The 112,919-nt window shown below is 61.8% G+C and carries 98 protein-coding genes, 2 tRNA genes, 3 rRNA genes and 3 pseudogenes (2 of these 106 cut by a window edge); 49 read left to right on the forward strand and 57 right to left on the reverse strand.

Features of this window, described 5'->3' with window-relative positions; all coding sequences use genetic code 11:
- Positions 1-2,048: the 5' portion of a two-partner secretion domain-containing protein gene (locus ACZ0AI_RS18385; RefSeq protein WP_463563112.1), read on the reverse strand. 1,480 nt of this gene lie to the left of the window's left edge; 2,048 of the gene's 3,528 nt are visible here — the first part of the coding sequence; its start codon is at positions 2,046-2,048; its stop codon lies beyond the left edge, outside the window.
- A gap of 313 nt (positions 2,049-2,361) precedes the next feature.
- Here ACZ0AI_RS18385 and ACZ0AI_RS18390 point away from each other — a divergent pair, with 313 nt between their 5' ends.
- A complete protein-coding gene (locus ACZ0AI_RS18390; protein WP_463563113.1) occupies positions 2,362-3,045 on the forward strand; it encodes a response regulator in 684 nt (227 codons plus the stop codon).
- 74 nt (positions 3,046-3,119) lie between these two features.
- The gene (locus ACZ0AI_RS18395) at positions 3,120-4,862 is read left to right on the forward strand and encodes a sensor histidine kinase (RefSeq protein ID WP_463563114.1); all 1,743 of its coding nucleotides are present in this window, start codon (positions 3,120-3,122) and stop codon (positions 4,860-4,862) included.
- Here ACZ0AI_RS18395 and ACZ0AI_RS18400 read toward each other — a convergent pair.
- From ACZ0AI_RS18400 to ACZ0AI_RS18460, 13 genes and pseudogenes are all read right to left on the reverse strand, one after another.
- Positions 4,859-5,926 carry a protein-glutamate methylesterase/protein-glutamine glutaminase gene (locus tag ACZ0AI_RS18400; RefSeq protein ID WP_225836457.1) on the reverse strand — a complete coding sequence of 356 codons (1,068 nt, stop codon included), beginning with the start codon at positions 5,924-5,926 and terminating at the stop codon, positions 4,859-4,861. The genes ACZ0AI_RS18395 and ACZ0AI_RS18400 overlap by 4 nt on opposite strands.
- Before the next feature lie 11 nt (positions 5,927-5,937).
- A complete protein-coding gene (locus ACZ0AI_RS18405; RefSeq protein ID WP_463563115.1) occupies positions 5,938-6,438 on the reverse strand; it encodes a chemotaxis protein CheD in 501 nt (166 codons plus the stop codon).
- Positions 6,431-7,252 (reverse strand): CheR family methyltransferase, encoded by an 822-nt coding sequence (locus ACZ0AI_RS18410; RefSeq protein ID WP_463563116.1) that lies wholly within the window; start codon positions 7,250-7,252, stop codon positions 6,431-6,433. The genes ACZ0AI_RS18405 and ACZ0AI_RS18410 overlap by 8 nt, the downstream gene beginning before the upstream one ends.
- 1 nt (position 7,253) lies before the next feature.
- On the reverse strand, positions 7,254-7,781 hold the full coding sequence (locus ACZ0AI_RS18415; protein ID WP_463563117.1) for a chemotaxis protein CheW: 528 nt from the start codon (positions 7,779-7,781) through the stop codon (positions 7,254-7,256).
- A gap of 3 nt (positions 7,782-7,784) precedes the next feature.
- Positions 7,785-9,443 (reverse strand): methyl-accepting chemotaxis protein, encoded by a 1,659-nt coding sequence (locus tag ACZ0AI_RS18420; protein ID WP_225836446.1) that lies wholly within the window; start codon positions 9,441-9,443, stop codon positions 7,785-7,787.
- A 38-nt stretch (positions 9,444-9,481) separates the two neighbouring features.
- A complete protein-coding gene (locus tag ACZ0AI_RS18425) occupies positions 9,482-9,994 on the reverse strand; it encodes a chemotaxis protein CheW (RefSeq protein ID WP_225836443.1) in 513 nt (170 codons plus the stop codon).
- A complete protein-coding gene (locus ACZ0AI_RS18430; RefSeq protein WP_463563118.1) occupies positions 9,991-12,162 on the reverse strand; it encodes a chemotaxis protein CheA in 2,172 nt (723 codons plus the stop codon). Before ACZ0AI_RS18430 ends, ACZ0AI_RS18425 begins: the two co-directional genes overlap by 4 nt.
- Before the next feature lie 5 nt (positions 12,163-12,167).
- Positions 12,168-12,488 (reverse strand): STAS domain-containing protein, encoded by a 321-nt coding sequence (locus ACZ0AI_RS18435; protein WP_463563119.1) that lies wholly within the window; start codon positions 12,486-12,488, stop codon positions 12,168-12,170.
- Positions 12,485-12,853, reverse strand: a complete 369-nt coding sequence (locus tag ACZ0AI_RS18440; protein ID WP_225836435.1) for a response regulator — start codon at positions 12,851-12,853, stop codon at positions 12,485-12,487. Before ACZ0AI_RS18440 ends, ACZ0AI_RS18435 begins: the two co-directional genes overlap by 4 nt.
- A 9-nt stretch (positions 12,854-12,862) precedes the next feature.
- A pseudogene (locus ACZ0AI_RS18445) lies at positions 12,863-13,477 on the reverse strand (methyl-accepting chemotaxis protein); the annotation flags it as partial.
- Between the two features lie 728 nt (positions 13,478-14,205).
- Positions 14,206-14,829, reverse strand: coding sequence for a response regulator (locus ACZ0AI_RS18450; RefSeq protein WP_463563120.1), 624 nt, complete (start codon positions 14,827-14,829; stop codon positions 14,206-14,208).
- Positions 14,830-14,840: 11 nt separating this feature from the next.
- Positions 14,841-15,566, reverse strand: a complete 726-nt coding sequence (locus ACZ0AI_RS18455; protein ID WP_463563121.1) for a sensor histidine kinase — start codon at positions 15,564-15,566, stop codon at positions 14,841-14,843.
- 668 nt (positions 15,567-16,234) lie between these two features.
- Complete coding sequence (locus ACZ0AI_RS18460) at positions 16,235-17,431, reverse strand: class I SAM-dependent rRNA methyltransferase (RefSeq protein ID WP_463563122.1); 1,197 nt, start codon at positions 17,429-17,431, stop codon at positions 16,235-16,237.
- Positions 17,432-17,728: 297 nt separating this feature from the next.
- Here ACZ0AI_RS18460 and ACZ0AI_RS18465 point away from each other — a divergent pair, with 297 nt between their 5' ends.
- From ACZ0AI_RS18465 to ACZ0AI_RS18480, 4 genes are all read left to right on the forward strand, one after another.
- Positions 17,729-18,541 (forward strand): HDOD domain-containing protein, encoded by an 813-nt coding sequence (locus ACZ0AI_RS18465; protein WP_463565969.1) that lies wholly within the window; start codon positions 17,729-17,731, stop codon positions 18,539-18,541.
- Positions 18,542-18,621: 80 nt separating this feature from the next.
- Positions 18,622-19,434, forward strand: coding sequence for a bifunctional DNA-formamidopyrimidine glycosylase/DNA-(apurinic or apyrimidinic site) lyase (gene mutM, locus ACZ0AI_RS18470; RefSeq protein WP_463563123.1), 813 nt, complete (start codon positions 18,622-18,624; stop codon positions 19,432-19,434).
- Between the two features lie 116 nt (positions 19,435-19,550).
- On the forward strand, positions 19,551-19,892 hold the full coding sequence (locus tag ACZ0AI_RS18475) for a multidrug transporter (RefSeq protein ID WP_463563124.1): 342 nt from the start codon (positions 19,551-19,553) through the stop codon (positions 19,890-19,892).
- 95 nt (positions 19,893-19,987) lie between these two features.
- A complete protein-coding gene (locus tag ACZ0AI_RS18480; protein WP_463565970.1) occupies positions 19,988-21,805 on the forward strand; it encodes a Na/Pi cotransporter family protein in 1,818 nt (605 codons plus the stop codon).
- A gap of 12 nt (positions 21,806-21,817) precedes the next feature.
- Here the strand turns inward: ACZ0AI_RS18480 and ggt are convergent, their stop codons facing one another.
- From ggt to ACZ0AI_RS18520, 8 genes are all read right to left on the reverse strand, one after another.
- A complete protein-coding gene (gene ggt, locus ACZ0AI_RS18485) occupies positions 21,818-23,515 on the reverse strand; it encodes a gamma-glutamyltransferase (protein ID WP_463563125.1) in 1,698 nt (565 codons plus the stop codon).
- On the reverse strand, positions 23,512-23,763 hold the full coding sequence (locus ACZ0AI_RS18490) for a YfhL family 4Fe-4S dicluster ferredoxin (protein WP_463563126.1): 252 nt from the start codon (positions 23,761-23,763) through the stop codon (positions 23,512-23,514). Before ACZ0AI_RS18490 ends, ggt begins: the two co-directional genes overlap by 4 nt.
- Positions 23,764-23,915: 152 nt before the next feature.
- Positions 23,916-24,398: a pantetheine-phosphate adenylyltransferase gene (gene coaD / locus ACZ0AI_RS18495; RefSeq protein WP_463563127.1), complete on the reverse strand. Its 483-nt coding sequence runs from the start codon at positions 24,396-24,398 to the stop codon at positions 23,916-23,918.
- Between the two features lie 123 nt (positions 24,399-24,521).
- Entirely contained in the window at positions 24,522-25,952 is a 1,431-nt protein-coding gene (locus ACZ0AI_RS18500) for a coniferyl aldehyde dehydrogenase (RefSeq protein ID WP_463563128.1), read from the reverse strand.
- 114 nt (positions 25,953-26,066) lie between these two features.
- On the reverse strand, positions 26,067-27,068 hold the full coding sequence (locus ACZ0AI_RS18505; protein WP_463563129.1) for a hydrolase: 1,002 nt from the start codon (positions 27,066-27,068) through the stop codon (positions 26,067-26,069).
- Between the two features lie 113 nt (positions 27,069-27,181).
- A complete protein-coding gene (rsmD, locus tag ACZ0AI_RS18510; RefSeq protein WP_463563130.1) occupies positions 27,182-27,784 on the reverse strand; it encodes a 16S rRNA (guanine(966)-N(2))-methyltransferase RsmD in 603 nt (200 codons plus the stop codon).
- The gene (locus ACZ0AI_RS18515; protein WP_463563131.1) at positions 27,784-29,274 is read right to left on the reverse strand and encodes a M16 family metallopeptidase; all 1,491 of its coding nucleotides are present in this window, start codon (positions 29,272-29,274) and stop codon (positions 27,784-27,786) included. The genes rsmD and ACZ0AI_RS18515 overlap by 1 nt, the downstream gene beginning before the upstream one ends.
- On the reverse strand, positions 29,267-30,622 hold the full coding sequence (locus tag ACZ0AI_RS18520) for a M16 family metallopeptidase (RefSeq protein WP_463563132.1): 1,356 nt from the start codon (positions 30,620-30,622) through the stop codon (positions 29,267-29,269). The genes ACZ0AI_RS18515 and ACZ0AI_RS18520 overlap by 8 nt, the downstream gene beginning before the upstream one ends.
- A gap of 267 nt (positions 30,623-30,889) precedes the next feature.
- Between ACZ0AI_RS18520 and ftsY the strand changes: the two are divergent.
- From ftsY to rpoH, 4 genes and pseudogenes are all read left to right on the forward strand, one after another.
- Positions 30,890-32,321, forward strand: a pseudogene (ftsY, locus tag ACZ0AI_RS18525) (signal recognition particle-docking protein FtsY).
- Complete coding sequence (gene ftsE, locus ACZ0AI_RS18530) at positions 32,321-32,992, forward strand: cell division ATP-binding protein FtsE (RefSeq protein WP_225836414.1); 672 nt, start codon at positions 32,321-32,323, stop codon at positions 32,990-32,992. The pseudogene ftsY and the gene ftsE overlap by 1 nt, the downstream one beginning before the upstream one ends.
- Positions 32,989-34,005 (forward strand): permease-like cell division protein FtsX, encoded by a 1,017-nt coding sequence (gene ftsX / locus ACZ0AI_RS18535; protein ID WP_463563134.1) that lies wholly within the window; start codon positions 32,989-32,991, stop codon positions 34,003-34,005. The genes ftsE and ftsX overlap by 4 nt, the downstream gene beginning before the upstream one ends.
- A gap of 132 nt (positions 34,006-34,137) precedes the next feature.
- Positions 34,138-34,992: an RNA polymerase sigma factor RpoH gene (gene rpoH, locus ACZ0AI_RS18540; RefSeq protein ID WP_463563135.1), complete on the forward strand. Its 855-nt coding sequence runs from the start codon at positions 34,138-34,140 to the stop codon at positions 34,990-34,992.
- A gap of 204 nt (positions 34,993-35,196) precedes the next feature.
- On the opposite strand, the gene mtgA is transcribed toward rpoH, so the two are convergent.
- The gene (gene mtgA, locus ACZ0AI_RS18545) at positions 35,197-35,919 is read right to left on the reverse strand and encodes a monofunctional biosynthetic peptidoglycan transglycosylase (protein WP_463563136.1); all 723 of its coding nucleotides are present in this window, start codon (positions 35,917-35,919) and stop codon (positions 35,197-35,199) included.
- A 149-nt stretch (positions 35,920-36,068) separates the two neighbouring features.
- On the opposite strand from mtgA, the gene ACZ0AI_RS18550 reads away from it, so the two are divergent.
- The 4 genes from ACZ0AI_RS18550 to trmB all read left to right on the forward strand — a co-directional run bounded on the left by ACZ0AI_RS18550 (position 36,069) and on the right by trmB (position 38,488).
- The gene (locus ACZ0AI_RS18550) at positions 36,069-36,440 is read left to right on the forward strand and encodes a DUF423 domain-containing protein (RefSeq protein WP_463565971.1); all 372 of its coding nucleotides are present in this window, start codon (positions 36,069-36,071) and stop codon (positions 36,438-36,440) included.
- Between the two features lie 82 nt (positions 36,441-36,522).
- A complete protein-coding gene (thiS, locus tag ACZ0AI_RS18555; protein ID WP_463563137.1) occupies positions 36,523-36,723 on the forward strand; it encodes a sulfur carrier protein ThiS in 201 nt (66 codons plus the stop codon).
- Positions 36,724-36,768: 45 nt separating this feature from the next.
- Positions 36,769-37,563 (forward strand): thiazole synthase, encoded by a 795-nt coding sequence (locus ACZ0AI_RS18560; RefSeq protein WP_463563138.1) that lies wholly within the window; start codon positions 36,769-36,771, stop codon positions 37,561-37,563.
- Between the two features lie 253 nt (positions 37,564-37,816).
- Positions 37,817-38,488 (forward strand): tRNA (guanosine(46)-N7)-methyltransferase TrmB, encoded by a 672-nt coding sequence (gene trmB / locus ACZ0AI_RS18565; protein WP_463565972.1) that lies wholly within the window; start codon positions 37,817-37,819, stop codon positions 38,486-38,488.
- A 205-nt stretch (positions 38,489-38,693) separates the two neighbouring features.
- Here the strand turns inward: trmB and ACZ0AI_RS18570 are convergent, their stop codons facing one another.
- Both ACZ0AI_RS18570 and ACZ0AI_RS18575 read right to left on the reverse strand, forming a co-directional pair.
- The gene (locus tag ACZ0AI_RS18570) at positions 38,694-39,578 is read right to left on the reverse strand and encodes an EamA family transporter (RefSeq protein WP_463563139.1); all 885 of its coding nucleotides are present in this window, start codon (positions 39,576-39,578) and stop codon (positions 38,694-38,696) included.
- 153 nt (positions 39,579-39,731) lie between these two features.
- Complete coding sequence (locus ACZ0AI_RS18575) at positions 39,732-40,511, reverse strand: exodeoxyribonuclease III (RefSeq protein ID WP_225836400.1); 780 nt, start codon at positions 40,509-40,511, stop codon at positions 39,732-39,734.
- 93 nt (positions 40,512-40,604) lie between these two features.
- Between ACZ0AI_RS18575 and pyrE the strand changes: the two genes are divergently transcribed.
- Both pyrE and ACZ0AI_RS18585 read left to right on the forward strand, forming a co-directional pair.
- Positions 40,605-41,246 (forward strand): orotate phosphoribosyltransferase, encoded by a 642-nt coding sequence (gene pyrE, locus ACZ0AI_RS18580; protein ID WP_463563140.1) that lies wholly within the window; start codon positions 40,605-40,607, stop codon positions 41,244-41,246.
- 28 nt (positions 41,247-41,274) lie between these two features.
- Positions 41,275-41,868 carry a DUF4124 domain-containing protein gene (locus tag ACZ0AI_RS18585; RefSeq protein WP_463563141.1) on the forward strand — a complete coding sequence of 198 codons (594 nt, stop codon included), beginning with the start codon at positions 41,275-41,277 and terminating at the stop codon, positions 41,866-41,868.
- 48 nt (positions 41,869-41,916) lie between these two features.
- Here ACZ0AI_RS18585 and ACZ0AI_RS18590 read toward each other — a convergent pair whose 3' ends face one another.
- Positions 41,917-42,318: an acyl-CoA thioesterase gene (locus ACZ0AI_RS18590; protein WP_225836393.1), complete on the reverse strand. Its 402-nt coding sequence runs from the start codon at positions 42,316-42,318 to the stop codon at positions 41,917-41,919.
- A 288-nt stretch (positions 42,319-42,606) separates the two neighbouring features.
- Between ACZ0AI_RS18590 and ACZ0AI_RS18595 the strand changes: the two genes are divergently transcribed.
- The 6 genes from ACZ0AI_RS18595 to ACZ0AI_RS18620 all read left to right on the forward strand — a co-directional run bounded on the left by ACZ0AI_RS18595 (position 42,607) and on the right by ACZ0AI_RS18620 (position 50,586).
- Positions 42,607-43,575: a PstS family phosphate ABC transporter substrate-binding protein gene (locus ACZ0AI_RS18595; protein WP_225836391.1), complete on the forward strand. Its 969-nt coding sequence runs from the start codon at positions 42,607-42,609 to the stop codon at positions 43,573-43,575.
- Positions 43,576-43,741: 166 nt separating this feature from the next.
- On the forward strand, positions 43,742-46,027 hold the full coding sequence (locus ACZ0AI_RS18600) for an ABC transporter permease subunit (protein WP_463563142.1): 2,286 nt from the start codon (positions 43,742-43,744) through the stop codon (positions 46,025-46,027).
- A gap of 13 nt (positions 46,028-46,040) precedes the next feature.
- Positions 46,041-47,717: a phosphate ABC transporter permease PstA gene (gene pstA, locus ACZ0AI_RS18605; RefSeq protein WP_463563143.1), complete on the forward strand. Its 1,677-nt coding sequence runs from the start codon at positions 46,041-46,043 to the stop codon at positions 47,715-47,717.
- Positions 47,718-47,804: 87 nt separating this feature from the next.
- Positions 47,805-48,638 carry a phosphate ABC transporter ATP-binding protein PstB gene (pstB, locus tag ACZ0AI_RS18610; RefSeq protein ID WP_463563144.1) on the forward strand — a complete coding sequence of 278 codons (834 nt, stop codon included), beginning with the start codon at positions 47,805-47,807 and terminating at the stop codon, positions 48,636-48,638.
- Positions 48,639-48,811: 173 nt separating this feature from the next.
- On the forward strand, positions 48,812-49,540 hold the full coding sequence (phoU, locus tag ACZ0AI_RS18615) for a phosphate signaling complex protein PhoU (protein ID WP_225836376.1): 729 nt from the start codon (positions 48,812-48,814) through the stop codon (positions 49,538-49,540).
- 143 nt (positions 49,541-49,683) lie between these two features.
- Positions 49,684-50,586, forward strand: coding sequence for a response regulator (locus ACZ0AI_RS18620; protein ID WP_463563145.1), 903 nt, complete (start codon positions 49,684-49,686; stop codon positions 50,584-50,586).
- A gap of 66 nt (positions 50,587-50,652) precedes the next feature.
- Here ACZ0AI_RS18620 and ACZ0AI_RS18625 read toward each other — a convergent pair whose 3' ends face one another.
- Positions 50,653-52,086, reverse strand: a complete 1,434-nt coding sequence (locus ACZ0AI_RS18625; protein WP_463563146.1) for a DASH family cryptochrome — start codon at positions 52,084-52,086, stop codon at positions 50,653-50,655.
- A gap of 156 nt (positions 52,087-52,242) precedes the next feature.
- Here ACZ0AI_RS18625 and ACZ0AI_RS18630 point away from each other — a divergent pair, with 156 nt between their 5' ends.
- Positions 52,243-52,836 carry a MarC family protein gene (locus ACZ0AI_RS18630; protein WP_463563147.1) on the forward strand — a complete coding sequence of 198 codons (594 nt, stop codon included), beginning with the start codon at positions 52,243-52,245 and terminating at the stop codon, positions 52,834-52,836.
- Positions 52,833-53,615, forward strand: a complete 783-nt coding sequence (locus tag ACZ0AI_RS18635) for an N-acetylmuramoyl-L-alanine amidase (protein WP_463563148.1) — start codon at positions 52,833-52,835, stop codon at positions 53,613-53,615. The genes ACZ0AI_RS18630 and ACZ0AI_RS18635 overlap by 4 nt, the downstream gene beginning before the upstream one ends.
- Positions 53,616-53,670: 55 nt before the next feature.
- On the opposite strand, the gene ACZ0AI_RS18640 is transcribed toward ACZ0AI_RS18635, so the two are convergent.
- Both ACZ0AI_RS18640 and algB read right to left on the reverse strand, forming a co-directional pair.
- Positions 53,671-55,455 (reverse strand): KinB sensor domain-containing domain, encoded by a 1,785-nt coding sequence (locus tag ACZ0AI_RS18640; protein WP_463563149.1) that lies wholly within the window; start codon positions 55,453-55,455, stop codon positions 53,671-53,673.
- Positions 55,452-56,795: a sigma-54-dependent response regulator transcription factor AlgB gene (algB, locus tag ACZ0AI_RS18645; protein WP_463563150.1), complete on the reverse strand. Its 1,344-nt coding sequence runs from the start codon at positions 56,793-56,795 to the stop codon at positions 55,452-55,454. The genes ACZ0AI_RS18640 and algB overlap by 4 nt, the downstream gene beginning before the upstream one ends.
- A gap of 227 nt (positions 56,796-57,022) precedes the next feature.
- Between algB and ACZ0AI_RS18650 the strand changes: the two genes are divergently transcribed.
- The 6 genes from ACZ0AI_RS18650 to ACZ0AI_RS18675 all read left to right on the forward strand — a co-directional run bounded on the left by ACZ0AI_RS18650 (position 57,023) and on the right by ACZ0AI_RS18675 (position 60,942).
- Positions 57,023-57,874: a BON domain-containing protein gene (locus ACZ0AI_RS18650; RefSeq protein ID WP_463563151.1), complete on the forward strand. Its 852-nt coding sequence runs from the start codon at positions 57,023-57,025 to the stop codon at positions 57,872-57,874.
- Positions 57,875-57,960: 86 nt separating this feature from the next.
- A complete protein-coding gene (locus ACZ0AI_RS18655; RefSeq protein WP_463563152.1) occupies positions 57,961-58,392 on the forward strand; it encodes a PA2169 family four-helix-bundle protein in 432 nt (143 codons plus the stop codon).
- 218 nt (positions 58,393-58,610) lie between these two features.
- Positions 58,611-58,892: a hypothetical protein gene (locus ACZ0AI_RS18660; RefSeq protein WP_463563153.1), complete on the forward strand. Its 282-nt coding sequence runs from the start codon at positions 58,611-58,613 to the stop codon at positions 58,890-58,892.
- Positions 58,893-58,954: 62 nt separating this feature from the next.
- The gene (locus tag ACZ0AI_RS18665) at positions 58,955-59,119 is read left to right on the forward strand and encodes a DUF1328 domain-containing protein (RefSeq protein ID WP_013789335.1); all 165 of its coding nucleotides are present in this window, start codon (positions 58,955-58,957) and stop codon (positions 59,117-59,119) included.
- Between the two features lie 3 nt (positions 59,120-59,122).
- Entirely contained in the window at positions 59,123-59,587 is a 465-nt protein-coding gene (locus ACZ0AI_RS18670) for an inhibitor of vertebrate lysozyme family protein (RefSeq protein ID WP_225836351.1), read from the forward strand.
- A gap of 125 nt (positions 59,588-59,712) precedes the next feature.
- Complete coding sequence (locus tag ACZ0AI_RS18675; protein WP_463563154.1) at positions 59,713-60,942, forward strand: nucleoside recognition domain-containing protein; 1,230 nt, start codon at positions 59,713-59,715, stop codon at positions 60,940-60,942.
- 16 nt (positions 60,943-60,958) lie between these two features.
- On the opposite strand, the gene ACZ0AI_RS18680 is transcribed toward ACZ0AI_RS18675, so the two are convergent.
- The 6 genes and pseudogenes from ACZ0AI_RS18680 to ribBA form a co-directional block, all read right to left on the reverse strand.
- Positions 60,959-62,164, reverse strand: a complete 1,206-nt coding sequence (locus ACZ0AI_RS18680) for a DUF5924 family protein (protein ID WP_463565973.1) — start codon at positions 62,162-62,164, stop codon at positions 60,959-60,961.
- Positions 62,165-62,528: 364 nt separating this feature from the next.
- Positions 62,529-63,678, reverse strand: a pseudogene (locus ACZ0AI_RS18685) (ABC transporter ATP-binding protein).
- 17 nt (positions 63,679-63,695) lie between these two features.
- Entirely contained in the window at positions 63,696-64,505 is an 810-nt protein-coding gene (locus ACZ0AI_RS18690; protein ID WP_463563155.1) for an ABC transporter permease, read from the reverse strand.
- A gap of 6 nt (positions 64,506-64,511) precedes the next feature.
- The gene (locus ACZ0AI_RS18695) at positions 64,512-65,420 is read right to left on the reverse strand and encodes an ABC transporter permease (RefSeq protein ID WP_042553444.1); all 909 of its coding nucleotides are present in this window, start codon (positions 65,418-65,420) and stop codon (positions 64,512-64,514) included.
- Between the two features lies 1 nt (position 65,421).
- Complete coding sequence (locus tag ACZ0AI_RS18700; RefSeq protein WP_463563156.1) at positions 65,422-66,447, reverse strand: ABC transporter substrate-binding protein; 1,026 nt, start codon at positions 66,445-66,447, stop codon at positions 65,422-65,424.
- A 242-nt stretch (positions 66,448-66,689) separates the two neighbouring features.
- Positions 66,690-67,796: a bifunctional 3,4-dihydroxy-2-butanone-4-phosphate synthase/GTP cyclohydrolase II gene (ribBA, locus tag ACZ0AI_RS18705; protein WP_463563157.1), complete on the reverse strand. Its 1,107-nt coding sequence runs from the start codon at positions 67,794-67,796 to the stop codon at positions 66,690-66,692.
- A 74-nt stretch (positions 67,797-67,870) separates the two neighbouring features.
- Between ribBA and ACZ0AI_RS18710 the strand changes: the two genes are divergently transcribed.
- Positions 67,871-68,164, forward strand: a complete 294-nt coding sequence (locus ACZ0AI_RS18710) for a DUF1330 domain-containing protein (protein ID WP_463563158.1) — start codon at positions 67,871-67,873, stop codon at positions 68,162-68,164.
- Between the two features lie 85 nt (positions 68,165-68,249).
- Here the strand turns inward: ACZ0AI_RS18710 and ACZ0AI_RS18715 are convergent, their stop codons facing one another.
- The gene (locus ACZ0AI_RS18715; RefSeq protein ID WP_463563159.1) at positions 68,250-68,963 is read right to left on the reverse strand and encodes a murein L,D-transpeptidase catalytic domain family protein; all 714 of its coding nucleotides are present in this window, start codon (positions 68,961-68,963) and stop codon (positions 68,250-68,252) included.
- A 152-nt stretch (positions 68,964-69,115) separates the two neighbouring features.
- Here ACZ0AI_RS18715 and ACZ0AI_RS18720 point away from each other — a divergent pair, with 152 nt between their 5' ends.
- On the forward strand, positions 69,116-70,735 hold the full coding sequence (locus tag ACZ0AI_RS18720) for a L,D-transpeptidase family protein (RefSeq protein WP_463563160.1): 1,620 nt from the start codon (positions 69,116-69,118) through the stop codon (positions 70,733-70,735).
- A gap of 162 nt (positions 70,736-70,897) precedes the next feature.
- On the opposite strand, the gene ACZ0AI_RS18725 is transcribed toward ACZ0AI_RS18720, so the two are convergent.
- Together ACZ0AI_RS18725 and ACZ0AI_RS18730 are read right to left on the reverse strand one after the other, a co-directional pair.
- The gene (locus ACZ0AI_RS18725; RefSeq protein ID WP_463563161.1) at positions 70,898-71,569 is read right to left on the reverse strand and encodes a GntR family transcriptional regulator; all 672 of its coding nucleotides are present in this window, start codon (positions 71,567-71,569) and stop codon (positions 70,898-70,900) included.
- A gap of 48 nt (positions 71,570-71,617) precedes the next feature.
- On the reverse strand, positions 71,618-72,568 hold the full coding sequence (locus ACZ0AI_RS18730) for a LysR family transcriptional regulator (RefSeq protein ID WP_463565974.1): 951 nt from the start codon (positions 72,566-72,568) through the stop codon (positions 71,618-71,620).
- A gap of 186 nt (positions 72,569-72,754) precedes the next feature.
- Between ACZ0AI_RS18730 and ACZ0AI_RS18735 the strand changes: the two genes are divergently transcribed.
- From ACZ0AI_RS18735 to ACZ0AI_RS18760, 6 genes are all read left to right on the forward strand, one after another.
- Entirely contained in the window at positions 72,755-74,170 is a 1,416-nt protein-coding gene (locus ACZ0AI_RS18735; RefSeq protein ID WP_463563162.1) for an acetyl-CoA carboxylase biotin carboxylase subunit, read from the forward strand.
- A gap of 10 nt (positions 74,171-74,180) precedes the next feature.
- Positions 74,181-75,992 (forward strand): sodium-extruding oxaloacetate decarboxylase subunit alpha, encoded by a 1,812-nt coding sequence (gene oadA / locus ACZ0AI_RS18740; RefSeq protein ID WP_463563163.1) that lies wholly within the window; start codon positions 74,181-74,183, stop codon positions 75,990-75,992.
- Positions 75,993-76,225: 233 nt separating this feature from the next.
- Positions 76,226-76,897, forward strand: coding sequence for a hypothetical protein (locus ACZ0AI_RS18745; protein WP_463563164.1), 672 nt, complete (start codon positions 76,226-76,228; stop codon positions 76,895-76,897).
- A 205-nt stretch (positions 76,898-77,102) separates the two neighbouring features.
- Complete coding sequence (locus ACZ0AI_RS18750; RefSeq protein WP_463563165.1) at positions 77,103-78,317, forward strand: YeeE/YedE family protein; 1,215 nt, start codon at positions 77,103-77,105, stop codon at positions 78,315-78,317.
- Positions 78,311-79,147 (forward strand): alpha/beta hydrolase, encoded by an 837-nt coding sequence (locus ACZ0AI_RS18755; RefSeq protein WP_463563166.1) that lies wholly within the window; start codon positions 78,311-78,313, stop codon positions 79,145-79,147. Before ACZ0AI_RS18750 ends, ACZ0AI_RS18755 begins: the two co-directional genes overlap by 7 nt.
- Before the next feature lie 306 nt (positions 79,148-79,453).
- Positions 79,454-80,827, forward strand: coding sequence for an alanine/glycine:cation symporter family protein (locus ACZ0AI_RS18760; RefSeq protein WP_463566175.1), 1,374 nt, complete (start codon positions 79,454-79,456; stop codon positions 80,825-80,827).
- 64 nt (positions 80,828-80,891) lie between these two features.
- On the opposite strand, the gene ACZ0AI_RS18765 is transcribed toward ACZ0AI_RS18760, so the two are convergent.
- The 8 genes from ACZ0AI_RS18765 to ACZ0AI_RS18800 all read right to left on the reverse strand — a co-directional run bounded on the left by ACZ0AI_RS18765 (position 80,892) and on the right by ACZ0AI_RS18800 (position 88,560).
- A complete protein-coding gene (locus ACZ0AI_RS18765) occupies positions 80,892-82,475 on the reverse strand; it encodes a gamma-glutamyltransferase family protein (RefSeq protein WP_463563167.1) in 1,584 nt (527 codons plus the stop codon).
- 64 nt (positions 82,476-82,539) lie between these two features.
- Positions 82,540-83,865, reverse strand: coding sequence for a TRAP transporter large permease (locus ACZ0AI_RS18770; RefSeq protein ID WP_463563168.1), 1,326 nt, complete (start codon positions 83,863-83,865; stop codon positions 82,540-82,542).
- Positions 83,862-84,380 carry a TRAP transporter small permease subunit gene (locus ACZ0AI_RS18775; protein ID WP_463563169.1) on the reverse strand — a complete coding sequence of 173 codons (519 nt, stop codon included), beginning with the start codon at positions 84,378-84,380 and terminating at the stop codon, positions 83,862-83,864. Before ACZ0AI_RS18775 ends, ACZ0AI_RS18770 begins: the two co-directional genes overlap by 4 nt.
- A complete protein-coding gene (locus tag ACZ0AI_RS18780) occupies positions 84,377-85,486 on the reverse strand; it encodes a TRAP transporter substrate-binding protein (protein ID WP_463563170.1) in 1,110 nt (369 codons plus the stop codon). The genes ACZ0AI_RS18775 and ACZ0AI_RS18780 overlap by 4 nt, the downstream gene beginning before the upstream one ends.
- A 388-nt stretch (positions 85,487-85,874) precedes the next feature.
- On the reverse strand, positions 85,875-86,321 hold the full coding sequence (locus ACZ0AI_RS18785) for an Lrp/AsnC family transcriptional regulator (RefSeq protein ID WP_070881064.1): 447 nt from the start codon (positions 86,319-86,321) through the stop codon (positions 85,875-85,877).
- Between the two features lie 57 nt (positions 86,322-86,378).
- Positions 86,379-86,834, reverse strand: a complete 456-nt coding sequence (locus ACZ0AI_RS18790) for a GNAT family N-acetyltransferase (RefSeq protein WP_463563171.1) — start codon at positions 86,832-86,834, stop codon at positions 86,379-86,381.
- A gap of 71 nt (positions 86,835-86,905) precedes the next feature.
- Positions 86,906-87,742 carry an amino acid ABC transporter permease gene (locus ACZ0AI_RS18795; RefSeq protein ID WP_463563172.1) on the reverse strand — a complete coding sequence of 279 codons (837 nt, stop codon included), beginning with the start codon at positions 87,740-87,742 and terminating at the stop codon, positions 86,906-86,908.
- Entirely contained in the window at positions 87,739-88,560 is an 822-nt protein-coding gene (locus ACZ0AI_RS18800; protein ID WP_463563173.1) for an ABC transporter substrate-binding protein, read from the reverse strand. The genes ACZ0AI_RS18795 and ACZ0AI_RS18800 overlap by 4 nt, the downstream gene beginning before the upstream one ends.
- A 111-nt stretch (positions 88,561-88,671) precedes the next feature.
- Between ACZ0AI_RS18800 and ACZ0AI_RS18805 the strand changes: the two genes are divergently transcribed.
- Both ACZ0AI_RS18805 and glsB read left to right on the forward strand, forming a co-directional pair.
- Positions 88,672-89,571, forward strand: coding sequence for a homocysteine S-methyltransferase family protein (locus ACZ0AI_RS18805; RefSeq protein ID WP_463563174.1), 900 nt, complete (start codon positions 88,672-88,674; stop codon positions 89,569-89,571).
- A gap of 97 nt (positions 89,572-89,668) precedes the next feature.
- Complete coding sequence (glsB, locus tag ACZ0AI_RS18810; protein ID WP_463563175.1) at positions 89,669-90,577, forward strand: glutaminase B; 909 nt, start codon at positions 89,669-89,671, stop codon at positions 90,575-90,577.
- Between the two features lie 66 nt (positions 90,578-90,643).
- Here glsB and ACZ0AI_RS18815 read toward each other — a convergent pair whose 3' ends face one another.
- The 3 genes from ACZ0AI_RS18815 to ACZ0AI_RS18825 all read right to left on the reverse strand — a co-directional run bounded on the left by ACZ0AI_RS18815 (position 90,644) and on the right by ACZ0AI_RS18825 (position 93,677).
- Positions 90,644-91,039, reverse strand: coding sequence for a hypothetical protein (locus ACZ0AI_RS18815; RefSeq protein WP_463563176.1), 396 nt, complete (start codon positions 91,037-91,039; stop codon positions 90,644-90,646).
- 93 nt (positions 91,040-91,132) lie between these two features.
- Positions 91,133-92,119 carry an asparaginase gene (locus ACZ0AI_RS18820; protein WP_463563177.1) on the reverse strand — a complete coding sequence of 329 codons (987 nt, stop codon included), beginning with the start codon at positions 92,117-92,119 and terminating at the stop codon, positions 91,133-91,135.
- Positions 92,120-92,252: 133 nt separating this feature from the next.
- On the reverse strand, positions 92,253-93,677 hold the full coding sequence (locus ACZ0AI_RS18825) for an alanine/glycine:cation symporter family protein (RefSeq protein WP_463563178.1): 1,425 nt from the start codon (positions 93,675-93,677) through the stop codon (positions 92,253-92,255).
- A 250-nt stretch (positions 93,678-93,927) separates the two neighbouring features.
- Here ACZ0AI_RS18825 and ACZ0AI_RS18830 point away from each other — a divergent pair, with 250 nt between their 5' ends.
- The gene (locus ACZ0AI_RS18830; RefSeq protein WP_463563179.1) at positions 93,928-94,740 is read left to right on the forward strand and encodes a helix-turn-helix domain-containing protein; all 813 of its coding nucleotides are present in this window, start codon (positions 93,928-93,930) and stop codon (positions 94,738-94,740) included.
- A 181-nt stretch (positions 94,741-94,921) separates the two neighbouring features.
- Here the strand turns inward: ACZ0AI_RS18830 and ACZ0AI_RS18835 are convergent, their stop codons facing one another.
- Positions 94,922-95,821, reverse strand: coding sequence for a LysR family transcriptional regulator (locus ACZ0AI_RS18835; RefSeq protein WP_463563180.1), 900 nt, complete (start codon positions 95,819-95,821; stop codon positions 94,922-94,924).
- Between the two features lie 158 nt (positions 95,822-95,979).
- Between ACZ0AI_RS18835 and ACZ0AI_RS18840 the strand changes: the two genes are divergently transcribed.
- Both ACZ0AI_RS18840 and ACZ0AI_RS18845 read left to right on the forward strand, forming a co-directional pair.
- Positions 95,980-97,161 carry an acyl-CoA dehydrogenase gene (locus ACZ0AI_RS18840; RefSeq protein WP_463563181.1) on the forward strand — a complete coding sequence of 394 codons (1,182 nt, stop codon included), beginning with the start codon at positions 95,980-95,982 and terminating at the stop codon, positions 97,159-97,161.
- A gap of 75 nt (positions 97,162-97,236) precedes the next feature.
- A complete protein-coding gene (locus ACZ0AI_RS18845; RefSeq protein WP_463563182.1) occupies positions 97,237-98,460 on the forward strand; it encodes a CaiB/BaiF CoA transferase family protein in 1,224 nt (407 codons plus the stop codon).
- A gap of 23 nt (positions 98,461-98,483) precedes the next feature.
- Here ACZ0AI_RS18845 and hmpA read toward each other — a convergent pair whose 3' ends face one another.
- Entirely contained in the window at positions 98,484-99,665 is a 1,182-nt protein-coding gene (gene hmpA, locus ACZ0AI_RS18850) for an NO-inducible flavohemoprotein (protein WP_463563183.1), read from the reverse strand.
- Positions 99,666-99,821: 156 nt separating this feature from the next.
- On the opposite strand from hmpA, the gene norR reads away from it, so the two are divergent.
- The 6 genes from norR to rrf all read left to right on the forward strand — a co-directional run bounded on the left by norR (position 99,822) and on the right by rrf (position 107,201).
- On the forward strand, positions 99,822-101,384 hold the full coding sequence (norR, locus tag ACZ0AI_RS18855; RefSeq protein ID WP_463563184.1) for a nitric oxide reductase transcriptional regulator NorR: 1,563 nt from the start codon (positions 99,822-99,824) through the stop codon (positions 101,382-101,384).
- Between the two features lie 623 nt (positions 101,385-102,007).
- A 16S ribosomal RNA gene (locus tag ACZ0AI_RS18860) occupies positions 102,008-103,544 on the forward strand.
- A gap of 66 nt (positions 103,545-103,610) precedes the next feature.
- Positions 103,611-103,687 (forward strand) — tRNA-Ile (locus ACZ0AI_RS18865).
- A gap of 30 nt (positions 103,688-103,717) precedes the next feature.
- Positions 103,718-103,793: transfer RNA gene (locus ACZ0AI_RS18870), tRNA-Ala, on the forward strand.
- A gap of 259 nt (positions 103,794-104,052) precedes the next feature.
- Positions 104,053-106,945: ribosomal RNA gene (locus tag ACZ0AI_RS18875) — 23S ribosomal RNA — on the forward strand.
- A gap of 140 nt (positions 106,946-107,085) precedes the next feature.
- A 5S ribosomal RNA gene (gene rrf, locus ACZ0AI_RS18880) occupies positions 107,086-107,201 on the forward strand.
- The 16S, 23S and 5S rRNA genes sit together here with 2 tRNA genes alongside, the layout of an rRNA operon.
- Before the next feature lie 517 nt (positions 107,202-107,718).
- Here the strand turns inward: rrf and ACZ0AI_RS18885 are convergent.
- The 6 genes from ACZ0AI_RS18885 to ACZ0AI_RS18910 all read right to left on the reverse strand — a co-directional run.
- Positions 107,719-108,504 carry an HpcH/HpaI aldolase family protein gene (locus ACZ0AI_RS18885; protein ID WP_463563185.1) on the reverse strand — a complete coding sequence of 262 codons (786 nt, stop codon included), beginning with the start codon at positions 108,502-108,504 and terminating at the stop codon, positions 107,719-107,721.
- 9 nt (positions 108,505-108,513) lie between these two features.
- Positions 108,514-109,317, reverse strand: a complete 804-nt coding sequence (locus ACZ0AI_RS18890; protein WP_463563186.1) for a carbon-nitrogen hydrolase family protein — start codon at positions 109,315-109,317, stop codon at positions 108,514-108,516.
- A gap of 73 nt (positions 109,318-109,390) precedes the next feature.
- Entirely contained in the window at positions 109,391-110,389 is a 999-nt protein-coding gene (locus ACZ0AI_RS18895) for a TRAP transporter substrate-binding protein (RefSeq protein WP_463563187.1), read from the reverse strand.
- Between the two features lie 26 nt (positions 110,390-110,415).
- On the reverse strand, positions 110,416-111,699 hold the full coding sequence (locus ACZ0AI_RS18900; RefSeq protein WP_463570061.1) for a TRAP transporter large permease: 1,284 nt from the start codon (positions 111,697-111,699) through the stop codon (positions 110,416-110,418).
- Positions 111,699-112,238, reverse strand: coding sequence for a TRAP transporter small permease (locus ACZ0AI_RS18905; protein ID WP_463563188.1), 540 nt, complete (start codon positions 112,236-112,238; stop codon positions 111,699-111,701). The genes ACZ0AI_RS18900 and ACZ0AI_RS18905 overlap by 1 nt, the downstream gene beginning before the upstream one ends.
- A gap of 536 nt (positions 112,239-112,774) precedes the next feature.
- On the reverse strand, positions 112,775-112,919 hold the 3' portion of the coding sequence (locus ACZ0AI_RS18910; RefSeq protein ID WP_463563189.1) for a TRAP transporter large permease. 1,136 nt of this gene lie beyond the right edge of the window; only the last 145 of its 1,281 coding nucleotides appear in the window; the start codon falls outside the window, past its right edge; its stop codon occupies positions 112,775-112,777.

Below are 112,919 nucleotides of genomic sequence, written 5' to 3' on the forward strand. Positions count from 1 at the left end.
CCAGGGTTGAATCCAACCATCCCGCCGACATAAGTGCCCTGCCCCCCGACGCTGCCGGTGGCATAGGCATTGCTGATGCTGCCCCCGTTTTGCCCGGCCAGCCCACCGACGTAGTCAGTCCCCGAGACACTGCCGGTGGCATAAGCGTTGCTGACACTGCCAAAGTTAGCTCCGACCAGCCCGCCAGCAGTGATGCCGCCACTCGTCACACTGCCGGTGGCATAGGCGTTGCTGATGCTGCCCGTGTTTTCCGAGACCAGCCCACCGACGAAGGTTGTACCCGAGACGCTGACGGTGGTGTAGACGTTGCTGATGCGGCCAGCGTTCCTTCCGGCCAGCCCGCCGACGGCGACCGCCCCCACCACGCTGCCCCCCACCAAACCAATATCGCGGATCTCGCTCTCACTGCCGGTGCGACCGAACAGCCCCACTAGCATGATGTCGGTGCGGTTGATGGTGAGATTGGCAAGGGCGTGACCCAGCCCTGCGAGACGGCCAGTGAATTCATTATTGGCAAAGATATCGCCCACCGGCAGCCAGTTGGCGATGCTGCTCAGGTCGATATCACTGCCCACGGCATAGTTACCGCTCAGGCGCTTGTTCATGTTCTGTAAATCAGCAGCATTGTTGACCACTGTGTAAGTGGTCTCAGCGCCCGTGGTGCCTTTTTGCGTGCTGAAGTTATTGCCGCTTTGCAGGTTGACGGGCGCCTTGATGCTGTAGTCCGCTGTGCCGCCATCGCTGCTGGCCTGGCCGTACTTCAGCGCGACCTTGCCATCCGCGTGCTGGGCGGTGATGGCGGCGTTGACGTTGATGTTGCGCTCGGCGTTCAGGGTGAGCGTATTGCCGCTGTCCCAGGTGATGGCATCGTTGACATGAATGTCGCCGTTCCCTCCCGCTGTGCCCATGGTCGCGGTCTGGATTTCGAAGTTGTTGTTCTGCACCGCCGCTGACACTGCTGCGCCGCTCATATCGCCGCCCGTGGCGGCGATGGTGAAGTCGTTGGGGTCGATCAGCCAGGTACCGGTTTTGCCAGTCGCTGCCTTGGTGGTGACTTTTGCACCGTCCGCCACCTTGACATGGGCGCCCGAGGTTTCGATAAAACCGCCGTTGCCGCCATTGGGTGCGCTGGCATCCAGGGTGCCGGCCACCTGCACGCTGCCGCCGTCAAAGCTGCCGAGCAGAACGATCTTGCCGTCCTTCTCGCCCAGGGTCTGCGCCTCGATCACCCCGGTGTTGTTGACCACGGTCTTGAGCAGCGCTTCGCTGGCATCCGCGGTCAGCAGCACCTGGCCGCCATCGGCCTTGATCAGCTTATGGTTTTCCACCAGCGCATCGACCACCGCCTCATCGACCTGAACGTTGAGCAGGCCATCGCCGGCAAAATCCAGGGTGACCTTGTTGCCTGCCGCCAGGGCCACGCTGCCCTGGTTGGCGACGATTACGCCGTTGTTGCTCACCGTGCCGCCGAGCAGGGCCACCGCGCCGCCGTCGGCGGCAGTGATCTTGCCGTTGTTGATCACGCTGGCATTGCTGCCGTTACCCTTGAACTGGTAGTTGCCGGCTTCGAAATCGTTATTGCTGATATCCAGCGTCGAGGCGACAAGGCCGCCGACATTGACCTGTGCGCCCTGGCCGAACAACACGCCATTGGGGTTGATGATAAATACCCGGCCATTGGCATCGAGCTGGCCCATGATTTTCGAGCCATCGGCGCCGAGCACGCGGTTAAGCGCAATCGAGTCGGTGCCGGGTTGGGTGAAGGTCACCTTGTTGCCCGCGGCGATATCGAAGCTCTGCCAGTTGATGGCCAGCTTGCCGGAGGCCTGGTCGATCATCAGCTGGTTGTTCGCGGGCGTGCCGATCTGCCCGTGGCCGGCCACCACCTGGCCACCGGTCGGCAGGTCGGCAGCGCACGCCATGATCGGCAGCAGCAAGGCTGCCGCGAGCACTGCGCCGGCGCCTTTGCCACGCCGACGAGCGTGCTCGTTGGCAACGCTCCAGGTGGCGAGACTTGGGTTCCAGACAAGAGCGTAGGTACGGTTCATGGAAACTCTCCAGAGCGATGAAAACCGACCAGGCTGCCGATGTGCTGGGCGACATGAAGCGAGTCGGGAGTGGATATGGTGTGCAGGCGAGCGCGGGTCTGCACCTCTGATAGTAGGCGCGTATTAGACGTGACGGTGTTGGCAATTGGCTATCACTGAAACTAGGTAATTTCGGCCAGAATTTGTTCTGGCCTAGTGAGGGCTGTTGTCGCAATCCCCTGCTAGCTATACCTGATTCTGGTGATAGTCGAATGCCACCAGTGCGTGTCAGACTCGCTGTCCTTTATCCACCTGCACGGAGCGCTGCCCGCCGATGTCGACCGCCAGCCTTCCTCCCGATGATGTTCTGCTGCCGGCACCGGTACTGGTTGTCGAGGACGATCCGTTGATGCGCCAGCGCCTGTCGCGGGTGCTCAGCGAGATTGGTTATGCGCACGAGGCGGTGAACTTCTCGACGAGCCTGGCCGATGCACGGGCGCATGTCCGCAGCCAGCCTGTGGCGATGGTGCTGGTGGATCTGGGCTTGCCGGATGGCAATGGCATCGAGCTGATCCATGAGTTGCGCGCGCTGGACCCGACCTTGTGGGTTCTGGTGATCTCGGCCTGGAGCACCGAGGAGGCGATTCTCGGTGCGTTGCGCGCCGGGGCGACTGGGTACGTGCTCAAGGAGCGCGATGACCTGGAGGTGAGCCTGTCGATTCGTAGCGTGCTGCGTGGCGGTGCGCCAATCGATCCGTTCATTGCCCGGCGTATTCTGACCTTGTTGCCAGCTGCGCCCCGGTCTAACGAGTTGGCGGAGATTGAAACGCTCAGCGCCCGCGAGAGCGAAATTCTCGAATTGGTTTCCCGTGGGTTGAGCAACCGGGAAATCGCCGAACAGTTGACCATTTCCCGCCATACCGTCGAATGCCATATCAAACGGATTTACCGCAAGCTGGCCGTCTCCTCGCGCACCCGCGCGGTGAGCGAAGCCCGGCAACGCGGCTTGTTGTCCTGACGCTGCTGCTCGTCCTGCTGCCATGGTTTTCCAGCCTGGCGCAGGCGAGCTGCCAGCCGCTTATCAGCAGCGTGATGGCGGCCCCCGAGCGGGCTGGTGATGGTGTGCGCCCGCTTGATGGCTGGCAGCCGGTGAGCCTGCCGGATCTATGGCAACGCCACTGGCCAGGCTTTCTCGGGCCGGTGTGGTATCGGCTGGATTGGCAGGCCGACTGCCCTGGCGAGCCGCTGGCATTGAATATCACGCGTATGGTCATGGCCGGCGAGGTGTGGCTCAACGACGATCTGATCTGGCGTGACGAGAGCCTGGTCGAGCCCTTGTCGCGTAGCTGGAACCTGCCACGCTACTGGCTGTTACCAGCCTCCGGCCAGCAGCAAAGCAATACCCTGTGGATTCGCCTGGTCGGCTCGGAGCATGCGGCGCCTGGTCTGGGTGCGGTGCGCCTGGGTATGTCCGAGCAGGTCTGGCCCGAGTACCGCCTGCAGTTGCTGCTGCAGCGCGAACTGATTTTCATCGGCCTGCTGATCTCCCTGGTACTGGGTGTGCTGTTCCTGACGTTCTGGCTGTTCCGCCGTCAGGAGCATGCTTTCGGCTGGGTCGCACTGGCTTCGCTGCTGTGGTCGTTCGGCATCCTCAATATGCTGCTGACCTCGTCCTGGCCGTTCGCCAATGGCGAGGTTTGGGATCGCCTCAGCCTGGTGGCGTTGTCACTGTATTGCCCGGCGTTCTGCATGTTCATCTGGTCGCTCGGTAGCATGCGTTTTCCACGCTTAGGGCGTGTGCTCTGGGGCGTGACTATCGTGCTGTGCATGGCCACGCTGCTGGTGCCGAAGGCGCAGATTTCGGTGCTGCAGATGCTCTCTGCCTTTGTCCTCAGGGCTGCCTTGCCCGTGGTCTGCCTGCAACTGCTGTGGCATGCCTGTCGTGCACGTGAGGCCTACCTGATCCTGCTTGGCACGTGCATCTTTGGAGGGACTGTCTTCGAGGTTCTGGCTTTTACTGGTGTTTTGGGTGTTCCAGGAGTCTACGCGCTTCTGTCTGCACCGTTGATGTCGATGGTGATGTTCCTGATCCTGGCCGCGCGCTTCTCCAGCAGCCTGCAACGCATCGAGCGTTTCAACGACGATCTGCAGGCCAGGGTCGACAGCACGCGCGCAGAGCTGACCCAAACACTACAGCGTGAGCACCAGTTGGAAGTCGACAACATTCGCCTCAACGAACGCCTGCGCCTGACCCACGATCTGCATGACGGTCTGGGCAGCTCGCTGATGCGCTCGATTACCACCATGGAACATGGTTCGGGGCTACGCGGTGAGCAGTTTCTGTCGGTGCTGAAGACCTTGCGCAGCGATCTGCGCGATGTGATTGACGGCTCCTCGGCGGTGCCCAGCTGGCAGTCACCGCAGGAGTGGCTGGCGCCGTTGCGTCGGCGCTTTATCGACCTGTTCGACGACCTAGGTATCGAGTCGCACTGGGATCTGCCGGAACACTGGCCGGGCACGTTCACGCCGCAACAGTTGCTGGCGCTGACGCGCTTTCTCGAAGAAGCCTTGACCAACGTGCTCAAGCATGCCGGTGCCTCCCGTCTGGAGATCGGCGTGCGCGCCGAGGCGGAGCATGGCCTGAGCCTGTGGGTTCGTGACAATGGCCGGGGATTCGCGGTGGATGAGGTACTTGCCGCAGGGCTGGGGATTGGCATGAGTAGCATGCGCATGCGCATCGAGCGCATGGGGGGGCAACTACGGATCGAGTCGGCCCCTGGTGAGACGCTGCTGACGGCGACTATCCAGGGCGACCAGGCGACTGCTCAGCACTAACCCCGCAGGATGGCAGTGGGGATCTGTTCCAGTGGTATCTCGCGGCTCACGGCGCCCAGTTTCATGGCCTCTCGGGGCATGCCGTAGACCACGCAACTGGCTTCATCCTGGCCCAGGGTGAGGGCGCCGGCCTCGTGCATCTCGCGCAAGCCGCGGGCGCCGTCGTCGCCCATGCCGGTCATGATGATGCCCGTGGCGTTGGCGCCTGCAGCGCGGGCCGTGGAGCGGAACAGAACGTCCACCGAGGGCTTGTGACGACTCACCGGCGGGCCGTCGACCACCTCGACCAGATACTGGGCGCCGCTGCGCTTGAGCAGCAGGTGGCGGCCCCCTGGGGCGATCAGGGCGCGGCCGGGCACCACCCGGTCGCCATGCCGTGCTTCCAGTACTTCCAGTTCGCAGAGGCCGTTGAGGCGTTCGGCGAAGGCAGCGGTGAAGCGTTCGGGCATGTGCTGGACGATGACCAGCGCAGGGCACACCCGTGGCAGGCGGGTGAGAATGTACTCCAGCGCCTGGGTGCCACCGGTGGACGTGCCGATGGCGACGACACGTTCGGTGGTGCGCGCCATGGCGCCCTGGCCCGGCGGCAGAATGACGTCTGCGCTGAGCTTGCTCTGCACGGGCGCAGGCGGCGCGGCCTTGTTCTTTACCAGGCGGCTGACATTGGCGCGTGCCGCCGCCTTGACGGCATTGACCAGGTCATCGCTGGCATTGACGAGAAACTTGCTGAGGCTGGCCTGGGGCTTGGTGACGATACTCACCGCTCCGGCGGAGAGTGCCTGCATGGTGGTAGTCGCACCTTTCTCGGTCAGCGTCGAGCAGATCACCACCGGCGTGGGGCGCTCGGCCATCAGCTTCTTGAGGAAGGTGATGCCGTCCATACGGGGCATTTCCACGTCCAGCACGATGACGTCAGGCCACTCGCGCTGCATCTTGTCGAGGGCAAAAAGTGGGTCGGCGGCGGTGCCGATGACCTGGATCGCCGGGTCGCTGGCCAGCACCGAGGACAGCACCTGGCGTACCACGGCGGAGTCGTCGACGATCATGACTTTTATAGGTTTCATGCGTATCGCTCTCAGGTGTGACCGGATACGGCTGTTGGCGCCGTTTGTTTCAAGGCCAGATGGCCACTCCAGATGTCGAAGATCAGGTTGCGATGACCGACACCTCCCACATGTTCGCCGTGGCAACTGAGTTTCTTCTCGGCGATTAGACGCCTGGCCATGTCAACGTTCTGTAGACCCACATGCCGGCGGTTGCTATTCATGAGCGCGGGAAACATATGCCCGCCCCCGAAGATGCGTGCCTGGTAGTCGGACACTTTCGTACCACTGAGGCCTATGGCTTCGCACAGCAGGTTCATGACCTCGTCGCCGTAGCGGCCGTCCGGATGGGCGGTTGGGCGGCCGCGTGTCGGCAACATGAAATGGCACATGCCGCCAAGGCGGGCATGGGGGTGCCAGAGCACCAGTGAAACGCAGGAGCCAAGCAGGGTTCGTACACGGGTGTAGGGGCCGCCGAAATGGTAGTCGCCGGGTTTCAGATAAACCTCGGCGATGGAGGGGGTGTTAGGCATCTGGTTTGCGGTAGATCGAAGGTTTGACGACCTTGAGCGTATCGTTGACGCCGTTCAGGCTCTCCGAGTGACTGATGAAGAAATGTCCGCCCGGGCGCAGGTGCTTGACCAGGCGAGCCACTACCTGGCGCTTGGTGTCAGCGTCGAAGTAGATCATCACGTTGCGCAGGAAAATTACATCGAACAAGCCTAGATCCGGTAGTGCGCTGTTCAGGTTGATCTGCTCGAAGCGGATGCGCTGGCGCAGCGACGGAGCGATCATCATGCGCCCCTGATTATCGTCGACGCCGCGCAGGCAATGCTTTACCAGCAGGTGGCGGGGGATGTTCTGGCTGTCTTCCAGGTCATAAACACCGCTGCGGGCATGCGCGAGGATGCGTTGGCTGATATCCGAGGCAAGAATCTCCCAGGGCCGTTCACCGAGCCGTTCGGCCAGCAGCAGGGCCAGGGTGTAGGGCTCCTCGCCGCTGGAACAGGCGCCGCTCCATATGCGCAAGGGCCGTCCGCTGGGAATGGTGGCGGGGTTCTGCAGCAGTTCGCGCAAAAAGTCGAAATGCTTGGGCTCGCGAAAGAAATAGGTTTCGTTGGTGGTCAGCAGATCCACGCAGGTCTGCAGTTCCGCCGCGTCTTTGCTTATGCGGTTGAAGTAGTCGCCATAGCTGGCCATGCCAAAAGAGCGCAGGCGCTTGTTCAGGCGGCCGGCCACCAACGGTTTCTTAGCTTCGGAAAGGTGGATGCCGGCAATCTCGTGGATCAGGTGGCGGAACTGGCCAAATTCCCGATCGGAAAGGGTGGCTTGAGTGGTTTCGCGCATATCAGCCCCGCGCGCCTTCGAGGCCATGCTGCTCGGCCTGGCTGAGCGCCGCATGTTCTTCAGCGGAGATGATCCGGCCGATATCGAGCATTACCACCAGCCGCTCATCGAGTTTGCCCATGCCACGAATGAAGTCGGCGCGGATGCTGCCACCGAAGCTGGGCGCCGGTTCGATCTGCTCAGCGTTCAGCTCGCGAACTTCGTTGACGGCGTCCACCACCATGCCGATCACCTGGGTGCCGGTCTGGTTGAGTATCTCCAGAATCACGATGCAGGTTCTCGGCCCGATGGCGGTGGCCCGGCCGCCGAAACGCTGACCGAGATCCATCACCGGCACCACCGCGCCGCGCAGGTTGATCACACCAAGAATGCTTGGCGGCATCATCGGCACCGTGGTCAGCCGGCCGTACTCGATAATTTCCCGCACGGCACGGATTTCAACCGCGAACAGCTCCTGAGCCAGGGTAAAGGTCAGGTACTGGCCCGACACCGCGGTAGCGTCGTCGAGCAGTCGGGTTTCGGCGCTCATGGCCTACTCCTGAAAGCGCACATAACCGGCCGGCAGGCCTGTTCCATGGCCCTGCTGGCCTTCGTCGCCGCGCAGTTGGCGAGCAGCATTGTTGCCACGGCTGTTCTGCTGTTTATTGCGGGGTGGGTTGGCGGTCGTGATGCGCTCGCCACTGCCGCTGAGGCGGAAGAAGTCCATCAGTTGCTGCAGCTGTTCGGCCTGGCCGCTCATTTCCTCGGCGGTGGCGGCGAGTTCCTCGGAAGCCGAGGCGTTCTGCTGGGTCAGCTCGCTGAGCTGGTTCATCGCCGTGCTGATCTGGTTGACGCCGCTGCTCTGCTCGTCGGAGGCGGCAGCGATTTCCTGTACCAGGTCGGAGGTCTTGGCGATGGATGGCACCATCTCGTCGAGCAGGGTGCCGGCACGTTCGGCCAGGGCCACGCTGTTCTTGGCGACTTCGCCGATTTCCTGAGCGGCTACCTGGCTGCGCTCGGCCAGCTTGCGTACTTCCGCGGCGACCACCGCGAAGCCTTTGCCGTGCTCACCGGCACGGGCAGCCTCGATGGCGGCGTTGAGGGCGAGCAGGTTGGTCTGGTAGGCGATGTCGTCGACGATGCCGATCTTGTCGGCGATGGTCTTCATGGCGCGCACGGTGTCCTTGACCGCCTGGCCACCTTCACCCGCTTCGTTGGCGGCCTTGCTGGCCATGCCATCGGTCACCCGGGCGTTCTCGGTGTTCTGCGAAATGGAGGCGGACATCTGTTCCATCGAGGCACTGGTTTCTTCGACCGAGGCCGCCTGTTCGGAAGCGGCCTGGCTCATGCTCTGGGCGGTCGAGGAAATTTCCTCGGAGGCGCTGGACAGCGAGTCAGCGGAGCCACGGACTTCGGCAATGATCTGCGTGAGCTTCTCGCTCATATTACCCATCGATTTCAGCAACTGGCCGGTCTCGTCGCGAGCGGTGCTGTCCAGTTTCACACGCAGGTCACCTTCGGCTAGCAGGTTGGCGGCTTCCACCGCGCGGCTGAGTGGGCGGGTGATGCTGCGGCTGATCAGTAGACCGAGAACGATACCGATCAGCAGGCCACCGATGATGACCGCGATCATCATCGTACGGCTCTGCAGATACAGCTCGGTGGTCTTGTCGTTGGCGATCCGGGCGTTGTTTGCCTTGTCTTCCGAGAGTTCGCCGATGATCTCATCGAGCTTGTCACCCTTTTCCCGTACCAGTGCCAGCTGGCGCTGCAGCTCCGGGTTCTCCGCGTACAGCTCCTGTGCTGCTGCGGTTTGCAGGGCCAGGGCCATGTTGCGCTGATACTCGACCCAGATGGTGTCGATTTCCCGGAAGCGTTCGAGGGAGCGCTCGTTGTAGAACAGCTCGCGGGATTCATCGATGTTCTTGCGGGCGGCCTCACTGTAGCGGGCGATATCGGCGAGGATGCGCTCGCGATCCTGCTCGGTTGTCGCCAGCAGGAAGTTGGAACGGGCACGGCCGATGAAGATGATATTGAGGTTGGCTTCCTTGATCTTGGAAAGCCCGACCAATTCCTTCTCGTACATGTTGTCCGCAAGGTCGTTCATGGTGGACGTATTGGCCAGGCCGATCATGCCAACCACGGCGCTGATACTGGCGACCAAGATGAACGCGACGATGAGCCGGGTACCGATCTTGAAATTGCTGAGCATGCTGGAGATCCTTTCGAATGGGAGAGTCGCTAGTGAGATCAAGGCCGTACGGTTCTGCCGACGTCGCTGGTGGTTGAGGTGCCAAGTGTTTCCAGATCGAGTACCTGGTCGAGTGCCAGGAGCGTGACGAAACGGTCGTCCAGACGAACGACACCCGTGATGAATTCGCTGCGCAGATGGCTGCCGAACGCCGGTGCCGGCTGGATCTCGTGCGGGCTGATCTCACGTACTGCGCTGACCGCATCGACCAGCACCCCGAGAGGTTGCGGGCGATCTTCGTCGGGTACGTCGAGGATGATGATGCAGGTGCGTTTGCCGAGCTCGGTACGCTTGCCGTTAAAGCGCGCCAGAAGGTCGATCACCGGCACCACGGCACCGCGCAGGTTGGTTGCGCCGCGTACCGTGGCCGGCATGCGCGGCACCGGGGTGAAGCGGGTGTACTCGAGAATTTCCCGTACGCTCAGGGTGTCGACGGCGTAGTGCTCGCCAGCGAGGATGAAGGTGAGGTACTGGTGCGCGGTTGACTCGTGCCCAAGTGTTGCCATGTTCATGCTTCTAGCCTCGCCCGGCGCGGGGCTTCCGGGGTGCTGGTGAGTTGGGTGAGCAGGCTGGGAATGTCGAGGATCAAGGCCACCGCGCCGTCACCGAGGATGGTGAAACCGCCGAGCCCCGGGCAGCTGGAGAACACCTTGCCCGGTGGCTTGATCACCGTCTGGAATTCACCGAGCAACTGATCGACGACCAGCCCGGCTCGCAGACCTGCCTGTTGCACCACCACCACGCTCTCGCGCCGCGGTGCCGGGCTGTCGTCCTCGAACAGCTCGCGCAGGCGGACGATGGGCAGCATCTGTCCGCGCAGTTCGAGATGCCCGCGTTCCAGCAAGGTGTCGGCCTGCAGCTCGATGCATTCCTCCACCAGCTCCAGTGGAATCACGTAGCCGGCCTGGCCGACGCTGACCAGGAAACCGTCGATGATCGCCAAGGTCAGGGGCAGGCGGATACGGATGCGTGTGCCCTGGCCGAGGCTGCTGTCCAGCTCGATGGTGCCACGCAGGGCGGCGATGTTGCGCTTGACCACGTCCATGCCGACGCCGCGTCCGGACAGGTTGCTGACCTGCTCGGCGGTGGAGAAGCCGGGCTCGAAGATCAGCGCGAAGATTTCCTTCTCGGTCAGCGTCTGGCCTTCGCCGACCAAGCTGCGTTCACGGGCTTTGGCGAGGATGCGCTGTGAGTCGAGGCCGCCACCGTCGTCACTGACCTCCAGGATGATGCTGCCGGCATCGTGGTAGGCGTTCAGCGAGACGTTGCCCTGGGCGGGTTTGCCTCGTGCCAGGCGCGTGTCGACCGGTTCGATGCCATGATCCATGGCGTTGCGTACCAGGTGCGTCAGCGGGTCGGTGATGCGTTCGACCACGGTCTTGTCGAGCTCGGTTTCCCCGCCGCTGATGGACAGGGCGATGTCCTTGCCGAGCTCGCCGGATACGTCGCGCACCACGCGCTGGAAGCGGTTGAAGGTGCTGCCGATCTGCACCATGCGCAGCGGCAGTGCCGAGTCGCGCACTTCCTCCACCAGGCGTGACAGCAGCTCGGTGGCTTCGAGCATTTCCGGGTGGCCGCAGTTCTGCGCGGTCATCCGTGCGCCGGCACCGGCGATGATCAGTTCGCCCACCAGGTCGATCAGCCGATCCAGCTTGCCGGCATCGACACGGATCAGGCTGTTCTCGTTGCTGCGGTTTTCCTTGATCTGCTGTTGCTTGTGCAGCGCGGCGGCGATCACCGGTGGTTGCACCAGGCTTTCTTCCACCAGCACTCGGCCGATCGGGCGCGGTTCGTCGCGCTCCTGACCCTGCACCTGGGTGTGCAGCACGTCCTGCAGTTCGCTAGCGGTCAGGGTGCCGCAGCGCATGAGAATTTCGCCCAGGCGCATGTCTTCTTCGGGGAGGGCGCGGATCAGCTCCAGGTACTCGTCCGACTTGCTGTTGGGCGGCAGGATACGGATCAGGCTGTCTTCACGGACGAACTCGAAGGCACCGTCGATGGTGGCCTTGTCGGCGTCACTGGCAAAGGCGACCTCGAAACCCAGGTAGCAGGTTTCCGGATCCATCTCGGCGGCTGCGGGGATGCGATCAAGCAGCGGCACGATGCTGATGATGCGGCCAAAGGTATTCAGGTAGCGGAACAGACCCAGCGGATCCATGCCGTTGCGCAGGGTGTCGGGGCCGAAGCGCAGGGACAGGTGCCAGTGATCGGCACCCACGCCCGGGCCATGGCCGCGTTCGATACGCGTGGCGGCGGTCAGCACCTGCTCGGTGCCGGGCGCAGGTGGCAGATAATGTGTGAGGCGTTCGGCCAACTGTTCGTGCAGCGCCTGAGTGTCGGGCTCCATGTTTGCCAGATCGATGCCGTCGTCGACCAGCGCAACCAGGCGCGCCAGGTGATCGCCTACCTGCAGGAAGAGGGCGGTCATCTCCGTGTCGAAGTGCAGCTCGCCGGTGCGTACGCGGTCGAGCACGCTTTCGGCGATATGGGTGAAGGCGACGATCACGTCGAGGCCGAACAGCCCTGCCGAGCCTTTGATGGTATGCGCCGCACGGAAAATGGCATTGATGGTGTCGGCATCGCCCGGGCTGTTTTCCAACTGCAGCAGGGCTTCTTCCATCTGCTGCAACAGTTCCTGGCTTTCGGCGATGAAGATCTGCAGCACTTCGTCCATGTCCATGGTGACTACTCGCTCGCCGGCTTGATCAGAATGGGGTCACCGAAAAAGGTGCCGAGCCCGCTCAGCTCGAAGGCCTCGATCACTGCCGGGCTGTGGTTGGTCAGGCGCAGGTCACAGGTCATGCGAGCCGCTTCCTGCTTGGCCAGAATCAGTAATTGCAGGCCTGCGCAGTCCAGTTCGTCGACGGCACAGAGATCGAGCTCCACTTCCGTGTCCGGCGCGAGAACCTGCATCAACAGCTCCATGTGTTCGGCCGCGCTGTAGATGGTCAGGCCACCTTCCAGTGGCAGGATGCGGTAGAGGCTCTCCGCCGGCGCGTCGGTCATGGCAGGATCAGCTTGGACACGGCAGTGAGCATCTGCGCCGGCTGAAAGGGCTTGACCACCCAGGCCTTGGCGCCGGCTGCACGGCCTTCTTCTTTCTTCGCTTCGCCAGCCTCGGTGGTGAGCATGATCACCGGGGTGAACTTGTAGGCGGGCATCTGCTTGACGTTCTTGACGAAGGTGATGCCGTCCATGTTCGGCATGTTCACGTCACTGATGATCAGGTGAACCTTGCGACCGTCGAGTTTTGTGAGGGCGTCCTTGCCGTCACAGCCTTCGATGACCTGATAGCCAGCCCCCCTGAGCGTAATGCTGACGACCTGACGGATGGAGGTGGAGTCGTCGACGATGAGTACGGTTTTGCTCATGGGGGAACCTCAGAAAAACGTGATTTCAGAATCGTTGCGCTTGGTGGAGCTGTCGCCGCGATGCACGTCGTGTTGCTCGGGCATGGTGTAGGTCTGCGCCAGTTCATACAGCCAGCGATCAACGTCCAGGGGCTCTGGGGTCAGGCCCTGGCGGCGTTGGGCGTTGCGCTCATGGAGGTGGGCGAGCAGCTTGTCCTGGTCGCCGGCGATATGGCCGAGCATCTGGCTGGTACGGTCCTGGAACTGCAGCGCCACCAGCACTTCGGCGATGTCCTGAGCGACCGCTTCGCTCTGCGCGCGCATCGTTTCGTTGTGATTGACGATGTCGGTGGCGTTCTGGTTGAAGCGGTTGATCACCCCGGCGATCACTTCGCTGGCCTTGTTCAGGGTGGCGGTGTCGGTCTTGGTGTATTCCTGGGAAATGTCCAGGGTCTTGTGGATGGCGTCGTTGACGATCACCACGGTTTCGCCGATGCGCTGTCCGGTGTCGCCCGACATCGACGAGAGCTTGCGCACCTCGTCGGCGACCACGGCGAAGCCACGGCCGCTTTCGCCCGCACGGGCGGCTTCGATGGCCGCGTTGAGGGCCAGCAGGTTGGTTTGTTTGGCGATGTTGGCGACATCCTGCGCCATGTCCTGCAACTGTTCGGTGAAGGTGGACAGTTGCATCACTTCCCTGAGCAGCGATTCCTTGCTGGCCAGTGCTTCGCGCAGGGCCAGGACGATCATGTCCAGCTCGTACTCACAGGTCGACAGCAGCGCCACCAGGCGTTTGCCGGCCTCGCGCTCGGTGTTGCCGCCCAGGCTGTTCTGGATACGGGTTGCCAGTTGGGCAAAGCGTTCGCTGAGGGCGCTGATGGATTCTTCGGTGTGGCTGCGGGCCGTCTGGATCTGCTGCGACCAGAGCGGCAGCGTTTGCTCACACAAATGATCGAGGTTGTCGACTTCGCTTGGCTCGGGCGTTTCGTGAGTTTGGGGGGGCTGTTGCACTGAGGCATTGCCTTGCAACACCAGAATCGCCACAACACCCACCACAATCAGGGCGGCCAATGCGGGCAGCGTACCCAGTGTTCCCTGGCCAACCAGTAGTACGGCGGCGCTGCCGATGACCAGAATCAGCAAGGGGGCAATCAGGTGATGGGTTCGCTCGCGCACTTCTTTGCTCCGCGGTGGGCTGGGATCAGGCTCCACGGAACGGGGATCGGGCGGGGGCTTCCTGCGCAGTGACCAGTCATTCCTTTGGACGCCCGCAGCATGCATTAACCTTCTTTGCTGAGGGCATCAGGATTTGCTGGTTTATTGGCGCCAAAATTCCTGCATAAAGATAGGGATATTCTTATCAGATATCGGATTCAGGTGAGATTTGAGGCGAACTTGATCAAGTCTGCGTTACTGGAGAAAGACATTTTCTCCATCAGATTAATCTTATGCGTACTGACCGTTTTATTGCTGATCATCAACTGCTCCGCAATGTGATTCACGCTCAGGCCTCCGGCAAGTAGCCGCATGATCTGGAACTCTCGGTTGGTGAGGCTGTCGAGCCCGCTACGGGTGGACGGTTTGAGGCTGCTCAACGCGATGGGCTCGATCAGCTCGGGGTCGATGTAGCGGGCGCCTGCGCTGACTTTTCTCACCGCATCAATGAGCACTTCCGGTGATTGGCTCTTGGTCAGGTAACCGCCGGCTCCGCAGCGCAGCACGCGCATGGCGACCTGGGGATCGCTGTGCATGCTCAGCACCAGAATCGGCAGGACCGGGTAGTGGTGATTGATACGGGTGATCAGCGCCTCTCCACTCAGCCCGGGCATGCTGATGTCGAGCAGCAGCAGATCCACCGCCGTGACGCGCAGTTGCTCTAGCGCCTGCGGGCCATCCGCTGCTTCTGCGGCGATGTGGATATCGTCATACAGCTCGAACAGGCGTTTCAGCCCTTCGCGCATGATCATGTGGTCGTCAGCGATCATCAAGTTGATCATGGAGAGGTCACTTAAGAGCGGTTTTTTACCGGGAATATTGCCTGCACGATGGTGCCCTGGCCTGGGTGACTGAAGATGATCACTGGCCCGCCAAGGCGCTTGCCGCGCTCGCGCATGCCGGATAATCCGGTGGAGTCCGGCATTGTGTCGCTGAGGGTGAAGCCGCAGCCGTCATCCGAAATTTCCAGCACGTAATCGCTGTCACGTTGCTCGAGGCTGACCGCGGCCCAGCTGGCGTTGGCGTGGCGCAGGATATTGGTCAGCGACTCCTGCACAATGCGGTACAGGTGCGAAGCCTGGTCGGGGTCGAGCTCGATCGGTTTGGAGGGCAGGCTGCAGCGGCAGGCGATTCCAGACAGCTGCCGGAAGTCCTCGGTAAGGTTCTGCAGGGTGTTTTCCAGATCCTGACGCAAGCGCCCGATGGGGCCGCCGAACTGGACGTCGCGTATGGCATCAATGGCGCTGTGAGAGATGCTGATCAGCTGAAGAATCTGTTCGTTGAGGTCGGGGCGTTCCCGATGCAGGTGGATGCGCAACACGCCCAGCCCCTGTTGCAGTGCGGTCAGCTGCTGGCCCAGCTCGTCATGCAGTTCGCGTGCGATCCGCTTGCGCTCCTGGGCTCTGGCCACGGCGTACAGCTTGGCCCGGTGTTTGCGGCGGCGGGCGGCATCGGTGTCCTCATTCTGCTGTGTCCTGCCATGGTTGCATCGTTGGGAGAGCATCGTTGCGTCGTTCACGTTGGATCTTCTCTCTTCTTATGACGGGGTACCGGCGCTCGGCCACCGAAGCGTATGCGACGTGGTTGAGTGGAATTTCCGATACGGTAGTGCTGGCAAAAGATATAGCGAGCGGCGCATGTAAAGGCGGGACGCTCTCCAGCGATCAACCCGGCTTGATTACTGCTGAGGCGCGACCTTCTCACTGCGTGAGGCCGAGCCGTACCGGAAGCGGAGATCACTGTTGCACCCGAACGATCGAGTTTGCGCTGGCTCGCTGCTTTGCCTGCCAGTCAATCACGGGCCGTGTCGTCAGCAGTATCTGCTGGCGCACGGGTGACCACTGCATGCCGAAGGTGGAGCGAGTGCAGTGACTATCAGGCGCCGGGCGCTGCGGGAAGAGGAGTAGATCATCGGAGTATGAACTCTGTGCTGATGAGAACTTAGCATATCGTCCACGCCGTCCGTGGTGACAGAAGAAGATGCATCATCACGCGAAGCCTGGGTTTCAGACCTGCCCAGCAAAGACCACGCTCGGCTCCTGGGGTTCGGTGGCGCCCTTAATTCATCGTCGATTTTATGCTTTGCGCGCCCATCGTCGGCGATAATCAGCCTTTTATACGGCGCTTTGCAGGGGGCGCTCGACGCCTGCCAGTGTCAATCCGTATCCGCTGGCAGGCGCAGGCTCGTCAGCTGTTGGGCAGCAAACGCACCGTCATGCTCTTGATGTAACGGGTTTCGCCGATAGCCGGATGCACCGGGTGATCCGGGCCCTGGCCGCCGCGTTCGAGCAACTGGATGTTGCGATCCAGATGGCGAGCACTGGTCAGCAGGATGTTCTGCAGATTGTCTTCTTCGAGGTGCATCGAGCAGCTGGCGCTAACCAGGATGCCGTCCTTGTTGAGCAGGCGCATGGCGGTTTCGTTGAGGCGGCGGTAGGCGGCCTCACCGTTCTTGATGTCCTTCTTGCGCTTGATGAAGGCGGGTGGGTCGGCGATGACCACGTCGAAACGCTCTTCGGCTGACTTGAGCTCGCGCAGGGCGGCGAACACGTCACCTTCCACGCAGGTCATCTTCTCGGCAAAGCCGTTGAGCGTGGCGTTACGCTCTACACCGTCGAGGGCGAAGGCGGAGGCGTCCACGCAGAACACCTCGCTGGCGCCGAACGCCGCAGCCTGCACGCCCCAGCCACCGATGTAGCTGAACAGGTCGAGCACGCGCTTGCCTTTGACGTAGGGTGCCAGGCGCGCACGGTTCATGCGGTGGTCATAGAACCAGCCGGTCTTCTGGCCTTCGATCACCGGCGCTTCGAACTTCACGCCGTTCTCCTCCAGGGCGACCCATTCCGGCACCACGCCGAACGCGGTATCCACATAGCGCTCGAGGCCTTCGGCGTCGCGTGCGGCAGAGTCGTTCTTGAGCAGGATGCCGCTGGGCTTGATCACCTGGATCAGCGCCGCCAGTACGTCATCCTTGTGGCGCTCCATGGTCGCGGAGGCCAGTTGCACTACCAAGATGTCGAAGAAACGGTCGACCACCAGACCCGGCAGCAGGTCGGAGTCGCCGTACACCAGGCGATAGCAGGGTTTGTCGAACAGCCGCTCGCGCAGGCTCAGGGCCACGTTGATGCGGTGCACCAGCAGGGATTTGTCCAGCACGTGCTTGACGTCACGGGACAGCAGGCGGGCGCAGATCAGGTTGTTCGGGCTGAGGGCGACGATGCCCAGCGGCTTGCCGCCTGCCGCTTCGAGGATCGCCTGGTCACCGGCCTCGAAGGCGTTGAGTGGCGTGACGGCAACATCGATCTCGTTGCTGTAAACCCATAAATGGCCGGCGCGCAGGCGTCGGTCGGCATTGGCTTTCAGGCGCAGGCTGGGCAGGGACATGGTGGGCTCCGTCGAGAAAAACGCGCATTCTAAACGAGCAGCCCGTCGGGTGCTTGGTGGCAGGTGAAAAAGCTGGCAGCCGCGGATCTGCTTTGTCCCAGTGCTCGGCCTGTTCTATGTCGCTTGGTCTTTTTGTTTAGCCTTTATCGATGACCGGTAGATTTACTCTGTAACCGCCGGGCAAAAGTCATCTACCACAGGGTAAACTGTGCGCTCCATCACCTTTCATGCCCCGCCGCCCCTATGGAAAAAGAACTCTCCGCCGAGCAGATCCAGACGTTTCTGCAGGGCATCAGCGTGCCGCCGCAACCGCAGATCATGGTTGATCTGCAGTTCGAGCAATACATGCCCAATCCGGATCTCAAGGCCATTGCGCGGCTGATCAGTCAGGATCCGGGGCTTTCCGGTGCCTTGCTGAAGATCGTCAACTCGCCGTATTTCGGCCTGGCCAACCGCATTGGCTCGATCCAGCGAGCGGTCAATCTGCTGGGCAGCCGCTCGGTGATCAATATGGTCAACGCGCTGTCGATCCGCGGCGAGATGACTGACGACACCATCGTCACCCTCAACCGCTTCTGGGATACCGCCCAGGATGTCGCCATGACCTGCCTGACGCTCGCCAAGCGCATCGGCTACGAGTCCGTGGACGAGGCCTATACCCTGGGCCTGTTCCACAACTGCGGCATTCCGCTGATGCTCAAGCGCTTTCCCGATTACATGACGGTGCTCGAAGAGTCCTACGCCAGTGCGAGTGCCGAGCGCCGCATCGTCGACACCGAGAATCGCCTGCTCAATACCAACCACGCGGTGGTCGGCTACTACACGGCCAAATCGTGGAACCTGCCTCTTCATCTGTGTGATGCCATCGCCAATCATCACAACGCTCTGGCCATCTTTGCCGATGACAACGACCGTGATGCACAACTGAAAAACCTGCTGGCGATCCTCAAGATGGCCGAGCACATCTGCCGCAGTTATCAGGTACTGGGCAACCAGAGTGAAGATCACGAGTGGCAGAGCATCGAGCCGCTGATCCTCGATTATGTCGGGCTCTCCAATTACGACTTCGAGAGCCTGCGCGAGAGCATTCGCGACCTCGGCGCCGCCTGATCCGCCCCGCGCCCGACAGTTGACGTCACGACCTGGCAGCCCCTAGGGTGCTGCCTTGCCACTCTGCTGAAGTAGCCGCCATGCCTGAATTGCCAGAAGTCGAAACCACTCGCCGTGGTATCGCGCCCCACCTCATCGGTCAGCGCGTCAGCCGAGTCATCGTCCGTGAGCGTCGCCTGCGCTGGCCGATCCCCGAAGATCTCGATGTGCGCCTGTCCGGCCAGCGTATCGAGGCGGTTGAGCGCCGCGCCAAGTACCTGTTGATCAAGGCCGAGGTTGGTAGCCTGATCAGTCACCTGGGGATGTCCGGCAATCTGCGCCTGGTCGAGGTCGGGCTGCCTGCGGCCAAGCACGAGCATGTCGACATCGAGCTGGAGTCGGGGCTGGCGCTGCGTTACACCGACCCACGGCGCTTTGGCGCGCTGCTGTGGAGCCTGGCTCCGCTGGAGCATAAGCTGCTCGCGGGGCTGGGGCCGGAGCCGCTGACCGATCTGTTCGATGGCGAGCGCCTTTATCAGCTGTCCCGCGGCAAAGCGGTGGCGGTCAAGCCATTCATCATGGATAACGCCGTGGTAGTCGGGGTGGGCAATATCTATGCGACCGAGGCGCTGTTCGCCGCGGGCATCGATCCGCGCCGTGCCGCCGGCACCGTGTCGCGGGCGCGGTACGTGCGCCTCGCCCACGAGATCAAGCGCGTGCTGGCCCACGCCATCGAGCGCGGCGGCACCACCCTGCGTGATTTCGTCGGCGGCGACGGCCAGCCCGGCTACTTCCAGCAGGAGCTGTTCGCTTACGGTCGCGGCGGCCAGTTCTGCAAAGTCTGTGGCAGCACGCTGCGTGAGGTGAAGCTGGGCCAACGGGCGAGCGTGTATTGCTCGAAATGCCAGCGATAGCTCAATTCGTCAGGAGATGCGACCAGTTGCTCAGCGATTGACGGCCATCACGCTGACAATTGCCAGAGCGCTGTTATAGTTAGCGCATCGTCCGTATATCTTCGAAGGATCGTCCCATGAAACTGTTTCGCTCTTGCGCTGCTGTTCTGGCGCTGACTGCCGCCTCCCTGGCGCTGACCGCCAACGCGCAAGAGGCGCAGCAGAATGCCAGCGGCGACCCGCTCTACACCGTTCAGGCCCCGGATGCCTTCTCGATGATCGGGGATCTGCTAATCGCCCGCCCACTGTTGATCGGTGCCACGGCGATCGGTGCTGTCGCCTTCGTCATCGCGCTGCCGTTCTCGGCTGCCGGCGGCGGTATCGGCGCGGCGGGTCGCGCGCTGGTGGTCGAGCCCGGCAAGGCGGCTTTCGTCCGCTGCCTGGGTTGCACCGGTGATGGTTACAACCAGCGCCAGTAATCGCTGAATTACCAAGCGGCCCCTGACTCTTACAGAGTCAGGGGCCGTTTTCGTTTGCACGCAGGCAAAAGGAGATGCCATTGGGCAATAGATCGATGCTGTTCATTTTGCCACTGGTGGCGCTGGGGCTAGGCCTGTCGTTCTGGTTTAGCGCGCCCTGGACGCAGCTCTGTGCCGGGCTTGCACTGTTTCTGTTCGGCATGCAGTGCCTGGAGGAGGGGCTGCGACAGCTTGCCGGCAGCAAGCTGGAACAGTTGCTCGGGCGCAGTACGTCGACACCCTTGAGGAGCCTGCTGTTCGGTGTGGGCGGCACCTTCCTGCTGCAGTCCAGCACCCTGGTGTCGCTGCTGACCATCGCCTTTATCAGCACCGGGCTGATTCAACTGGCCGGTGGCATCGCCATCCTGTTTGGTGCCAACCTCGGTGCCACCAGCGGCATCTGGTTGCTGGCCATGGCTGGGCAGAACCTCAGCCTGTCGCCGCTGGCCCTGCCGCTGCTGGTTTTCGGCGTGCTGGCGAGTTTTCTGGGGCCGCGCAGCAAGGCTGCCGGGCGTATCGTGCTCGGTATCGCGTTCATCTTTCTTGGTATTGATCAGATCAAGGACGGTTTCGCCAGTTTCGGCGACGGCCTGGATCTGACCGCCTATCAGGTGCAGGGCATCCTTGGCAGCCTGTTGTTCGCGACCATCGGCCTGCTGGTGACGGTGGTGCTGCAGTCCAGCCACGCCACGCTGATGCTGACCCTGGCCGCGCTAGCCGGGGGCCAGCTGGAACTGAGCCAGAGCCTGGCCATCGCCATTGGTTCGAACATCGGCAGCAGCGTTACCACCGCATTCGTCGGCTCCCTTGGCGGTAACCGCAGCGGCCAGCGCCTGGCGCTGGCACACGTGCTGTTCAACGTAGTGACCGGTGTGCTGGCGTTCGTGCTGCTCGGCCCGCTGGCCTGGCTGGTGCATGCCATCGCCGGGCTCGTCGACCTGGGCGACAACCCGCTGATCCAGCTGGCCATGTTCCATACCCTGTTCAACGCCATGGGCGTGCTGCTTTTCTGGCCTTGGCAGCGCCAGTTGGCGAAGCGGTTGACGCGCTGGCTGCCGGATCGCCAGGAGCCCAAGGTACTGATCACCGAGTTGGATCCCACCCAGGAGCCGGAACGCACCAAGGCGCGTTACCTGAACGAGCGTGCCCTGGACTCCGCCGATGCGGCGGCTGGTGCAGTGGTGCAGGAGCTCGGTCACCTCGGGCGCCTGAGTCTGGAGGTAATCTGCCACGCCCTCTACCTGCCGGTGGATCAGTTGGCCAGGGCTCGCGTCGAACCGGCGTTGTTGCAGGCGCCGCCTGAACGCTTCCACTTCGATGCCGAGGCCCTGTACCAGCGCCATATCAAGGGCGTGTATGGCGATCTGCTGAGTTTCATGGGGCGTCTCGAGCAGCCGCTGGACGAGCAGCACCAACAGTTCTGGATTGCTTGTCAGGTAGCAGCGCTGCAACTGGTGGATGCGGTGAAGGATGCCAAGCACCTGCAGAAGAATCTCGGCCATTACCTCGAGGCCGAGCCGTCGGCAGCCCGGGATGCCTATGTGGAGCTACGCGGGCATCTGCTCACGGCGCTGCACGAGGTGCGTGAGCTGGCGCGTTCAACGCTGGACGAAGAACCCTGGCTCGCACACCTGGATGCGCTGGACGCCAAGGCGGGGCGTTTCGATGGTGATTTTCGACAGCGTCTGTTCGCCCAGGTACGCAGCGGCCTGCTCGATGGCCTGCAGACCAGCTCGCTGATGAACGATCTGGGTTATGCCAGCCGGATCATCCAGAGCCTGCGCAACGCTCTGATGATCGGTGCGCAGCAGCCCTTGCTGCGTGAGCTTCGGCAATTGGGCAGTCAGGAGGCGTCGTCCATCGTCACCGAGTGACAGGGGCGCCGGTCAGCGTGGTTGCACGTCGCTGCTGCCAACCCCGCGTGGATCGCTGGCCGCCTCCACCGCCCCGGTGGTCTTGTTCCAGCGCAGTACCTGCTGATTGCCGTATGTCCGCTCCAGCGCCTTCAGGCTGTAGCCGCGCGCCTGCAGGTCGGCGATCTGCGCGGCGCTGAAAGTCTGCGGTTCGTGTTCGATGACGTCCGGCAGGTACTGGTGGTGATAGCGCGGTACCGCCGGCCAGCGCTCGATGGGCTGGGCATCGAGGTACTCGAGGATCGACAGCAGCACCATGCTCGGAATACGGCTGCCGCCTGGTGTGCCGAAGCTGGTGAATTCGCTGGGACTTTCCACGAAGGTTGGGCTCATGCTCGACAGCGGCCGCTTGCCGGCGGCGATGGCATTGGCGTGGCTGCCGGCCAGACCGTAGGCATTGGCGCCAGCCAGATCAGCGGCGAAGTCGTCCATTTCATCGTTGAGCAGCACACCGGTGCCGGGCACGGTGAAGGCGGCGCCGAATGGCAGGTTGATCGACAGGGTGGCGCTTACCGCGTTGCCGCTGGCGTCCAGTACGGTGAAGTGGGTGGTGTGGTCGCCTTCCTTCCAGGTACCGGCGGGCGGCAGTTCGCTGCTCGGCGTGGCCCGCTGCGGGTCGATACTGTCGCTCAGGCGTTGCAGGTAGTCCGGGTTGAGCAGGCTGGCGGTAGGGCTGTCGACGAAATCCGGGTCGCCCAGCAGGCCGCGGTCACGGTAGACGCGGCGCAGGGTTTCCACCACCAGATGGCTGCGCTGTACCGGTTCTGCCTCGCGCCACGGCAGGCGCTGCAGAATCAGCAGGCTCTGGGCCAGGGCCAGGCCGCCGGCCGAGGGTGGCGGTGCGCTGATCAGCTCGCGATTTTCGGCCAGCGGCACGCGAATGGGCTGACGCTGTACGGTTCGGTAGTCGGCCAGGTCTTGCAGCGTCCAGATCCCGCCCGCAGCGCGCACGCCGGCCACCAGCCGCTCGCCCACCGGCCCGGCATAGAAACCATTGCGGCCTTCGCGCGCAAGCGCCAGCAGAGTCTCGGCCAGCTCCGGCTGGCGCAGCAGCGTGCCCTCTGCGGGCACCGCGCCGTCGCTCAGGAACAGCCGCGCGGTTTCTGCATCATCGCGCATGGCCGCCAGGCGCATCTCGGCACGTTCGCGGTACACGCGGTCGACCGGAAAGCCTTCGCGAGCGAGGCGGATGGCTGGGGCCAGGCTGTCGCGCAACGGCAGGCGGCCGTGTCGCTCGGCCAGCTCGACCAGCGCCGCAGGTAGGCCCGGAATGGCTGCCGCGAGCGCGCCATCGCGGGACAGCGCCGGCTGCACCTGCCCATCGCGTCGATAAAGGTCGGCATGGGCAGCGCCAGGCGCGCGTTCGCGGGCGTCGAGAAAGTCGTAGCTGGCGTCGGCGTTGCGCAGCAGGAAGAAACCACCGCCGCCGAGCCCCGAGCCATAAGGCTCGACCACGGCAAGGGCTGCACTGATGGCCACGGCGGCGTCGAAGGCGTTACCACCCAGCGCCAAGGTTTCCCGACCGGCCACGGTGGCGGCGGGGTGGGCTGTGGCGATGGCGCTGCGCCCGGGCTGTTCGCTGGCTTGCAGGCCAAGGCTGCACAGCAGGAGCAGCGCGCTGAACAGCGCCGAGATAGCGTGCTGGCCGCAAGGAGAGCGGCGCACCCTCATGCCTTGCCGGTGAGGATCTGGTACTTCTCCAGCAACTGCTCCTTGCTCTCGACGTTGTTTTCGTCGAGGGGAATGCAGTCCACGGGGCAGACCTGCTGGCACTGAGGCTCATCGTAATGGCCCACGCATTCGGTGCACAGGTTGGGGTCGATCACGTAGATCTCCTCACCCTGGGAGATCGCCGCGTTCGGGCACTCAGGTTCGCAGACGTCGCAGTTGATGCAATCATCGGTGATGATCAGGGACATGAAAGGCAAGCTCCTGCCGGGCCACTGGCCGCGACACATTCAAACAGGAATGCGCGATTGTGCCGGATTGTCGCCGTCAGCGCACGCTTGGGCGCCGTACGGAGTGACGCCCCTGCGCAGCGTGTGGGATTACCCGCGCGCTGCTCCCTGGATCACTGTGCCTTGAAGCGTTCGGTCAGGGCTTCGGCCACGGCGGGGTGGACGAATTTGGTGATGTCGCCACCCAGGTTGGCAATTTCCCGCACCAGGGTGGAGGAGATGAACGAGTACTTCTCCGACGGGGTGAGAAACAGGCTTTCCACCTCCGGTGCCAACTGGCGGTTCATGTTGGCCAGCTGGAATTCGTACTCGAAATCCGAGACCGCGCGCAGGCCACGCAGAAACACGTTGGCACCTTGTTCCTTGGCAAACGAGGCCAGCAGCGTGGAGAAGCCGATGACTTCCACGTTCGGCAGGTGTTTGGTGACTTCCCGAGCCAGCTCCACACGCTGCTCCAGGGGGAACAGGGGGTTCTTCTTCGGGCTGGCGGCCACGGCAATGACCACGGTATCGAACAGGCGCGCCGCGCGCTCGACCAGATCGCCGTGCCCCTTGGTAATGGGGTCGAAGGTGCCTGGGTATAACACTCGATTCATCGTGACGTCCTGGCGGAATGCCGTTGGGGAGTCGGATGGTAGCGCAGCAAGCCAGCGTGGGCCAAGTCGAGGCCCGGCGAGGGGCTGCGGATGTGGGCGTTAATCGCGCTGCCTGGCTGCCGCTCAGCGGATGAACAGCTTGTAGACTAGCTTCTGCAGCGCCTTGCCATAGGGCGGGTAGATCAGCCTGGCGGTGTTGAAACGCTGCTTGATGAGCACGCCTTTGGCCTTGCTGAAGGTGAGAAATCCTTCGTGGCCGTGATAGTGGCCCATGCCCGAGGCGCCGATACCGCCGAATGGCATATCGTCCTGAGCGACATGCAGCAGGGTGTCGTTCAGGCATACGCCACCGGAGTGGCTGTGGTGCAACACGTGTTGCTGCTCGCGGCGGTCGTAGCCGAAGTAGTACAGGGCAAGTGGCCGTGGGCGCGCGGCGATGTACGCCAGCGCGTCGTCGAGCCGGTCGTAGGGCACGACTGGCAGCAGCGGGCCGAAGATTTCGTCCTGCATCACTAGCATGCTGTCGTCGACATTCAGCAGCAGGCTATGGGGCATGCGCCGATCCGCGCACTCGGCGGCCAGAGGAATTACCATCGCGCCCTTGTCACGGGCGTCGGCCAGATAACCGAGCAGGCGCTGCTGCTGGCGTGTGTTGATGATGCTGGTGTAGTCGGGGTTGCCCTCGACCTGTGGATAAAAGCGCTGCACCGCACGGCGATAGGCATCGACGAAGCCCTCCACCCGCTGGCGCGGTACCAGCACGTAGTCGGGGGCTACGCAGGTCTGCCCGGCGTTCAGGGTCTTGCCGAAGGCGATGCGTTCGGCGGCATGCTCCAGCGGTACGTCAGCGGAGACAATGGCGGGGGATTTACCTCCCAGTTCCAGGGTCACCGGAGTCAGGTTCTCGGCGGCGGCGCGCATCACATGGCGGCCGATGCTGGTGGCACCGGTGAACAGCAGATGATCGAAGGGCAGCTTCGCGAAGGCCATGCCGATCTCGGCTTCGCCGAGCACCACGCTGACCAGGTCTTCCGGGAAGATGCCCGCCAGCATCTCCTTGAGGCGCTGTGAGGTCTGCGGCGTGGCCTCGCTGAGCTTGAGCATCACCCGATTGCCAGCGGCCAGGGCGCCGACCAGCGGGGCGATGGCGAGAAACAGCGGGTAGTTCCACGGCACGATGATGCCGACCACCCCCAGCGGCTGATAGATCACCCGTGCCGAGGCCGGCATGAAGGGCAGGCCGACACGCCGCCGCGAAGGCTTCATCCAGCGGCGCAGGCGTTTGCGTGTATAGCGGATGCCGTGCACGGTGGGCAGCATTTCGGCGAGCAGGGTTTCATCGGCGCTGCGATTGCCGAAGTCCTCGCTGATGCAGCGAATCAGCTCATCCTGATCGCTAAGCAAGCGTGCCTTGAGATTGTCGAGCCAGGCGATACGTTGGTCTGCTGAGGGCATCGGGTTGGCCATGAAGGCCTCGCGCTGGGTCTGAAAGCGCTGTTGCAGCACGGCTATGTCTCGCTCAGCGTGTTGCAGGATGCCTATTTCCGCGACCATGCATGACTCCTTGAAGAATTGAATCGCTACGCGGCGATTGTGGCAGGTGCGTGCGTGGCCAGGCGCGTATCGTCTCGGTTCATCAGTACGGTGTTTCGAGTCGACAGGTTCGCATCACGGTTTCGGTGTGCCTCGTGCGCTGGCCAGCAGCCAGGCGGGGATGCGTCTTTCCAGGTAATAGCCTGGCTGGCGCGCCGTGCCGTCGACGAAGCCGACGTGACCACCCTTGGCATGCAGTTCGAAGGTGATGCAGGGCGCCAGCTCATCGGCCTCGGGCAGGCTGTGGGGATACACGAACGGGTCGTCGCTGGACTGGATCAGCAGTGTCGGCGTCTGGATGCGCCCCAGGTAATAGCGGCTCGAGGAACGACGGTAGTAGTCGTCGGCGTTTTCGAAGCCGTGCAGCGGCGCGGTGATGCGGCCGTCGAAATCCCAGAAGGTACGCATGCCGTCCAGCGGGCCGAGCTTTTCCAGGATCGACAGACGGTCTGCCTGGCCTTGGTGGGCGAACAGGCGCTGTTTGTCTTTCACGTAAGCGACCATGGCGCGCATGAAGTGGGCCTGGTACACCCGCGAGAAACCCACGCCGAGGCGGTCTGCACACTGATCGAGGCGAAACGGTACCGACACCGCCGCAGCGCCCTGCAGGCCGCTTTCGGCGCCGCTCTCGCCGAGGTACTTGAGCAGCACGTTGCCACCCAGCGAATAGCCCACCGCATAGAGCGGCGCCATGGGCCGTTTGGCGCGCAGGTGACGCACGGTTTCGGCAAGATCTTCGCTGGCGCCGGAGTGATAGCCGCGCGGCAGCAGGTTGGGCTCGCCCGAGCAGCCACGCCAGTTGAGCGCCACGCTGGCCCAGCCCTGGGTTGCCAGCTGTCGCTGGAGGCCGAGTACGTAATGGGAGCTCGATGAGCCGGTCAGGCCATGCAGCACCAGCACCAGAGGTGCGTGGGCGTCGTGAGGGCCGTGCCAGTCGAGGTCGAGAAAGTCACCGTCCTCCAGCCACAGGCGCTCGCGTTGGCGCTGCAGGGTGGGGGCTCGTCGACCCAACGAGCCCCACAAGGTTTGCAGATGAGGGCCAGGTAACCACCAGGCGGGTTTGAAGGTCGTGCTCATACCGCACCATGTTCGTAGCTTGGATCGGGGCGCGTAGCCTAGCGAAGCGTAATCCGGGGCAGGGTAGATGCCGCGAAACCCGGATTACGCCTGCGGCTAATCCAGGCTACTGGTTACCCGCTGCGTTGCCACAGCGCGTAATGCACCTGGCCGGCTTTCTGTTCGCGGTGCAGGCGCCAGTTACCGGGCATGCCCAGGCTCGACGGTGGCTGCTCGCTTTCGGTGTAGACCCAGGCGTTATCGACCAGCCAGCCGCGCTGTTCGAGCAGCTCGCAGGCCGGCAGGAGTAGATCCTGGCTGAACGGCGGGTCGAGAAACACCAGATCGAAGGGCGTTGCGGGCTGTGTCTGCAGGTAGGCGAGGGCATCGCTTTGCAGTACCTGGCCGTTGTCACAGTGCAGGGTCGCTAGGTGACCGCGCAGGCTGTTCACCGCCGCCGGGTTGAGATCCAGCGCCAGGGCACTGCCAGCACCGCGCGACAGCGCTTCTAGAAACAGCGCCCCACTGCCGGCGAACAGGTCGAGCACCTTGGCCGCTTCGACGTAGGGTGCCAGCCAGTTGAACAGGGTTTCCCGTACGCGGTTGGGCGTCGGGCGCAAGCCATGGGCCATGGGAAAGCCGAACTGCCGGCTGCGCCACTGGCCGGCGATGATGCGCAGTTGCCCGTCGCCGCCATGGGCGGCGGGGGGCTTGGCGGGAGTGGGTCGTCTGGCCATTAGTGCTCCGGGACGCCAGTCGGTAATTCGGCGGGTTTGTCAGTGGGTGGCGGCAGCTCTTTCTGCTCGACCTTCGGCCCGGCCGTGACAATCACCAGCGCCTCAGGGTCGAGATGCTTGGCCATGGCGGTTTTCACCTGCTCGACGCTGAGCGCCTGCACCTGAGCCATGAAGTCTTCCAGATAGGTCAGTGGCAGGTCGTAGAAACCGATGGCACCGAGCTGGCCGACGATGGCGGCGTTGCTTGCGGTGGACAGCGGGAAGCTGCCGGCCGTCTCGCGCTTGGCGGCGTCCAGTTCTTCCTGGGTCGGGCCGTTGGCGATGAAGTCACCCAGCAGATCCTTGACCAGTTGCAGGGTGCCATCGCTGAGCTCGGCACGGGTCTGCAGGTTGATCATGAACGGCCCACGGGCCTGCATGGCACTGAAGCCGGAGTAGACGCCGTAGGTCAGGCCGCGCTTCTCGCGCACCTCGGTCATCAGTCGGGTACCGAAACCACCGCCGCCGAACACCTGATTGCCCAGGTACAGCGCGGCGTAATCCGGATCAAGACGGTCGATACCGAGCTGGGCGATCAGCAGGTGGGTCTGGTTGGACGGAAAGTCGATGTGGCTCAGGCCGGCTTTCGGCTCCTCGGGAGCGACGGTCTTTGCCAGCGCCGGGCCCTTGGGCAGTGCCGCGGAGACTTCCGCAGCCATGGCCTCGGCTTCCTCGCGGGACAAATCGCCGACTACGGCGATCACCGCGTTGCCAGCGGCATAGGCCTTGGCATGGAACGCTTGCAGCTGTTCGCGGCTGATGCCGGGAACCGAGCTTGGGTTGCCTTCGCTGGGGTGGCCGTACGGATGGTTGCCGTAGAGGCGCTCGAACAGCTCAAGGCTGGCCAGTTTGCCCGGGTTCTGCTTCTGGAATTCAAAACCGGCGAGCACCTGATTCTTGATACGCGCCAGGGAGTCGGCGGGGAAGGTCGGCTGACCGATCACCTGCTCGAACAGCTGCAGAGCCGGCTGGCGCTGCTCTGCATCGCTGAGGCTGCGCAGACTGGTCACGGCCATGTCGCGGTAGGCGCCATTGCCGAACTCGGCGCCGAGGCTTTCGAAGCCCGCGGCGATGGAACCGACGTCCTTGCCGGGTACGCCTTCGTTGAGCATGGCGTTGGTCAGCATGGCCAGGCCCTGCACGTCACCATCCTGGCTGCTGCCAGCGGCATAGGTCAGGCGCAGGTCGAACATCGGCAGCTCGCGGGCTTCCACGAACAGCACCTTGGCGCCTTCGGCGGTCTGCCAGCTCTGGATGTCGAGCTTGCGCCGCTCGGGCGCCTTGCCATCCAGCTCAGCCAGAGATTGCAGCTGGGTGTCATCGCTCTTTGGCGCGTCGGCGGTGGCCGGTGCGGCGTCGGGGGCGCGCTGCACAGTGAAGGTCAGGGCCACCAGCAGGGCAATCAGGAACAGCCCCAGCAGGGCGTAGCGCGGGCCGTTACGCTTACTCATCGCGCTTCTCCTCGGGCAGTACGTGGGCGACGCTGAGGCGGTCGCGGGTGAAATAGGTCTTGGCGGCATTCTGGATATCGGCCGGGGTCACGGCTTCCAGCTCGGCCAGTTCCTGGTCGATCAGTTGCCAGGACAGGCCAACGGTTTCCAGTTGGCCGATAGCGGTGGCCTGGCTGGTGATCGAGTCACGGTCGTAGACCAGTTCGGCGATCAGTTGAGCACGCACGCGGGCCAGCTCTTCGGCCGACGGCGGATTCTTCTGCAGGTCTTGCAGCTCGCGCCAGATACCCGCTTCGGTCTGCTCCAGGGTCTTGCCGGTTTGCACGTTGGGTGTGGCGGAGACCATGAACAGGCTGTCGCCGCGGGTGTAGCCGTTGTACCAGGCGCCGGCGCCGGAAACCAATTCCTCGCCACGCTCCAGGCGGGTGGCCAGGCGCGCGCTGTAGCCGCCGTCGAGCAGGGCGCTGATCAAGCGCAGCGCATGCACTTCACGCGGCGTCTTGGTGGTAGCCAGGCCGGGTACGTTGAAGCCCATTATCAGGCTTGGTAGCTGGGTCTTGAGGTGCAGGGTGATGCGTCGCTCGCCCGGCGCCGGCAGTTCCAGGGGAATCTTGGCGGCCGGTATCTCACGCTTGGGGATCGCACCGAAGTAGCGCTGCGCGAGCGCTTTGACCGCGTCCGGGGTCACGTCGCCGACCACCACCAGGGTAGCGTTGTTGGGCACGTACCAGGTCTGGTACCAGTGGCGCAGTTCGTCCACGGTCATACGATCGAGGTCGGCCATCCAGCCAATGGTCGGGATGCTGTAGCCGCTGGCCGGGTAAGCCATGGCCTTGAAGCGTTCGAAGGCCAGGCCCGACGGTTTGTCGTCAGTGCGCAGGCGGCGCTCTTCCTTGATCACCTCGATCTCGCGGGAGAACTCGTCGGCCGGCAGGCGCAGGCTGGCCAGGCGATCCGCTTCCAGTTCGAAGGCGACGCCCAGGCGATCACTGGCCAGCACCTGGTAGTAGGCGGTGTAGTCGTCGCTGGTGAAGGCATTCTCTTCAGCGCCCAGGTCGCGCAGCACGCGGGAGGCTTCACCCGGGCCGAGCTTGCGGCTGCCCTTGAACATCATGTGTTCCAGGGCGTGGGATAGTCCGGTCTGGCCGGCGGTCTCGTAGCTCGAGCCCACCTTGTACCAGAGCTGGGATACCACCACCGGGGCGCGGTGATCCTCGCGGACGATGACCTTGAGGCCGTTGTCGAGGGTGAATTCATGGGTCGGTTGTGGCGCCGCGGCCTGGGCTGCCAGGGGCAAGGCGCAGGCTAGCAGCAGGCCGGCGAGATGGCGGGCAAGTGAATTGGACAAACCTCTCTCCTCGTAGAACCACGTCGAACGTGGCGATTGCGACGACGGCTGGGCCGCGGTCGTGCAGCAGGTACCGCGTAGCGCCAGTTGGGGTGCTTGGCTTAGCCGTGGCATGTGCGGAGGTGCTAGGATACGCATCCGTTTTACTGGCGACCACGTCTGTGCAGCGATGGTGTGCGAATCCCCTGCGCGCCTGCCGCCAAGCACTGCCCTCAGCCCCACCGTGCAAGGGCCATGGCGTTCGCCCCTCTGAGATAGCCGTCCTCCATGTTTGGTTCAAAAGACGACAAGACCCCGGCCCCTGATGCCAGCGCCGAACAGGGCGCAGAGAAAGCCACTGAAAAGCGCGGCCTGTTCGGTTGGCTGCGCAAGAAGCCTGTAGAGCCCGCTCCCGCACAGCCTCAGGCTGAAACCGAGGCGCAGCCTGATGTGCTCGAAGCGCCCGAGCCGGTCGCGCTCGAGGTGCCTGAGCAGCCTCAGCTGAGCGAGCCGACTGTGGTTGAAGTCGCTGCGCCAGAGCCGGTTGCTATTACCGAGCCGGCGCCCGCGCCAGAACCGATCGTGATCGACCCGCTACCGACCCGTCACGGCCCCGAGGCGCTGGACGAGCCGGTCGCCGAGCAGCCTGCCGCTGCGCTCGAGCACCCTGTCGAGCTGGCCACTGGTAGCGACATTCATCACGCCATGCCGGAGACCCCGGCTGCCGTGCTGGCAGCGCCTGTCGAAGTGCCCGCGCCGGTCGTCGAGCAGAACAAACCGTCGGACAACCAGGGTGGCTGGTTTTCCCGTCTGCGCCAGGGCCTGTCGAAAACCAGCGCCAGCCTGGGCGAGGGCATGGCCAGTCTGTTCCTTGGCAAGAAGGTCATCGACGATGATCTGCTCGACGAGATCGAGACCCGTCTGCTCACCGCCGACGTTGGCGTCGAGGCCACCACGGCGATCATCCAGAGCCTGACCCAGAAGGTCGCGCGCAAGCAGTTGACCGACAGTGATGCACTCTACCAATCCCTGCAGGAGGAGCTCGCCGCGCTGCTGCGCCCGGTTGAGCAGTCCTTGCGCATTGATACTGGCAAGCAGCCCTTCGTGATCCTGGTGGTGGGCGTGAACGGCGCCGGCAAGACCACCACCATTGGCAAACTGGCCAAGAAGCTGCAGGGCGAGGGCAAGAAAGTCATGCTCGCTGCTGGCGACACTTTCCGCGCCGCCGCAGTGGAGCAGTTGCAGGTGTGGGGCGAGCGCAACAAGATTTCTGTGATCGCCCAGCACACTGGCGCCGATTCCGCCTCGGTGATCTTCGATGCCGTGCAGGCTGCCAAGGCCCGCGGTATGGATGTGCTTATCGCCGATACCGCCGGGCGCCTGCACACCAAAGACAACCTGATGGAAGAGTTGAAGAAGGTGCGCCGGGTGATCGGCAAACTGGATGACACTGCGCCCCACGAAGTGCTGCTGGTGCTTGATGCCGGTACCGGACAGAACGCGATCAACCAGGCTAAACAATTCAACCAGACAGTGAACTTGACCGGTCTGGTCCATGACCAAGCTGGATGGTACGGCCAAGGGGGGGGTGATTTTCGCCCTGGCCAAGCAGTTCGGCCTGCCCATTCGCTATATCGGCGTTGGCGAAGGCATCGATGATCTGCGCACTTTCGAGGCCGAACCCTTCGTTCAGGCGCTTTTCCAGCAGCGGGAGCAGTGATGATTCGATTCGAGCAGGTCGGCAAGCGTTACCCCAACGGTCATGTCGGGTTGCATGAGTTGAGTTTCCGCGTCCGTCGCGGCGAGTTTCTGTTCGTCACCGGCCATTCTGGTGCCGGCAAGAGCACGCTGCTGCGTTTACTGCTGGCCATGGAGCGCCCGACTTCCGGCAAGCTGTTGCTCGCTGGTCAGGATCTGTCGCAGATCACCAATGCGCAGATTCCCTTCCTGCGTCGGCAGATCGGCGTGGTGTTCCAGAACCACCAACTGCTGTTCGATCGCAGCGTGTTCGACAACATCGCCCTGCCGCTACAGATCCTTGGTCTTTCCAAGAGTGATATCGGTCGCCGTGTCGGCGCTGCGCTGGAGCGGGTTTCCCTCAGCGACAAGGCCGAGCTGTACCCAGGCGACCTGTCGACTGGTCAGCAACAGCGCGTTGGCATCGCCCGCGCCATCGTCCATCGTCCGGCCCTGCTGCTGGCCGACGAACCCACCGGTAACCTCGACCCACGTCTGGCGGCGGAAATCATGGGCGTATTCGAAGACATCAACCGCCTTGGCACCAGCGTGCTGATCGCCAGTCACGACCTGGCCCTGATCGCCCGCATGCGCCATCGCATGCTCACCCTGCAGCGTGGCCGCCTGATCGGCGACGGGGAGGCCGCGGAATGAGTGCTTCCCGCGTACCACCACCGCAGCCCGCCCAGCGTGTCGGCGCGGCGCCGAAGAACGCCGAGCCCCAAGGGCCGAACGACGAACCGGATTTCCGTACCCTGACCCACGCTTGGGTGGAGAGCCACCGTGCCAGCCTGGTCGATAGCTTGCGCCGTCTCGGCAAACAGCCGATCGGCAGCTTCTTCACCTGCCTGGTGATGGCTGTGGCGCTCAGCCTGCCCATGGGGCTGTCGCTGCTGCTCAGCAATGTCGAGCGTCTTGGCGGTACTTGGGAGCGTGCCGCGCAGATTTCGGTGTTCCTCACTATCGACGCCAGCGATAGTCAGGGCCAGGCCCTGCGCGAAGAAATTGCCGGCATGGACGACGTCGCCGAAGCCGAATGGATCAGCCGCGACAAGGCCCTGGAAGAGTTCCAGCAGCAGTCCGGGTTGGGCGAAGCCCTCAAAGAGTTGCCGAACAATCCGTTGCCCGGCGCTGTGCTGGTAACGCCCAAGGAAGTCGACAAAGCCACTCTTGAGGCGTTGCGTTTGCGTTTGGCAGAGCTGCCCAACGTGCAGCAGGCACAGCTGGACTTGGTCTGGGTCGAGCGTTTGAGCGCGATCCTAAAATTGGGCGACCGTTTCGTTTTTGGCCTCACGGTTTTGCTGATCATGGCGCTGCTGCTGGTGATCGGTAACACCATTCGCCTGCATATCGAGAACCGCCGCACCGAGATCGAAGTGATCAAGCTGGTCGGCGGTACCGACAGCTACGTTCGTCGTCCCTTCCTTTATATGGGCGCGCTGTACGGCCTGGGCGCCGGTGTGCTGTCCTGGCTGGTGCTGGCCTTCGGCTTGAACTGGTTGAACGATGCCGTGGTGCGCCTGTCCGGTTTGTACGGCAGTGACTTCGCGCTGGCCGGTGTGCCATCAGGGGACGGCTTCTCCCTATTGCTGGGAGCGGTGCTGTTGGGGTATATCGGTGCGTGGCTGGCGGTGGCGCGACACCTAAGGGAGCTCGCACCCCGCTGAGGCGCTAGTTTGACGCCTCGCCAAGTTATTGATTTGGTTGATATTGACTATTGATCGGGGAACCAGGATGGGGGCTTCCGGTCATATTGCGCAGTGCTACACTGCGTACGCTATGTGAATCGGAGGATTCAAATGTCCACTTCTTTGCAACCTGTTCATGCTCTGGTTCCAGGCGCAAACCTGGAAGCATACGTGCATGCAGTCAACAGCATTCCGCTGCTGACGCCTGAGCAGGAGCGCGAACTGGCCGGCAATCTCTTCTACAGCCAGGATCTTGAGGCCGCCCGCCAGATGGTGCTGGCCCACCTGCGTTTTGTTGTGCACATCGCGCGCAGTTATTCCGGCTATGGCCTGGCTCAGGCTGACCTGATCCAGGAAGGCAACGTCGGCCTGATGAAGGCGGTCAAGCGCTTCAACCCGGAAATGGGTGTGCGCCTGGTGTCTTTCGCCGTGCACTGGATTCGTGCCGAAATCCACGAGTTCATCCTGCGCAACTGGCGCATCGTCAAGGTCGCGACCACCAAGGCTCAGCGCAAGTTGTTCTTCAACCTGCGCAGCCAGAAGAAGCGTCTGGCCTGGTTGAACAACGACGAAGTCAACGCCGTAGCCGAAAGCCTGGGCGTCGAGGCGCGTGAAGTCCGCGAGATGGAAAGTCGTCTGACGGGCCATGACATGGCCTTCGATCCAGCCGCTGATGCCGACGACGACAGTGCTTTCCATTCGCCGGCCCAGTACTTGGAAGACCACCGTTACGACCCGGCGCGGCAGATGGAAGACGAGGACTGGAGCGATACCTCCAGCGCCAACCTGTACGACGCCCTGCAGGGGCTAGACGAGCGCAGCCGCGATATTCTCCAGCAGCGCTGGCTGGCCGAGGAAAAGGCCACGCTGCACGAGCTGGCAGCCAAGTACAACGTCTCGGCTGAGCGTATCCGTCAGTTGGAGAAGAACGCGATGAACAAGCTCAAGGGCTCCATCGCCGCTTGATTCTGACCCGCTGAAGCCAAAACGCCCCGACATTGTTCGGGGCGTTTTTGTATGCGCAGTATTCTCTGAGTGTGCCACCAGTAGGGCGGCCGGGCGCGATCCGCTTCAGCTCAACAGTCAGTCGATCATGGCAACACGTAGGCGTAGGGTGGGCTTCAGCCCACCAATTGAACGCATCACGCCCGTTATGTATCCCGATCCAGCCTACTTCTCCCACCAACCCGGCCGTGGTGCCTGTAGCTGGTTCAGGTAGTGGCTGCCGCCCAGCTGGCGCATCTGTCGGCGAATCCAGCTAGCACGCTGGTTGACATAGCCGCTGGGGCGGCCCGCATTGAGTTGCCGTGGGTTGGGCAGCACGGCTGCCAGCAGGCTTGCTTGGCGCGCCGAGAGGTAGGACGCGCCGGTGTTGAAGTGATGCTGCGCCGCCGCTTCCGCGCCGAATACGCCGTCGGCCCATTCTGCGCTGTTGAGGTAAACCTCGAGGATGCGTTGCTTCGGCCACAGCAGCTCGATCAGCCCGGTGAACCACACCTCGAAGCCCTTGCGCAGCCAACTGCGGCCAGACCAGAGGAATAGATTTTTCGCTACCTGCTGGCTAAGGGTGCTGGCGCCGCGCACCGAGCCGCCTTCCTGGTTGTGCGATACCGCGGCCTTGATGGCGGCGATATCGAAGCCCCAATGCTGGGCGAACTTCTGGTCTTCGCTGGCAATGACGGCGATCTTCAGGTCGTCGGGCAATTGCTCCCAGGAGCGCCAGCTACGTTGCAGGTCGATGGGCTGGCCGTCGATCCAGGATTCGATCTTGCGCTCGACCATCAGCGCCGTGCCTGGCGGCGGAACCCAGCGGAAGGCGAGCACCAGCAGGACGGAACCGGCGATGAACCAGAACAGCAGCTTCAGCAGGACGCGGCGAATGGATCGGAGCATGCGCAGGGAGCCAGGCTTGATTGGCCGATCATTATACGGTTCCCAGCGCTCTTGCGGGCAACGCTGCCGCCGCTGCGGCAATTGCGAGCGCGCTAAGGGACGGTCGAGGGCGTAAACTGACTCATCCCATGATGATCGGTGAGGACGCTATGGTTCGCCTGTGGTTGCTGTTGTCGGCGTTTGCTGGCTTTTCCGGTGTTGCTCTGGGGGCGTTCGCGGCTCATGGCCTGAAGAGCAGGCTGAGCCCCGAATACCTGGCCGTGTTTCAAACCGGTACCCATTACCAACTGATCCATGCCCTGGCATTGCTCGGTGTGGCGGTTCTCGCCTTGCTGGTGCCGGGCCGCCTGGTGAACCTGGCGGGTAGCTTCTTCGCCGTGGGCATCGTGCTGTTTTCCGGCAGCCTCTATCTGCTCACCCTCAGTGGCGTCAGCAATCTGGGTATCGTCACTCCGTTCGGCGGCCTGGCTTTTCTGGCCGGTTGGGCGTGCCTGGGGTTGCTCGCCTGGCGCATGGCCTGAGACGAATGGCCGGCCAGTGCCTTGGTCATCGTCGGTGATCGGGCTAGAATGCCGGCCCTTTCTCCTGTTGTGACGTGTCGCCATGCATATCCAGTTGAACGGTGAAGCCCTCGAGCTGGCCGAAGGCGCCAGTGTCGCCGACCTGATCGAGCACCTGCAGCTAGCGGGCCGTCGCGTTGCAGTCGAGCGCAACCTCGATATCGTTCCGCGCAGCCAGTACGCCAGCACTACGTTGGCCGACGGCGATAGCCTCGAAGTGGTACATGCCATCGGCGGCGGTTGAGCCCTGCGCCACGCCCTTCCAACTCTTCCGTGCAGAGGAATCCCCATGAGCCACGTTGTCAGCGACAAGCCCTTCACCCTGGCCGGCCGTACCTATCAGTCGCGCCTGCTGGTCGGTACCGGTAAATACAAGGATCTCGACGAGACCGGTGCAGCCATCGAGGCCTCGGGCGCGGAGATCGTGACCGTGGCGGTGCGTCGTACCAACATCGGCCAGAATCCGGGTGAGCCTAACCTGCTCGACGTGATTTCGCCGGATCGCTACACCATTCTGCCGAACACCGCCGGTTGCTACGACGCCGTCGAAGCCGTGCGCACCTGCCGCCTGGCCCGTGAGCTGCTCGATGGCCACACGCTGGTCAAGCTGGAAGTGCTGGCCGACCAGAAGACCCTGTTCCCCAACGTGATCGAAACCCTCAAGGCCGCCGAAGTGCTTGTCAAGGAAGGGTTCGACGTGATGGTGTACACCAGCGACGACCCGATCATCGCCCGACAGCTGGCGGAAATGGGCTGCATCGCGGTGATGCCGCTGGCCGGTCTGATCGGCACCGGGCTGGGTATTTGCAACCCTTACAACCTGCGCATCATCCTCGAAGAAGCGACCGTGCCGGTGCTGGTGGATGCCGGCGTGGGCACCGCTTCCGACGCGACCATCGCCATGGAGCTGGGCTGCGAGGCGGTGTTGATGAACAGCGCCATTGCCCATGCCCAGCAGCCAGTGCTGATGGCCCAGGCCATGAAATACGCCATCGAGGCCGGCCGCCTGGCCTACCTGGCCGGGCGCATGCCGAAGAAGCTCTATGCCAGCGCTTCGTCGCCTCTGGAAGGCATGATCCGCTGAAGCATACAAACGATCTGCTGCGCGTCGGCCCTGCGGCGTTAAAAACAGGCTCGGAATGCTCATGTACAAAAGTACACTCCGCTTCCTCGCCTGCTTTTGCCTTGCATGGCTCTAGCTCGCTAGATCGGAAGCACGGTTTACATACTTAGCGGGACGCTTGCGCGTTGTCGTGACTACTTATTTTTTTGAATGTGCTGCCGAGTGCCCCATGAGCGATATCGAACAAACCCCAGCCGAAGAAATCCCACGGCACATGCGCGCCATCAAAAGCTTTGTGATGCGTGCCGGGCGCATGACCGAAGGCCAGCAGCGTGGCTTCGATCAGGGCCTGCCGAAGTTCGGCCTGGAGTTGAGCGATGGCCTGCAGGATTTCGATGCGGTATTCGGGCGTCAGGCGCCGCGCACTTTCGAGATCGGCTTCGGCATGGGCCACTCCACCCTGGAGATGGCCGCCGCAGCGCCTGAGCAGGACTTCATCGGCGTCGAAGTACACCGGCCAGGCGTTGGCGCGTTGCTCAACGGAGTGATGACCCAGAACCTCAGCAACCTGCGTGTGTACAGCTGCGATGCGCTGGAAGTGCTGCGTCAGTGTGTGGCCGACGCCAGCCTCGATCGCGTGCTGCTGTTCTTCCCTGACCCCTGGCACAAGGCGCGTCATAACAAGCGTCGTATCGTTCAGCCGGCATTCGCCGAACTGGTACGTCAGAAGCTCAAGGTCGGCGGCGTGCTGCACATGGCCACTGACTGGGAACCCTATGCCGAATACATGCTGGAAGTGATGAGTGTCGCCCCAGGCTATCGCAACCAGGCAGCCGATGGTCGCTGCGTAGAGCGCCCGGCTGAACGCCCGGTGACCAAGTTCGAACGCCGCGGCGAGCGCTTGGGGCACGGCGTCTGGGATCTGAAGTTCGAACGTATCGACTGAGTGAGCGGGTAAGGTGAGTCTGGTTGCAGGAGCAATAACTGGCATCCGTCAAAGATCGCCGGCAAGCCGGCTCCTACGGAACTCGGATCGCCAGCAACAATCTTCGTGCGCCGCACTTTGTAGGAGCCGGGGGATGTCTAGTCCTTCGGCGATAGCGGTTGCTGCGCGGATCTGGAATTCAGCTCGCGTCGCTATTATCCCGCCGTCAGGCTGACGCACCGCGCAATTGCTGCAACAGGCGCGCACCAAACACGTTGATCAGCAGCCCCAGCATGACGATGGCTGCGCCGATCCACTGCACGCTGCTCAGGCCTTCGCCCAGTAGCAGCCAGGCCGAGCTAAGACCCACTACCGGCACCAGCAGCGAGAAGGGTGCCACCTGGCTGGCCGGGTAGCGTGACAGCAGGCGGCTCCACAGGCCATAGCCGAGCAGCGTAGCGATAAAGGCGAGGTAGGCGATGACCAGCAGCGAGTTGAGGGAAATGTTGCGCAGCGCCGTTTCAATCTGTTCAGGCCCTTCAAGCATCAGTGACAGGGCGAAAAACGGCAGCGGTGGAATCAGGCTGCCCCATACCACCAGGCTGACCAGGTTCACCTTGCCGATGCGCTTGGTGACGATATTGCCCAGCCCCCACATCGCCGCCGCGCACAGGGTCAGTACGAACCCGGCCAGGGTGAAGCTGCGCCCGCTTTCGCTGCCGATCAGCAACAGCCCTGCGGCCGCCACGACCAATCCAATCAGGCTGCTGCGGCGCACCGTTTCGCCGATGAACAGCGCGGCGAAACCCAGGGTGAAGAAGGCCTGCGCCTGCAGCACCAGCGAAGCCAGGCCGGCGGGCATACCGGCGTACATGGCCGAGAACAGAAAGGCGAACTGCCCCAGGGATATGGTCAGGCCGTAAGCGAGCAGCCAGCGCAGCGGCATGTCCGGGCGGCGGATGAAGAGAATCGCCGGGAACGCCGCCAGTGCGAAACGCAGGGCGCCGAGCAGCATCGGCGGTACGCCTTCCAGGCCGACCTTGATGATGACGAAGTTGACGCCCCAGGCGACGATCACCACAGCGGCCAGCAGTATGTCCTTGGGTGTCATGGGCGCGGCCTCGTGTGGTGGTATGCGGACGCGCAGGCTAGCGCGGATGGTTCGCGCTGACACGCCACAGTTGGCGGCGTTTTTCCCCATACAGCACAGCACAAATGAAAACGCCCCGAACAGGTCGGGGCGTTTTCGTGTCGGCGACATCGATCAGACGGTGAGCGTCCAGTCGTAGTCGACGATCAGCGGCGCATGCTGAGAGAAGCGCGGCTGACGCGGCAGGCGTGCGGTGCGAACACTGCGGCGCATACCTGGTGTGAGCAACTGGTAGTCGAAGCGATAGCCCAGGTTGAGCATCTCCGCCTGTTCGTTGTCTGGCCACCAACTGAACTGGTCAGCCTCGCGGTTGACCTCGCGCACGGCGTCGACATAACCCATGGTGCCGGTGATCTCGTCCATCCAGGCGCGCTCGGGCGCCATGAAGCCGGGGGATTGCTGGCAGTCGCGCCAGTTCTTCACGTCCAGTTTCTGATGGGCGACATACAGCGAGCCGCAATAGATGTAGTCACGGCGCTTGCGGCGCTGCTTGTCCAGGTACTTGGAGAAATCGTCCATGAACTTGAATTTCTGATTCAGGTTCTCGTCACCGCCCATGCCTGATGGCATCAGCAGTGTGGCAATACTCACTTTGTCGAAATCTGCCTGCAGGTAGCGCCCGTAGCGATCGGCCGTTTCAAAACCGAGCCCGCTGATTACCGCCTTGGGTTGCAACCGCGAGTAGAGCGCCACGCCACCTTGGCTTGGTACTTCTGCATCGCAGGCATAGAGGAAATAGCCATCCAGTTGGAGGGCTTGGTCGTCCAGCTCAAAGGCGGAGGCACGGGTATCCTGCAGGCAGATCACGTCGGCATTCTGTGCTTGCAGCCAACTGAGCAAACCGCGCTCGACTGCAGCATGAATACCATTCACGTTCACACTGATGATCCGCATAAATGGCCCCCAAAAACACGTGCGTGTATGATACCTGAGCTAGACGCCATTTAGTAATTCCAAGCCACATCCAGTGCCGCCTCAGGGTCATTCATGCAAACGTATCAGCGCGATTTCATTCGTTTTGCCATCGAGCGAGGCGTTCTTCGCTTCGGCCAGTTCACCCTCAAGTCGGGACGCGTCAGCCCTTACTTCTTCAATGCCGGGCTGTTCGCCAGCGGCCTTGCGTTGGCTCGCCTCGGGCGCTTCTACGCGGCCGCGGTCGTCGACAGCGGCATCCAGTTCGATGTGCTGTTCGGCCCGGCCTACAAGGGTATTCCGCTGGCCGCCAGCACCGGCGTGGCGCTCGCCGAGCATCATGATCTCGACCTGCCCTGGTGCTTCAACCGCAAGGAAGCCAAGGATCATGGCGAAGGCGGCACTCTGGTCGGCGCCCCGCTCAATGGTCGCGTGCTGATCATCGATGACGTGATCACCGCCGGAACCGCGATCCGCGAGGTGATGCAGATCATCCAGGCACAGAACGCCCAGGCTGCTGGTGTGCTGATTGCCCTGGATCGCCAGGAGCGTGGTCGCGGGGAGCTGTCGGCTATTCAGGAAGTGGAACGCGACTTCTCTATTCCGGTGGTGAGCATCGTTTCTCTGCAACAGGTGCTGGAATATCTGGCCGATGATGCTGAACTGAAACAATACCTACCCGCTGTGGAAGCCTATCGGGCCGAATACGGTATCTGACCCCTGGCAAGCCGAGAGAACGTGCTTCATGTCGAAATCGCCCACCATGCGTCGCACCCTCTGGCTTAGTCTGCTGCTGCCGCTATGGGCGAGTGCCAGCGAGATGTATCGCTACACCAATGCCCAGGGCATCACGGTAATCGACCGTCAAGGCGTGCCCAGTGAGTTCATCGGCAAGGGCTATGACGTGCTCAACGAGAACGGCCGTGTCGTGCGCGTCGTACCGCCGGCGCCGACGCCCGATGAAATGAAGAAGCTGCTGGCTGATCGCGAGCGTGCCAAGTCGGATGTGCAGTTGCTGCGTCTATATAGCAGCCCGGCAGACGTCGACCGTGCTCGCGCTCGCAAGTTGGCCGAACTGGACGGGCTGATCGGTGTGGCCAATGGCAACCTGCAGTCGGTTCGCCTGCAGCAGGCCAACTTGCAGAAGCAGGCTGCGGATCAGGAGCGGGCAGGGCGTCCGGTACCCGAGCAGTTACTTGTCCAGATCAACGGTCAGCGTGATGAGCAGGTGCGTTTGAAGAAGGAAATCGAGCGCCATCAGGCGTCGCGCAAGCAAGCGGAAAGCAGCTTCGCGGCGGATCGCGCGCGGGTCAGCGAGCTGATCGGGCAGGGCCGTTAAGGGCTGAAGGGGCGGTTCTGCAGCCGGCCTACGTTGGGCCGACTGCGCTCAGCGGCGCGGTGGTACCGAGCGGGTGCGGCCACTGCCGTCGATGGCGACGAACACGAATACCGCTTCGGTGACCTTGCGCCATTCGCTGGAAAGCGGGTCATCACTCCACACTTCTACCAGCATCTGTATCGAGCTACGGCCGATCTCCAGTGCCTGCGTATAGAAGGACAGCTGTGCGCCAACCGCCACCGGAACCAGGAAGGCCATGCGATCGATGGCCACGGTCGCGACGCGGCCAGCAGCGACCTTGCTCGCCATGGCCGTGCCGGCCAGATCCATCTGCGAGACCAGCCAGCCGCCGAAGATATCGCCGAAACCATTGGTCTCGCGCGGCAGTGCGGTGATCTGCAGGGCCAGATCGCCCTGAGGTATCGGGTCTTCCTGTTCGAAGTCTGTCATCTGTTCACGGCTCGCGGCGCTGTGGTGGCCCTGGAAAGTATACCGACTGGGTGGTCGCCTCGCGACCTTAGCGCGTTGCGCGCGCTCGTGCACTCGGATTTGCATCGCTGATGCTCATCTTGCGCCGTCATCCAACTGTCATATTGATTACATAGAGTGGTCACATCGGCTGACGATACTGAGCCCCGTTCCACCAACACGACCCCAATCGTGAGAAGGCGGCAAATCGGGCGCTACGACCACGGCACGCCGGCCTCTCAATGATTACCACTCTGCTAGGAGCAAGGCATGAAACTGAAGCGTTTGATGGCGGCCATGACATTTGTTGCAGCTGGCGTAGCCACTGCCCATGCGGTTGCCGCTGTCGATCCGGCTCTGCCGACCTATGAGAAGACTTCGGGCGTATCGGGCAACCTGTCCAGCGTCGGTTCCGACTCCCTCGCCAACCTGATGACCCTGTGGGCTGAGAACTACAAGCAGTCCTACCCGAACGTGAACATCCAGATCCAGGCTGCCGGTTCTTCCACCGCACCGCCCGCCCTGACCGAAGGCACCGCTAACCTCGGCCCGATGTCTCGCGCCATGAAAGACAGCGAGATTCAGGCTTTCGAACAGAAGTACGGCTACAAGCCGACTGCCGTTCCGGTCGCCATCGATGCCCTGGCCGTGTTCGTGCACAAAGATAACCCGATCAAGCAGCTGACCATGCAGCAGGTCGACGCCATCTTCTCCAGCACCCGTCTGTGCGGTGAGCCGAAGGAACTGAAAACCTGGGGTGAGCTGGGTCTGAGCGGCGAGTGGGCTACCAAGCCGATCCAGCTGTTCGGTCGTAACTCGGTATCTGGCACTTATGGCTACTTCAAAGAAGAAGCCCTGTGCAAAGGTGACTTCAAGTCGAACGTCAACGAGCAGCCAGGTTCGGCTTCCGTTGTGCAGTCGATCTCCAGCACCGTCAACGCCATCGGTTACTCGGGCATTGGCTACCGCACCGCCAGCGTCCGCGCCGTTCCCCTGGTGAACAAGAAGGGCGAAGTCGAAGAAGCCAACGAGAACAACGCACTGTCGGGCAAGTACCCGCTGGCTCGTTTCTTCTACATCTATGTGAACAAGGCGCCTAACAAGCCGCTGAGCCCGCTGGATGCAGAGTTCCTGAAGCTGATCCTGTCCAAGCAGGGCCAGGACGTCGTGGTCAAGGATGGTTACATCCCGCTGCCTGCCAAGGTCGTCGAGAAGACCCGCAAGGAACTGGGGCTGTAAGCCTCTAGTAACAAGCAGCAATGAAGCCCGCCTCTCTCCGAGAGGCGGGCTTCGCTACGTCACCGTGCTGTAACTTTTCTGTCACACGAACGCGCTAAATTGGCCCGGCTCGTGAAACGCACAGAAAATACGGCGCGCTCATGGCCGCGCAGAGACGCTCTCCACTATGAATGACTTGGCAAGTGAACCCATGACCGCCTCTCCTAATTCCCTCGGGCTGGACTTCAACACTCCGGCCCTGCAACGCAAGCGCCGCATACGCGCCTTCAAGGATCGCCTGGCACGCTGGTGCGTGTCGATTGGTGGCCTGGCCGTACTGGGCGCCATCACCCTGATCTTCTTCTACCTTGCCTATGTCGTGCTGCCGATGTTCCAGGGCGCAGACATCGAGAAGCGCGATGCCGTACAGCCAGCCTGGCTGGCCGATGCGGGCACCCCGCTGTTGATGTCCCTGGAAGAACAGAACCAGGTCGGCATGCGCCTGGCGAGCGACGGCAAGATCCAGTTCTTCGATGCCAGGAGCATGGAGGCACTGACCAGCGTCGAACTGCCTCTGCCTGCAGGCAGTGAGGTGGTGTCCGTCGGCGAAGATCAGCCTGGCAGCCATCGCGTTGCCCTCGGCCTCTCCAATGGTCAGGCGCTGGTGTTCGAGCACACCTATCGCATCTCTTACCCGAATGATGTGAAGACCATTACCCCGGCCATCGTCTATCCGTTCGGCGAAGCGCCGCTCGATATCGACCCGCAAGGCCGTCCGCTGGAGCACATGGGCATCAGCGTGAACAGCGGTACGCTGTTGATCGCGGGCTCCGTGGGTAGCGAGCTGCAGGTTCTGAGCCTGAGCCGTGAAGAGAACATGATGACCGGCGAAGTCAGCACCAGCGAGGAGCGCCTGGCGCTGCCGCAGATTGCCGAGCCGATCAAGGAATTGACCATCGACCCACGCCAGCATTGGCTGTTCGTGGTCAACGGTCGCGCCACCGCCGATGTATTCGACCTGCGCAGCAAGGCCCTCAACGGTCGCTACAAGTTGCTCAACGATGGCAATCGCGAAATCACCTATGCAACCTCGCTGCTGGGCGGCATCTCGCTGCTTACTGGCGACAGCAGCGGTGGCATCCAGCAGTGGTTCATGGTGCGTGACGAAGACGGTAACTCTTCGCTCAAGCTAGTTCGTGAATTCAAGATGGCCGACAGCCCGGTCACTCAGATCATTTCCGAAGAGCGCCGCAAGGGCTTCATCGCCCTGGACGACGCGGGCAATCTGGGCATCTTCCACAGCACTGCGCACCGTACCCTGCTGGTCGAGCCGGTCGCCGAAGGGCATAACATCGCCGCGCTGTCGCCGCGTGCCAACCGCGCCCTGGTCGAAGCCAACGGCAAGATCGAGCGCATCCTGATCGACAACCCGCACCCGGAGATTTCCTGGAGCTCGCTGTGGGGCAAGGTCTGGTACGAGAACTACGACAAGCCGGCCTACGTCTGGCAGTCGACCTCGGCGAACACCGATGCCGAGCCAAAGCTGAGCCTGGCACCGCTGGCATTCGGTACCCTTAAAGCCGCTTTCTACGCCATGTTGCTGGCCGCCCCGCTGGCCATTGCCGCGGCGATCTACACCGCTTACTTCATGGCGCCGGCCATGCGCGGCAAGGTCAAGCCGGTCATCGAGCTGATGGAAGCGCTGCCGACGGTGATCCTCGGCTTCTTCGCCGGTCTGTTCCTCGCACCCTATGTGGAGGGGCACCTACCCGGCATCTTCAGTCTGTTGATCTTCACGCCAATCGGCATTCTGCTGGCGGGCTTCCTGTGGAGCCGCCTGCCTGAGTCGGTACGTCTGCGTGTGCCGGATGGCTGGGAAGCGGCGCTGCTGATTCCGGTGATTCTGCTGGTCGGTATCGTCTCGCTGAGCATGAGCGGCTACCTGGAGAACTGGCTGTTCGACGGCAACATGCGTGCTTGGCTGAGTGATGACCTGGGCATTCCGTTCGATCAGCGTAACGCTCTGGTCGTCGGTCTGGCCATGGGCTTCGCGGTGATCCCGAACATCTACTCGATCGCCGAAGACGCGGTGTTCAGTGTGCCGAAGAGCCTGACATTCGGCTCTCTGGCCCTGGGCGCCACGCCGTGGCAGACCCTGACACGCGTGGTGATCCTGACAGCCAGTCCGGGTATCTTCTCGGCGCTGATGATCGGCATGGGCCGTGCTGTCGGCGAGACCATGATCGTGCTGATGGCCACCGGTAACACGCCGATCATGGACATGAACATCTTCGAGGGTCTGCGCACCCTGGCAGCCAACGTGGCGGTAGAGATGCCTGAGTCGGAAGTGGGCGGTACCCATTATCGGGTGCTGTTCCTCTCCGCCCTGGTGCTGCTGTCGTTCACATTCGTCATGAATACGCTGGCCGAGCTGGTGCGTCAGCGCCTGCGCGTCAAGTACGCTTCGCTCTGAGGACTGCAAGACTATGTCCGTGAAACAGCACAACATGAAATCCTGGTTCAAGAGCGGTTCGCCCTGGATCTGGATGAACGCCGGTGCGGTATCGATCGCCATCATCATGACCTTGGGTCTGCTGTCAGTGATCGCCACCCGTGGTCTGGCCCACTTCTGGCCGTCCGACATCATCGAGGCCACCTACCAGATCCCTGGCCAGGAAGCCAAGATCATGGCGGGCGAAGTGGTCCAGAAGGAAGAGATTCCCCGTGCCCGCCTGGCCTCCGCTGGTCTGCCGGTGAATGTCGAGGGCGGCGAGTTCATGACTCGCGAACTGCTCAAGGTCGGCAACCGCGATCTCTATGGCGCCGACTTCTCCTGGGTGGTTGGCGAATGGCTTGGTGAGCAGCGCAAGCCCGCAGACCTGACCGCCTTCGAGCGCCGTGAGTGGGGCAACTTCTACGGCTACCTACTCAATGTCAAGGAAGACGGCAAGCTGGTTGCTGAAGGTGATGCCGCCTGGTCGGAGCTGCAGAAGCGTATTGATCGTGTCGACGATCTGCACGGCCAGATCGTGCAGCTCGAGAAGCGTGATATTGGCCGCATCAACGCCGGTCTCGAGCGCGTCCGTCTACAGACCCGCAAGCTGGAACTCAGCGGTCAACTGACTGAGGCGGCCCAGGCCGACCTCGACGCCGAACGGGCCCGCTGGGATGCCGAGTACAAGGTGCTGGAAACCGAGCTCAATGCCCGCCACCAGCAGTTCAATCGCGACAGCATGACCGTTCGTTCGGCCGATGGCCGTGAGCAGGAAATCAGCCTCGGTAAAGTGGTTCGTGCATTCCGTCCGAACGCCATGTCGAGCCTCGACAAGCTCAGCTTCTACGGCAGCAAGCTGTGGGAGTTCGTCAGCGATGATCCGCGTGAGGCCAATACCGAGGGCGGCATCTTCCCGGCGATCTTCGGCACCATCATGATGACCCTGATCATGGCGGTCATCGTCACCCCGTTTGGTGTGATCGCAGCGATCTACTTGCGTGAATACGCCAAGCAGGGGCCGCTGACCCGGGTCATTCGTATCGCCGTGAATAACCTGGCCGGTGTTCCGGCGATCGTCTACGGCGTGTTCGGTCTGGGCTTCTTCGTTTACGTGCTCGGCGGTTCCATCGACCGGCTGTTCTTCCCCGAGGCCGCTCCGGCACCGACCTTCGGTACTCCCGGCCTGTTGTGGGCCTCGCTGACCCTGGCGCTGCTCGCCGTGCCGGTGGTGATCGTCGCCACCGAGGAAGGCCTGGCACGGATTCCGCGGGCGCTGCGTGAAGGTTCTCTGGCGCTGGGTGCCACCAAGGTCGAAACGCTGTGGCGTGTGGTGCTGCCAATGGCCAGCCCGGCGATGATGACCGGACTGATCCTCGCCGTGGCCCGCGCTGCTGGTGAAGTGGCGCCGCTGATGCTGGTCGGTGTGGTGAAGCTGGCCCCGAGCCTGCCGGTGGATGGCAACTATCCTTACCTGCACCTTGACCAGAAAATCATGCACCTAGGTTTCCATATTTATGACGTCGGCTTCCAAAGCCCCAACGTCGAAGCTGCGCGACCGCTGGTTTATGCCACTGCGCTGCTGCTGGTAATGGTCATCGCGATTCTCAACCTGACGGCTGTCTACATGCGTAACCGTCTGCGCGAGAAGTACAAGGCCCTGGATCATTAAGGCGGCTGCAGGCCGTAGCGTGAAGCGTCAGGCGCAAGCCGGCTCACGCTGCAGCTTGAAGCCTGTAGCCCCCGAAGGAGATTATTCATGCAACACGAAACCGCTTCCCACGGCATCGATATCTCGGCTCTTGGCCGTGACAAGCAGAGCCTCAACCTGGCCAACGAAACCGTGGCCATCGAAGTGCCGGGCCTGAACCTGTTCTATGGCGACAAACAGGCCCTGTACGACGTCAAGATGAACATCCCCAAGCAGCGCGTGACAGCCTTCATCGGCCCGTCCGGTTGCGGCAAGTCGACCCTGCTGCGTACTTTCAACCGGATGAACGATCTGGTCGACGGTTGCCGTGTGGAAGGCGAGATCAACATCGACGGTCGCGACATCTACCGCAAGGGTGAAGACGTCGCCGAACTGCGCCGTCGCGTTGGCATGGTGTTCCAGAAGCCTAACCCGTTCCCCAAAAGCATCTACGAGAACGTGGTCTACGGCCTGCGTATCCAAGGTATCAACCAGAAACGCATCCTCGACGAGGCCGTGGAATGGGGCCTGAAGAGCGCGGCGTTGTGGGATGAGGTCAAGGATCGCCTACATGAATCAGCCCTCGGTCTTTCCGGTGGTCAGCAGCAGCGCCTGGTGATCGCCCGTACCGTGGCAGTGCAGCCGGAAGTGCTGCTGCTCGATGAGCCGTGCTCGGCCCTCGACCCGATCTCCACGTTGAAGGTCGAAGAGCTGATCTACGAACTCAAATCCAAGTACACCATCGTTATCGTTACCCACAATATGCAGCAGGCGGCGCGGGTTTCCGATTACACGGCGTTCATGTACATGGGTAAGCTGATCGAATTCGGCGACACCGATGCGCTGTTCACCAACCCGGCCAAGAAGCAGACGGAAGACTACATCACCGGCCGCTACGGCTGATGCCATGGCAAATACTCCCTGGCTTTGTCGGGCTCGCTTGCCGTACTACTCGTACTGTCAGCGCACGCCCTTCGCGCCGGTGAGCATTTTCCAAGGGCCTTGGTGCTGAGATAAACGTGGAAGGTGCGGGCGCACCATGGCCACTCAAGCGTAGCTTTCGCGGAGCGAAACAGATGATCAACAAAGACAGCCTGACACATCATATTTCCCAGCAGTTCAACGCCGAGCTGGAGGAAGTGCGCAGCCACCTCCTGGCCATGGGCGGCCTGGTCGAGAAACAGGTCAACGACGCCGTCACTTCGCTGATCGAGGCCGACTCCGGCCTGGCTCAGCAGGTGCGCGAGATCGATGACCAGATCAACCAGATGGAGCGCAACATCGACGAAGAGTGCGTACGCATTCTCGCCCGTCGTCAGCCGGCGGCTTCGGATCTGCGCCTGATCATCAGCATTTCCAAGTCGGTGATCGACCTGGAGCGCATCGGCGATGAAGCGACCAAGATCGCCAAGCGCGCGATCCTGCTGACCGAGGAAGGCGAGTCGCCGCGCGGCTACGTCGAGGTTCGCCACATCGGTGATCAGGTGCGCAAGATGGTGCAGCAGGCGCTGGACGCTTTCGCTCGTTTCGATGCCGATCTGGCGCTATCGGTAGCGCAGTACGACAAGACGGTCGACCGCGAATACAAGACCGCGCTGCGCGAACTGGTCACCTACATGATGGAAGACCCGCGTTCGATCTCCCGCGTGCTCAATGTGATCTGGGCACTGCGTTCGCTGGAGCGTATTGGCGATCACGCGCGCAACATCGCCGAATTGGTCATCTATCTGGTACGCGGCACCGACGTTAAACATATCGGTCTGACCCGCATGCAGGAAGAAGTACAGGGTGGCGCCAAGGAGTGATCCTGGCTGCTCTGGCACCCTGAGAGTGCGTGGATGCCCAGCATGGGTTGGCCAGCTTCAGGTGTTCCCGCAGGCTTGCGCTTTAGTGTTGGCCTTAGGCCAGTGCTGGCGTCTATGCTAATGACCATTCGAGGGAGTGGTCGATGAGCAAAGTCAGTGTATTGGTGGTGGACGACGCCACCTTTATCCGCGATCTGGTGAAGAAGGGGCTGCGCGACCATCTTCCCGGTGTCCAGATCGAGGAAGCGGTGAACGGGCGCAAGGCCCAGCAGGTGCTCGGTCGTAATCCGATCGACCTTATCCTCTGCGATTGGGAAATGCCGGAGATGTCCGGCCTTGAGCTGCTGCAGTGGTGCCGTGAACAGGAAGCGCTGAAGGGTGTGCCGTTCATCATGGTCACCAGCCGTGGCGACAAGGAAAACGTCGTGCAGGCCATTCAGGCCGGCGTCTCGGATTTCATCGGCAAGCCGTTCTCCAACGAGCAACTGATCACCAAGGTCAAGAAGGCCCTGCAGCGCAGTGGCAAGCTGGCGGGGTTGATGGCCGCTGCACCGCCGAAAATGCTCAGCAGTGGCGCCTTCGCCAATGATTCGCTGTCGGCGCTGACTGCCGGTAAGACCGAGGTAGTGCGCCCGGCCAGCGCTGCACAGCCTGCGGCGGCGTTCAGCGCCAGCCCCGCGGTTGCCAAGGCCGCGCCGAATACGCCGATGGGGCGCAGTCAGGGACAGCTGCGTTTACCTGGTGGCACGATGGCTTGTGTAGTCAAGGCTCTGAGCCTCAAGGAAGCGTTGCTGGTGGTCAAACGCGGTGAGCTGATCCCACAAGTGCTGGAAAGCGTGGTGCTTGATCTGGAGCAGGGCGAATCGTCGGAAGTGGCACGGCTCAACGGCTATTTGCATAGCGTGGCTGCCTTCGAGCCGAAGCCCGACAGTGAATGGCTGCAGGTTGTGTTGCGGTTTGTCGACCGCGATCCGCAGAAGTTGGATTACCTGTCACGGTTGATCGCCCGTGGTACCACCCAGAAACACTTCACGCCAGGCGGTTGAGTCACGCCTGAGCATCGACGCGCTCTTCACTTGCAAGCCGAGTAGCGCGCCTACTCGGCTTGCTCCTTATGCCACGTCGTTAAGATGCGGCTGCCAGGATTCTGGAATCTGTTCCAGCCTTGGATAATGGATTGCCTCCAACTCTAGGTGCGGCAGCAGGAATGGGGTATGCCGCAGGTGCTCCGGTAGGCTGCGTAATTCCGGAATCCACAAGCTTACGTACTCGCCTCGAGGATCATACTGGCGGGCCTGCCTGAGTGCGTTGAACGTGCGCTTGAGCCGTGGATCACTGCCAGCCCCGGCGAGGTAGGCCCAGTTGCCCCAGTTGCTGGCCGGGTCATAATCGATCAGGTGTTCCTCGAACCAGGCCGCGCCATGACGCCAGTCCTGTTGCAGGTCGCTGACCAGGTAGCTGGCGACCACCTGCCGCCCCCGGTTGGACATGTACCCTGTCGCGATCAGCTCGCGCATGTTGGCGTCGACCAGTGGCATGCCGGTGCGTCCATGCGCCCAACGCTCGAAGCGTTCGTCGATCTGCTGTGGAGCGCGTTCGGTGGCCTTCAGGCCACCGGCCTCAAAGAGCGCCTGGCCGTGACGCTGCAATGTGCAGCGGAAGAATTCACGCCATAGCAGCTCCAACCACAGCCAGTAAGTAGACTCATTGGCGCCGTGGAGTGCCTCATGACGGCGTAACTCGGCGGCGGCACGGCGTGGAGACAGGCTGCCGTTGGCCAGCCAAGGCGAGAATTTTGACGAGTACTCGCTGCCGATCATGCCGTTACGGGTTTCCTTGTAGTGGCGAACGCCTTGGCTGTCCCATAGGTAATCACGCAAGCGTGCTTGAGCGGCGATTTCGCCACCCGAAAAGGGGAATGCGCTAGGCGCAATGCTCAGCGTATCGCCAAGCCCGAACTGGGATTGGGTCGGCAAGCCGAAGGCCTGCGCATCGACGCCATCTGGCAGCGGCGGCAACTGATCGGGTGCGGCCTGGGGTTGGAAGACGTACTGGCGCGTATCGATCAGCGTCCGGAACTGGCTATACACCTGGGGCAATTGCTGCAGAGGGCATGGCAGTTCGGCTTCGCTGAACAAGCTGTTGCCTTGCGCCGTACGCAGGGGAACGGAGCCAAGGCCCTCGCGTACACGGGCAATCTGGGCGATCTCCTGTGGAGCGATCTCGTCGAGGGTCAGAACCTGCTGCAGGTCGAATTGTTCGACCATCTGCACGATCATCTCTTCTGGTTTGCCCATCAGTACCAGAAGCTTCGAGCCGCGTTGGCGCAGGGCACTGTCGAGTGCCGTCAGGCTTTCCAGCAGAAAACGCGCACGCTGGACGCCAATGCGTCGGCTACCGAATGCGTCCAGCTGCAGCAACGCTGGGTCGAGCACGTACAAGGGCAGAAGGTGTGTGGCACTAAGGGCCGCCTGCAGTGCGGGATGATCGTCGAGGCGGAGATCCTGTTTGAACCAGAGCAGCGCACGCATGGAATGTTCTCTCATAGTGGACTCACTATGGATTGCTGAGAGGTATGACAAGTTCAGCGCCGTCTGGCGCCGACCGCTGGTAGGTCGAGGCTGGTAATACGACGGCGCATTGCTGACAGACGTCGGCGGTTACAGCCACTAGACTGTGCGGCTGTTTTCAGGAGCCCGAACATGGACATCTTCAGCATCGCCGTGCTGCTTTTTCTGGTCACCGATCCGTTCGGCAACATCGCTATCTTCATTGCCGCTTTGAAGAACGTCGCCCCTGAGCGGCGCTTGCGGGTGGCCGCGCGTGAGCTGTTGTTCGCCCTGGGATTGCTACTGCTGTTCCTTACCTTTGGTGACAAAGTGCTTAGCTCGCTGGGCCTGTCGCGGGAGGCAACCGCGATCGCGGGCGGTATCATCCTGTTCGTCATCGCCATGCGCCTGATATTTCCCAGCCCGAACGGCGTGCTCGGGGATGTCCCAGACGGTGAACCGATGCTCGTGCCGCTGGCCACGCCTGCAGTGGCCGGGCCATCTGCACTAGCGGTGCTGATGACCTTGCGCAATACCCACGAAGGCGAGCTCTGGGAGCTCTACCTCGCGCTGATCCTGGCCTGGGCCGCGACAGCGTTCATCCTGTTGCAGGCTTCGTTCCTGCAGCGTTTCCTTGGCCCTCGCGGGCTGACCGCAGTGGAGCGGCTGATGGGCATGTTGTTGATCATGCTCAGCGTCGACATGCTGTTGGACAATCTACAAAGCGTATTGCATATCCAGCCATGAAATTCTTCAGTCTTACCTTGTTCGCCCTTCTGCTCGCTGGCTGTGCCAGTGGGCTTCGTATCGATCACAGCTACACGTCCAGCGGCCAGAGCAGCCGGGTGCAGTACATCGTGCTGCACTACACCTCGGCGGATCTGCCACGATCCCTGGAGCTGCTGACCAAGGAAGAGGTCAGTGCCCACTATCTGATCAATGCGGTGCCGCCGACCATCTACCAACTGGTCGACGAGAATCGCCGTGCCTGGCACGCCGGGGTCAGTGAGTGGCAGGGCCGCACCTGGCTCAACGGCACTACCATCGGCATTGAACTGATCAATCAGGGCTACTTCGACACGCCCAAGGGCCGTTACTGGCAGCCTTACGCCCAACAGCAGATCGACACGCTGATCGTGCTGCTCAAGGACATTATGCAGCGCCACCAGTTGCCGCCTGGCAGCATCATCGGGCATAGCGATATCGCACCACAGCGCAAGGTCGATCCGGGCCCACTGTTTCCCTGGAAGCAACTGGCCGATGCCGGCCTGATGCCTTGGCCGGACGCCGCCGCAGTCGCGAGCGAGCAGGCCGTTTACACCCTCAGCCTGCCAGACGTCGCATGGTTCCAACAGCAGTTAGCCGTGCAGGGCTACGTGGTCCCGGATAGCGGCGTGCTCGACGAAGCGACCCGCAACGTGATCCGCGCCTTCCAGATGAAGTACCGGCAAGCGCTCTACGATGGTCAGCCTGATGCGGAAACGGCGGCGCTGCTGTTGGTGCTCAATCGCATGAGCAAGGCATAGCGCTGAATTGATGGGGGCAGGCGCCGTGACGGTGGCGCCGTACCTTGTTTTCCCGCTACAGCGGTAAGGACATATGGAATCGCGCGCCCTGGCCTGGGTGGGATTCGGCGCCGATGCGGCCGCCATGCAACTGGACGATTTCCTTGCACAGCGCCAGGCCGAGCCCGGCGCCGCCTTTCTTGCGGCCAATCTGCACAAAGGGCTCGAACAGCCTGGCCTGCTGGCCATAGGCAATACCTTCGCCCTCATCCTCGATACTGATCAACAGCCGCTCATCTTGGCGTTGCGCCAGCAGGCGAATGGTGCCGGCTTCTGGGCTGTGGCGCAGCGCGTTGTCGATCAGGTGGTCGAGCACGCGGTCGATCTGTGTCCGATCAAGGTGGATGCGCGGTAGCGCCTCACCGGCTTTCAGCACCAGGCTGATCTGCTGTGCTTGCGCTTTACCCGTGTGCCGTTTGGCGGCCTGTTCGAGCAGGTCGGGAATGTCGCAAGGTGCCAACTCGAGTTTTTGCACGCCGCTCTGGTAGCGGGAGAAATTGAGCAGGTCTTCGATCAGGTGCACCAGACGTTCCATTTCCTCGTCGACGATACTCACCAGATCCGCTTCCCGGGACTCCTCCGCGAACTTGCTGCGCTCACGCAGCAGGCCGAACGCCATGTGCATGCCGGTTACCGGGGTGCGCAACTCGTGGGAGGCGCGCAGCACGAATTCGTTCCTGGCCCGTTCGAAGGCACGCTGTTCGGTCACGTCATGCAGCACCATCACGGCGCCGAGGATATGCCCCTGGCCCTGGCTGACCGGTGTCAGGCTGTAGTTGAGCAGGCGGGTTTCGCCGTTCGCCTCGACCTGCAGATCTGCCAGCCGCTGCTCCAGGCTGTGGCCCTGCAGTACGTGCTGCAGTTGGTCATCCAACTCCGGGCGCGCCAGGGCCTGGCTGGGGCTCTGGCCGAGGGGCTGGTCATGCCAGCCGAGCTGCCGCTGGGCGACCGGATTGAAGTGTTCGAGCAGGCCATCGCGACCGAAGATCAGCAGGCCGTCGTCGATGCTGTCGAGTACTGCCTGCAGACGGTGCTGCTCAGCCATCAACGCCTCGACGTTGCTGCTCTTGAGCTGGCGCAGGCTCTCCGCCATGAGACCGAAACGGCGGCTCAGCGCGGACAGTTCGGCAACCGGGGTAATTGGTAAGGTCACCTGAAAGTCGCCGCGGCCAATCTGGTCTGCAGCGCGGGCCAGCGCATCGATCGGCTGACCGACTCGGCGGGCGATGGTGTGCGCGGTGATGAAGCCGATCACCAGCACCGCGAGGCCGACCAGCCCCAGTAGCCCGGCGATCAGCCAGGCACGGTCGCGGGATGCGGCTTCCGACTGCTGTACGGCCGTCACGTAGCTCACCTGCAAGGCGTTGAGGCGGTCGCGGACAGTCTCGATGGTTCTGGCGAAATCATCGTTGGTAAGCAGTTGGTGGCGTACGGTCAATGGATCTTCGAGAAGTTGACTGAAGTTCTGGTAGGCGGCCTGGATATCGACGATCGCCTGACGATCCGCTTCTGTCGGACTCGCATTCAGGCCATCGTCAATCCATTTGCGGATGCGCAGATCGGACTCCTTCAGGTTCTGCACTGTCTGCTGATTGAAATCCTCGCCAAGCATCAGAAACAGCTGTTTGCCCAGTTCTTGGCGCAGATCGAGACTGTCGCTGATAACCTCCAGGTTGTGGGTGAGTGTGCGGTTTTGTGATTGGGTGAGCTGTAGCACGCTAAAAATACCCAGCATCAGCCCCAGCAAGGCTACGGTGAGCAGGGCGCTGGTGCTGAGAAAAAGCTTGCTGCGCAGCTTCATAGGCCGAGCTGCTTACGTTTTCGATACAGCGTCGAAGCATCGATACCCAGTGTTTTTGCGGCTTGATCAAGGGTATCGCTGTTGGCCAATATCGCCGAGATATGGGCCTTTTCCAGTTCTTCGAGGCTGAGGTCGGCACCGACGCGTGGGGCGCTGCTGGTTGTTGGTGCGCTCATCCCCAGGTGGCCGACATCGACCCATTCGCCGGGGCAGATGATGCTGGCGCGTTCGATCACGTTGCGCAGTTCACGAATGTTGCCGGGCCATTGATAGTCGAGCAGTGCCTTCAGCGCTTCCTCGCTGAAACCGCGTGCTGGGCGGGCGTAATCCTTAACGAAACGGGCAAGGAAGCGGTCTGCCAGGGTAAGGATATCGTCCGCGCGTTCGCGCAGTGGCGGCAGGTTCAGGGTGATGACGTTCAGGCGGTACAACAGGTCTTCGCGGAAATGTCCTTCCTTGACCATTTCAGCGAGGTCACGGTTGGTCGCTGCGAGGATTCGTACGTCGGCGTGGCGGGTCACCGGGTCGCCCACGCGCTCGTATTCCTTGTCCTGGATGAAGCGCAGCAGCTTGGGTTGCAGGGTCAGCGGGAAGTCGCCGATCTCGTCGAGGAACAGCGTGCCGCCGTCGGCCTGGTTGACCCGCCCCAGGGTACTTTCGCTGGCCCCGGTAAAGGCACCGCGGCTGTGGCCGAACAGCTCGCTTTCCATCAGCTCGGCAGTCAGCGATGGGCAGTTGATGGTAACGCAGGATTTCTTCGCGCGGCGGCTCCAACCGTGGATGGCACGCGCCAGTTCGCCTTTACCGGTGCCGGACTCGCCGAGGATCAGGATATTGGCATCGGTGGTCGCTACCTGCCGTGCGGTTTCCAGAATCGCCATCATCGCTGGGCTATGCGAATCGATGCCGTCGCTGGGTTTGCGCACCTCGCCTTCCAGGGCTTCCAAGCGCGCGGATAGCTGGCGCACCTCCAACTGTTTGGCAGCAGCCAAGCGCAACTGATCCGGGCTGCATGGCTTGACCAGGTAGTCGGCGGCGCCGGCTTGCATCGCATCCACGGCGCTATCAATGGCCGAATGCGCAGTCACGATCACCACGCGCATCCAGGGCGCGAGGATGCGCATCTGCGCGAGCACATCCAGGCCGTTTTCATCGCCCAGGCGCAGGTCGAGGAAGCACATATCGAACACTTGCCGTTGCAGCAGCGACTCGGTTTGCGCGGCGCTGTTGGCGGTGGTGACCTGGTAGCCCTCGTCCTCCAGGCAATAGCGGAAGGTACGCAGGATAGCCGCTTCGTCGTCGACCAGCAGGATGCGCCCGCTCTGACCTGTTGCTTCCATTTACGTGCTCCATGGGGTGGATGGCAGAGATTAGTCCAGAAATCTTCGTGCAAGTTGCACGGCCAGTATGACGTGATCTTGCATCGTGCAAGCGGCCAGCTGCCATGACTTGGATTTAACCGGCTGATTTTAGTTGGTTTTTATTTTTTTGGCGGCTGGCATAACGCTTGCGACGTCCTTCTGACCGCTTTGCTGCGGGATTTTTGAATTACAGGAGGAGGCGTTACATGCTGTTGAGACAATCCGCACTGGCCATGGCCATCACCGGTCTTATCACCCTGGCACCGCTTGCACAGGCGGCTGAGGAGGGAATTGACCGGCAGTTGAGCGATGCCCGGCAGCAGGGTGCCATCGATACGGCATTCGCTTTGAACCGACACCTGAGTCCTTTCGAGATAGTGGTCTCGGTGGAAGACGGCACCGCCACCCTGAGGGGCGTGGTGGAAAACTCCGCTGAGCGCGAGCTGGCCGCCGAGCTGGCGGGCAGCATCGAAGGCGTCCGTGAGGTGAGCAACGATCTTGAAGTCGACCCAGACATAGAGGTTGCTGTCGTCGACGAGCAGGCGCGAATCACTACTGAAAAGACGCTGGCCCAACGCTTCGATGACGCCACCCTGGCAGCTACGGTCAAATCCAAGCTGCTGTGGAACAGCAACACCGAGGGCCTGGACATTCAGGTGCGTGCCGAAAACGGCGTGGTCAGCCTCAGCGGCAATGCCGGTACGCCGGTGGCCAAGGAGCTGGCCGGTGAGCTCGTCACCAATACCGAAGGCGTTCGCGAGGTGCACAACCACCTCAGCATCAACACGGCCGACAGTGCAGCGGCCGAAGCGCAGAACGCTGCCAATGATGCGGCCGCCTCGATCAGCGACACCTGGATCACCGGCAAGGTGAAGTCCAGCTTCCTGTACAGCCGCAACCTCGACAGCCTGAACATCAAGGTCGATACCCGCGAGGGCTTCGTGAGCCTCAGCGGCACCGTGTTGAGCAATGCCGAGAAGCGCCTTGCCGTCGAGACCGCGCGCAACATTCGTGGCGTGCGCGGCGTCGATGCCGACGCCCTGCGCATCGCCAGCTAAAGAGCAGCAAGGGAGGTGGTCGCCAGCGACCGCCATTCTATGCAGTGCCGCTGACGGCACTGCCTATAAAAGACAGGAACATCGCCATGAACAACAAGACCGAGCAACTCAACGAACTGATCGCCATCATCCGTGACGGCCAGCGCTTCTACGAACACGCCCATGATGAGGTCAAGGACGTGCGCCTGCAGGCGCTGTTCCGTGACATGTCGCAAACCAAGAACCAGGTGATTCAGGCCCTGTCGGTCAAGGTCGCTGCCAATCAGGAAGAGCCGACGTCCAGCGGTACGGTGGTGGGCAAGCTGCGCCAGGCTTATGCCGACGCGCGTGCCACGTTGTCCAGCGATGAAGAAGCCACTTATGTGGCGCAACTGGAAGAGGCGGAAGATCGCATCCTGCATGCTTTCGAGGATGCGCTGGAGAGCGCCGAGCCAGACGTGCGTGCATTGCTGGCCGTGGAAATGCCCAAGGTGCGTGCCTGTCATGACCGTATGCGTGATCTGAAGCACGCCATGTAAGCCGGTTGGCACAGGGATGTGCCGCCTTTTTCGTCGTGCAGAACGCCCGAGCTTTGTAACGTGATCGTGCAGGATGCCAATGATGGCACTTGGTTTTGTTTTTTAAATTGTTGATTTATAAGGATTTTATTTTTTATTAGAGCTGGCACGCAGGCTGCAATTCTATAAGTCATGAAAAGAACGCTAAGCCGTTCGGCAACGATTTAAAGGAGCTTCAGATGAACCTTCACCGCGCCCACACCGAGATCCTGATCCTAGCGGTCGCCGCTGTCCTGGTTTTGTTGTTGAGCGTGTCGTTCAAGGCTCCCCAGTCGCAAGCCGTCGAACCGCAAGTCTCCAGTCAGGTTCATGTGCCAGTCACCGTTCAACCTGCTGCTGTCTCTGCTGTTCCGGCCTCCTTTCAGACAGTAAGCCAGACCGTAAGCGTGCAAACCACCGGTGATTGGGTACGTGCTGACACCGTGGAAGCGCCAGTCAAGCAAACCCGTTGGGTGTTCTGAGACGCCTGCCGATTTTTTAACTGTTACACCCGTAAGACCTCAAAAAACCAAGGAGAAACGCCATGCTGAGTTGGGCCATTACCTTTCTGATCATCGCCATTGTCGCTGCCGTTCTGGGCTTCGGTGGTATCGCAGGCACTGCCACAGGTATCGCGAAAATCCTTTTCGTGGTGTTCCTGGTCATGTTCATCGTTTCGTTCATCATGGGTCGCCGCCCTCGGGGTTAGGCCATGACGATGAATCGATTCAAGACGCTCGTTGCCGCCCTGATGCTGGGCGGTAGCGCGGCGGCCTTGGCCGCCAACGATGGTGAATTCCGCCTCAACGACCTGCTCGGGAGCAATTCTGACTATCGTGAAGCATGGAAGGAGCTCATCCAGGATGAGGAGCGTTTGCCCGAATGGGTGATCAACCTCAGTGGCGTGGCTACGCCCATGAAGACGCTGGAAGAAGACGGCGACCAGTACCTGGTCGGGCAGTTGTGCGAAACATCCAACTGTTTCAATCAGCGCCTCTACGTTGCCTTCACCCCGGACAAGGATGACGCGTACGCGCTCTGGGTGCAGTTGCCCGAAGGTTTACCGGAGGACAAGACACCCAGTGAGCATGCTGATCTGCGTTGGCTCGGTGAGCCGGACGACGGAGTCAAGCAACTGCTACAGGAACAGTTGAAGAAAGACCCCAACTGGTACTGATGCTGCTGACGGCGCCTTCTGGCGCCGTTGCTCTATCTGTAATCCGACAAAATCACTGTCTCTCGTTTGTCACTTCCCTTACCTGGCCGCGTTATCATCAGCCGCTATGTTCTAGGGGGTGACGTATGCTCAACGGTCTGTGGCTGAGCTTTTTCGTGGTAGCAGCGGTAGCGGGGCTCAGCCGCTGGTTGCTGGCCGACGATCCAGCCGTATTCGCCGCGATGGTGGAAAGTCTGTTCGCCATGGCCAAGCTGTCGGTCGAGGTGATGGTGTTGCTGTTCGGCACGCTGACCCTGTGGCTTGGGCTGTTGCGTATCGCCGAGAAAGCCGGCCTGGTGGATGCACTGGCCCGGCTGCTCGGCCCGCTGTTCGCCCGGCTTATGCCTGAAGTGCCGCGTGGCCATCCAGCGCTTGGTTTTATCACCATGAACTTCGCGGCCAATGGCTTGGGCTTGGATAATGCCGCCACGCCCATCGGCCTCAAGGCCATGCGCGCGCTGCAGGATCTCAACCCAAGCAGCACCACAGCGAGCAACGCGCAGATTCTCTTTCTGGTGCTCAATGCCTCATCGCTGACGTTACTGCCCGTCACTATCTTCATGTACCGCGCTCAGCAAGGCGCGCCTGACCCGACGTTGGTGTTTCTGCCTATTCTGCTGGCGACCAGTGCGTCGAGCCTGGTCGGCCTGTTCTCCGTGGCCATCATGCAGCGCCTGCGTCTGTGGGATCCGGTGGTGCTGGCCTACATGATTCCCGGCGCATTGCTGTTGGGCGGTTTCATGGCGCTGCTTGCCGGCATGTCCGCTACTGCACTAGCGGCCCTGTCGTCTTTGCTGGGTAATCTGACGCTGCTTGGGGTGATCGTCGCATTCCTGGTGATCGGTGCGTTGCGCAAGGTGCAGGTCTACGAGCAATTCATCGAAGGAGCCAAGGAAGGCTTCGACGTGGCCAAAAGTTTGCTGCCTTATCTGGTGGCGATGCTCTGTGCGGTTGGTGTGCTGCGCGCATCCGGGGCGTTGGAGTTCGCGCTTGATGGTATTCGCTGGCTCGTTGCCTGGGGCGGCTGGGATACCCGCTTCGTCGATGCGCTGCCTACGGCGATGGTCAAGCCATTCTCCGGCAGTGCGGCGCGGGCGATGTTGATTGAAACCATGCAGAGCCAGGGCGTCGATAGTTTCCCGGCGCTGGCTGCAGCGATCATTCAGGGCAGTACCGAAACCACGTTCTACGTGCTGGCGGTGTACTTTGGCGCCGTGGGCATCCAGCGTGCCCGGCATGCGGTGGGTTGTGCACTGCTGGCCGAGTTTGCCGGCGTGGTGGCCGCCATTTCCGTCTGTTATTGGTTCTTCGGCTGAGAGCGGCTGAGATCGCTCAACTGCCTGCCGGGCGTGGTGGCTGATCTGCGTGCTCGGCATCGGGCTCTGCTTGCGGTTCAGGTTCAGGTTCCGGTGCTGGGTCGGCCTGCGGCTCAGGCTCAGGCTCAGTTTCTGGCGTGGCCGCGGGCTCTTGCACTTCTGGCGGCGCCTGCTTGGAGCCTGCTGAAGGACTCGCTGGCGCACCCGCATCGGGCGTTACCGCGAAGCGCAGCACGCCGATCATCTGGCCTGCTTCGGTCAACACCTGAATCTGCCAGTCACCCTCCACGTCCTGCGGGAAGTTCTTCTTGTGCGTCCAGGCGCGGTAGCCTTTTTCGCGACCACCGTGGATATTCAGAGCGATACGTTCCAGTTCGCGACCTTCATGTTCCCAGACGTGGTAGATGCGCTCATCCAGTCCACGCGGCGCATTGATCGCCGTGTAAGCGTACAGGCCACTGCTGCGCAGCTGGCTGACGCTGAGTTCTTCGATGCCTTCGCCGGGCGAGCGATTCTGGTTGTCGAATTCAGTGGTGATAGCCACCTCGGTCAGCCACAGCGTGGCCGGAGGCACCCAGGTACGCCCCAGCCAGCCAACAGCGCCGATGGCCAGCGTCAGGCCGACCAGCAACAGACCGCGCCACCATTTACGCACGGTGATGATGCTGAACAGGCTCGGGAACGACAGCAGTACGGCCGCTGCCAGCGAAAACTGATAGCTCTCGGTGGTGTTGAGCTTGAAGATGATTGGCAGCGCCGTGAGCAGCACGGCGAACAAGGCCAGCGTGTGATACGCGAGGAAGATCCAGCGCCGTGGTGCCAGCCACTTGTAGTAAAGCGGGTCGATGATCGAGACCAGCGCCGCGCCTGCCAGTAACCCACTGAACATTGCCTGGCCACTGTTCCAAGTGGTGGTGATAAAGAAGAACGGTAGGACGAAGAACAGACTTTCCTGGTGGATCATCTGTGTGGCATAGCGCAACAGCGGGCGGGGTAGCTCGAAGCCGAAGCGGGCGGCGATGCGCTCGCGCAGCATATTCTCCAGAATCAGCCAGAGCCAGCTGATCAGCATCACCAGAGCGAGCACCTTGGCCAGCCCGGCCTGGCGGTCGACCAGTACGAAGCTCGCCACCCCGGAGAGAAAACCGAATACAGCGATGGCGCCCGGATGGCGCTGCATCAGCGCGATGATCCGGAAAACGAGATTTTTACTGGAGGTGATAAGAGGCAAGGCGGCTCTGATAGTGATCAAGAACGATGCGCAGGATACTGTATTTGCCCGAACCTGAGGCTTCCGCCGATCAGGCGCGGCTAATGTTCACAGCCTGGCAAACCGGCCGATTGAGCGCAGCAAGGCGATAGCGGACGTTCGATTTGGTGGGCTTCAGCCCACCAATTGATGGCTCCCACGCTCCAGCGTGGGAGCCCAGGCCAGGGTGCTTTGCCTCGCTTGGCCTCGACATCGGACGCAGAGCGTCCCTGCAGGCATTCCCACGCGAAGCGTGAGGAACGATCAGATCGAACCCCGCAGCAGATGACCGCTTTCGCCTTTCTGCGGCCGCAGAGTGAATCAGCCGTGTCCGCTCTCAGTGAGCACCCGCGGCCTTGTTCAGGTCGCTCTCGTTCCAGCTGTCGTACAGGCAGGCATCGCTGGCGGCCCAGCGTACACGCGCCTGGGCGCCGGGCTGCAGGGGTTGCAGGCCGCTGCCCATGGCTTTGAGGGTCAGGTGGCAGCCGCCGGGTGTGACCACGTGGCAGGTCAGGCTCTCGCCCAGGAACACCACTTCGGTGACCTGCACGGGGATCTCGTTCCAGCCGGCTGGCAGCGGCGTCTGCGCAGCGACTTGCTGCGGCAGCACCTGGGCTTTTTCCGGGCGCAGCATCAGCAGCACGTCCTGATCGTTCTTCAGGTTGGCGGTCGGGGTGATCGACAGGCTCTGCTGCTCGAACTGCACGGCGGCCTGGCCACTGACCTTCGGTCCGCAGGAAGTTGGAGTTGCCGAGGAAGGAGGCGACGAAGGCGTTTGGCGGGTTCTGGTAGAGGTCATAACCGCTACCCAGACCGACGATCTTGCCGTGGCTGAAGATAGCGATGCGCTGTGACAGGCGCATCGCTTCTTCCTGATCGTGGGTCACGTAGACGATGGTGATGCCCAGGCGCCGGTGCAGGTGACGCAACTCGTCCTGCAGGTCTTCGCGCAGCTTCTTGTCCAGCGCGCCGAGGGGTTCGTCCATCAGCAGGATGCGCGGTTCGTAGACCAGCGCGCGGGCAATCGCCACGCGCTGTTGCTGGCCGCCGGAAAGTTGCGCCGGACGGCGGTGCGCGAACTCGCCGAGCTGCACCAGCTTGAGCATGGCCTCGACCTGGCGCTGCTGCTCGGCAGTACTCAGTTTGCGGATCGCCAGGGGAAAGGCGATGTTCTGGCGCACGTCGAGGTGCGGAAACAGCGAATAGCGCTGGAACACCATGCCGATATCGCGCTTGTGCGGCGGCACGTTGACCAAGGATTTGCCCTCGACCAGGATCTCCCCGGAGCTGGGGGTTTCGAAGCCGGCCAGCATCGACAGCGTGGTGCTCTTGCCCGAGCCGCTGGAGCCGAGGAAGGTGAGGAATTCTCCCTCCTGGATCTCCAGGGAAATGTTATCCACAGCGGTGAAGTCGCCGTAATGCTTGTTCAGGTTGCGCAGGCTGACCAGCGTCTGTGGTGCCCGGTTTTCTTGGATGACAGCACTCATGAAATTCTCCTCGGCACTCAGGCTTTGACGTCGGTGCGCCGACGCACGATGGCGGCGATGACCATGACCAGCAGGGAAAGACCGATCAGCAGCGTCGAGGCGACGGCGATCACGGGGGTGAGATCCTGGCGCAGCGTCGTCCACATCTTCACCGGCAGCGTCTGCAGGCCGGGGCTGGCCATCATCACGCTGAGCACCACTTCGTCCCAGGAAACCAGGAAGGCGAACAGGCCGCCGGCCACCAGGCCCGGGCGGATGGCCGGGAAGGTCACCTTGACGATGGCCTGTAGGCGCGTGGCGCCGCAGATCACCGCGGCATCCTCGATGGACTGATCGAACAGCTTCAGCGAGTTGATGATCGAGATGATGGTGAACGGCAGCGCGACGATCACGTGGCTGACCACGAAGGCGAACAGCGTGCCGGTGTAGCCGAGCTTGAGAAACAGCGCGTACACGGCCACGGCGATGATCACCAGTGGCACGATCATCGGCAGGGTGAACAACGCGTACAGCAGTTCGCGGCCCGGAAATTTTCCGCGCACCAGCGCAAAGGCACTGGGCATGCCGATGGCGACCGCGCAGACGGTCGTCAGTATGGCCACCTTGAGGCTGACCAGCGCCGAGTCCATCCACTGCGCGTTGGAAAAGAACTGCCCGTACCACTTGAACGTCCAGCCCGGTGGGGGGAACACCAGCCACTGCGAGGAGCCGAACGACAGCAGCACGATGAACAGGATCGGCAGCAGCAGGAACACGGCGATCAGCGCGGTGGTCGCGGTCAGGCCGTAGCGCAGGCCACGACCCATGGCATTGGGTGACAGCAGCATGGCGGCTTACCTCGCAGTGCTGGAAGCGACCGGCGATTCCGGTTGCAGCTTCAGGTAGACGTAGAACAGCACCAGCGTGATGAGGATCAGCAAGGCTGCCGCCGCGCTGGCAATGCCCCAGTTAAGGAACGATTGCACCTGCTGGATGATGAATTCGGGCAGCATCATGTTCTGTGCGCCGCCGAGCAGTGCCGGGGTCACGTAGTAACCCAGGGACATCACGAAGACCATCAGGCCGCCGCTAAAAATGCCCGGCCTGCACAACGGCAGGAACACCTTGAAGAAGTTGCGCCACGGGCTGGCGCCGCAGATCGAGCCGGCCTGCAAGACCATCGGATCGATGGCGCTCATGGTCGCCTGCAGTGGCAGCACGATGAACGGAATCATGATGTAGCTCATGCCGATCACCACGCCGGTCAGGTTGTGCACCATCTCCAGCGGCTGATCGATGATGCCCATGGCCATCAACGTCTTGTTCACCACGCCAGAGGACTGCAGCAGCACCAGCCAGGAGTAGGTGCGTGCCAGCAGGCTGGTCCACATCGACAGCAGGACGATATTCAACAGCCAGCGGCCCCAGCCGCGCGGCATCAGGGTGATCGCCCAGGCCAGGGGGAAACCCAGCAGCAGGCTGATTACGGTCACCAGCCCGGCTACCGCGAAGGTGTTGAACAGCACCTTGGAGTAGGCCGAATTGGCGAACAGTTGTGCGTAGTTGCCCAGGCCCGGCTCCGGTTCCAGCACGCCGCGCAGCAGCAGGCCGATCAGCGGCGTCAGGAAGAACAACCCGAGGAACAGCAGGGCCGGCAGCAGGTACGGGGCGCCGCGCCAGCGCGCCGCCCGTTCCGCGTTACCGTCGGCGCTGTCGCGCCGACGGTTTGCTGCACCGACCTCAGGGGTACGGAGCGCGGTCATTTCACTTCACCAGCCATTCGTTCCAGCGGGTGGCGATGTCCGCCCCGTTCTTCGCCCAGTAGGCGTAGTCCAGGGTGATCTGATCGCTCACGTGCGCGGTGGGCAGGTTCGGTGCCAGCACCGAGTCCAGACGTTGCACGCTGTCGACGTTGACCGGCGCGTAGGCGGTGAGGTTGGCGAAGTCGGCCTGGCCCTTGGCGGCACTGGCGTGAGCCAGGAACTTCATGGCCGCGTCCTTGTTCTTGGCGCCCTTGGGGATGACCAGGAAGTCGGCCATGACCAGGTTCTGTTTCCAGCTTGCCGCTACCGGTGCGCCTTCTTCCTGCAAGGCATAGATACGGCCGTTCCAGAACTGCCCCATGCTGACTTCGCCGGAAGCCAGGAGTTGCTGCGACTGCGCGCCGCCGCCCCACCAGACGATGTTTTTCTTGATGGTGTCGAGTTTCTTGAAGGCGCGATCCAGATCCAGCGGGTACAGCTTGTCGGCGGCAACACCGTCAGCCAGCAGGGCCAGCTCGATCACGCCCGGGCTCGGCCACTTGTAGAGGGCGCGTTTGCCGGGGTAGGTCGCGGTATCGAACAGCGCACTCCAGTCTTCCGGCTTCTTGTTGCCGAGGCTGCCCTCGTTGTAGCCGAGCACGAAGGAAAAGAAGAACGAACCGACACCGTGATCGGAGACGAAGCGCGGGTCGATCTTCTCACGCTCGATGACGCCGAAGTCCAGTGGCTCCAGCAGACCTTCGGCTGCAGCGCGCAGGGCGAAGTCGGCTTCCACGTCGACCACATCCCACTGCACGTTGCCGCTTTCGACCATGGCCTTGAGTTTGCCGTAGTCGGTAGGGCCGTCCTGCACCACGATGACGCCGCTGTTCTTGCTGAACGGATCCGCCCAGGCGGCCTTTTGCGCGTCCTGGGTGCTACCGCCCCAGCTCACGAAGTTGACGGTTTCGGCAGCGGCCGAGGTGGCGACTGCTGCACTCAGAATGCTCGCGGCGAGCACCGAGGTCACACCTTTGATAAACACCATCTTGCTTGCCCTCTTTGTTGTGTTTTTTCGCAAGCGAGCGTTGTGCCCGCTTAACCGGAGCAGTGGATCCAGGGGATCTGAATGGCGGCCAATATCGGTGCTGTCTTTGTGGTTTTCCCTTGCGGGGCACACGATAAACTGGCTGGCCTTAGGGATATCATATTATGGTATTCCAAACTTTCCGCAAGCGCTTTGCCGCACTTCTTGTCTCGCTTGCACGACCGGTCATCCGTGGCCTTCGCTCACTCGAAGGGCACGGTCTCCACAACCTCCAGTTCATAGCCGGCAAGACCCGCGTACTTGAGCGGCGGGCCCAGGTGACGCAGCTTGCCGACGCCGAGATCCTGCAGAATCTGTGCCCCGGTGCCGACCTCCGAATAGACCCGTGTCTGGCCACGGTTGAACGGGCGCTGCGGCTGGGTCAGTTGCGGTACGCGTTCGAGCAGCGCCTGGGACGATTCGTGGTTGGCCAGCACCACGACGACGCCCTTGCCGTCGGCAGCGATGCGTTCCAGGGCGGCCCATAGCGTCCAGCTGCGCGGGCCGGTGTATTCGGCGCCGACCAGATCGCGCAGCGGATCGATGGCATGTACGCGCGCCAGGGTCGGCTCGTCGTGGCGGATGTCGCCCATCACCATGGCCATGTGCACACCGCCGGCGATACGGTCTTCATAGGTGATCAGGCGGAACTCGCCGTGCACGGTGGGCAGCTCGCGCTCGCCGATGCGGGTGACCGTGTGCTCGGTGCTCAGGCGGTACTGGATGAGGTCGGCGATGGTGCCTATCCTGATGCCGTGGGACTGGGCGAAGGCCTCCAGCTGCGGGCGGCGGGCCATGCTGCCGTCCTCGTTCATGACTTCGACTATCACCGCAGCCGGGGTCAGGCCGGCCAGCCTGGCCAGATCGCAGCCGGCCTCGGTATGTCCCGCGCGGGTCAGTACACCGCCTTCCTTGGCTCGCAGCGGGAATACATGGCCCGGCTGCACCAAGTCGGCCGCTGTCGCGCCGGACGCAACGGCGGTGAGTACCGTGTGCGCCCGGTCGGCGGCGGAAATACCGGTGGTGATGCCGCTGGCGGCTTCGATGGAAACGGTGAAGGCGGTGGAAAACACGCTACCGTTACTCGGTACCATCTGTTCCAGGCCCAGCCGCTGGCAGTGCTCGTCGGTCAGGGTCAGGCAGATAAGCCCACGTGCTTCACGGGCCATGAAGTTGATCGCCTGAGGCGTACAGAACTGCGCAGCGAGCAGCAGGTCGCCCTCGTTCTCGCGGTCTTCGTCATCGACCAGCAACACCATCTTGCCCTGGCGGAAGTCATCGATGAGTTCACGAATGGGATGGAAGGGCATGGCGGATCTCGTCGGCTGGGTTATTTTAAATTATGGTATACCGTAATACGAAATCAAATTAAAGGAGGTCAATCATGAAGGGTTACTGGATCGCGCACGTGGACGTCACCGACCCCGAGCGCTACGTGGAATACACCAAGCGCGCCCCGGCGGCCTTCGCTGCTTTCGGTGGCAAGTTCCTGGCCCGCGGCGGCCGCTCCGAAGCGCAGGAAGGCCGAGTCACGCCACAACGCAGCGTGGTGATCGAATTCCCCACCTACGATCAGGCCGTGGCTTGCTATCGCTCCGAGGCCTACCAGGAAGCCAGCAGCTACCGGGCCGGCGCCGCGCGCTCGGAAGTGATCATCGTCGAGGGCATGGAGCCCTGAGCGTTTTTGATGATTGAGGGGGGAGACGGTTCAAGGGTGGGCTTTAGCCCACCAAATCGAATATTCGCTAACGCCTTCCGGCGTCTCAGCCTTCTTTGGTGCTGACGATACTGGCGACCAGGCCTGGCTTGCAGTTGATGAACGCCGACGACTGCAGCCAGCGCTTGTCCGGGTAGTACGAAAACATGAATTGGCCGCCCTTGAGGCTGTCTACCACCATGCGCGCAACTTCCGGGCGTACGGCAGGGCAGCCCTGGCTACGGCCGATACGGCCCTGGGTCTTGATCCATGCCGGGTTCACGTAGTCGGCGGGATGAATGACGATGGCGCGCTGGCGGGCAAGGTCATTGAAGCCCGGCTCCAGGCCGTCCATGCGCAGCGAGTAGCCGTGCTTGCCGGTGTAGCTTTCCTGGGTACGGAACAAGCCGATGCTGGACTGATGGCTGCCTTCGGTGTTGGAGAACCGGGTGGCGAAGTTGTCACCGGACTGCTGGCCGTGGGCGACTAGATCATGCAACAGCAGGCGTTTCTTGGTCAGGTCGAAGATCCACAGGCGGCGTTCGCTGGACGGCTTGGAAAAGTCGATGACGGCGAGACGTTGGGCCGGTACGGCACCGTTATTGATGGCGCAACGCATTGCGTCGATGGCATGGTTGAGTACCTTGCGCTTCAACGCCGGTGCTTCGGCAGACAGGCTTTCCAGCAGGGGATCGGGAGCCAGTGTGGCGGCCATCAGGGACGGAACGGGCAATGCTAGGCAAAGAAAGGCTAAGCAAATTCGCTGAATCGTGGTCATCATTTCAAGTCTCTGAGTTTCGGCCATCGATATGTCGAGCCTTCGCCAGACGATGCGGGCACAACAAAGCCCGCGATTCTAGCAGCCGAAATCTTCTGACCCGCGGGCCAATCCGACGGGCTGTCATTCACTCTGTCGTAAATTGGAGCGGCGCTTTGTTTTCTCCCACTTCATCCGCCGCCTGGGCGTTGGCCCTGAGCGCTCCATTGGCACTGGCCGATGGAGCGCCACCCAGCCCCCTCCAAGAGCAGCTCGCCGAACCCAGCCTGACCTGCGTATCGCCCGCCCTGAGCCTTACCGCCAAGGATCGCGAATGGCTGGAGCCCTTCTATCTGCTACGTGGTTCGCAGCCGGTGTGGAGTGAGCAGAACCTGCCGGGGCTGTTCGCCGAGCTGGACGCGCTAGTGGACGATGGCCTTGATCCCCGCGCCTACCATCTGGAGCCGCTGCGTGAGCTGGCAGCGGTCGAGAGTCCATCGCCACGCCTTTCTGCCTGTGTCGAGGTGCTCGCCACCACGGCTTATCTACAGGCATTGCGTGACCTGGCCTATGGGCGTCTGGAGCAGGCCCAGGTCGAGCCACTCTGGGAGCCCGAGAGCATGGCCATGGAGCGGAGCCTGGCGCCGCTGCAGGCGATCGCCCAAGCGGGGTTGAGCAATCCGGCGCAGGCCTTCGAACAGGCCCGCCCGGATTTCGGCCCTTACCGGGACTTGCGTCAGCGCTACGCCGAGCTGCGTCGTCAGGCCTTGCCGCAATGGCTGGCGATTCCGGGCGGAACCCTGTTGCGTCCTGGCGCGGTGGACGGGCGCGTGCCCTTGCTCGAGCAGCGCCTGCAGCTGCATGGCGATCTGTCTCAGGGCGCCCCGGCATTGGTCGCCGAGGAAACGTCGGTGTACTCCACCGCGCTGGTTGAAGCCGTCAAGGCCTTCCAGCGCAACCACCTGCTCAAGCCCGATGGTGTGGTCGGCCCCGGTACGCTGGCCGAGTTGAACCGCTCGGCCAGTGAGCGCATGGATCAGATCCGCATCAATCTGGAGCGCCTGCGCTGGCTGTCCCACGAGATCGAGCCGACCAGCGTACTGATCGACGTGGCTGGCGCCGAAGTGATGTTCCTGCGTGACCATGCGATCGCCTGGCAGGCACGCACCCAGGTTGGCCGCCCGGCCCGGCCGACGCCGTTGCTGCGCTCGCGGATCACTCACCTGACCCTGAACCCGACCTGGACGATTCCACCGACCATCCTGCGCGAGGACAAACTGCCGGAGCTGCGCCGTGATGCGGCCGGCTATCTGGCCGCCAACCATATGCAGGTGATCGATTACGAAGGCAATCCAGTGGATCCGCGTGGCGTCGACTGGGAGCGACCCGGCCGCGTGATGATCCGTCAGTCTGCTGGCGCTCACAGCCCATTGGGCAAAGTGGCGATCCGCTTCCCAAATCCGTTCTCGGTGTACCTGCACGACACGCCGAGCCAGCGGCTGTTCGACAACCTGCCGCGGCTGTTCAGCTCAGGTTGCGTGCGCATCGAGCGGGTAACCGAGCTGGTCGATCAGTTGCTCGCCGAAGCCACCCCAACCGATCGGGCGCGAATCGCCAGGCAGTGGGACAGTGGTCGCACGCTGCGTGCCGATCTGCCGCGCCCGGTGCCTATCCTGATGGCGTACTGGACCGGCTCAGGTCGGCGCCGACGGGCAGGTGCAGTTCCGCCCCGATATCTACGGCCACGACGCTCGCCTGCTCAAGGCGCTGGATGCATCCAACCGGATCTAGGGTGAGCCGCAGTTCGTAGGATGGATCAAGGAGATGAGCGATACCCGGTACTCGGATTTGATGATGCCGGCGCTCTAGGTAGGGTGGACAACGCTCTTTTTGTCCACCATCAAGGCCTCGGATCGGTGGACGGTTAAAGCGTCGTCCACCCTACGAAGACTGCTGATTCAACGGTGTTCGGGCAGGTGCTCGTAGAGGCTGCGGCATACGCCGATGATGTGCTGGTCGAGCAAGGTGACCGCGCGTTCGATGTCCCGGGCGCGGCAGGCGGCGATGATCTCGCGGTGTTCGCGGTCGGCGCGATCCTTGCCTTCGGAGAGGCTCATCTGCAGGCGCAGGTAGCGTTCCAGCTTGTCGTGGATGGAACGGATCAGGCTGACCAGGAACGGCCGCTGCGCCGGTTCATAGAGGCAGGCATGCAGCTCCCAGTTGAGTTCGGCCCAGCGGCCGATGTTGTCCTCGCCGACGAACTCCTCGCAGATGCGCTCGGCGCGGGCGAAGGTGGCTTCGCTCATGTTGGGAATCGCCAGGCGCAGTACCTTGTCCTCAAGGAGGATGCGCACCTCGAACATCTGCGCCAGCTCCGGCTCGGAGATGCGTGTGACCACAGCCCCCTTGTTGCGCTGGAAGACCACCAGTCCCTCGGCCTCCAGACGCTTGAGCGCCTCGCGCACGGGGATCTTGCTGACGTTGAACAGCTTGGCGATGTCGTCCTGACGCACCGGTTCGTCTTCGGCGAAGTGGCCGGCGACGATGGCATCGCGCAGGTGCTTGGTGATCACCTCGGAGGCAGACGGAGTGATGCCTAGGTTGGGGGCGTTCAGGGGAGGTAATGGCACGCTACGGCACCCATTGTGTGAGGGTTTTGGATATCTTATACGAAATCCCTACAGTGAATTGCTCGCTCCGCTGAATTGCTCCGCCAAAGCGCCAATCTGCGTGCGCTCGTTACGCACGAAATTGAAGAAAGCCTGGGCCACCGGCGACAGGTATTTACCCCGCGGGTGCACCACGCACCAGCTGCGCAGCAGCGGCAGTTCGGCCACCGGCAATTCGCGCAACACGCCCAATTGCAGTTCGCGGCGTACCGCATGGCGCGGTATCAGTGCCAGACCCAGCCCGGCAATCACGCCTTCGCGCTGCCCTTCCATGGAGCCGACTTCCTGCAACTGGGCAAAATGCGCACGTTTCTGGTGGCAGTACTCCTCGCAAGCTCGCCGCGTGCCCGAGCCAGGCTCACGCACCAGCAATGGCCAGGCGCATAGATCCTGCAACTGCAACGATTGTGCCTGGCTCAGCGGGTGATCCGGAGGCGCCACGGCGATGATTGGATTGTTCAGGAAGGGCAGGAACTCTAGGGACATATCCGCCGGCACCTGCGACATGATCAGCAGATCGTCGCGGTTGGCACTCAGGCGTCTGACCGCTTGGGCGTGATTGACCACGGTCAGTTGCAGGCTGACCTCCGGGTGCTCGCGGCGGAAGGCGGCGAACAGGTGCGGCATGAAGTACTTGGCGCTGGATTCGATGGCCAGGCTCAACTGGCCCTGCAGCGAGCCCTTGAGATCGGCCAGCTGCATGTCCAGGCTTTCCAGGCGCCCGAAGATGTCCTCGCTGGCGCGCTGCAGCGCTTCCGCTGCTTCGGTCAGGTACAGCTTCTTGCCAACGTAATCGAACAGCGGCTGATCGAGCAGCTCTTCGAGCTGGCGAATCTGCAGGCTCACGGCTGGCTGAGTCAGTGCCATTTCCTCGGCTGCGCGGCTGTAGGAGCGGTTGTCGCATACCGAGCGAAACACCTGAAGTTGGCGAAAGGTCATGCGTAACAATGACTTGCGAATTTTCTTCACCACTCGAGTGGATTCTTGTTCGCTAAGCATAAGTTTTTACTTATGCACAACCCAATAAATATTGATTTTGGTTAATTGTTACAGCGGCGTAGGGTTGCTCATAAGGCCGGGCGGACATATCCGGTCATATCTCGACCTCAAGGGGTCGCCTGTTCACGTGATCGAGGATGCTGGCTCGTGATCAAGAAAATCCTGATAGCCAATCGTGGCGAGATTGCCGTCCGCATCGTGCGGGCTTGCGCCGAGATGAACATTCGTTCGGTGGCCATCTATTCGGACGCCGACCGCCAGGCGCTGCACGTCAAGCGTGCCGACGAGGCCTACGGTATTGGTGATGATCCGCTGGCGGGCTACCTGAACCCGCGCAAGCTGGTGAACCTGGCCGTGGAAACCGGCTGCGATGCGCTGCACCCCGGCTATGGCTTTCTCTCCGAGAATGCCGAGCTGGCGGAAATCTGCGCCTCGCGGGGTATCAAGTTCATCGGCCCGAGCGCCGAGGTCATCCGCCGTATGGGTGACAAGACCGAAGCCCGGCGCAGCATGATCAAGGCCGGTGTGCCGGTGACGCCGGGCACCGAGGGCAACGTGGCGGATATCGCCGAAGCGCTGCTCGAAGGTGACCGCATCGGTTACCCGGTGATGCTCAAGGCCACCTCCGGTGGCGGTGGTCGGGGCATCCGTCGCTGCAACAGCCGCGAGGAACTGGAGCAGGCCTTTCCCCGGGTGATCTCCGAGGCCACCAAAGCCTTTGGCTCGGCCGAGGTGTTCCTGGAGAAGTGCATCGTCAACCCGAAGCATATCGAGGCGCAGATTCTCGGCGACAGCTTCGGCAACGTGGTGCACCTGTTCGAGCGCGACTGCTCGATTCAGCGGCGCAACCAGAAGCTCATCGAAATCGCCCCCAGCCCGCAGCTGACCCCTGAGCAGCGCGCCTACATCGGCGACATGGCGGTGCGTGCTGCCCAGGCGGTCGGTTACGAGAACGCCGGTACCGTGGAGTTCCTGCTCGCCGAGGGCGAGGTGTACTTCATGGAGATGAACACCCGGGTGCAGGTGGAACACACCATCACCGAGGAAATCACCGGCATCGACATCGTTCGCGAGCAGATTCGCATCGCCTCCGGCCTGCCGCTGTCGATCAAGCAGGAAGATATCCAGTACCGCGGCTTCGCCCTGCAATTCCGGATCAACGCCGAAGACCCGCGCAACAACTTCCTGCCATCGTTCGGCAAGATCACCCGCTACTACGCGCCTGGCGGCCCGGGCGTGCGCACCGACACGGCGATCTACACGGGCTACACCATTCCGCCGTATTACGACTCCATGTGCCTGAAGCTGGTCGTCTGGGCGCTCACCTGGGAAGAGGCCCTGGCCCGTGGCGCGCGTGCTCTGGACGACATGCGCGTGCAGGGTGTGAAGACCACCGCCACCTACTACCAGCAGATTCTCGCCAACGACGAATTTCGCAGTGGGCGCTTCAACACCAGCTTCGTCGACAACCATCCCGAGCTGCTGAACTACTCGATCAAACGCAAGCCGGGCGAACTGGCCCTGGCCATCGCCGCCGCCATCGCCGCCCATGCCGGCCTGTGAGGAACACACCATGACAAGAAAGATCACGGTTACCGACACCATCCTGCGCGACGCCCATCAGTCCCTGCTGGCCACCCGCATGCGCACCGAAGACATGCTGCCGATCTGCGACAAGCTCGACAAGGTTGGCTACTGGTCGCTGGAAGTCTGGGGCGGCGCGACGTTCGACGCCTGCGTGCGCTTCCTCAAGGAGGATCCGTGGGAGCGTCTGCGCGAGCTGCGCGCGGCATTGCCCAACACTCGCCTGCAGATGCTCCTGCGCGGGCAGAATCTGCTCGGCTATCGCCATTACAGCGATGACGTGGTCAGCGCCTTCGTTGCCAAGGCGGCGGAGAATGGCATCGATGTGTTCCGCATCTTCGATGCCATGAACGACGTGCGCAACCTGCGCGTCGCCATCGAAGCGGTGAAGACCGCCGGCAAACACGCCCAGGGCACCATCGCCTACACCACCAGCCCGGTGCACACCGTCGATGCCTTCGTCGCCCAGGGCAAGGCCATGCAGGCCATGGGCATCGACTCCATCGCCATCAAGGACATGGCCGGTCTGCTCACGCCGTACGCCACGGCCGATCTGGTCAAGGCGCTGAAGGCCGAGATCGATCTGCCGGTATTTATCCACAGCCACGACACCGCGGGCCTGGGCTCGATGTGCCAGCTCAAGGCCATCGAGGCGGGCGCCGACCATATCGACACGGCGATCTCCAGCTTCGCCTGGGGCACTAGCCATCCCGGTACCGAGTCGATGGTCGCCGCGCTCAAGGGCAGTGAATACGACACGGGCCTGGATCTCTCGCTGATCCAGGAGATCGGCATGTACTTCCACGCGGTGCGCAAGAAGTACCACCAGTTCGAAAGCGAATTCACCGCCGTCGACACCCGGGTGCAGGTCAATCAGGTACCGGGCGGGATGATTTCCAACCTGGCCAACCAGCTCAAGGAACAGGGCGCGCTGAACCGCATGAACGAAGTGCTGGCGGAGATTCCGCGGGTGCGCGAAGACCTCGGCTTTCCGCCGCTGGTCACGCCCACTTCGCAGATCGTCGGCACCCAGGCGTTCTTCAACGTGCTCGCTGGCGAGCGCTACAAGACTATCACCAACGAGGTGAAGCTCTACCTGCAGGGCGGCTACGGCCAGGCGCCGGGCAAGGTCAACGAGACGCTGCGCAAGCAGGCCATCGGCAATGAAGAGGTGATCGACGTGCGCCCCGCCGATCTGCTCAAGCCGGAGATGGACAAGCTGCGCGGGCAGATCGGCGACCTGGCCAAGTCCGAAGAGGACGTGCTGACCTTCGCCATGTTCCCGGACATCGGCCGCAAGTTTCTCGAGGAGCGCGAAGCCGGCAGCCTGCAACCGGAGGTGTTGCTGCCGATTCCCGATGGCAGCGGCGTGGCGGCGGTGGGCGGCGCGGGGGTGCCCACCGAGTTCATCATCGACGTGCATGGCGAAAGCTATCGCGTGGATATCACCGGCGTCGGCGTCAAGGGCGAGGGCAAGCGACACTTCTACCTGTCCATCGACGGCATGCCCGAAGAAGTGGTGTTCGAAGCGCTCAACGACTACGTCGCCGGTGGTACCGGCAGCAAGCGCCGCACCGCCAGTGCGCCGGGTGACGTGAGCACCAGCATGCCGGGCAACATCGTCGACGTGCTGGTCAAGGAGGGCGATACCGTGAAGGCAGGGCAGGCCGTGCTGATCACCGAAGCGATGAAAATGGAGACCGAAGTGCAGGCGCCTATCGCCGGCACCGTCAAGGCTGTGCATGTGGCCAAGGGCGACCGTGTCAACCCAGGCGAGGTGTTGATCGAAGTCGAAGCCTGATTGCCCAACGTTTACCTCTGGGGGCCGCAAGGCCCCTTTTTTTGCCCGGCATTTGCCGCAGCTATCGCACTTTTCATATTTGCCTTGTTCATATCGGCGCAGTCGCTTGCGTTGGCCCAGCTGCTTTGGCATATAGCGGCTGCGTTCGTACCGCGTCGCTTCGGGTTCGCCGGAGCTTTGCGCTTTCAACCGTCGCTCCTGAAGGGCGAGGTCAACCCTGATAGGGATATTTCATGCTCCGTCGCTGCTGTTTCCTCATGCTGTTGCTCAGCCTGGCTGCCTGCTCCAATGGCCGCAAAATCGACTATTCCCAGGCGTATCCCGAGGTGCCGCAAACCTTCGCCAAGTCCGTCGAGGTGCAGGTGATTGATGAGCGTCCCTATGTACTGTCCGGTAACAAGAAGGGCCATTTCGTCGGCTTGATCCGCGGCAGCTATTACATCCCCTATGACGTCAACACCCGTTCTGGCGAGCCGCTGGCGCAGGAATTGCAGAAGTCCTTGCTGGGAGGCTTCGAGCGCAAAGGCGTCAAGGCCCTCGCCGTCGATAGCGAGGTAAGCCAGGCGTCATCCGCCGATGCCATGCTGTTGTCGATTCGCGTGCGTGAATGGAAGAGCGAGAGCTTCATGGGTGTGGTGCTGACCCACGCGCTGACTGCCGACGTGTTCGATAGCCGCGGTCAGCGCCTGGCCTCGGTGCCGCTGCAAGGCTCGTCCACCGTTTATGACTTCACCGATTCCGGCAAGACCATCCTCTCCAGCGTGCTGACCCAGCAGACTGTGCAGAAGGCCTTGAATGGCGAGCAGGTCGAAGTCGTCGAGGCAGCCGAGATCAAGGAAGGTTCGGTACGCCGCGACCCGGCCGGGTTGTTCACCCCGCCGGCTGCCCGCGACGAAGTGTACTGAGCACGTAGTACCTGCGGCGCGGCTAGGCGTTCATGATTGCTGAGCCGCCGCTGACCATTGGGCTGGGTTAGCACATCGCGCGGCTGGCATTCGTTGTAGCGCGGTGTCATAACCCTCTCAGGAATCGGTCTAACGATCAGCCAGCCCAGGCGCTCGGGGCAGGCTACAATGGCCGACCGTTTCAATTGGTTATTCGAAGGTCTATATGAATCTCTCCATTCCTGCAGCGGCGCCGGCCAATCGTCCGGGCACGCCGCTGGTTGCCGTGGCGTTGCTGCTGGCTGGCGCCCTGGCGCTCACCTTCGCGGTGAGTGGCCGTCAGGCGTTGCTGTTCATCGTCGGTGGTGCGCTGGGCCTAGTGCTCTATCACGCTGCATTCGGCTTCACCTCGGCATGGCGCGTGCTGCTCAACGAGCGCCGTGGCGCCGGCCTGCGTGCGCAGATGGTGATGCTGGCGATTGCCGTGCTGCTGTTCTTCCCGGCGCTGTCGGCGGGCACGTTGTTCGGTGAGCCGGTCAAGGGGCTGGTGGCGCCGGCAGGTACCTCGGTGATCGTCGGCGCTTTCATCTTCGGTATCGGCATGCAGCTGGGCGGCGGTTGTGCGTCCGGCACGCTGTTCACCGTAGGCGGCGGCAACGCGCGGATGCTGGTGACGCTGCTGTTCTTCATCATCGGTGGCGTGGGCGCGACTCATCACCTGGAGTGGTGGTCGGCCCTGCCGAGCCTGCCACCGACCTCGATTGTGACCAGCCTGGGATTGCTGCCGGCACTGCTGGTCAGCCTCGGGTTGTTCGCGGCCATTGCGGCGATCAGCATCCGTCTGGAGCGCGCCCGGCATGGCAGCCTGGAACGCGCGGCGCCAAGTCAGCAGCAAGGCTGGCAGCGTTTCCTGCGCGGCCCCTGGCCGCTGATCTGGGGCGCAGTGCTGCTGGCGCTGCTCAACTTTGCCACCCTGGCTCTGGCCGGTCGCCCGTGGGGCATCACCTCGGCGTTCGCGTTGTGGGGCGCCAAGGTGCTGCAAGGCGGCGGGGTGGATGTGGCCGCCTGGGCGTTCTGGCAGCAACCGGGCAATGCCCAGGCGCTGGCTGCGCCGCTGTGGGAAGACATCACTACGGTGATGGATATCGGCATCGTCGTCGGCGCACTGCTGGCCGCTGGGCTGGCCGGGCGCTTCGCGCCGAACCTGAACATTCCGCTGCGTTCGCTGATCGCCGCGGTGATCGGTGGCCTGCTGCTCGGCTACGGCTCGCGTCTGGCTTATGGTTGCAACATCGGCGCTTACTTCAGCGGCATCGCCTCCGGCAGCCTGCACGGTTGGCTGTGGCTGGTGGCGGCGTTTATCGGCAATGGCGTGGGCGTTCGCCTGCGGCCGTTCTTCTTCCCCGGCGAACGTCGCGAGGCGAAGCTGACGGGATGCTGATGGCCAGCCGCGCAAGGTCAGCCGCGCTGCTTGTTGGCGTGTTGCTGACCGTTGCATTGAGCGGCTGCCAATCCCCGCTGCAACAGCTCGACGAGTTGGCGGGCGAGCAGGGCCAGCGTTTGCAAACCCTCGACCTCAAGCCCTTCCCCTTGCTCCTCAGCGCGCCGAACAATGCTGTGTCCGCGTCGCGCCTCCGGGTTTATCTGGAGGGTGACGGCCATGCCTGGGCCACGCGTTCGCAACCCAGCCTTGATCCTTCTCCCCGCGATCTGCTGGTGGCGCGGCTGGCGTTCAGCGACCCAACGCCGAGCCTGTACCTGGCGCGGCCCTGTCAGTTCGTACGCAGCGCTGCCTGCGAAACCGGGCTGTGGACGGATCGGCGCTTTGGCCGCGAGGTGTTGGCCAGCCTCGACGGTGCCCTCGATCTGATCAAGGCGCGCTACGGCAACCGAGACTTCGAACTGGTCGGTTACTCCGGCGGAGCGCCGCTGGCCTTGTTGTTGGCGGCGCGCCGCGACGATATTGCCGTAGTGCAGACCCTGGCCGGCAACCTGAGCCCGCGCTATTGGGCACAGTTGCAGCAATTGAGCGCGCTGAACGGTTCGCTGGAGCCGCTGGACGACCGCGAGCGGTTGGCGCAGGTCGCGCAGCGTCACTTGGTGGGTAGCGAGGATCGCGTGGTGCCCGCCGAAGTGCTGCGCCATTACCTCGATGGGCTTGGCGAAGCGCGATGCGTGGAAGTCGTGAGCTTGGCTCAGGTGTCGCACCGCGACGGTTGGGCGCCCGCCTGGGCGCAGTGGCGCCAGCAACCGCTGAACTGCGCCGAATGATCTCTGGCGAAGGCCGGTCAGGCGAGGCGAACGCCTGATTCAGTGCACCGCAGCAGCGAAATTCCCCGTTTTTTTCAGCCCTTTCGTGGGCAAGTTGTTATAGCCTTGCCGTCCTGGCAACAATCGGCTCTGTCGCAATTGATTGATTCGCCTCATGATTTGTTACGACCCTGGCGTTCGTAACGATGTCACCCAACGCTGCACGGCCGCCTGTGCGTTCATCTCTTGGCAACAGCGCTCTACCAGCTCTGGCGCCGTTCCTGCCGGCCACGAGCCGCACTGGATAGAACAACAAGGACATCCTCGATGGAACAACTTCTCGCAGTGCTTTCTGCCATCAACGGCTTTATCTGGGGCCCGTTTCTGCTCATCCCCTTGTTGCTGCTCACCGGTCTGTACCTGACCGTCCGTTTGCGTGGCATTCAGTTTCGTGTACTCGGCCATGCCTTCTGGTTGGCCTTCGTCAAACGTAAGGAAAAGGGTGATGTCCCCGGTGACGTCTCTCACTATCAGGCGCTGGCCACCTCACTGGCGGCGACCATCGGTGTAGGCAATATCGCCGGGGTGGCGACCGCTATCGGCATCGGCGGCCCGGGCGCGTTGTTCTGGATGTGGATGACCGGTTTGGTCGGCATGGCGACCAAGTATTCCGAAGCCCTGCTGGGCGTGAAGTACCGGGTGACCGACGCCAAGGGCGAGCAGAGCGGCGGGCCAATGTACTACCTGACCCGCGGTGTCGGCGGCACTCTGGGCAAGACGCTGGGTATCGCCTTTGCCATCTTCGGTGCAATCGCTTCGTTCGGGATCGGCAACATGGTGCAGGCCAACACCGCAGCCCATCAGCTTTATGACACCTGGGGCATTTCGCCGACCATCAGCGGCCTGGTGCTGGCGATCGGCACGGCGGTGGTGATAATCGGGGGGATCAAGAGCATCGGACGTTTCGCCGCGGGCGTGGTGCCGGTGATGATCGTCCTGTACATCATCAGCAACGTCGCGGTGCTGGTGGTGTTCGCCGACCGTCTGCCGGACGCCATCGTACTGGTGTTCACCGATGCCTTCAGCGGTAGCGCGGCGGCCGGTGGTTTTCTCGGTTCGAGCATCATTCTGGCCGTGCAGATGGGCGTGGCGCGCGGCATCTTCTCCAACGAATCGGGCCTGGGTACCGGCGCCATCGCCGCGGCCGCAGCGAAGACCGACAAGCCGGTGCGGCAGGCCATGGTCTCGATGACCCAGACCTTCCTCGACACTCTGGTGATGGTGACCTTCACCGCCATGGCGATCATCGTTACCGGCGCCTGGACGCAGGAAGGTCTCAAGGGGGCGCCGATGACAGCCTGGGCGCTGGAGCAGGGGCTGGGTGGCGGCTGGGGCATCTACACGGTGACCATCGGCGTGCTGGTGTACGCCTTCACCACTATTCTCGGCTGGTCGTACTACGGCGAGCGCTGCATGGAGCGGCTGATGGGCCGCGTTGCGGTGATGCCGTATCGGCTGATCTTCTCGATGGTGGTGTTCGTCGGCGCAGTGACGTCGCTGGAGGTGGTGTGGACCTTCTCCGATATCGCCAACGGCCTGATGGCGCTGCCCAACCTGATCGGCCTGTTGTTGCTCTCCGGTATCGTGGTCAAGGAAACTCGCGATTACATGAGCCGCAAGAACTGGAAGACCGAGGACTGAGAGTCCGCGTGCCAAGCAAAACGCCCCGCTAAACAGCGGGGCGTTTTGCTTATGCCGGGATGAGTTACAAGCCGCAGACGCTACCGTCGCTGCGCGGGTCGGCGGCACCTTCCAGAATGCCGTTGGGATGGCGCAGCAGGGCGCCGGCGTGGCCCATGGTGTCGCTGAAGGCTTCGTCCAGCACATCGATGACGTGCCCGGCCTGGCGCAGCCGCTCGACCAGTTCGCTCGGGAAACGGCTTTCCAGCTTGAGCGTGGTGCTGACGTCCCCCCAAGTGCGGCCGAGTAGCCAGCGCGGTGCGCTGACGGCTGCCTGCAGGTCGCTACCCAGGCGGTAGCGGGTGAGGATCGCGGCCTGGGTCTGTGGCTGGCCTTCGCCGCCCATGGTGCCGTAACTCAGGGTGCGGCCATCGTCGAACAGCGCCAGAGCCGGGTTGAGGGTGTGGAAGGGCTTGCGGCCCGGTTCCAGGGTCTGCAGCGCGGCGGGATCGAGGGAGAAGCTGATGCCGCGGTTCTGCCAGGCGACGCCGGTAGAGGGCAGCACCACACCGGAGCCGAACTCCCAGTACACGCTCTGGATGAAGCTGACGGCGCGGCCCTGATCGTCGATGCAGCCCATCCAGATGGTGTCGCCCGGCGCAGCCGGCTGTGGCCAGGGCAGCGCCTGCTGCGGGTCGATGGCGGCGGCCAGGCGTTGCAGGTTGGCGTCGTCCAGCAAGGCTTGTGGATCTTGCGGCACGCGGCCTGGGTCGGTCACCACGCGGTCGCGGATCAGGAACGCCTGCTTGGTCGCTTCCACCAGCCCGTGCACATGCTCGAAGCCTTCGGCCTGCTCGATACCGAGTTTTTCGAAGATGCCGAGGATCAGCAGCGATGCCAGGCCCTGGGTCGGCGGCGGCATGTTGTACAGAGTGGCGTCGTTCAGGCGCACGCTCAGCGGCTCGACGGCGCGAGCCCGGTAACCCTGCAGATCGGCCAGACGCAGCGGGCTGCCGAGGCGCTCGAGATCGGCGGCCATGCGCGTGGCCAGCTCACCGCGGTAGAAGTCGTCCAGACCGGCATCGGCCAGGCGCTGCAGGGTTTTGGCCAGGGCTGGCTGGCGCAGCAAATCGCCCTCCTGGGGCGCCTGGCCATGGTTCAGGTAGACGTCGGCGAAACCAGGTACGTCCTTCAGTTCGGCCAGTTTGCCTTGGGTCAGTTGCGCCTGGCTGCGGCTGACCACGATGCCGCGACGGGCGTGGCCGATAGCGTCGCTCAGCAGGTCGGGCAGAGGCATGCCCTGCCCCCAGTGAGCGGTCTGTGCCAGTGCTTCGGCCCAGCCGCCGACGGTGCCCGCCACGGTCAGCGCAGCCAGCGGGCCGCGGCTGGGAATCTGTGCGTGGCCGGCGTAAAAATCGCGGTCGGCGAGGGCGGCACTGCTGCCGCAGGCATCGACAGCCAAGGGCTTTTTACCCGGCTCGTGAATCAGCCAGAAACCATCACCGCCAATGGCGTTCATGTGTGGATAGACCACGGCGATGGTTGCCGCTGCCGCAACCATCGCCTCCACGGCGGTGCCGCCGGCCTTGAGCACGTCGCGCCCGGCCTGGGCAGCAAGATGGTGGGGAGCGACGAACAGGCCGCCGGTGGCGTGGGTGCTTTTCAGCATGGGCAGTCCCTTTCTTATAGGAAGATGGTGGGCCGATCATCGCCGGCCCAACCGAATTTAGCCATCACCAACCAATGGCGGCCGGCAGCCAGGTAGCCAGTTGCGGGAAGCAGAACACCACGGCCACGGCCAGCATCTGCAGGAACACATAGGGCAGAGCGCCGATGTAGATGTCCCGCGTGCTGATACCCGGTGGCGCGACGCCCTTGAGGAAGAACAGCGCCCAACCGAACGGCGGGGTGAGGAACGACATCTGCAGGTTCAGCGCCACCAGAATACCCAGCCATACCAGATCGGTGTCGTAGGCGATGAACACCGGCAGGAACATCGGCAGGGCGATGTAGGAAATCTCGATCCACTCAAGAAAGAAGCCGAGCACGAACAGCACCGCCATGAGGAACAGGATCGCCCCCAGTTCGCCGCCTGGCAGCAGGGTGAACATCTCGTGTACCAGCGCTTCACCACCGAGGCCGCGGAAGGCCAGGGAGAAGGGCTGCGAGCAGAGCAGGATGAGGAAAATCATCGCACTGATGGTCAGCGTGCCGTGCAGGGTGGCCTTCAGCGTTGGCCAGCTCAGACGCCGGGCACAAGCGGCGATGATCAACGCCCCGAGTGCGCCCATGGAGGCCGCCTCGGTAGGCGCTGCGACGCCGCCGATGATCGAGCCGAGCACCGCCATCACCAGCAGCAAGGGCGGGAGCACGCTGCGCGCCATGTCCTTGAACAACTGCTTGCGGCTGGTCAGGGCGCGCTCCTCGGCGGGAATCGCCGGCACCCAGTCCGGGCGCAGCCAGCCGAGGATCAGCATATAAGTCACGTAGATCAGCGCCAGCACCAGGCTGGGGATGAAGGCTGCGGCGAAGATCGAGCCCACCGATTGACCGAGGATGTCGGCCAGCAGGATCAGCACCAGGCTCGGTGGAATCACCTGGCCCAGGGTGCCGGAAGCGCAGATGGTGCCGCAGGCGACGCTCTTGTTGTAGCCGCGACGCAGCAGCGTCGGCAGGGTCAGCAGGCCGATGGTCACCACAGTGGCGCCGACGATACCGGTGGAGGCGCCGAGTAGCACGCCGACCAGAATGATCGCCAGCCCCATGCCGCCATTCAGCCCACCCATGGCGCGACCAATGGTTTCGAGCATGTCCTCGGCGACCCTGGACTTCTCCAGCATCACCCCCATGAAGGTAAATAACGGAATCGCCAGCAAGGTGTAGTTGCTGACCACCCCGAACATGCGGGCCGGCAGCAGTGCGAAGAGCATCGGGCCGAAGCCGATCATGCCGGCGACAAAGCCGGAGACGGCCAGAGAAATGGCCACCGGCACCCCCGCCATCATCATGGCGAAGAAGCCGATGACCATGGCGATGGCCAGCCACTCGTTGGGGCTCATGGTCGCACCTCCTGAGTCTGTACAGGCATCAGCAGAGCGCACAGCGCCCGTAGGCTATCGGCAACACCTTGTAGCCCGAACAGGCCGAAACCCAGTGGCAAAAAGGCCTTGATCAGAAAGCGATAAGGCAGCCCACCTGGATCCGGCGAGCCTTCGCCCATGTTGTAGGACTGCATGGTGTAGTTGAACGCCAGGCGGGCGATGTAGAAACCGATCGCCGCGGTGGCGATCCCGCTGAACAGGTCGACGGCGGCCTTGGTCTTCACCCCGAATTTCTCGTAGAGAAAGTCCACGCGCACATCCTGGCGGTGCTTGAGGGTATAAGCGATGCCAAGTAGCGCGATGGGCGAGATCAGGTACCACTCCAGTTCCTGCAGCGCCACCGGGCTGAGGTCGAAGAGGTAACGCATCAGTACGTCGAACGACACCAACAGCACCAGTAGCAACACGCAGGCGCGCGCGATGGCGCCCAGTGCCTCGACCAGTTGTTCGATGCGGGTGACGACGAACATCATGCCTCGCCCATCCCGATGTTCATGAAGGCCTTCTCACCCACCGAAGCCCAGGAGATGTACTGCTTGCGGAAGGCGAAGAAGTGCTCGTAGACCTTCTTGGTCGCCGGGTCGCTCGCTGCCATGCTCGACAGGGTGTCGTTGGTGACCTCATGCAGGCGCTTGATGATGTCGTCCGGCAGCGGCCTGGCGATCACGCCTTGGTTGTTGACCAGATCCTGCATGGCTTCGGCGTTGACCGCATCGCACCATGACCAACTGTCGGTGTTACAGGCCTGGGCGCAGAAACGTACGATGGCCTGGAGGTCGGCGGGCAGGCTGTCCCAGGCCTGTTTGTTGATGATCAGCTCGGTGACGTTGGTCGGCTCGTGCCAGCCGGTGGTGTAGTAGTTCTTGGCCGCTTTGTGCAGGCCCATGCGGCGATCCTGATAGGGGCCGACGAACTCGGCGGCGTCGATCACGCCACGCTCCAGGGCTGGGAAGATCTCTCCGCCGGGCAACAGGCGCACGGCCACGCCCAACTCGCTGTAGACCTTGCCGGCCAGACCGGCGATACGCATCTTCAGGCCTTTCAGGCTGTCGACGTTCTCCAGTGGCTGGCGGAACCAGCCGGTCATCTGCGTACCGGTGTTGCCCATCGGCATGGGTACCAGGCCGTGGGGTTCGTAGAGTTCTTCCCAGAGCTTCAGGCCGCCGCCGTTGTACAGCCAGGCGTTCATGCCCTGGGTGTTCATGCCGAACGGCACGGCGGTGAAGAACTGCGCCGCAGGAATCTTGCCGGCCCAGAAGAAGGCGTTCGCCGCGTTCATTTCCACCATGCCGCTGGACACGGCGTCGAAGCCCTCAAGCGCAGGAATCAGCTCACCGGCGGCGAAGTGCTGGATCTTCAGGCGCCCACCGGACATTTCCTCGACGCGTTTGCAGAAGTCGGTGGGGCTGCCAGGGCCCTGTACATAGAACGGCGAGCCTGGTGCGTAGGCGTTGGTCATCTTCCAGTTGAAGGTCTTGCCGCTGACTGCCGCACTGGCCACACCGCTGGCGCCCATCGCCAGGCCAGCACCTGCTGCGAGGGCGCCGGCGCCGATGAAGTTACGTCGATTGAGGCTCATGGGATTCTCCTTTCACTGTGGCCATTGCGACGGGCGTTTGCCTGCCGGATGTAAAGTCGTTACCGAAAGCCTTCAGCAACAGCCATGCCAGGAGAAAACTATTTTAACTATATGATTTTAAATGAATTATCTAATTTTGCAGATTTACCTTCGAAATGCCGAACGCACACAAAACAAGCGTGGCGGAGGTTCCTGAGGTGACGAAACGGTATCCGCAGCAGGTAGTGCTGAACATTTGTCAGGTCACGCCGGTTATCCGGGTACGTTCCGGTAAGCAGGGCTGCGGTGAGCGAACGAATGTCATTTGTGCACCAAAACGCACCGAGGGCCCGCTTTTGACGCAGTGCGCAGCATTACCGATCACAGGTGGTGAGCGGCCAACAATGGCTTACAGACGCGCGCCACCACGCCGATGCTTCACCCGGGTCATCAGCGCCTTGCAATCGACCGTGAGGATTTCCGGGTGATTGAAGATGTGCTGGCGCACGAAGGCATCGAAGGTTTCGTAGCTGTCGGTCAGGGTGTGGATGTGCAGGCTTTTCAGGTCGCTCATGATGTACAGGCTGACCACTTCCATGGTCGCTGAAAGCCGCTCGGCGACCGCTTCGATGGCGTGCGGCGCGACGGTCAGGTCGACGAAGGTGGAGATGCCCTTGCCGAGCTTCTCCGGGTTGACCACCGCGGTGAATTTCTCGATCACGCCGCTCTCGACCAGAGCCTGCACCCGGGTGCGGGCGTGAGCGCGGGAGATGTTCAGTTGGCGGGCGATATCGGCGAAGGAAGTGCGCGAATCCTTGATCAGGATATTCAGCAGCGCGTTGTCCAGTTTGTTCATGGGCCGCTCTGTCGGTGGTTAAGGCCGACAGAGATGCGGGTTACGTGCCAGCTGCGATCAGAGCAACTTGCGATACTGCTCGAACCCCGAACGTTCACCGATGCGCTCGTAGAGCAGCTTGGCCTTGGCGTTGCTCTCGTGGGTCAGCCAGTGCACGCGTGAGCAACCGGCTTGCTTGGCCGCGGCATAGACATGGTCGATCAACTGGCGGCCGACGCCACCGCCACGCACGTCCTTGGCGATGAACAGATCCTGCAGGTAGCAGTAGTCGCCGGTCGTCCAGCAGGAGCGGTGGTAGATCCAGTGCACCAGGCCGATGGCCACGCCGTCGCGCCAGGCCAGGGCGGCGAACATCGGCTCGGCCGGGTCGAGAAAGCGCTGCCAGGTGGTGGCGCTGACGTCGGCGCCGATTTCGGTCATGTAGAAGCGCTGGTAGCCCTGCCACAACGGTAGCCAGGCAGCGTGGTCGTCAGCGGTGATGGCGCGGATTTCCACGGGGATACGGACGGTCATGGGCAAGGCTCCGGTAGGCGATCAGGCGTCCATCCTGCGGCGCCTCGGCAGGCACCGCAAGAGTCAGTTGCCTAACGCCCGTGCAGATAGGCCTTGCCGTAATGACGCTCGAGGCGTGCCTGGATCAGCTCCAGACCGATCGACAGCAGCCAGTAGATCACTGCCGCGGTGGTGAGCATCTCGATGTAGCGGTACGACGAGCGACCGTAGGACTGGGCCAGGAACATCACTTCCCAGACACCCATCACCGAGATCAGCGACGAGTCCTTGAGCATCGAAATGAACTGGCTGGTGGTCGGCGGAATGATGGTGCGCATTGCCTGGGGCAGGGTCACCCGCCAGAAAATCACCGTTGGCTTGAGGCCCAGGGCCAGGGAGGCTTCGCGCTGGCCGGGCGCCACGCCGATCAGGCCGGCGCGGAAAATCTCGCTCAGGTAGGCCCCGTAGTTCAGCGACAGGGCGATAATCCCGGCGGTGATCGCGCCCGGTACCAGGCCCAGCTGCGGCAGGCCCAGATAGATCAGCAGAATCTGGATCAGCAGCGGCGTGCCACGGAAGAACGAGGCGTAGAAGCTGGCGATCCCGAACGCCACGGCGCTCTTCGACAGGCGCGCCAGGGCGGTGACGAAACCCAGCGCCAGGGATGCCCAGATCGAGCAGAAGCACAGGAACAGGGTCAGTGCCGCGCCCTGCAGAAAGCCGTTGGGTGCCAGGTTGGCGCCGAGCAGGTTGGGGAGCTTGTCGAGGATGATCGAGAACTTCAGGTCGAAGCTCAGGAAGAACGCCACGCACAGGGCGAACATGATCGCCCAGGTGACATACAGGCGGGTGCGAAAGCCGAACAGACGCTGCAGCAACGACTCGCCCGCCATGGGTGGCGGGCGAGGGGATTCAGGAGGGGGTGTCATTGGCTGATATCGGAACCGATCCACTTCTTGGAGATGGCTGCCAGGGTACCGTCCTTGCGCAGCTCTGCGAAGACGCTCTCGACCTTGGCGCGCCACTCGGCGTCATCCTTCTCGATGGCCACGGCATTCGGCTCGGCGTACAGCGCAGTGCCGGCCAGCTTGAAGCGCTTGTCCTGGTCGATGCGCGGTTGCGCGGTGACCAGGTTGGTGAGGATGGCATCTAGGCGCACGCCGGCACCCAGGGCGAGGTCGTGGAAAGCCACGGTATCGTTGTCGTACGGCGCGACCTGTACAGCGTCGAACGGGTACTCCAGCGGCTTGTCCTCGGCACCTTCGATGACCAGATCCTTGTTCAGGTAGCCTTCGTACGAAGAAGCACTGGTGACGCCGACCTTCAGGCCGGAAAGATCCTTGGCCGAGTGGATGCGCTCATCACTGGCGTTGACCACGATCACCGCCGGGGAGGCGTAATAGGTGACCGGGAAATCGAAGACCTGGGCGCGTGCCTGGCTAGGTGTCATCGAGCAGATGCAGATGTCGTAGCGACCGCTCCAGCGGCCTGCGGCGATCACATCCCAGGACGGGGTTTCCAGGCGCAGCTTGACGCCGAGCTTGTCAGCCACTGCCTTGGCCACATCGACGTCGAAGCCGTCGAGCTGGTTCTGATCGTTGAGGAAAGAGAACGGCGGATAGTTTTCCATCAGCACGTTGACCAGCTCACCGTTCTTTTCGATACGGTCGAGCGTGGGGCCTGCCAGAGCCAGGTTGCAGAAGGATGCGAGGGTCAGGCCGAGGGCCGCGAATAGCGTGGTTTTCACAGAATTCCTTAAGCACGAAAGGGGTTGTGACAGGCGATGTGTGTGTATTAAATAGTTATAAATGAATGCGTCCAAATGAATTTAATGCATATCGATATGACTGGAGTTTATATGAGCGAGCGACCTCTGATTTTGCTGGATGGTGGCATGGGCCGCGAGCTGCAGCGCCGTGGTGCGCCGTTTCGTCAGCCGGAGTGGTCGGCGCTGGCGCTGAGCGAGGCGCCCGAGCAGGTGGAAGCGGTGCATGCCGCTTATATCGCCAGCGGCAGCCAGGTGATCACCAGCAACAGTTACGCGGTCGTGCCCTTCCATATCGGCGAGCAGCGTTTCGCCGAGGAGGGCCGCGCCCTCGCCGAGCGTGCCGGTCAGCTGGCGCGCAATGCGGCTGATCGGGCTGCCAGCGCAGTACGGGTTGCCGGCTCGCTGCCGCCGCTGTTCGGCTCCTATCGGCCTGATCTGTTCCAGCCCGAACGAGTAGCCGAGGTGCTGACGCCGCTGATAGAGGGCTTGGCGCCCCATGTCGATCTGTGGCTGGCCGAGACCCAGAGCGCTATTGCCGAGGCGCGGGCCATCCGTGCTCATCTGCCCGATGACGGCAAGCCGTTCTGGTTGTCCTTCACCCTGCGCGACGAAGACACCGACGAGGTGCCTCGCCTACGCTCCGGCGAGCCGGTGGCCGATGCTGCTCGCGCCGCCGCCGAACTGGGTGTCGAGGTGCTGCTGTTCAACTGCAGCCAGCCGGAAGTGATCGGCACGGCCATCGACGTGGCGCGCGAAACCTTCGCCAGCCTCGGCGCGGACATCGCCATTGGCGCCTATGCCAATGCCTTCCCGCCGCAGCCCGAAGAGGCCACCGCCAACGATGGCCTGGATCCGCTGCGTGAGGATCTCGACCCGCCGGGTTACCTGCGCTGGGTCGCCGACTGGCGCGCTCGTGGGGCCAGCCATCTGGGCGGCTGCTGTGGCATCGGCCCGGAACATATCGCGGTGCTGGCGCAGCGCCTGAACTGATCAATTCGGCTCGGCGTGCCATGTGCTCTGAATGGCGATCCTGGCGTCTTCCTAGGGTCGCTCAGGCACCTTGCCGAGCATCACTGCGAGTCCGAGCATGCAAGCGTTGCTGAATGAAGTCCTCGATCAGGTCAGGCCGCTGATTGGCAAAGGCAAGGTTGCCGATTACATCCCCGCGTTGGCCGATGTGCCTGCCGATCGCTTGGGCATCGCGGTATATGGCAATGACGGCGAGTTGTTCACCGCCGGTGATGCGCAGACACCGTTCTCGATCCAGTCCATCTCCAAGGTGTTCAGCCTGGTACAGGCAATCCAGCACAGCGGCGAGGCCATCTGGGAGCGGCTTGGTCACGAGCCTTCCGGGCAGCCGTTCAATTCGTTGCTGCAGCTGGAACTGGAGAACGGCCGGCCGCGCAATCCGTTCATCAATGCCGGCGCATTGGTGATCAGCGATATCAACCAGTCGCGCTTCGCCGCGCCGGTGCTGTCGATGCGCGATTTCGTCCGGCGCCTGTCAGGCAACGCCCATGTGTCCGTGGATATGCGCATCGCCGAGTCCGAGTACCAGCATCGCGCGCGCAACGCGGCGATGGCGTATCTGATGCAATCGTTCGGCAATTTTCACAACGATGTAGAGATGGTGCTACGCGGCTACTTCAGCCACTGCGCCCTGAGCATGAACTGCGTCGACCTGGCCAAGGCCTTCTGCTTTCTGGCCAACGACGGCTTCTGCAAGCACAGCGGCGAGCAGATTCTCACGGCACGGCAGACCCAGCAGGTGAACTCGATCATGGCCACCAGCGGTCTGTACGACGAAGCGGGCAATTTCGCCTATCGCGTTGGCTTGCCGGGCAAGAGCGGGGTGGGTGGCGGCATCGTCGCGGTGGTACCGGGGCAGTACACCATTTGCGTGTGGTCGCCTGGGCTCAACGCAGCCGGCAACTCGCTGGCCGGCATGGCAGCGCTGGAAGTGATCAGCGAGCGGATTGGTTGGTCGGTGTTCTGAGACGGCGGGATCGAAGTATGCCTCGACCCCGCGTCGATCAAGGCTGCCAGAGCGGCAGCCTGGGCATCAGTTGTTGTCGCGGTATTCCTGGCGCAGCGTCCACAGATCCTGATGGGTGCAGGAGCCGGGCATGGCGCCGGTCATGTCATAGCAACGCTGGCCGAAGCCCATTGGCCAGTAAATGATGCTGTACGGCGGCCAGAAGATCGACACCACGCGAAAGCGCGTACGCAGCTTGCCTTCGGCGAGGGTTTCGCCGGTTGCGCTGGTCAGTTTGTACGGCACACCGCCGGCACGGTTCCAGAAGAACGGGCGGGTTTTCACCAGGCCTTGAGGATGTTGTTCAGCACGGTCGTTGACGCTGATGGTGGCGTGCTCTGGCAGCTTGAAAAAGGCTTTGGTCGAGCAGCCGGTGATGGCCAGGAGGAGCAATAGAAAAACGCTGGAGCGAAGCAAAGGCATGTGACGTCCCTGTGGGAAAGAAGTGGAGCGAAAGAGTGCTGGCTACCGTCAGCGGGCGCGACTATACCGGCTAGTCATGCCCTAATCCATGACTCACTCCGCACGCTCGCCGCATAAATCCAGACTGAACAGCCGTTCGACTTCATCCTGGGGCAAGCCTGCGCCCAGCAGCGCGAACAGTTTGCCCAGAGCCGCCTCGCGGGTCATGCCGCCCGCGGACACCAGGCCAACCGAAGCCAGCTGACTGCCGGCTGCGTACACGCCGAATTCCACATGTCCCTGGGGACACTGACTGATGGCCGCCAGCACCACGCCGCGGCCATGGGCCTCGCGCAGTACGTCGAGCAGCTCGGTATTGTCGGACGGGCCGGTGCCGCTGCCGTAGCACTCCAGCAGCAGGCCTTGCACGCCGCTGTCCAGCAATGCACGCAGGTGCTCGGCACGCAGACCGGGGATCAGTGGCAGGCTGAGCAGATTGACCGGCTGACGCGGCTGGCGAAAGTCGATGCGCGTCGGCAACTCGGCCACACGCTCGCCTTGACGCAGGCGCGGTACCACCTGGAACGCGTCGAAGGCATCGCTGCGCAGTTTGCTGATGCGTGCACCATGCATCAGCGCTCCGTTGAAATACACGTGCACGCCCGTCTCAACACCGTTGTGCAAGGCCTGCATGGCGCCGAACAAGTTGCTCCAGGCATCGCTGTTCGCAGCACCAGCCGGCAGCATGGAGCCCGTCAGTACTACTGGCACCGGCAAGCCCAACAGCAGGAAACTCAGCGCCGCGGCACTATAGGCCAGGGTATCGGTGCCATGCAGCACCAGCACGCCGTCGCAGCCATCCTGCTCGACGCCCTGACGGATCGCCGCGACCATCGTCAGCCAGTTGTCCTGGTTCATGTTGGCGCTGTCGATCAGAGGCAGCAGTTCGCGGAATGTCCAGCTTGGCACCTGCTGCGGTTGCAGAGGTTGTTGCGCGCGTAGGCGCGCCTCGAATCCGGACGCGGGAGCCAGGCCGGCAGCGCTCGTCTGCATGCCGATGGTGCCGCCGGTGTAAAGCACGAGGATATTCAGGGAAGACATAGGGCACCTGGGAAACAATCGTAGGCAATGGCCCGGGATGGGTAAGCTGCGGCGAGATACCCTAGGGCGAGCAGCGTACCGGGTGCGGTGCACCGTTGCTCCGCGAGCGCGAAGCAACGGTGTCCGCGGATAATCAGCGTTGCTGAGTATCCTGAGCCGTGTGCTCCGGCTTCAATGCAGGCCAGGAGGTCTTGTCCAGCTCCAGATCGGCAAACTTGGCCGGATCGAATACTGGAGTCTTCACGCCTGCTTTGATCTGCGCGTCGTAGTCGTCCATCAGGCGCAGGCCGGTTTTGAACAGCAGGGCCATGGCGATCAGGTTGACGATGGCCAGCAGGCCCATGGTGACGTCGGCGAAGCCGAACACGGTACCCAGATCCTGGGTGGAGCCCCACATCACCAGCACGATCACCAACACTCGGTAGACGTGCAGCATCAACCGGCTCTTGCTGAAGAAGCCCAGAGCGTTTTCGCCCAGGTAGTAGTTATAGATCAGTGTGGTGAACACGAAGAGTGCAAGGGCGACGCTGATGAACACCCGGCCCCACTCACCGACGATGGCGGCCAGAGCGCTCTGCGTGAGGATCACGCCACCGACTTCGCTGCCTGGAGCATAGGTGCCGGACAGCAGGATGATCATCGCCGTACAGGTGCAGATGATCAGTGTATCGATGAACACGCTCAGCGACTGCACCACGCCTTGGGCGGCGGGGTGTGGCACTTCGGCCACGGCGGCGACGTTCGGCGCGCTACCCAGGCCTGCTTCGTTGGAAAACAGACCGCGCTTGACGCCCATGATGATGGCCGCGCCGATACCGCCAGCGAAGGCCGGCTCAAGGCCGAAGGCGCTGCGTACGATCAGCATCAGGGTGTCCGGCACCTGGGAGATGTTGCTGCCGATGACGAACAGGGCCAGGGCGATGTAGGAGCCGGCCATGACCGGAACCAGCACGTCGGCGAACTTGGCGATGCGTTTGATGCCGCCGAAGATGATCAGGCCGATGATGCATACCAGAACGACGCCGCTGACCCACTCGGGAATGCCGAAGGTGTCGTGCATGGAACTGGCCACGGTAAACGACTGCAAGGCGTTGAAGCCGAAACCGAAAGTGATCAGCAGAAGGATCGAGAAGACGATTGCCAGCCAGCGCTGACCCAGACCATGCAGGATGTAGAAGGCCGGGCCGCCACGGTAGGTGCCATCCCCTTCATTCTGCTTGTACAGCTGTGCCAGCGAGCATTCGAAATAGCTGGTGGCCATGCCGACCAGCGCAACCAGCCACATCCAGAACACGGCGCCTGGGCCGCCCAGAGTAATGGCCACGGCCACCCCTGCGATGTTACCGGCGCCGACGCGGCCGGCAACGCTGAGCATCAGCGCCTGGAACGAGCTCAGCTGGCCTGGTTTGCGTACCAGCGCCTGGCTGAAAATCTGGAACATGCTGGTGAAGTAGCGAAACTGAACGAAGCGCGAACGGATGCTGAAGTAGAGCCCGAGGCCCACCAGCATTACGATCAGCACTTTGCTCCAGATTAGGTCGTTGAGTAGATCGAGCATGGCACTCTTCCTGTTTTTTATTAGGGGACGACGCGTGAGGCGGGCGATTAGCCTGCGCCTGGGGCGACCGCGCTATAGCAAAGCCTGGCATAGACTCTGTACGCACCTGCGTGACCGACGAATAGACGGCGTAAGCGGGTCGACCGGCGCCATGGTTGGCCAAAGACGACAAAGCAGCAATTTCGCGTGTCGATCCTAGGTGGCGCGACTTGATGCTATGATCGCGTCACTCGCATCATCTGAGCCGCCCATGTCCAGTCTCCTCGGTGACAACCTCCGGTTGCTGTGCAGCCACTACCGCTCCATTGCGGAGGTGTGCCGAAAAGTCGGCATCAACCGCGCGCAGTTCAACAAGTATCTGTCTGGAGAGAGCCAGCCGACGGCCTATAACCTCAAGAGGATTGGGGATTTCTTCGGCGTCGAGGGCTATGAGCTGGGCTTGCCGGGTGATCAATTCGCCCGCCTGATCGGCGCCCGAGGTACGCAGATCGGCGCACCTGCGGAGCAGGATCCGCTACACGCGTTGTTACAGCCGTTGCGTGAGCAGTCCGGTGATCTTTCGCGTTATTGCGGCTATTACTTCGAATACGCCAACTGCATGTCGGTACCAGGCACCATCCTGTTGTCGCTGATTCACATGCGCGAGGAAAGCGGCACCTTCCTGTTCGAGCGTCAGGAGCGGCAGGTGACCTCCGCCGGCGGGCTCGCCGAAGACTCGGCACGTTGCCGCTACCTGGGCGCCGCGTTCCAGCTGCAGGATCGTCTGTTTCTCATCGATTACGAGTCGCTGACGGTCAACGAGATGAGCCAGACCATCCTGATCCCCAGCTTCAAGAGCCGCATCACGCGTTTGAATGGCCTGAAAACCGGGGTCTCCAGCGGAGACCGCCGCACCCCGGCGTGCACCCGTGTGGTGTGGGAGTTCCTGGGCACGGAGATCAACCGCATCAGCACCTATCGCCAGGTGATGCTCTATCAGCCGGATGACCCACGCATCGACGAAGATATCCGCGAACGCCTGGCCCACGCGCCGGTGCGTGACGGGCTGTTCGAGGTTGAGTGAGCGGGGCGTGACGAAATGCCGAGCGGCTGCTTCAAGGCGGAAGCGGCCGGTCGCGATCTCGTGGGAGGGGCTTTAGCCGCGAGCTCTTTACGCCTAGCTAGGCACAATCGAGGCTAAAGCCTCTCCCACAAAAGCTCTGCCCACCGTCCGCTCCCGCCTTATTGCCGCCACTCACTGCTGCTCAACCCATCACTCGATACCGCTGCGCTTCACCCAACAGCCAGTCCCGAAAAGCCTTAAGCGCCGCCGATTCGACCTTGCGCTCCGGTACGGTCAGGTAATAGGCGCGGCCGTTGTCCGGCACCGGTCGGTCGAGGGCGACCACCAGGCTGCCGTCGGCCAGCTCGCGTTGTATCAGGAAAGGTGGAATCAGCGCCACGCCCATCTCGTGGCAGGCCGCCTGGGCGAGCATCGAGAACAGCTCCAGGCGCGGGCCGGTCATGTCGCGGCCGACATTCAGCCCCTGTGCTGCGAACCACTGACGCCAGGCGTAAGGCCGCGTGCTTTGCTGCAGCAGCGGTAGCTCGGTGATCCGCTCGGCGCTCACCGCGCCACCGTCGAGCAGCCCCGGGCTGCACACCGGCATCAGGTGCTCGTGCATCAGAAAGTGCGCCGCAGTGCCTGACCAGTCGCCATCGCCGAAGTAGATCGCCGCGTCGAAACCGGTATCGGCGAACAGGAACGGGCGGGTGCGGTTGGTCAGGTGCACGGTGACCTCCGGGTGCAGGCGCTGGAAATCCTTCAAGCGTGGCAGCAACCATTGGGTCGCGAAGGTCGGCACCACGGCCAGCTCAAGGCTCATGGCACCTTGAGCCCCCATCAGCGCCAGGGTGTCGCGCTCCACGGCATCGAGCTGAGCGGCGACCTTTCCGGCGTACGCCGTGCCCGCTTCGGTAAGCACCACGCCGCGTCGCGAGCGGCGGAACAGCTCCACACCAAGGAACTCTTCCAACCCGGCGATCTGCCGGCAGACGGCGCCTTGGGTCAGCGCCAGTTCGTCCGCTGCGCGGGTGAAGCTCTGATGGCGCGCCGAGGCCTCAAAGGCGATCAGGGCTGCCGTGCTAGGGATCTTGCGGCGCATCTATGCGAACCCCTCACTAATTGGTGCTTTTATCAGGTGGTCAGGCTATCTCGGAGTGAGCTAAGCGCACAACTGCGTGCGAATTACTCGTTTGCCGATATGTCGGTAGCTGCCTAGGCTAAGCCCAACAAGAACTGTTCACGCACGAGGATTCTGCGATGGCCGCCAAGGCAAGCTTCAACTGGATCGACCCGCTGCTGCTCGATCAGCAACTCACCGAAGAAGAACGCATGGTGCGCGACAGCGCCGAGCAGTTCGCTGCCGACAAGCTGGCGCCGCGGGTTCTCGAGGCCTTCCGTCATGAGAAGACCGACCCGGCGATTTTCCGTGAGATGGGCGACACCGGTCTGCTCGGCGCGACCATTCCAGAAGCCTACGGCGGCAGCGGTCTCAACTATGTGTGCTACGGCTTGATCGCCCGCGAGGTAGAACGTGTGGATTCCGGCTACCGCTCGATGATGAGCGTGCAGTCGTCGCTGGTGATGGTGCCGATCAACGAGTTCGGCAACGAAGCCACCAAACAGAAGTACCTGCCCAAGCTGGCCAGCGGTGAATACATCGGCTGCTTCGGCCTGACCGAACCCAACTACGGTTCCGATCCGGGCTCGATGATCACCCGTGCGAAGAAGGTCGACGGCGGCTACCGCCTGAGCGGCAGTAAAATGTGGATCACCAACAGCCCGATCGCCGACGTTTTTGTGGTCTGGGCCAAGGATGACGCCGGCGAGATCCGCGGCTTCGTGCTGGAAAAGGGCTGGGAAGGGCTGTCGGCCCCGGCGATCCACGGCAAGGTCGGCCTGCGCGCCTCGATCACCGGCGAGATCGTCATGGACAACGTGTTCTGCCCCGAAGAAAACGCCTTTCCGGACGTGCGCGGCCTGCGCGGCCCGTTCACCTGCCTGAACTCTGCCCGCTACGGTATCAGCTGGGGAGCGCTGGGCGCCGCCGAAGCGTGCTGGCACACCGCGCGTCAGTACACCCTGGATCGTCAGCAGTTCGGTCGCCCGCTGGCTGCCAACCAGTTGATCCAGAAAAAGCTGGCCGACATGCAGACCGAGATCACCCTGGCCCTGCAAGGCTGCCTGCGCCTGGGGCGGATGAAGGATGAAGGTACCGCTGCGGTGGAAATCACCTCGATCATGAAGCGCAACAGCTGCGGCAAGTCGCTGGATATCGCGCGCATGGCCCGCGACATGCTCGGCGGTAACGGCATCAGCGACGAGTTCGGTGTGGCCCGCCATCTGGTCAACCTCGAGGTGGTGAATACCTACGAAGGTACCCATGACGTGCACGCGCTGATTCTTGGCCGCGCGCAGACCGGCATCCAGGCGTTCTTCTGACTGTCGCTCGCTCCCACGCCTGGCGTGGGAGCGTCCCCGTGACGCCGAGCGTCACGACTGCACGAGGCTTCTGCGATGTCCGGTGCCCTTTCCCATCTCCGTGTGCTCGACCTGTCCCGCGTACTCGCCGGGCCTTGGTGCGGGCAGAACCTCGCCGACCTCGGTGCCGAGGTGATCAAGGTCGAACGCCCGAAGGTCGGCGACGACACTCGCCACTGGGGCCCGCCTTACTTGCGCGACGATGAGGGGCGGGACACCAGCGAGGCCGCCTATTTCCTGTCGGCCAACCGCAACAAGCAATCGCTGACTCTCGACTTCACCCAGGCGGAAGGGCAGCGCCTGGTGCGCGTGCTGGCGGGCAAGTCGGACATCCTCATCGAGAACTTTAAGGTCGGCGGCCTGGCTGCCTACGGGCTGGACTACGCCAGCTTGAAGGCGATCAACCCACGGCTGATTTACTGCTCCATCACGGGTTTCGGCCAGAGCGGCCCTTATGCCAAACGGGCTGGCTACGACTTCATGATTCAGGGGCTTGGCGGGCTGATGAGCCTCACCGGCCAGCCCGACGGCGGGGAGGGCGGTGGGCCGGTAAAGGTCGGCGTCGCGCTGACCGATATCCTCACCGGGCTCTACGCGACGGTCGCCGTGCTGGCCGCCCTGACCCATCGGGAAAAGACCGGCGAAGGCCAGCACATCGACATGGCGTTGCTCGACGTGCAGGTCGCCTGCCTGGCCAACCAGGCGATGAATTACCTGACTACCGGAGTTTCCCCGAAGCGCCTGGGCAATGCTCACCCGAATATCGTCCCCTACCAGGCGTTCCCCACCGCTGATGGCGACCTGATCCTCACGGTCGGCAACGACAGTCAGTTCCGCAACTTCTGCGAGGTGGCCGGGCATCCCGAGTGGGGCGTCGATCCGCGTTTCGCCAGCAACGCTCAGCGCGTCGCCCATCGCGCCGAGCTGATCCCGATGATCCGCCAGGCCACGGTGTTCCGCACCACGGTCGAATGGGTCGGCCTGCTGGAAGCTGCAGGCGTGCCGTGCGGGCCGGTCAACGATCTTGAGCAGGTGTTCGCCGACCCGCAGGTGATCGCCCGCGGCTTGCGTATCGATCTGCCACACCCCTTGGCCGGCAGCACGCCGCAGGTAGCCAGCCCGCTACGCCTGTCGGCCAGCCCAGTGGAGTACCGCCAGGCGCCTCCGCTGCTGGGCGAGCATACCGAGCGCGTCCTTGCCGAGGTACTCGGGCTGGATGCTGGCCAGATCGAGGCGCTACGCGCTCAGGGCGTGATCTGACCCGCCACTATTGAGAGAGCGCGTCAGGCATCCAGCTCGGAGGCCGGGCCGAAGAACTCGTAGTGGCACTGCTCCGTTGGTACGCCGAGCTCCCGCAAGTGACGCTTCACCTGAGCCATGAAGGGTTTCGGGCCGAGGAAGTAGGCGTCCAGATCGCGCTCTTCAGGCAGCCAGTCCGCCAGTTGCTCGCGGTTGATCACGCCCTGGCCGTGTGGCTGGTCGCCATCGCGCGGCTCGCTGTAGCAGAACCGATAGCTGATCTGCGGGTAGTCGCGGCTCTGCTCCTCGATCCATTTCTTGAAGGCATGCACACCGCCATGGCGTGCGTAGTGGATGAAATGGATGGGGCGTCCGCTCTCGCGGGCGGCTTCGACCATCGTCAGTGCCGGAGTGATGCCCACGCCGGCAGTGATCAGCGCCAGAGGCTTATTCGAATCACGCAGCACGAAGTCGCCGGCTGGCGGGAACAGCTCAAGCGTATCGCCGACCTGGATGTGGTCGTGCAGGTAGTTGGAGACCTTGCCGTCGGCCTCGCGCTTGACGCTGATGCGGTACTCACGGCCATTGCCCTGGGCGGACAGCGAGTAGTTGCGGCGCTGCTCCTTGCCATCGATGACCATGCGCATGCCGATGTACTGGCCGGGCTGCTGAATCAGCACGGCACCGCCATCGACGGGCGCCAGATGGAAGGAAGTGATCTCCTCGCTTTCCACGGCTCTGGCCACCACCTTGAAGTCCCGCGAGCCACGCCAGCCGCCCTGTGCCTGTTCGTGTTCACGGTAGGTGTTTTCCTCGGCACCGATCAGGATGTCTGCCAGTTGCCCATAAGCGGCAGCCCAGGCAGCGATCACCTGGTCGGTGGCTATCTCTTCGCCGAGCACTTCCCTGATGGCGCGCAGCAGGCAGGTGCCGACGATGGGGTAGTGCTCCGGCAGGATTTGCAGGGATACATGTTTATTGACGATACGGCCCACCAGCGGGCCGAGTGCTTCGAGCTGGTCGATATGTCGGGCATACATGAGCACGCCAGTGGCCAGGGCACGCTGCTGGTCGCCACTGGCCTGGTGGGCCTGGTTGAACAGCGGGCGAACCTGGGGATATTCCTCCAGCATCATGGCGTAGAAGTGCCGGGTCAGCGCTTCACCGCCGATTTCCAATAATGGGACGGTGGCTTTGATGAGGGTGCGTTGTTGGCTGGTCAGCATGGTGATGGTTCCTGTCGTAAGGCATGAGAGTTTTCTGCTCTGGTCATTACAGATCCCGTGCCAACTCGCAAAGCCTCTGGATTACTGGGTTTGCGCGTGCTATGAGTCTTTTAGACTCTCGTTGATATGTGTCTATATGACTCTTTTGGTGTCTTTATGACCTCTAGTCCCTTACTCGTCGCTCTGCTGCCATTGGTCGATGACCTGTCTCGCGAGCTGCCCGAGAGTGAGCGCTATCGTCGGTTGCTTGCTGCGTTGCGGCAGCTATTTCCCTGTGATGCCGTGGCGCTGCTCAGGCTCGATGGCGATGTGCTGGTACCGCTTTCGGTGGAAGGGCTGAGTGCCGACACCATGGGGCGGCGCTTCAAGGTGAGTGAGCATCCGCGTCTGCACGAATTGCTGCAGCACCGCGGGCCTACTCGTTTTGCCGCGGACTGCGAACTGCCCGATCCTTACGACGGGCTGCTCGAGGGGCAGCATGGTCATCTCGAGGTTCATGACTGCCTGGGCTGTCCGCTCTATATAAAGGAGCAGCTCTGGGGGCTGCTGACTCTGGACTCGCTGCAGTCGAGCAGCTTTGGCCTTGTCGACCTGGGCATGCTGGAGGCTTTCGCCAGCCTCGCAGCCGCGACGGTGGCAGCCAGCGAGCGGATCAGTCTGCTGATGGGGCGGGTGGAAGACGAACAGCGGCGCGCGGAACTCTATAAACAGGCGGCCGACGCCGTGCGTCCTCGGGAGATGATTGGTCAGAGTCCGAGGCACAAGGCGCTGCTTCAGGAGATAGAGCTAGTAGGCGGCAGTGACCTGACCGTCCTCATCAGTGGCGAAACCGGGGTGGGTAAGGAGCTGGTCGCCGAGGCGCTACATGCAGCGTCCACGCGTGCATCGCGGCCGATGGTCAGCATCAACTGCGCGGCATTGCCCGATACCCTGGTGGAGAGTGAGCTGTTCGGTCACGTGCGTGGGGCGTTCTCGGGGGCTGTCAGTGAGCGGCGTGGCAAGTTCGAGGTGGCCGATGGCGCCACCCTGTTTCTCGACGAGGTGGGCGAACTGCCTCTCGCCGTGCAGTCGAAGCTGTTGAGGGTGCTGCAGAGTGGTCAGTTACAACGGGTAGGCTCGGACCGCGAGCATCGTGTAGATGTGCGGGTGCTGGCTGCCACGAATCGTGACTTGGCCGAAGAGGTACGGGCCGGGCGCTTTCGCGCCGACCTTTATCATCGCCTTAGCGTGTACCCATTAAAGGTGCCGGCGCTACGTGAGCGGGGGCGTGATGTACTGCTGCTCGCCGGTTACTTCCTCGAAGACAACCGGTCGCGTCTGGGGCTGCGCAGCCTGCGTCTCGCGGCCGATGCTCAGAAAACCCTGTTGCAGCATGACTGGCCAGGCAATGTCCGGGAGCTGGAGCACCTGATTGGCCGTGCTGCTATCAAGGCCTTATCATCCTGTGGAGAGCGCCCGCAGATCCTCACCATCGATAGCTGTTCTCTGGATCTGCAGCCATCCTTGGCAATGCATATAGAAGAAGAGAATCCCTTGATCGCCAACAGCGAGTTGCCTTCAGCGGAACTAGGCCTGCGCGATGCGGTGGATGAATACCAGCGGCGCCTTATAGAGGCAGCACTGGTTCGCCATACCGGGCGCTGGGCTGAGGTGGCGCGCGAGCTGGATGTGGATCGCGCCAATTTGCAGCGTCTGGCCAGGCGCCTGGGCCTCAAGTAGCTGCCTCTGAAGTGCTGCTTATATAGAGGAAAGGCCGCCAGAGCAGTTTTATTGCAGTTAGATGAAATAAACCATTGACCTGAGATTCTGGCTGCCTATAATGCGCACCACTTCCGGCGCAGCCTGATCTGAAAACTCCTTGTTAATCAGGAAGTTAGAAGAAAATAAGGGTTGGACGGACGGCGAATTCGAGTAGAATGCGCCGGTATCGACAGGGTGGTTTGAGTGGCTCTGTTGATGGTTCGATCAGGTTTGATCGAAGGCGGTAAAGAGGGTGTTGACAGCAGGTTGTAACGCTGTAGAATGCGCCTCCCGCTGGAGAGAAGATGATCTGGTTGGGTGCTGCAAGGTGTTGAGAAGAAAGAAAAAATTCTTCAAAAACAACTTGACAGGAAGTGAGGCTGCTGTAAGATGCGCGCCTCGGTTGAGACGAAAGACTTAACCAAACGTTCTTTAACAATTGAATCAAGCAATTCGTGTGGGTGCTTGTGAGCTAAGACTGAGGATCGCAAGATTATCAGCATCACAAGTAAACACTCGTAATAGAGAGTTTTTTCTTCTTAATTGAAGAGTTTGCGATTGCTGAGCCAAGTTTAGGGTTTTCTCAAAACCCATGCAGTATTGAACTGAAGAGTTTGATCATGGCTCAGATTGAACGCTGGCGGCAGGCCTAACACATGCAAGTCGAGCGGTTGACGGGAGCTTGCTCCCTGATTCAGCGGCGGACGGGTGAGTAATGCCTAGGAATCTGCCTATTAGTGGGGGACAACGTTTCGAAAGGAACGCTAATACCGCATACGTCCTACGGGAGAAAGCAGGGGACCTTCGGGCCTTGCGCTAATAGATGAGCCTAGGTCGGATTAGCTAGTTGGTGAGGTAAAGGCTCACCAAGGCGACGATCCGTAACTGGTCTGAGAGGATGATCAGTCACACTGGAACTGAGACACGGTCCAGACTCCTACGGGAGGCAGCAGTGGGGAATATTGGACAATGGGCGAAAGCCTGATCCAGCCATGCCGCGTGTGTGAAGAAGGTCTTCGGATTGTAAAGCACTTTAAGTTGGGAGGAAGGGCAGTAAATTAATACTTTGCTGTTTTGACGTTACCGACAGAATAAGCACCGGCTAACTCTGTGCCAGCAGCCGCGGTAATACAGAGGGTGCAAGCGTTAATCGGAATTACTGGGCGTAAAGCGCGCGTAGGTGGTTTGTTAAGTTGGATGTGAAAGCCCCGGGCTCAACCTGGGAACTGCATCCAAAACTGGCAAGCTAGAGTACGGTAGAGGGTGGTGGAATTTCCTGTGTAGCGGTGAAATGCGTAGATATAGGAAGGAACACCAGTGGCGAAGGCGACCACCTGGACTGATACTGACACTGAGGTGCGAAAGCGTGGGGAGCAAACAGGATTAGATACCCTGGTAGTCCACGCCGTAAACGATGTCAACTAGCCGTTGGGTTCCTTGAGGACTTAGTGGCGCAGCTAACGCATTAAGTTGACCGCCTGGGGAGTACGGCCGCAAGGTTAAAACTCAAATGAATTGACGGGGGCCCGCACAAGCGGTGGAGCATGTGGTTTAATTCGAAGCAACGCGAAGAACCTTACCAGGCCTTGACATGCTGAGAACTTTCCAGAGATGGATTGGTGCCTTCGGGAACTCAGACACAGGTGCTGCATGGCTGTCGTCAGCTCGTGTCGTGAGATGTTGGGTTAAGTCCCGTAACGAGCGCAACCCTTGTCCTTAGTTACCAGCACGTAATGGTGGGAACTCTAAGGAGACTGCCGGTGACAAACCGGAGGAAGGTGGGGATGACGTCAAGTCATCATGGCCCTTACGGCCTGGGCTACACACGTGCTACAATGGTCGGTACAAAGGGTTGCCAAGCCGCGAGGTGGAGCTAATCCCATAAAACCGATCGTAGTCCGGATCGCAGTCTGCAACTCGACTGCGTGAAGTCGGAATCGCTAGTAATCGTGAATCAGAATGTCACGGTGAATACGTTCCCGGGCCTTGTACACACCGCCCGTCACACCATGGGAGTGGGTTGCACCAGAAGTAGCTAGTCTAACCTTCGGGGGGACGGTTACCACGGTGTGATTCATGACTGGGGTGAAGTCGTAACAAGGTAGCCGTAGGGGAACCTGCGGCTGGATCACCTCCTTAATCGAAAGATCCCAGCTTATTCATAAGCACCCACACGAATTGCTTGATTCATTGCGAAAGACGATTGGGTCTGTAGCTCAGTTGGTTAGAGCGCACCCCTGATAAGGGTGAGGTCGGCAGTTCGAATCTGCCCAGACCCACCAATTGTTGAGGGTGCAGGCCTTGGAAGTATTGGGGCCATAGCTCAGCTGGGAGAGCGCCTGCCTTGCACGCAGGAGGTCAGCGGTTCGATCCCGCTTGGCTCCACCATTTACAGCCTTCGACGTTGATGTGAATAGAGTTCAGAAATGAGCATTCCTGTTTAGGCAGATGAGTGTTGATTTCTGGTCTTTGACCAGTCAGAAAAATCGTTCTTTAAAAATTTGGGTATGTGATAGAAGTGACTGATTGATTACTTTCACTGGTAATTAATTTGGTCAAGGTAAAATTTGCGTTGTTCTCAAGTGCAAATTTTCGGCGAATGTCGTCTTCACGTTATAGACAGTAACCAGATTGCTTGGGGTTATATGGTCAAGTGAAGAAGCGCATACGGTGGATGCCTTGGCAGTCAGAGGCGATGAAAGACGTTGTAGCCTGCGATAAGCTCCGGGGAGTCGGCAAACAGACTTTGATCCGGAGATCTCTGAATGGGGGAACCCACCTAGCATAAGCTGGGTATCATGCACTGAATACATAGGTGCATGAGGCGAACCAGGGGAACTGAAACATCTAAGTACCCTGAGGAAAAGAAATCAACCGAGATTCCCTTAGTAGTGGCGAGCGAACGGGGACTAGCCCTTAAGTTGATTAGAGATTAGTGGAAGGTTCTGGAAAGTTCCGCCGTAGTGGGTGATAGCCCCGTACACGAAAATCTCTTTTCAATGAAATCGAGTAGGACGGAGCACGAGAAACTTTGTCTGAATATGGGGGGGCCATCCTCCAAGGCTAAATACTACTGACTGACCGATAGTGAACTAGTACCGTGAGGGAAAGGCGAAAAGAACCCCGGAGAGGGGAGTGAAATAGATCCTGAAACCGTATGCGTACAAGCAGTGGGAGCCTACTTTGTTGGGTGACTGCGTACCTTTTGTATAATGGGTCAGCGACTTATATTCAGTGGCGAGCTTAACCGAATAGGGGAGGCGTAGCGAAAGCGAGTCTTAATAGGGCGTTTAGTCGCTGGGTATAGACCCGAAACCGGGCGATCTATCCATGGGCAGGTTGAAGGTTGGGTAACACTAACTGGATGAACCGAACCGACTACCGTTGAAAAGTTAGCGGATGACCTGTGGATCGGAGTGAAAGGCTAATCAAGCTCGGAGATAGCTGGTTCTCCTCGAAAGCTATTTAGGTAGCGCCTCGTGTATCACTGCTGGGGGTAGAGCACTGTTTCGGCTAGGGGGTCATCCCGACTTACCAAACCGATGCAAACTCCGAATACCAGCAAGTGTCAGCACGGGAGACACACGGCGGGTGCTAACGTCCGTCGTGAAAAGGGAAACAACCCAGACCGTCAGCTAAGGTCCCAAAGTTATGGTTAAGTGGGAAACGATGTGGGAAGGCTTAGACAGCTAGGAGGTTGGCTTAGAAGCAGCCACCCTTTAAAGAAAGCGTAATAGCTCACTAGTCGAGTCGGCCTGCGCGGAAGATGTAACGGGGCTCAAACCATACACCGAAGCTACGGGTTCATCTTAGGATGAGCGGTAGAGGAGCGTTCTGTAAGCCTGTGAAGGTGAGTTGAGAAGCTTGCTGGAGGTATCAGAAGTGCGAATGCTGACATGAGTAACGACAATGGGAGTGAAAAACTCCCACGCCGAAAGACCAAGGTTTCCTGCGCAACGTTAATCGACGCAGGGTGAGTCGGCCCCTAAGGCGAGGCAGAAATGCGTAGTCGATGGGAAACGGGTTAATATTCCCGTACTTCTAATTACTGCGATGGAGGGACGGAGAAGGCTAGGCCAGCACGGCGTTGGTTGTCCGTGTTTAAGGTGGTAGGCTGATTTCTTAGGTAAATCCGGGAGATCAAGGCCGAGAGCTGATGACGAGTTGTCCTTTAGGACGATGAAGTGGTTGATGCCATGCTTCCAGGAAAAGCTTCTAAGCTTCAGGTAATTAGGAACCGTACCCCAAACCGACACAGGTGGTTAGGTAGAGAATACCAAGGCGCTTGAGAGAACTCGGGTGAAGGAACTAGGCAAAATGGCACCGTAACTTCGGGAGAAGGTGCGCCGGTGAGTGTGAAGGGTTTACCCCGTAAGCACATGCCGGTCGAAGATACCAGGCCGCTGCGACTGTTTATTAAAAACACAGCACTCTGCAAACACGAAAGTGGACGTATAGGGTGTGACGCCTGCCCGGTGCCGGAAGGTTAATTGATGGGGTTAGCTAACGCGAAGCTCTTGATCGAAGCCCCGGTAAACGGCGGCCGTAACTATAACGGTCCTAAGGTAGCGAAATTCCTTGTCGGGTAAGTTCCGACCTGCACGAATGGCGTAACGATGGCGGCGCTGTCTCCACCCGAGACTCAGTGAAATTGAAATCGCTGTGAAGATGCAGTGTATCCGCGGCTAGACGGAAAGACCCCGTGAACCTTTACTATAGCTTTGCACTGGACTTTGAGCTTGCTTGTGTAGGATAGGTGGGAGGCTTTGAAGTGGGGACGCTAGTTCTCATGGAGCCAACCTTGAAATACCACCCTGGCAACCTTGAGGTTCTAACTCTGGTCCGTTATCCGGATCGAGGACAGTGTATGGTGGGTAGTTTGACTGGGGCGGTCTCCTCCTAAAGAGTAACGGAGGAGTACGAAGGTGCGCTCAGACCGGTCGGAAATCGGTCGTAGAGTATAAAGGCAAAAGCGCGCTTGACTGCGAGACAGACACGTCGAGCAGGTACGAAAGTAGGTCTTAGTGATCCGGTGGTTCTGTATGGAAGGGCCATCGCTCAACGGATAAAAGGTACTCCGGGGATAACAGGCTGATACCGCCCAAGAGTTCATATCGACGGCGGTGTTTGGCACCTCGATGTCGGCTCATCACATCCTGGGGCTGAAGCCGGTCCCAAGGGTATGGCTGTTCGCCATTTAAAGTGGTACGCGAGCTGGGTTTAGAACGTCGTGAGACAGTTCGGTCCCTATCTGCCGTGGACGTTTGAGATTTGAGAGGGGCTGCTCCTAGTACGAGAGGACCGGAGTGGACGAACCTCTGGTGTTCCGGTTGTCACGCCAGTGGCATTGCCGGGTAGCTATGTTCGGGAAAGATAACCGCTGAAAGCATCTAAGCGGGAAACTTGCCTCAAGATGAGATCTCACTGGAACCTTGAGTTCCCTAAAGGGCCGTCGAAGACTACGACGTTGATAGGCTGGGTGTGTAAGCGTTGTGAGGCGTTGAGCTAACCAGTACTAATTGCCCGTGAGGCTTGACCATATAACACCCAAACAATTTGGCTGTTAGACGGTAGAAGTCGACAGTAATGCCGAAAATTTGTAAAAGAACACGCAACACCAACTGATATCACATACCCAATTCGGGGAAGCGACCTAAACATCGACTCCCCAACCGGATTGCTTGACGACCATAGAGCATTGGAACCACCTGATCCCATCCCGAACTCAGTAGTGAAACGATGCATCGCCGATGGTAGTGTGGGGTTTCCCCATGTGAGAGTAGGTCATCGTCAAGCTTCTACTAGAAACCCCAGATCTCGACAGAGGTCTGGGGTTTCGTCTTTGCGGCGAAGGAAAAAGACCGCTGCAGCAGGTCGAGCGTAGGAGTCGGCGAGCCACGGGCACGAGCTTCGCCGGCAAGCCGCCTCCTACAACGATCGATTGCACAGCGAGGCTTGAGCTTTAATGGGCATCCTGGGTGTTGCTGCGCCCGACCCAGGCTACGGGGCAGCGGTACGTGCTGAGCATTGCGGTGAGCTTGTGGTGGAAGGGTGAGGCGTCTTCCACCCTACGGATGCCTTGAGGCGGCTTTGTAGCCTGGGTTAGCCGACCTGAGGTTCACTGGGTCGCTCACATGCTTCTTGCCTACGCACAACGAATGTATCGAGCAGCCTACAGGTCGCACGTAGGAGCCGGCTTGCCGGCGATGCTCTCTAGCCCGGCTCGCCAGCAATCTGGCTCTTACAAAGATCCGCCCTACAGAAACAACGAAGCCCGCTATATGCGGGCTTCGTTGTTTGGCGCTTTACTCGGTTACTGCAGTTGTTTCTTGACCGCAGCGATGCTGCGCCCAGCCTGGTTGAGCCACGACAGATCGCTACCCATCAGCAGCATGTCGCTGCCCATCTCGAGTAGGCGTTTGGCGGTTTCGCCGTCGGCTGGGAAGCAGGGCACCATGACCTGGATCGAGCGGGCGTGGCATTTCTCGATCAACAATTCCAGGCGTTGTAGCACTTCGGGATTGCCCAGCCGATAGTCGACTGGCAATTGGCGCGACAGTGAGTAATCGGCCGGGCCGAAGTGCACGGCGTCGATACCTTCGACGTCGAGGATCTCGTCGATGTTGTCGAAGAACTCGTAGCTCTCTGCCATCGGTACGATCACGCTGCGATCGTTCTCCGCCTGTGTATAACTGCCCCAGTCGAAGTTCGGCCCTGCGTAGTTGGCCGATCGTACCGAGCTGTCACCGCCACGGCGGCCCATGGGCGGGAACTTGCTGTAGCGGATGATGGTGCGCATCTGCTCGGCATTGTGCACCTGCGGAATGATCACCCCCGAAGCGCCCATTTCCAGCGCCTTGCGAATGTCCCACTCCAGGGTGCCGCGTACCCGCACCATGCTATGGATGCCGGAGCACTTGGCCGCCAAGATGAGCTTTTCCATGTCGCGGTCGACGCCTAGCGAGGTGTGCTCGGCATCGATGAAAACGAAATCCAGACCCCAGTTTCCCGCTACCTCAATGGCCATCGACGAAGTGCCGTAGATGTTCAAGCCGTAGGTGTGCGAGCGGGCCATCAACTGTTTGAGTGTGCTGGTCATCAGGTCACCTCAGATGCGGTAGGTATCAGGCAGGCGATCACGGAAAGGATGCACTTCGAACACGCCGGGTTCGCGGATCAGCGACTTGTTGCGTGCCTTCTCCACGTCGATTTCGACGGTGAACACGCCATCTTCCGCACCTGCGCGTACCAGCGTCTTCCCGGATGGTTCGATGATGTGGCTCATACCGATGAACTGCATGCCGCCGTCCATATCGTTACGGTTCGGGGCTACGAAATAGACGATATTCTCCGCTGCTCGCACGGTGCTGAAGATATCCGGCAGCATGCGCGCCTGCTCTGGCCACGCGGCCGGCAGCACGACGATATCGGCACCTTCCAGGGCCAGGGTGCGTACCACTTCCGGGAAGCGGATTTCATAACAGATAGCCATGCCAATACGACCGATCTTGGTATCGAAGACCGGTGGCGTCCACTCATCCGGGGTGTCGGTGAAGCGGTCACCGATCATGAACGGCAGGTGACGCTTGCGATGCAGACCCACGATACCTTCGGGTCCAATCAGCGCTGCTGTGTTGAAGATGGCGTCCGGGCGACGCTCGTAGAAGCCGGCGATGATGTAGATGCCCGTCTCCGCACTTACGGCCAGCAACGGCGCCAGCGCTTCGATCTCGATAGCGCCACGCTCCAGATCTTCACGGCTGTCGAACGAGCCGCCGGTGAGCAGGCATTCTGGGAAGGCGATTAGGCGCGAGCCTTCTAGTGCCGTCTGGCGCGACAGCTCGGCGACTTTCTCGATGGTCTGGGTCGGGTTGCCGGGAACGGGGTGGATCTGCGCGACCGAAATTTTCATGGGTTTCCTCTATGACTGGAAGAGCGCGCCCGAGTGATCGGGCGCGCTTGTTCGTGCAGCGACGCTGCGGTGCTTATGGCTGGGCGACGTCCATGGCCTCGTAAACTTTCTTCACGAGCTCGGGGTTGATCTTGGCGGCGTACTTGTCGACGACCGGGCGGATCTTTTCCTGGATGCGGGCGATTTCTTCATCCGGCACGGCGTTGACCGTCATGCCCGACGCTTCCAGTTCGGCGATGGCCTTGCTGTCCGCCTCACGGGAGATCTGCCGTTGCTCGAGGCGCACTTCCATGGCCACTTCACTGAGCAGCTTCTTCTCGTCGTCGTTGAGCTTGTCCCAGAAGGTTTTGCCGATCAGGACGATCTGCGGGTTGTAGTTGTGATGGGTGAGGCTCAGGTACTTCTGCACCTCGTTGAACTTGGACGCGAGGATCAGCGCTGCCGGGTTCTCCTGACCGTCGACCGTGCCGGTCTCCAGTGCCGTGTGCACCTCGGTGAATGGCAGTGGCGTCGGGTTGGCGCCGAGGGCCGACCACACATCGAGGAACAGCGGCGATTGCTGCGCGCGGATCTTCAGACCGGCGATGTCTTCCAATTTCGCCACCGGGCGTTTGTTGTTGGTCAGGTTGCGCACCCCCAACTCCCAGAACGCCAGGCCGACTAGGTTCTGCTGCGGCAGTTGGTCGGTGAGCATCTTGCCAACTTCGCCATCTAGCATGGCGTCGACCTTGGCGGTGTCGGTGTACAGGAACGGGAAGTCGAGGATGCCGAAGTCGGTGATGTGGTTGAGCATCAACCCGGCATTCCAGGTCATCATCTCGATCACTCCGCCCTGGAGCGACGACAGTACCTGCACGTCGCCACCCAGCACGCCGTTGGGGAAGGTGCGTACCTTGATCTTGCCGCCACTGCGCTCGCTGACTTTCTTGGCGAACAGCTCCATGCCGATGGCCGGCGGAGTGCCTTTCGGGCTGGTGGCGGCGAATTTGATGGTGTGCGAGTTGTACTCGGCGGCAAAGCTCAGGCTGCTGGCTAGCAGCAGCGCAGCGAGTGCGGTCAATTTCATCTTCATGGTGCAATCCTTGTTGTTGGTTGTTGTTATTTGGCGAACCATTGCGCGGGAACGATGACCAGTTCGGGGAAGATCACCAGCAGGAACAGCACGATGACTTCGGCGATCAGGAACGGGAAAGTGCCCTTGAGCAGCGCTTCGTAGCGCATACGTCCGATACCGCAGACGACGTTGAGCACCGTGCCCACGGGCGGGGTAATCAGGCCGATGGAGCAATTGATCATGAACAGCACGCCGAAATAGATCGGGTCGATGCCCGCTGCTGTCACCACCGGCACCAGGATCGGCGCGAGCAGCAGAATGGTGGGTGTCAGATCCATGACCATGGAGATCACCAGGATCAGCAGCATCAGCACCAGGATCAGCAGTTTCGGGTTGTCCATCACCGGCGTGATCAGATCGATGATCTGGCCGGGAATGTCGGCGATGGTGATCATCCACGCAGGGATCGAAGCGGCAGCGACCAGGAACATCACCGCGGCGGTGGTCTTGCCGGCACGCAGCAGCAGCGCGTTGAGGTCCTTCAGATTCAGCTCGCGGTACACCAGTGCGGAAACCAGCAGCGCATAGACACTGGCGACGGCGCCCGCTTCGGTCGGCGTGACCACACCAAAGCGCAGGCCTACGACGATGATCACCGGCAGCATCAATGCCCAGATACTGTCGACGAAGGCTTTAGCGCGCTCCTTGCCGCTCGCTTTGGGGCTCAACTGCACGTCGTTGTCGCGGCGCGATACCAGCCACCAGGCCACGCACAAGGCCGACGCGATCAGCAGGCCCGGGAAGATGCCCGCCAAAAAAAGCTTGGTGATCGACAGCCCGGATGCCACGCCGAGTACGACGAAGCCGATGCTCGGCGGGATGATCGAACCGAGCACTGAAACTGAGGCGATCAGGCCACCGGAGCGGTTCTTGTTGTAGCCGGCGATGACCATCATCGGTAGCAACAGAGCGGTCAGCGAAGCTGCATCGGCGAGTGCCGAGCCGGACAGGCTGGACAGCAGCACGCCGGCGAAGATTGCTACGTAACCCAGGCCGCCACGCAGGTGACCAACCATGGCGATGGCCAGGTTGATGATGCGTTTGGATAGCCCGCCGCTGTTCATTACCTCACCGGCGATAATGAACAGCGGAATGGCCAGCAGAGGGAAGCTACCAGCGGAATTGATAATGTTCTGCGCGATGATCTGCCCATCGAATAGCCCCAGCAGCCACATCAGGGCAACACCACAGAGGATCAGGGCGTAGGCGATAGGGGCGCCGATAAGGATGGCGGCCATCAGCACGCCGACGAAAACGGTGAGGGCCATTACTTGAGTACCCCGGATTCGGTGGTGGAAATGACGTGTGCCTCTTCATCGGCGCGTTGAGGGCTGTAAGTGCCAGCAGGTTTTCTCAGGTTGTCGATCATCTGCACGGTGATCAGCGCTGCGCTGAGTACCGAGAACACCAGGCCTGCGCCATAGAACAGCGCCATGGACACGCCGGTCGAGGGGGCACCGACATGCAGGTTGATCAGCGTCTGCTTCCAGCTGCCCTCCAGGAACAGCCAGGTGACGTAGAGCATCAGTAACTGGGTGAGCAGCAGCAGGTATTTGCCGACGGTCGGCGACACGCGACTGGTCACGATGTCGACGCCGATATGGCCGTTCTCATGGAGCATCAGCTGTGCCCCGGCGAAGACCAGCCAGACGAATGCCAGCCGCGAGATTTCCTCGCTGAAGAACAGTCCGGAGTTGAAGCCGTAGCGCAGGACGACGTTGAAGAAGATCAATAGGGTGATACACACCAGGCTGGAAACGATCAGCACTTTCAGCGCGGCGAAGTAGATAGTCAGAATATTTTTCACGGTGCTCTCTCCAGCGAATGGGCAGATGAGCGAAGTAAGGAAGTTGCTTGATCATTGTTTTCGGCACTCGTGAGAGTTGCCGATACGGCAGCGATGGCCGTGATGGAATAGGCGGGCATGTATCACCTTTTTGTTATTAGTCGTATGTTGTCATACGCGGTGATGGATTCTTTTCTGATTGCCCACGAGTGTCAACGGAACTGCCCGAAGAGTCGGATTCAATGTTTTTATTAGGCTGATAAAAACGGCAGACACTGATGCTTATTGCACTTGAATAGCGCACGCGCACCAATAAATAACGCGATTTATAGCGTTATTATCTTGCAAATATCAGCAGATTATAAGTTTTCAGGCAGCCGCGCGTCGCCGCGTGTTGGGCGGGCTGTGGTGAATGCGCTGCGGCGGCCGGCAGGGTTTCTGATCGGCGCCGCCAAATGAGGTGGGTAATAGTGCAAATCCTTTTGCAGCGCGTTTTATCTGACGCGTTATTTTAAACTATCCAATTTTACCCATGCGCCGCGCACGTATTAATAGCGTTATGCGAATTGTGGAAGCCACAGTGCCAGTTGTGGAAATACGATCAATAGCGCGATAAGCAATAGCAGCACTAAGCAGAACGGCAGTACGCCATAGATGACGTCCATGAAGTTGCCCTTATTGCGAATGCTCTGTACCACGAAC

The organism is Pseudomonas sp. AC355, from assembly GCF_979258205.1.

What these genes read in the sequence shown, in the direction of transcription:
- ACZ0AI_RS18390 (WP_463563113.1), top strand. Translation starts at nt 2,362, where the DNA reads ATGTCGACCGCCAGCCTTCCTCCCGATGATGTTCTGCTGCCGGCACCG.
- ACZ0AI_RS18395 (WP_463563114.1), top strand. Translation starts at nt 3,120, where the DNA reads ATGGCGGCCCCCGAGCGGGCTGGTGATGGTGTGCGCCCGCTTGATGGC.
- ACZ0AI_RS18400 (WP_225836457.1), bottom strand. Translation starts at nt 5,926, where the DNA reads ATGAAACCTATAAAAGTCATGATCGTCGACGACTCCGCCGTGGTACGC.
- ACZ0AI_RS18405 (WP_463563115.1), bottom strand. Translation starts at nt 6,438, where the DNA reads ATGCCTAACACCCCCTCCATCGCCGAGGTTTATCTGAAACCCGGCGAC.
- ACZ0AI_RS18410 (WP_463563116.1), bottom strand. Translation starts at nt 7,252, where the DNA reads ATGCGCGAAACCACTCAAGCCACCCTTTCCGATCGGGAATTTGGCCAG.
- ACZ0AI_RS18415 (WP_463563117.1), bottom strand. Translation starts at nt 7,781, where the DNA reads ATGAGCGCCGAAACCCGACTGCTCGACGACGCTACCGCGGTGTCGGGC.
- ACZ0AI_RS18420 (WP_225836446.1), bottom strand. Translation starts at nt 9,443, where the DNA reads ATGCTCAGCAATTTCAAGATCGGTACCCGGCTCATCGTCGCGTTCATC.
- ACZ0AI_RS18425 (WP_225836443.1), bottom strand. Translation starts at nt 9,994, where the DNA reads ATGAACATGGCAACACTTGGGCACGAGTCAACCGCGCACCAGTACCTC.
- ACZ0AI_RS18430 (WP_463563118.1), bottom strand. Translation starts at nt 12,162, where the DNA reads ATGGACATGGACGAAGTGCTGCAGATCTTCATCGCCGAAAGCCAGGAA.
- ACZ0AI_RS18435 (WP_463563119.1), bottom strand. Translation starts at nt 12,488, where the DNA reads ATGACCGACGCGCCGGCGGAGAGCCTCTACCGCATCCTGCCACTGGAA.
- ACZ0AI_RS18440 (WP_225836435.1), bottom strand. Translation starts at nt 12,853, where the DNA reads ATGAGCAAAACCGTACTCATCGTCGACGACTCCACCTCCATCCGTCAG.
- ACZ0AI_RS18450 (WP_463563120.1), bottom strand. Translation starts at nt 14,829, where the DNA reads ATGATCAACTTGATGATCGCTGACGACCACATGATCATGCGCGAAGGG.
- ACZ0AI_RS18460 (WP_463563122.1), bottom strand. Translation starts at nt 17,431, where the DNA reads ATGTCCCTGCCCAGCCTGCGCCTGAAAGCCAATGCCGACCGACGCCTG.
- mutM (WP_463563123.1), top strand. Translation starts at nt 18,622, where the DNA reads ATGCCTGAATTGCCAGAAGTCGAAACCACTCGCCGTGGTATCGCGCCC.
- ACZ0AI_RS18475 (WP_463563124.1), top strand. Translation starts at nt 19,551, where the DNA reads ATGAAACTGTTTCGCTCTTGCGCTGCTGTTCTGGCGCTGACTGCCGCC.
- ACZ0AI_RS18480 (WP_463565970.1), top strand. Translation starts at nt 19,988, where the DNA reads ATGCTGTTCATTTTGCCACTGGTGGCGCTGGGGCTAGGCCTGTCGTTC.
- ggt (WP_463563125.1), bottom strand. Translation starts at nt 23,515, where the DNA reads ATGAGGGTGCGCCGCTCTCCTTGCGGCCAGCACGCTATCTCGGCGCTG.
- ACZ0AI_RS18490 (WP_463563126.1), bottom strand. Translation starts at nt 23,763, where the DNA reads ATGTCCCTGATCATCACCGATGATTGCATCAACTGCGACGTCTGCGAA.
- coaD (WP_463563127.1), bottom strand. Translation starts at nt 24,398, where the DNA reads ATGAATCGAGTGTTATACCCAGGCACCTTCGACCCCATTACCAAGGGG.
- ACZ0AI_RS18500 (WP_463563128.1), bottom strand. Translation starts at nt 25,952, where the DNA reads ATGGTCGCGGAAATAGGCATCCTGCAACACGCTGAGCGAGACATAGCC.
- ACZ0AI_RS18505 (WP_463563129.1), bottom strand. Translation starts at nt 27,068, where the DNA reads ATGAGCACGACCTTCAAACCCGCCTGGTGGTTACCTGGCCCTCATCTG.
- rsmD (WP_463563130.1), bottom strand. Translation starts at nt 27,784, where the DNA reads ATGGCCAGACGACCCACTCCCGCCAAGCCCCCCGCCGCCCATGGCGGC.
- ACZ0AI_RS18515 (WP_463563131.1), bottom strand. Translation starts at nt 29,274, where the DNA reads ATGAGTAAGCGTAACGGCCCGCGCTACGCCCTGCTGGGGCTGTTCCTG.
- ftsE (WP_225836414.1), top strand. Translation starts at nt 32,321, where the DNA reads ATGATTCGATTCGAGCAGGTCGGCAAGCGTTACCCCAACGGTCATGTC.
- ftsX (WP_463563134.1), top strand. Translation starts at nt 32,989, where the DNA reads ATGAGTGCTTCCCGCGTACCACCACCGCAGCCCGCCCAGCGTGTCGGC.
- rpoH (WP_463563135.1), top strand. Translation starts at nt 34,138, where the DNA reads ATGTCCACTTCTTTGCAACCTGTTCATGCTCTGGTTCCAGGCGCAAAC.
- mtgA (WP_463563136.1), bottom strand. Translation starts at nt 35,919, where the DNA reads ATGCTCCGATCCATTCGCCGCGTCCTGCTGAAGCTGCTGTTCTGGTTC.
- ACZ0AI_RS18550 (WP_463565971.1), top strand. Translation starts at nt 36,069, where the DNA reads ATGGTTCGCCTGTGGTTGCTGTTGTCGGCGTTTGCTGGCTTTTCCGGT.
- thiS (WP_463563137.1), top strand. Translation starts at nt 36,523, where the DNA reads ATGCATATCCAGTTGAACGGTGAAGCCCTCGAGCTGGCCGAAGGCGCC.
- ACZ0AI_RS18560 (WP_463563138.1), top strand. Translation starts at nt 36,769, where the DNA reads ATGAGCCACGTTGTCAGCGACAAGCCCTTCACCCTGGCCGGCCGTACC.
- trmB (WP_463565972.1), top strand. Translation starts at nt 37,817, where the DNA reads ATGCGCGCCATCAAAAGCTTTGTGATGCGTGCCGGGCGCATGACCGAA.
- ACZ0AI_RS18570 (WP_463563139.1), bottom strand. Translation starts at nt 39,578, where the DNA reads ATGACACCCAAGGACATACTGCTGGCCGCTGTGGTGATCGTCGCCTGG.
- ACZ0AI_RS18575 (WP_225836400.1), bottom strand. Translation starts at nt 40,511, where the DNA reads ATGCGGATCATCAGTGTGAACGTGAATGGTATTCATGCTGCAGTCGAG.
- pyrE (WP_463563140.1), top strand. Translation starts at nt 40,605, where the DNA reads ATGCAAACGTATCAGCGCGATTTCATTCGTTTTGCCATCGAGCGAGGC.
- ACZ0AI_RS18585 (WP_463563141.1), top strand. Translation starts at nt 41,275, where the DNA reads ATGTCGAAATCGCCCACCATGCGTCGCACCCTCTGGCTTAGTCTGCTG.
- ACZ0AI_RS18590 (WP_225836393.1), bottom strand. Translation starts at nt 42,318, where the DNA reads ATGACAGACTTCGAACAGGAAGACCCGATACCTCAGGGCGATCTGGCC.
- ACZ0AI_RS18595 (WP_225836391.1), top strand. Translation starts at nt 42,607, where the DNA reads ATGAAACTGAAGCGTTTGATGGCGGCCATGACATTTGTTGCAGCTGGC.
- ACZ0AI_RS18600 (WP_463563142.1), top strand. Translation starts at nt 43,742, where the DNA reads ATGAATGACTTGGCAAGTGAACCCATGACCGCCTCTCCTAATTCCCTC.
- pstA (WP_463563143.1), top strand. Translation starts at nt 46,041, where the DNA reads ATGTCCGTGAAACAGCACAACATGAAATCCTGGTTCAAGAGCGGTTCG.
- pstB (WP_463563144.1), top strand. Translation starts at nt 47,805, where the DNA reads ATGCAACACGAAACCGCTTCCCACGGCATCGATATCTCGGCTCTTGGC.
- phoU (WP_225836376.1), top strand. Translation starts at nt 48,812, where the DNA reads ATGATCAACAAAGACAGCCTGACACATCATATTTCCCAGCAGTTCAAC.
- ACZ0AI_RS18620 (WP_463563145.1), top strand. Translation starts at nt 49,684, where the DNA reads ATGAGCAAAGTCAGTGTATTGGTGGTGGACGACGCCACCTTTATCCGC.
- ACZ0AI_RS18625 (WP_463563146.1), bottom strand. Translation starts at nt 52,086, where the DNA reads ATGAGAGAACATTCCATGCGTGCGCTGCTCTGGTTCAAACAGGATCTC.
- ACZ0AI_RS18630 (WP_463563147.1), top strand. Translation starts at nt 52,243, where the DNA reads ATGGACATCTTCAGCATCGCCGTGCTGCTTTTTCTGGTCACCGATCCG.
- ACZ0AI_RS18635 (WP_463563148.1), top strand. Translation starts at nt 52,833, where the DNA reads ATGAAATTCTTCAGTCTTACCTTGTTCGCCCTTCTGCTCGCTGGCTGT.
- ACZ0AI_RS18640 (WP_463563149.1), bottom strand. Translation starts at nt 55,455, where the DNA reads ATGAAGCTGCGCAGCAAGCTTTTTCTCAGCACCAGCGCCCTGCTCACC.
- algB (WP_463563150.1), bottom strand. Translation starts at nt 56,795, where the DNA reads ATGGAAGCAACAGGTCAGAGCGGGCGCATCCTGCTGGTCGACGACGAA.
- ACZ0AI_RS18650 (WP_463563151.1), top strand. Translation starts at nt 57,023, where the DNA reads ATGCTGTTGAGACAATCCGCACTGGCCATGGCCATCACCGGTCTTATC.
- ACZ0AI_RS18655 (WP_463563152.1), top strand. Translation starts at nt 57,961, where the DNA reads ATGAACAACAAGACCGAGCAACTCAACGAACTGATCGCCATCATCCGT.
- ACZ0AI_RS18660 (WP_463563153.1), top strand. Translation starts at nt 58,611, where the DNA reads ATGAACCTTCACCGCGCCCACACCGAGATCCTGATCCTAGCGGTCGCC.
- ACZ0AI_RS18665 (WP_013789335.1), top strand. Translation starts at nt 58,955, where the DNA reads ATGCTGAGTTGGGCCATTACCTTTCTGATCATCGCCATTGTCGCTGCC.
- ACZ0AI_RS18670 (WP_225836351.1), top strand. Translation starts at nt 59,123, where the DNA reads ATGACGATGAATCGATTCAAGACGCTCGTTGCCGCCCTGATGCTGGGC.
- ACZ0AI_RS18675 (WP_463563154.1), top strand. Translation starts at nt 59,713, where the DNA reads ATGCTCAACGGTCTGTGGCTGAGCTTTTTCGTGGTAGCAGCGGTAGCG.
- ACZ0AI_RS18690 (WP_463563155.1), bottom strand. Translation starts at nt 64,505, where the DNA reads ATGCTGCTGTCACCCAATGCCATGGGTCGTGGCCTGCGCTACGGCCTG.
- ACZ0AI_RS18695 (WP_042553444.1), bottom strand. Translation starts at nt 65,420, where the DNA reads ATGACCGCGCTCCGTACCCCTGAGGTCGGTGCAGCAAACCGTCGGCGC.
- ACZ0AI_RS18700 (WP_463563156.1), bottom strand. Translation starts at nt 66,447, where the DNA reads ATGGTGTTTATCAAAGGTGTGACCTCGGTGCTCGCCGCGAGCATTCTG.
- ribBA (WP_463563157.1), bottom strand. Translation starts at nt 67,796, where the DNA reads ATGCCCTTCCATCCCATTCGTGAACTCATCGATGACTTCCGCCAGGGC.
- ACZ0AI_RS18710 (WP_463563158.1), top strand. Translation starts at nt 67,871, where the DNA reads ATGAAGGGTTACTGGATCGCGCACGTGGACGTCACCGACCCCGAGCGC.
- ACZ0AI_RS18715 (WP_463563159.1), bottom strand. Translation starts at nt 68,963, where the DNA reads ATGATGACCACGATTCAGCGAATTTGCTTAGCCTTTCTTTGCCTAGCA.
- oadA (WP_463563163.1), top strand. Translation starts at nt 74,181, where the DNA reads ATGACAAGAAAGATCACGGTTACCGACACCATCCTGCGCGACGCCCAT.
- ACZ0AI_RS18745 (WP_463563164.1), top strand. Translation starts at nt 76,226, where the DNA reads ATGCTCCGTCGCTGCTGTTTCCTCATGCTGTTGCTCAGCCTGGCTGCC.
- ACZ0AI_RS18750 (WP_463563165.1), top strand. Translation starts at nt 77,103, where the DNA reads ATGAATCTCTCCATTCCTGCAGCGGCGCCGGCCAATCGTCCGGGCACG.
- ACZ0AI_RS18755 (WP_463563166.1), top strand. Translation starts at nt 78,311, where the DNA reads ATGCTGATGGCCAGCCGCGCAAGGTCAGCCGCGCTGCTTGTTGGCGTG.
- ACZ0AI_RS18760 (WP_463566175.1), top strand. Translation starts at nt 79,454, where the DNA reads ATGGAACAACTTCTCGCAGTGCTTTCTGCCATCAACGGCTTTATCTGG.
- ACZ0AI_RS18765 (WP_463563167.1), bottom strand. Translation starts at nt 82,475, where the DNA reads ATGCTGAAAAGCACCCACGCCACCGGCGGCCTGTTCGTCGCTCCCCAC.
- ACZ0AI_RS18770 (WP_463563168.1), bottom strand. Translation starts at nt 83,865, where the DNA reads ATGAGCCCCAACGAGTGGCTGGCCATCGCCATGGTCATCGGCTTCTTC.
- ACZ0AI_RS18775 (WP_463563169.1), bottom strand. Translation starts at nt 84,380, where the DNA reads ATGATGTTCGTCGTCACCCGCATCGAACAACTGGTCGAGGCACTGGGC.
- ACZ0AI_RS18780 (WP_463563170.1), bottom strand. Translation starts at nt 85,486, where the DNA reads ATGAGCCTCAATCGACGTAACTTCATCGGCGCCGGCGCCCTCGCAGCA.
- ACZ0AI_RS18785 (WP_070881064.1), bottom strand. Translation starts at nt 86,321, where the DNA reads ATGAACAAACTGGACAACGCGCTGCTGAATATCCTGATCAAGGATTCG.
- ACZ0AI_RS18790 (WP_463563171.1), bottom strand. Translation starts at nt 86,834, where the DNA reads ATGACCGTCCGTATCCCCGTGGAAATCCGCGCCATCACCGCTGACGAC.
- ACZ0AI_RS18795 (WP_463563172.1), bottom strand. Translation starts at nt 87,742, where the DNA reads ATGACACCCCCTCCTGAATCCCCTCGCCCGCCACCCATGGCGGGCGAG.
- ACZ0AI_RS18805 (WP_463563174.1), top strand. Translation starts at nt 88,672, where the DNA reads ATGAGCGAGCGACCTCTGATTTTGCTGGATGGTGGCATGGGCCGCGAG.
- glsB (WP_463563175.1), top strand. Translation starts at nt 89,669, where the DNA reads ATGCAAGCGTTGCTGAATGAAGTCCTCGATCAGGTCAGGCCGCTGATT.
- ACZ0AI_RS18815 (WP_463563176.1), bottom strand. Translation starts at nt 91,039, where the DNA reads ATGCCTTTGCTTCGCTCCAGCGTTTTTCTATTGCTCCTCCTGGCCATC.
- ACZ0AI_RS18820 (WP_463563177.1), bottom strand. Translation starts at nt 92,119, where the DNA reads ATGTCTTCCCTGAATATCCTCGTGCTTTACACCGGCGGCACCATCGGC.
- ACZ0AI_RS18825 (WP_463563178.1), bottom strand. Translation starts at nt 93,677, where the DNA reads ATGCTCGATCTACTCAACGACCTAATCTGGAGCAAAGTGCTGATCGTA.
- ACZ0AI_RS18830 (WP_463563179.1), top strand. Translation starts at nt 93,928, where the DNA reads ATGTCCAGTCTCCTCGGTGACAACCTCCGGTTGCTGTGCAGCCACTAC.
- ACZ0AI_RS18835 (WP_463563180.1), bottom strand. Translation starts at nt 95,821, where the DNA reads ATGCGCCGCAAGATCCCTAGCACGGCAGCCCTGATCGCCTTTGAGGCC.
- ACZ0AI_RS18840 (WP_463563181.1), top strand. Translation starts at nt 95,980, where the DNA reads ATGGCCGCCAAGGCAAGCTTCAACTGGATCGACCCGCTGCTGCTCGAT.
- ACZ0AI_RS18845 (WP_463563182.1), top strand. Translation starts at nt 97,237, where the DNA reads ATGTCCGGTGCCCTTTCCCATCTCCGTGTGCTCGACCTGTCCCGCGTA.
- hmpA (WP_463563183.1), bottom strand. Translation starts at nt 99,665, where the DNA reads ATGCTGACCAGCCAACAACGCACCCTCATCAAAGCCACCGTCCCATTA.
- norR (WP_463563184.1), top strand. Translation starts at nt 99,822, where the DNA reads ATGACCTCTAGTCCCTTACTCGTCGCTCTGCTGCCATTGGTCGATGAC.
- ACZ0AI_RS18885 (WP_463563185.1), bottom strand. Translation starts at nt 108,504, where the DNA reads ATGACCAGCACACTCAAACAGTTGATGGCCCGCTCGCACACCTACGGC.
- ACZ0AI_RS18890 (WP_463563186.1), bottom strand. Translation starts at nt 109,317, where the DNA reads ATGAAAATTTCGGTCGCGCAGATCCACCCCGTTCCCGGCAACCCGACC.
- ACZ0AI_RS18895 (WP_463563187.1), bottom strand. Translation starts at nt 110,389, where the DNA reads ATGAAGATGAAATTGACCGCACTCGCTGCGCTGCTGCTAGCCAGCAGC.
- ACZ0AI_RS18900 (WP_463570061.1), bottom strand. Translation starts at nt 111,699, where the DNA reads ATGGCCCTCACCGTTTTCGTCGGCGTGCTGATGGCCGCCATCCTTATC.